Origin of the sequence: Pleomorphovibrio marinus (genome assembly GCF_003347495.1) — a bacterium.
GTDB lineage: Bacteria > Bacteroidota > Bacteroidia > Cytophagales > Cyclobacteriaceae > Pleomorphovibrio > Pleomorphovibrio marinus.
On the sequence record NZ_QCXY01000008.1, the window covers coordinates 173,014 to 273,351 of the forward strand.

77 protein-coding genes and 1 tRNA gene (1 of these 78 only partly in view) are annotated in these 100,338 nt (G+C 42.1%); 39 read left to right on the plus strand and 39 right to left on the minus strand.

Annotated features, from left to right (window positions below; translation table 11 throughout):
* From DB520_RS18690 to DB520_RS18715, 6 genes are all read right to left on the minus strand, one after another.
* Window positions 1–1,186, minus strand: the 5' portion of a protein-coding gene (locus DB520_RS18690; protein WP_114751300.1) for a M14 family metallopeptidase. 83 nt of this gene lie to the left of the window's left edge; 1,186 of the gene's 1,269 nt are visible here — the first part of the coding sequence; the start codon lies at window positions 1,184–1,186; the stop codon falls past the left edge of the window.
* Window positions 1,187–1,354: 168 nt separating this feature from the next.
* The gene (locus tag DB520_RS18695) at window positions 1,355–1,918 is read right to left on the minus strand and encodes a Pycsar system effector family protein (RefSeq protein ID WP_114751301.1); all 564 of its coding nucleotides are present in this window, start codon (window positions 1,916–1,918) and stop codon (window positions 1,355–1,357) included.
* A gap of 249 nt (window positions 1,919–2,167) precedes the next feature.
* Window positions 2,168–3,178 (minus strand): nucleoside hydrolase, encoded by a 1,011-nt coding sequence (locus tag DB520_RS18700; protein WP_114751381.1) that lies wholly within the window; start codon window positions 3,176–3,178, stop codon window positions 2,168–2,170.
* Between the two features lie 169 nt (window positions 3,179–3,347).
* On the minus strand, window positions 3,348–4,814 hold the full coding sequence (locus DB520_RS18705; protein ID WP_114751302.1) for a Gfo/Idh/MocA family protein: 1,467 nt from the start codon (window positions 4,812–4,814) through the stop codon (window positions 3,348–3,350).
* A 105-nt stretch (window positions 4,815–4,919) separates the two neighbouring features.
* Window positions 4,920–5,783 (minus strand): CPBP family intramembrane glutamic endopeptidase, encoded by an 864-nt coding sequence (locus DB520_RS18710; protein WP_114751382.1) that lies wholly within the window; start codon window positions 5,781–5,783, stop codon window positions 4,920–4,922.
* A 223-nt stretch (window positions 5,784–6,006) separates the two neighbouring features.
* Window positions 6,007–6,077 (minus strand) — tRNA-Cys (locus DB520_RS18715).
* 355 nt (window positions 6,078–6,432) lie between these two features.
* Between DB520_RS18715 and DB520_RS18720 the strand changes: the two genes are divergently transcribed.
* From DB520_RS18720 to DB520_RS18830, 23 genes are all read left to right on the plus strand, one after another.
* On the plus strand, window positions 6,433–7,686 hold the full coding sequence (locus DB520_RS18720; protein WP_114751383.1) for a c-type cytochrome: 1,254 nt from the start codon (window positions 6,433–6,435) through the stop codon (window positions 7,684–7,686).
* A gap of 35 nt (window positions 7,687–7,721) precedes the next feature.
* On the plus strand, window positions 7,722–10,808 hold the full coding sequence (locus DB520_RS18725; protein WP_114751303.1) for a TAT-variant-translocated molybdopterin oxidoreductase: 3,087 nt from the start codon (window positions 7,722–7,724) through the stop codon (window positions 10,806–10,808).
* 17 nt (window positions 10,809–10,825) lie between these two features.
* A complete protein-coding gene (gene nrfD, locus DB520_RS18730; RefSeq protein WP_114751304.1) occupies window positions 10,826–12,190 on the plus strand; it encodes an NrfD/PsrC family molybdoenzyme membrane anchor subunit in 1,365 nt (454 codons plus the stop codon).
* A 2-nt stretch (window positions 12,191–12,192) separates the two neighbouring features.
* Window positions 12,193–12,726, plus strand: coding sequence for a DUF3341 domain-containing protein (locus DB520_RS18735; protein WP_114751305.1), 534 nt, complete (start codon window positions 12,193–12,195; stop codon window positions 12,724–12,726).
* 14 nt (window positions 12,727–12,740) lie between these two features.
* On the plus strand, window positions 12,741–13,367 hold the full coding sequence (locus DB520_RS18740) for a c-type cytochrome (protein WP_114751306.1): 627 nt from the start codon (window positions 12,741–12,743) through the stop codon (window positions 13,365–13,367).
* Window positions 13,367–14,650 (plus strand): quinol:cytochrome C oxidoreductase, encoded by a 1,284-nt coding sequence (locus DB520_RS18745; RefSeq protein WP_114751307.1) that lies wholly within the window; start codon window positions 13,367–13,369, stop codon window positions 14,648–14,650. Before DB520_RS18740 ends, DB520_RS18745 begins: the two co-directional genes overlap by 1 nt.
* 24 nt (window positions 14,651–14,674) lie before the next feature.
* On the plus strand, window positions 14,675–15,709 hold the full coding sequence (locus tag DB520_RS18750) for a cytochrome c oxidase subunit II (protein WP_114751308.1): 1,035 nt from the start codon (window positions 14,675–14,677) through the stop codon (window positions 15,707–15,709).
* 15 nt (window positions 15,710–15,724) lie between these two features.
* The gene (locus tag DB520_RS18755; RefSeq protein WP_114751309.1) at window positions 15,725–17,608 is read left to right on the plus strand and encodes a cytochrome c oxidase subunit I; all 1,884 of its coding nucleotides are present in this window, start codon (window positions 15,725–15,727) and stop codon (window positions 17,606–17,608) included.
* A complete protein-coding gene (locus DB520_RS18760; RefSeq protein ID WP_114751310.1) occupies window positions 17,586–18,677 on the plus strand; it encodes a COX15/CtaA family protein in 1,092 nt (363 codons plus the stop codon). Before DB520_RS18755 ends, DB520_RS18760 begins: the two co-directional genes overlap by 23 nt.
* Window positions 18,674–19,576, plus strand: coding sequence for a heme o synthase (cyoE, locus tag DB520_RS18765; RefSeq protein WP_114751311.1), 903 nt, complete (start codon window positions 18,674–18,676; stop codon window positions 19,574–19,576). Before DB520_RS18760 ends, cyoE begins: the two co-directional genes overlap by 4 nt.
* Before the next feature lie 6 nt (window positions 19,577–19,582).
* A complete protein-coding gene (locus DB520_RS18770; RefSeq protein ID WP_114751312.1) occupies window positions 19,583–20,164 on the plus strand; it encodes a cytochrome c oxidase subunit 3 in 582 nt (193 codons plus the stop codon).
* 19 nt (window positions 20,165–20,183) lie between these two features.
* Window positions 20,184–20,954: a cytochrome c oxidase subunit 3 gene (locus DB520_RS18775; protein WP_114751313.1), complete on the plus strand. Its 771-nt coding sequence runs from the start codon at window positions 20,184–20,186 to the stop codon at window positions 20,952–20,954.
* A 21-nt stretch (window positions 20,955–20,975) separates the two neighbouring features.
* The gene (locus tag DB520_RS18780) at window positions 20,976–21,302 is read left to right on the plus strand and encodes a cytochrome C oxidase subunit IV family protein (RefSeq protein ID WP_114751314.1); all 327 of its coding nucleotides are present in this window, start codon (window positions 20,976–20,978) and stop codon (window positions 21,300–21,302) included.
* A gap of 70 nt (window positions 21,303–21,372) precedes the next feature.
* Window positions 21,373–22,041 carry an SCO family protein gene (locus tag DB520_RS18785; RefSeq protein ID WP_114751315.1) on the plus strand — a complete coding sequence of 223 codons (669 nt, stop codon included), beginning with the start codon at window positions 21,373–21,375 and terminating at the stop codon, window positions 22,039–22,041.
* On the plus strand, window positions 22,028–22,579 hold the full coding sequence (locus DB520_RS18790; RefSeq protein WP_114751316.1) for a DUF420 domain-containing protein: 552 nt from the start codon (window positions 22,028–22,030) through the stop codon (window positions 22,577–22,579). The genes DB520_RS18785 and DB520_RS18790 overlap by 14 nt, the downstream gene beginning before the upstream one ends.
* Window positions 22,580–22,751: 172 nt before the next feature.
* A complete protein-coding gene (locus tag DB520_RS18795; RefSeq protein WP_198675387.1) occupies window positions 22,752–23,000 on the plus strand; it encodes a hypothetical protein in 249 nt (82 codons plus the stop codon).
* A gap of 72 nt (window positions 23,001–23,072) precedes the next feature.
* Window positions 23,073–26,771, plus strand: a complete 3,699-nt coding sequence (locus DB520_RS18800; RefSeq protein WP_114751317.1) for an ATP-binding protein — start codon at window positions 23,073–23,075, stop codon at window positions 26,769–26,771.
* A gap of 59 nt (window positions 26,772–26,830) precedes the next feature.
* Window positions 26,831–30,304, plus strand: a complete 3,474-nt coding sequence (locus DB520_RS18805; RefSeq protein ID WP_114751318.1) for a hypothetical protein — start codon at window positions 26,831–26,833, stop codon at window positions 30,302–30,304.
* Window positions 30,305–30,380: 76 nt separating this feature from the next.
* Window positions 30,381–31,085 carry an SDR family oxidoreductase gene (locus tag DB520_RS18810; RefSeq protein WP_114751319.1) on the plus strand — a complete coding sequence of 235 codons (705 nt, stop codon included), beginning with the start codon at window positions 30,381–30,383 and terminating at the stop codon, window positions 31,083–31,085.
* Between the two features lies 1 nt (window position 31,086).
* Window positions 31,087–33,072, plus strand: a complete 1,986-nt coding sequence (gene ispG, locus DB520_RS18815) for a (E)-4-hydroxy-3-methylbut-2-enyl-diphosphate synthase (RefSeq protein ID WP_114751320.1) — start codon at window positions 31,087–31,089, stop codon at window positions 33,070–33,072.
* A 24-nt stretch (window positions 33,073–33,096) separates the two neighbouring features.
* The gene (locus tag DB520_RS18820; protein ID WP_394340947.1) at window positions 33,097–33,285 is read left to right on the plus strand and encodes a DUF6728 family protein; all 189 of its coding nucleotides are present in this window, start codon (window positions 33,097–33,099) and stop codon (window positions 33,283–33,285) included.
* An 18-nt stretch (window positions 33,286–33,303) separates the two neighbouring features.
* On the plus strand, window positions 33,304–33,654 hold the full coding sequence (locus tag DB520_RS18825; RefSeq protein WP_114751322.1) for an MmcQ/YjbR family DNA-binding protein: 351 nt from the start codon (window positions 33,304–33,306) through the stop codon (window positions 33,652–33,654).
* Window positions 33,651–34,622 (plus strand): ABC transporter ATP-binding protein, encoded by a 972-nt coding sequence (locus DB520_RS18830; RefSeq protein ID WP_114751323.1) that lies wholly within the window; start codon window positions 33,651–33,653, stop codon window positions 34,620–34,622. The genes DB520_RS18825 and DB520_RS18830 overlap by 4 nt, the downstream gene beginning before the upstream one ends.
* Window position 34,623: 1 nt before the next feature.
* Here DB520_RS18830 and DB520_RS18835 read toward each other — a convergent pair whose 3' ends face one another.
* Window positions 34,624–35,127, minus strand: a complete 504-nt coding sequence (locus DB520_RS18835; protein ID WP_114751324.1) for an FKBP-type peptidyl-prolyl cis-trans isomerase — start codon at window positions 35,125–35,127, stop codon at window positions 34,624–34,626.
* Between the two features lie 163 nt (window positions 35,128–35,290).
* Between DB520_RS18835 and DB520_RS18840 the strand changes: the two genes are divergently transcribed.
* The 4 genes from DB520_RS18840 to DB520_RS18855 all read left to right on the plus strand — a co-directional run bounded on the left by DB520_RS18840 (window position 35,291) and on the right by DB520_RS18855 (window position 38,172).
* Complete coding sequence (locus tag DB520_RS18840) at window positions 35,291–35,836, plus strand: hypothetical protein (protein WP_114751325.1); 546 nt, start codon at window positions 35,291–35,293, stop codon at window positions 35,834–35,836.
* A 6-nt stretch (window positions 35,837–35,842) separates the two neighbouring features.
* A complete protein-coding gene (locus tag DB520_RS18845) occupies window positions 35,843–36,166 on the plus strand; it encodes a DUF3817 domain-containing protein (protein WP_114751326.1) in 324 nt (107 codons plus the stop codon).
* 11 nt (window positions 36,167–36,177) lie between these two features.
* Window positions 36,178–37,200 (plus strand): hypothetical protein, encoded by a 1,023-nt coding sequence (locus tag DB520_RS18850; protein WP_114751327.1) that lies wholly within the window; start codon window positions 36,178–36,180, stop codon window positions 37,198–37,200.
* Between the two features lie 480 nt (window positions 37,201–37,680).
* The gene (locus DB520_RS18855) at window positions 37,681–38,172 is read left to right on the plus strand and encodes a Dps family protein (protein WP_114751328.1); all 492 of its coding nucleotides are present in this window, start codon (window positions 37,681–37,683) and stop codon (window positions 38,170–38,172) included.
* Between the two features lie 75 nt (window positions 38,173–38,247).
* On the opposite strand, the gene DB520_RS18860 is transcribed toward DB520_RS18855, so the two are convergent.
* From DB520_RS18860 to alaS, 7 genes are all read right to left on the minus strand, one after another.
* The gene (locus DB520_RS18860) at window positions 38,248–40,701 is read right to left on the minus strand and encodes a leucine-rich repeat domain-containing protein (protein WP_232835058.1); all 2,454 of its coding nucleotides are present in this window, start codon (window positions 40,699–40,701) and stop codon (window positions 38,248–38,250) included.
* Window positions 40,688–41,527 carry a hypothetical protein gene (locus tag DB520_RS18865; RefSeq protein ID WP_114751329.1) on the minus strand — a complete coding sequence of 280 codons (840 nt, stop codon included), beginning with the start codon at window positions 41,525–41,527 and terminating at the stop codon, window positions 40,688–40,690. The genes DB520_RS18860 and DB520_RS18865 overlap by 14 nt, the downstream gene beginning before the upstream one ends.
* The gene (locus DB520_RS18870; RefSeq protein WP_114751330.1) at window positions 41,524–42,102 is read right to left on the minus strand and encodes a hypothetical protein; all 579 of its coding nucleotides are present in this window, start codon (window positions 42,100–42,102) and stop codon (window positions 41,524–41,526) included. Before DB520_RS18870 ends, DB520_RS18865 begins: the two co-directional genes overlap by 4 nt.
* Window positions 42,103–42,128: 26 nt before the next feature.
* On the minus strand, window positions 42,129–42,602 hold the full coding sequence (locus tag DB520_RS18875; protein WP_114751331.1) for a nucleoid-structuring protein H-NS: 474 nt from the start codon (window positions 42,600–42,602) through the stop codon (window positions 42,129–42,131).
* 276 nt (window positions 42,603–42,878) lie between these two features.
* Window positions 42,879–43,994: a TlpA disulfide reductase family protein gene (locus DB520_RS18880; RefSeq protein WP_114751332.1), complete on the minus strand. Its 1,116-nt coding sequence runs from the start codon at window positions 43,992–43,994 to the stop codon at window positions 42,879–42,881.
* 1 nt (window position 43,995) lies between these two features.
* Window positions 43,996–45,480, minus strand: coding sequence for an Asp-tRNA(Asn)/Glu-tRNA(Gln) amidotransferase subunit GatB (gene gatB / locus DB520_RS18885; RefSeq protein WP_114751333.1), 1,485 nt, complete (start codon window positions 45,478–45,480; stop codon window positions 43,996–43,998).
* A gap of 73 nt (window positions 45,481–45,553) precedes the next feature.
* Window positions 45,554–48,190, minus strand: a complete 2,637-nt coding sequence (gene alaS, locus DB520_RS18890) for an alanine--tRNA ligase (RefSeq protein ID WP_114751334.1) — start codon at window positions 48,188–48,190, stop codon at window positions 45,554–45,556.
* A gap of 157 nt (window positions 48,191–48,347) precedes the next feature.
* Between alaS and DB520_RS18895 the strand changes: the two genes are divergently transcribed.
* The 3 genes from DB520_RS18895 to dprA all read left to right on the plus strand — a co-directional run bounded on the left by DB520_RS18895 (window position 48,348) and on the right by dprA (window position 50,915).
* The gene (locus DB520_RS18895; RefSeq protein WP_114751335.1) at window positions 48,348–49,325 is read left to right on the plus strand and encodes a M23 family metallopeptidase; all 978 of its coding nucleotides are present in this window, start codon (window positions 48,348–48,350) and stop codon (window positions 49,323–49,325) included.
* Between the two features lie 131 nt (window positions 49,326–49,456).
* Window positions 49,457–49,813 carry a MerR family transcriptional regulator gene (locus tag DB520_RS18900; protein WP_114751336.1) on the plus strand — a complete coding sequence of 119 codons (357 nt, stop codon included), beginning with the start codon at window positions 49,457–49,459 and terminating at the stop codon, window positions 49,811–49,813.
* On the plus strand, window positions 49,791–50,915 hold the full coding sequence (dprA, locus tag DB520_RS18905; RefSeq protein WP_114751337.1) for a DNA-processing protein DprA: 1,125 nt from the start codon (window positions 49,791–49,793) through the stop codon (window positions 50,913–50,915). The genes DB520_RS18900 and dprA overlap by 23 nt, the downstream gene beginning before the upstream one ends.
* On the opposite strand, the gene DB520_RS18910 is transcribed toward dprA, so the two are convergent.
* A complete protein-coding gene (locus DB520_RS18910; RefSeq protein WP_114751338.1) occupies window positions 50,912–51,784 on the minus strand; it encodes a beta/alpha barrel domain-containing protein in 873 nt (290 codons plus the stop codon). The genes dprA and DB520_RS18910 overlap by 4 nt on opposite strands.
* Window positions 51,785–52,108: 324 nt before the next feature.
* On the opposite strand from DB520_RS18910, the gene DB520_RS18915 reads away from it, so the two are divergent.
* From DB520_RS18915 to DB520_RS18925, 3 genes are read left to right on the plus strand one after another with little or no spacing between them, the layout of a single operon-like run.
* A complete protein-coding gene (locus DB520_RS18915; protein ID WP_232835059.1) occupies window positions 52,109–53,272 on the plus strand; it encodes a COG1470 family protein in 1,164 nt (387 codons plus the stop codon).
* A 3-nt stretch (window positions 53,273–53,275) separates the two neighbouring features.
* Window positions 53,276–54,253, plus strand: coding sequence for an ABC transporter ATP-binding protein (locus DB520_RS18920; RefSeq protein ID WP_114751339.1), 978 nt, complete (start codon window positions 53,276–53,278; stop codon window positions 54,251–54,253).
* Window positions 54,231–55,286 carry an ABC transporter permease gene (locus DB520_RS18925; RefSeq protein ID WP_232835060.1) on the plus strand — a complete coding sequence of 352 codons (1,056 nt, stop codon included), beginning with the start codon at window positions 54,231–54,233 and terminating at the stop codon, window positions 55,284–55,286. The genes DB520_RS18920 and DB520_RS18925 overlap by 23 nt, the downstream gene beginning before the upstream one ends.
* A gap of 139 nt (window positions 55,287–55,425) precedes the next feature.
* On the opposite strand, the gene katG is transcribed toward DB520_RS18925, so the two are convergent.
* The 3 genes from katG to DB520_RS18940 form a co-directional block, all read right to left on the minus strand.
* Window positions 55,426–57,669: a catalase/peroxidase HPI gene (gene katG / locus DB520_RS18930; protein ID WP_114751340.1), complete on the minus strand. Its 2,244-nt coding sequence runs from the start codon at window positions 57,667–57,669 to the stop codon at window positions 55,426–55,428.
* Window positions 57,670–58,224: 555 nt separating this feature from the next.
* On the minus strand, window positions 58,225–59,403 hold the full coding sequence (locus tag DB520_RS18935; RefSeq protein ID WP_114751341.1) for a glycosyltransferase family 4 protein: 1,179 nt from the start codon (window positions 59,401–59,403) through the stop codon (window positions 58,225–58,227).
* Window positions 59,403–60,308: a sugar phosphate nucleotidyltransferase gene (locus tag DB520_RS18940; protein WP_114751342.1), complete on the minus strand. Its 906-nt coding sequence runs from the start codon at window positions 60,306–60,308 to the stop codon at window positions 59,403–59,405. The genes DB520_RS18935 and DB520_RS18940 overlap by 1 nt, the downstream gene beginning before the upstream one ends.
* Window positions 60,309–61,246: 938 nt before the next feature.
* Here DB520_RS18940 and DB520_RS18950 point away from each other — a divergent pair.
* Window positions 61,247–63,766: a DEAD/DEAH box helicase gene (locus tag DB520_RS18950; protein ID WP_114751344.1), complete on the plus strand. Its 2,520-nt coding sequence runs from the start codon at window positions 61,247–61,249 to the stop codon at window positions 63,764–63,766.
* Window positions 63,767–64,154: 388 nt separating this feature from the next.
* Here DB520_RS18950 and DB520_RS18955 read toward each other — a convergent pair whose 3' ends face one another.
* The 9 genes from DB520_RS18955 to DB520_RS18990 form a co-directional block, all read right to left on the minus strand.
* The gene (locus tag DB520_RS18955) at window positions 64,155–64,973 is read right to left on the minus strand and encodes a hypothetical protein (RefSeq protein WP_114751345.1); all 819 of its coding nucleotides are present in this window, start codon (window positions 64,971–64,973) and stop codon (window positions 64,155–64,157) included.
* On the minus strand, window positions 64,973–65,869 hold the full coding sequence (locus DB520_RS18960; protein ID WP_114751346.1) for a DUF488 domain-containing protein: 897 nt from the start codon (window positions 65,867–65,869) through the stop codon (window positions 64,973–64,975). The genes DB520_RS18955 and DB520_RS18960 overlap by 1 nt, the downstream gene beginning before the upstream one ends.
* Window positions 65,870–66,097: 228 nt before the next feature.
* The gene (locus DB520_RS18965) at window positions 66,098–69,184 is read right to left on the minus strand and encodes a type I restriction endonuclease subunit R (protein WP_114751347.1); all 3,087 of its coding nucleotides are present in this window, start codon (window positions 69,182–69,184) and stop codon (window positions 66,098–66,100) included.
* A complete protein-coding gene (locus DB520_RS18970; protein WP_114751348.1) occupies window positions 69,177–73,292 on the minus strand; it encodes a sacsin N-terminal ATP-binding-like domain-containing protein in 4,116 nt (1,371 codons plus the stop codon). Before DB520_RS18970 ends, DB520_RS18965 begins: the two co-directional genes overlap by 8 nt.
* Entirely contained in the window at window positions 73,289–74,689 is a 1,401-nt protein-coding gene (locus tag DB520_RS18975; RefSeq protein WP_114751349.1) for a restriction endonuclease subunit S, read from the minus strand. Before DB520_RS18975 ends, DB520_RS18970 begins: the two co-directional genes overlap by 4 nt.
* Entirely contained in the window at window positions 74,686–75,771 is a 1,086-nt protein-coding gene (locus tag DB520_RS18980; RefSeq protein WP_114751350.1) for a PDDEXK nuclease domain-containing protein, read from the minus strand. Before DB520_RS18980 ends, DB520_RS18975 begins: the two co-directional genes overlap by 4 nt.
* Before the next feature lie 8 nt (window positions 75,772–75,779).
* Window positions 75,780–76,193, minus strand: a complete 414-nt coding sequence (locus DB520_RS18985) for a GxxExxY protein (protein WP_198675389.1) — start codon at window positions 76,191–76,193, stop codon at window positions 75,780–75,782.
* Between the two features lie 114 nt (window positions 76,194–76,307).
* On the minus strand, window positions 76,308–76,574 hold the full coding sequence (locus DB520_RS26790; RefSeq protein WP_157972166.1) for a hypothetical protein: 267 nt from the start codon (window positions 76,572–76,574) through the stop codon (window positions 76,308–76,310).
* Window positions 76,575–76,631: 57 nt separating this feature from the next.
* On the minus strand, window positions 76,632–77,546 hold the full coding sequence (locus DB520_RS18990) for a helix-turn-helix transcriptional regulator (protein ID WP_114751351.1): 915 nt from the start codon (window positions 77,544–77,546) through the stop codon (window positions 76,632–76,634).
* Between the two features lie 133 nt (window positions 77,547–77,679).
* Here DB520_RS18990 and DB520_RS18995 point away from each other — a divergent pair, with 133 nt between their 5' ends.
* Both DB520_RS18995 and DB520_RS19000 read left to right on the plus strand, forming a co-directional pair.
* Window positions 77,680–79,410 carry a M41 family metallopeptidase gene (locus tag DB520_RS18995; RefSeq protein WP_114751352.1) on the plus strand — a complete coding sequence of 577 codons (1,731 nt, stop codon included), beginning with the start codon at window positions 77,680–77,682 and terminating at the stop codon, window positions 79,408–79,410.
* Between the two features lie 158 nt (window positions 79,411–79,568).
* Window positions 79,569–80,216 (plus strand): outer membrane beta-barrel protein, encoded by a 648-nt coding sequence (locus DB520_RS19000; RefSeq protein ID WP_157972167.1) that lies wholly within the window; start codon window positions 79,569–79,571, stop codon window positions 80,214–80,216.
* Between the two features lie 145 nt (window positions 80,217–80,361).
* On the opposite strand, the gene DB520_RS19005 is transcribed toward DB520_RS19000, so the two are convergent.
* Entirely contained in the window at window positions 80,362–81,264 is a 903-nt protein-coding gene (locus DB520_RS19005; RefSeq protein ID WP_114751354.1) for a poly(ethylene terephthalate) hydrolase family protein, read from the minus strand.
* A gap of 209 nt (window positions 81,265–81,473) precedes the next feature.
* Between DB520_RS19005 and DB520_RS19010 the strand changes: the two genes are divergently transcribed.
* On the plus strand, window positions 81,474–81,701 hold the full coding sequence (locus tag DB520_RS19010; protein ID WP_198675390.1) for a hypothetical protein: 228 nt from the start codon (window positions 81,474–81,476) through the stop codon (window positions 81,699–81,701).
* A gap of 547 nt (window positions 81,702–82,248) precedes the next feature.
* Here DB520_RS19010 and DB520_RS19020 read toward each other — a convergent pair.
* The 11 genes from DB520_RS19020 to DB520_RS19075 all read right to left on the minus strand — a co-directional run bounded on the left by DB520_RS19020 (window position 82,249) and on the right by DB520_RS19075 (window position 98,635).
* Window positions 82,249–83,583 (minus strand): hypothetical protein, encoded by a 1,335-nt coding sequence (locus DB520_RS19020; RefSeq protein ID WP_114751356.1) that lies wholly within the window; start codon window positions 83,581–83,583, stop codon window positions 82,249–82,251.
* A 6-nt stretch (window positions 83,584–83,589) separates the two neighbouring features.
* On the minus strand, window positions 83,590–84,237 hold the full coding sequence (locus DB520_RS19025) for a hypothetical protein (protein WP_114751357.1): 648 nt from the start codon (window positions 84,235–84,237) through the stop codon (window positions 83,590–83,592).
* A 293-nt stretch (window positions 84,238–84,530) separates the two neighbouring features.
* Window positions 84,531–85,310 carry a LuxR C-terminal-related transcriptional regulator gene (locus tag DB520_RS19030; RefSeq protein WP_114751358.1) on the minus strand — a complete coding sequence of 260 codons (780 nt, stop codon included), beginning with the start codon at window positions 85,308–85,310 and terminating at the stop codon, window positions 84,531–84,533.
* 29 nt (window positions 85,311–85,339) lie between these two features.
* Window positions 85,340–86,116 carry a LuxR C-terminal-related transcriptional regulator gene (locus DB520_RS19035; protein ID WP_114751359.1) on the minus strand — a complete coding sequence of 259 codons (777 nt, stop codon included), beginning with the start codon at window positions 86,114–86,116 and terminating at the stop codon, window positions 85,340–85,342.
* A gap of 358 nt (window positions 86,117–86,474) precedes the next feature.
* Window positions 86,475–87,095, minus strand: coding sequence for a hypothetical protein (locus DB520_RS19045; RefSeq protein ID WP_157972169.1), 621 nt, complete (start codon window positions 87,093–87,095; stop codon window positions 86,475–86,477).
* Window positions 87,096–87,118: 23 nt separating this feature from the next.
* Complete coding sequence (locus DB520_RS19050) at window positions 87,119–88,507, minus strand: DUF5723 family protein (protein WP_114751362.1); 1,389 nt, start codon at window positions 88,505–88,507, stop codon at window positions 87,119–87,121.
* 17 nt (window positions 88,508–88,524) lie between these two features.
* Window positions 88,525–90,513 (minus strand): lipocalin-like domain-containing protein, encoded by a 1,989-nt coding sequence (locus DB520_RS19055; protein ID WP_114751363.1) that lies wholly within the window; start codon window positions 90,511–90,513, stop codon window positions 88,525–88,527.
* A 193-nt stretch (window positions 90,514–90,706) separates the two neighbouring features.
* Window positions 90,707–91,630: a PorP/SprF family type IX secretion system membrane protein gene (locus DB520_RS19060; protein WP_232835061.1), complete on the minus strand. Its 924-nt coding sequence runs from the start codon at window positions 91,628–91,630 to the stop codon at window positions 90,707–90,709.
* A 6-nt stretch (window positions 91,631–91,636) separates the two neighbouring features.
* A complete protein-coding gene (locus DB520_RS19065) occupies window positions 91,637–94,600 on the minus strand; it encodes an FISUMP domain-containing protein (protein ID WP_198675391.1) in 2,964 nt (987 codons plus the stop codon).
* Between the two features lie 348 nt (window positions 94,601–94,948).
* A complete protein-coding gene (locus DB520_RS19070; protein WP_114751366.1) occupies window positions 94,949–97,171 on the minus strand; it encodes an MGH1-like glycoside hydrolase domain-containing protein in 2,223 nt (740 codons plus the stop codon).
* 189 nt (window positions 97,172–97,360) lie between these two features.
* Window positions 97,361–98,635: a serine hydrolase domain-containing protein gene (locus tag DB520_RS19075; RefSeq protein ID WP_114751367.1), complete on the minus strand. Its 1,275-nt coding sequence runs from the start codon at window positions 98,633–98,635 to the stop codon at window positions 97,361–97,363.
* A 392-nt stretch (window positions 98,636–99,027) separates the two neighbouring features.
* Here DB520_RS19075 and DB520_RS27080 point away from each other — a divergent pair, with 392 nt between their 5' ends.
* On the plus strand, window positions 99,028–99,237 hold the full coding sequence (locus DB520_RS27080) for a DUF5683 domain-containing protein (RefSeq protein WP_114751368.1): 210 nt from the start codon (window positions 99,028–99,030) through the stop codon (window positions 99,235–99,237).
* Window positions 99,238–99,304: 67 nt separating this feature from the next.
* The coding region (locus DB520_RS19085; RefSeq protein WP_114751369.1) for a hypothetical protein at window positions 99,305–100,338 on the plus strand (1,034 nt) is incomplete at its 3' end.

Consider the following 100,338-nt stretch of genomic DNA (forward strand, 5'->3'; position numbering starts at 1 on the left):
CCACTTCGTAGGTGAGAGCCTCGGCTCCTTGAGAAAAGAAGAAATAGGAATTGGAGGTTACACCGGATTCCATACCGGGGCTCGCCCGGATGTTGGGGGTATAGTCCTTTAAAAGGGTAGCACTCTCCCGAATCATTTGGGGAACTAGGCCGGGGAAATTACCTTCCAGTTCTTCATTGATGGTGTAATAGATGTCTTCCCAGGTAGAGTGAAAGTCCAGTGCAAATATGAATTTACCTTCGCTTTCCTGGACTGCCTTTTCCATGAAGTCCCGTATAGCCCTGGTTTCAGGTTGTTCAAATGCCTTCCAGTCCCGGTTGATATCTACGCCTCCCCTGTTATGCCTCCAGTGGCCATGTACGACCCCATCAGGGTTGGCCATAGGCAACAAGTAGGTGACATATTTCTTTCTAAATTCAGCAGCGAGGGAAGAGTCTTCACAAATGGTGGATATGAAGGCTTTCATGGCTAGGTAACCAGGGATTTCCGGGGGATGTTGAAGTGCCATTACCATCAGCATCTGTTTTTCCTCACCTTGCCCGATTTTGAGCACCTCCAATTCCCTACCCTCATGGCTCTCCCCGGTTTTTATTTTTTGAATATAGGAATGCGAAAGCAAGGTGTCTTTCCAATCCTCCACATGTTTGGTACCTACCAACTCCTGGGATGCAATCCACAAAGTGTCCGGCCCTATTTCTAGAGATAAATCCACCGTGGTGGCTCTATACGTACCGTTGCTGGTTAATTGAGTATCAGCTCGATAAGCAGTGGAATCCAAGTTTTGATAGACCTCTCCATTTCTACTGACTTTAGGGAAATACCTGTGATAAGTTCCTTCTGGATAGGTTAGCCTCATCGTTACCCCTTTTTTTTCATCTGCCCATACTTTAAAAGCATACCAAGGGCTAGGGTTAATGGTGGTGTTTTCCGGGGTAATCAAAACGGTGATCAGGGTGTCCCTGCTCAGGGATATCCCATTCATCCTTGCTCCTTCATAATCGTTGGAGGCGAAGATGCCCTTTCCGATGTCTTGGGTGCCTTTATATTGTAATTGGATGGGTTTGTTGGTCGTGGTTACCTCCTGAATAGCCCCTTGCCCTTGCCATACTCCTGTGCTGCTCTTGCAGCTAATGGCGGCCATAAAATACAGGAATAAATGGGCATGATAAGTAAATCGTATTTTCATCTGTTTATAATTTGTTTTTCAGCAGACAGATGGAATCTCGCTTTGATAATCATCCCTCTGTGTGAGGTTCTCCTCATGCTCGATTTCATGATAAAGGTATTAGTGGTTAAAACTGTAATAATTATACGTCAGGTCAATGATAGGGGCAGTCGGCGCTACCGAAAATGGCTAGACAAACACGTCCAAAGACCATAGCAGGGTTATGAGTAAAAGATCCAAGATAAGTGTAAATATGGCCAATCTTATCCAACGGTATTTTTTTCGAATCACCTGTGCAAGATAGGCAGTGGATTCAGAAATATCCTCCAACAGTTTGAGATTATCCTTTTTCGTGATTGTATCATAATGTTTCCAAGTATTCCTTGTTGTCGGTTTGATGCTTGAGATAGTGGACCAGGAAAAGCTGTTATTAGGGTTGATTAACTTGCTTTTTGTAAATCTCGGAAAAACTGCAAAAATAGAAAACATAATGGTGATAAAGGCAAGAGCAAGCAGCACGTAGCTTAGGGTAACTTGTAAGGCATTTTCCATGCCATTGGCCCAGGTTATCCTGTCTGCTATGATTTTGGTTATTGCCGCTGTAAATGCGATGATACCTGCTGCTTTGGCGTCTGCATGGCGAAGATGTGCACTGAAATAGGTCACTTGTAGCTTTAGGAACTCCTCCTTGAATTTCAAATTATCCTCCCCGGAACCTTGAAAGGAAATCAAGGAATTGAAGTTTAGTTTCATGTGTTTATATTTTCTTTTCAATGGCCACATGGAATCTCGCTTTGATAATCATCCCTACGTGTGAGGTTCTCCTCATGCTCGATTTCATATGATTATAATTTGCTTTTTATAGGACATATAGGCTGCCCCAGCCTGCCCCGAACATGTTTCGGGGAACTCGATTCGGGGAAATATAGCAAGGATAATTATACCTCTAAATGTTGACTACGTCATGCCCAATTTCATAGAGAAGGATATTTAGCGGTTCAATTATTCCACATGATCTTGGATTTTCTTAAACAGATCTGCAAAAATGCGATCCCTGTTTAAATGGAGGGCTACCCTATAAAGGTGGCGGGAATGATCCATACTATAGGTCAATTGATCCGTCAAAATCGGGGCACTGCGCATCTCTGTACGGAACCATCCCGGGTTAACCACATAGGCTATTGCCGATATGTCCCAAATCACCTTGGACCATCCAAAGGTATTCCCTGGGTTATATTCTTTAAATATTTCGACCAAATAATCACCTATGGCACCTTTTCCCGATAAATAATACTCTATCTCCGGTATGGAAGTTTGTAAATGGGAGGACACTGGTTCTGTGGGTATTTGGATAAGGGGAACTCCTGAATCAAAGAGCACCTTCGAAGATAGCGGGTCTTGCATGAGGTTAAACTCAGTCGCCATTGGCCAATTTAACCCTTTTCCTCCTAGCCAAACCACAATGATCTTTTCGGTGATGCTAGGTTCCATAAGGATGGCGGAAGCCACGTTGGTAGGAGCTCCAAGTGTGAGCACATAAAGCGGGCCTTCACTGGCCTTCGCTCTTTCTATTAGATCCTTGGCAGCATCACTTTGGAGAGGCTCCTCGTAGTTTTTCAAAAAACCAGTAGACCCCTTGTAAACAAAATCCCTATTGGGCCAGTCCAGTTTCTCCAACAACCTATGGATTTCCTCGTAACTCTTCTGCATGCCGTCCTGAGGACTTTCAGATCTTTTGTTCAGATAGGGTGCAGCATAGATGGCCTTTACATCCATTACCTCTGGCGAAAGCAGCGCATATACTACAGCAAACTGGTCATCGATTTCATTATAGGTGTCGGTATCCACTACCACATTTATTCGGCCTTCAGCAGGCTTCAGCCTTTGCACTAATTGGTCGTTGGGGAGTTTCTGATAGTTTTGGGCGATGGCTATTTCGGGTGCCGAGGATAGAAACAACAACATGCCTATTGAAATACCCCAAAGCGGTCGAGACAATTTAAAGCGAGTCATAGAGAATAAAGTAGTTTGGATTGAATTGAGAACAAAAGATAAGGTAAGGAGGTTGGTTTTGCAATTTGCGGGCTGCTTTTCGCCAAAAAGGTTATGGAGCATTTTCGTTCAAATGTTAGAATAAACTTTTCCAAAGTTCTGAACTTTGGAAAAGTTTATTCAGGTTTGGTTACACTTTAAATCCTTCCCTATGATCCCTTCCAACGAATTGGTTGGCCTCTTCCAGGTTGCTAATAAGCATGTTGTCCCCGTCCCATAGTAGTTTTTTCCTACCGATGAAAGCAGTATTTCCATTGCCTGTTTCCTTTTGAAGCATATAGCTCCTTATGGCCAGGTTACCCATGAGTACTGTTTCGGTCATTGGGCCTGCATAGTCAAAAGAGCTGGTAAGTGCTTGGTGTTCTTTACTTCCAAACCCTGCTTTGCAGGCGTCCACCCATTTCCTTTGATGGCCGTATTCTGGCTCATCCATTTCCTCTTTTTCAGGTCCGAATTCTGTGGTACCGTCGCTGAGGTATAGTTTTGGCATAAGGGGTGAACTGTCGTTGATGTTGGTGGTAATGATTCCTTTTTCTCCAACGATCATCACTCCATTGGCAGAATTAGCCCCACCCAAGTCGTGATCCGGAGGAATGATATCTGGGTGGCTGGGACGAATTCCCCCATCACTCCAGGTCATTTCTATTGGAGACTTGCTCTTGTCGGTCTGATCAAACTTAAGGGTGATGAAGGAGGCCACAGGCGCACCTTTAGGGTGGTGGTCTGCGGTCCACATTTGTGAATAAACCGAGGCTACACTGCATTGTGCACTTTTGGGATAATGAAGCCCTAGTGTCCTGAATGGGATATCTATTAGGTGACAGCCCACATCACCGAGAGCACCAGTCCCATAATCCCACCAACCTCTCCAGTTGAAAGGGTGCAGGTTTGGGGTATAGGGGATTTTTTCAGCTGGCCCAAGCCAAAGGTCCCAAGCCAAATCGTCCGGTTTCTTTTCTGGTGCTGGCTCTGGAAATGGTATTCCCTGTGGCCAAACTGGGCGATTGGTCCAAATTTGTACCTTTGCTATTTTTCCTAATTTATCCGTATCTATCCAGCCTTGTACCATGTCCAGCAAAGGGTTGGAACCCCCTTGGTTCCCCATTTGGGACACTATCTTGTGTTCCCTGGCCATTTCGGTGAGTTTTCTCGCCTCCTTGATATTGTGGGTCATGGGTTTTTGCACATATACATGGATCCCCCTTTCCATGGCAAATGCTGCGGCTGGGGCATGGGTATGGTCAGGTGTGGAAATGGTGACCGCATCAATGTCCTTTTCCTTGTCCAACATTTCCCTGTAGTCTTGATACCGCTTAGCTTTCGGGAAATTCTCGACAGATCTTTTTGCTGATCCGGAAAAATCTACGTCACACAGCGCCACTACCCTTTCCCGGCCTTCTACCGAGGCGTTTTTTATGTCACTGGAGCCTTTTCCCCCGGCACCAATAGCGGCAAGGTTCAATTGGTCACTTGGGGCAGTATACCCTACCCCACCTAACACATGTCTGGGAACGATTAGGATAGAAGAGGCTATGGCTGCATTTTTGATGAAATTCCTTCTGGAAGAGCCAGAAACTGCTTTACTGGGTTTTTTCATGGTTAAAATTGGATTATTATAAAACTTTTCTAAAATACATAATTTTTTGGCATCCACCTAAGCCTTTGGATAAGCGGCACCCTAGATGGATAAAACAGGGACGTACTAGGTCGTGGCGGGAACCAATCGGCTATATCTTCCGCCCAGCATTTTCCTTTGCTTTCTTAACCAGAATCCAATTCCCAAATAACATAACATGGGAAAAATGCCAGAAATGGGTGACACCAGCCATTCGGCATTGGGGGTGATCTGGATGAATCCATCAATCACCAAAGGGTTGATCAGTGCATCTTCCACCGCATGGAGCAATACCACACTCCAAATGGACCCGGTAATAAAGAAAATTTCCACAAACATTACTGTCCACACTATCATATTGACTACTGCAACCAAGGTAAAAAGCACCCTATCTACAGGCAGCACCGTATAGATCATTTCATCAGGCAAAAACACCATATAATAAGGTACGTGCCATAGGCCCCATACCAGCCCCACTATCAAATAGAGTTTGAAGTCGGAAAGAGAGAGTTTGGCCAGCTTTGCGCTGAGGTAACCCCTCCATACGCTTTCTTCAAAAAAGTTTTTTATTACATTCACTCCTAAAAGGCTAAGGAATACCAGGGAAAATGCTGACCAGTCCATGCGGTCAAAGTTTATCAAGTTGGTGAGTTTTCCCAATAAAAGGGTAAGCGCGGTTACAGCAGGGAAGATGGCGAAGGCGATGAAGTACCATTTGCCATTGCCAATAAATCGGGGACGAAAACAAGCATCTTTCCATCCATCGCCTGCCAGCCCTCTAAGTAGGACTACAAGTAGCAATGGGAATACCAGCCAAACGGCCATGCCCAATGATTCTTCTTCGGCCCCTTGATCCGGTGTTAGCCGGTCTATACCTACTCCTACCCATCCAATCAAGAGTGCCACTATACAGAAGATAGTGAGGTTTCTTTTCGTAATGAAATCGTTCATCAAAGTAAATAGGCTTTGGGTTAATTCTATAACATAAAATATTGCTGCAACATCATTCCTAAACACTCCTGGTATTATCAGTGAATAGAAAATGTAGGAATAAATTAGCCAGTAAGAAAAGGAGAGATATAGCCATCGAAAGCTAGAAAAATGGCATGAAAAATACAATTGTTCAGAACCAAAAAAGGAACAACTAATTAGTTGTTCCTTTTGAAGGGGGTAGAGGTCGAGAACGGATTCGAACCGATGTACGAGGTTTTGCAGACCTCTGCCTAGCCACTCGGCCACTCGACCTTTTTGAATCGGATGCCAAAGGTAGCTAAATTAAGGGTTACAGCCAATAAGAATCATAAAATTTTAGTACGCTTTCATTTCCTTGTTTTTTGTTTTAGAACCCAAGTGGGTGTTCCCTTTTAAATAGTTTGAAATGGCTAAGTGGAAAAAGGGTTATTTATAAAAGTTCTAAATTACGAAAGACGCAATACTTATGGATACAAGTGATTGGAGTACAGTATTTTAACATATTTTAAACTCAGATCTTCAATTTGATGCAGTTCAATTTATCAAGTTTGAAAAATAGAAGTTGGGTAGTACATTTGTGTCGAATTTCATTGAAAGAGATAATTATTCGGAAAATCAAATAAAAATCATGACGATCAAACGCTCATCATTTGGGGTTTTTAACAGCATAAGTGCGCTGATTTTGGCGTTTTTCCTGTATTCAGGAACGGCTTATGCGGCTCACCCCGACGTATCTGATAGTGAAGACGCTATCCAGGCAGGGCAGTCTTTGTTCAACGCTAACTGTAGAACCTGTCACCGATTGGACCAAAATTACACTGGTCCAGCCTTGAGGGGAGTTACTGAGCGTAGGTCATTGGATTGGACTAAAAAGTTCATAGTAAATTCCCAAGCCTTGATCCAAGCCGGAGATGCTGAGGCGGTAGCCTTGTTTAGGGAATACAATAATATTCAAATGCCGTCACACGATTTCTTGAGTGATGATGATTTGATGAACTTGCTCTCTTACATCGAATATGGAGACACCGCAGATGCCACAGCTGCTGCCGATGGAGAGGGAACGGCGGAAGGTCAAGCCGGAGGGATTCCCAGTGAATACCTCACCATAATTCTGGTGGTCTTAGTATTCGTGTTGTTGTTAATTCTGGTAGTATTGGGGTTGATCGTATCGGTATTGAAAAAATACCTGAACCAAAGCCAGGACCTGGACCAGGACGACAAGGAGTTTATTAACCAGAAAACAGACCTTAAAAAGGTTTTTACCAGTGATGCTTTTATCATCATTATTACCACCATTGTTTTGGCTCTAGTTGTAAAGACAGCATTGGACGGTTTATACAATGTAGGTATACAACAGGGGTATGCCCCAAAGCAACCTATTGCATACTCTCACCAATTACATGCGGGGGAATATGAAATTCCGTGTCAATACTGTCACACCGGGGTGGAAATCGGTAAATCTGCCAACATACCATCTGCCAACATTTGTATGAATTGCCATATGCACATCCAAAACGTGGATGGGCAAGAAGGGATATCCCCAGAGATTGCCAAGTTGTATGATGCTTATGACAACAATAAACCTATAGAATGGGTAAGAATTCATAACTTGCCCGATCTGGCATATTTTAATCACAGCCAGCACGTAGCTGTAGCGGGTCTGGAGTGCCAAACCTGCCATGGCCCAATTGAAGAAATGGAAGTAGTTTATCAACACAGCTCCCTGACCATGGGCTGGTGCATAGACTGCCACCGAAATACGGAAATCACCACACAAGGCAATGAATACTACGACAAGTTAGTGCAACTGCACTCTGAGTCGAAGGATGCCTTGAAGGTGAAGGACATCGGGGGGCTGGAATGCGCCAAGTGTCACTATTAATAATTAATCTTTACGAAAATTCTTTTCTTTAAGAGATGAAAGAAAATAAAAAGACATACTGGAAAGGGTTAGAACAACTGACTAACGATCCTGCATTTGTAAAAAATGCAGACAGGGAGTTCCCTGACAATCTTCCTTTACACAAAAATGGCGATGGGGGTTCCAATAGAAGGGATTTCCTGAAAATGATGGGTTTCAGCCTAGCCGCTGCTTCCCTCGCTGCCTGTGAGGCCCCTGTAAGAAAGGCCATACCTTATGTGAATAAACCGGTGGATGTGGATCCATCTGTGCCAAACTATTACGCGACCACCTTTGCGACTGGAGGGGATTATGCCTCAATAGTAGTCAAAACCAGAGAAGGTAGACCGATCAAGCTGGACGGAAACGAATTTTCACCCATCACGGGAAGTGCAACCAACGCCATCGTAGAATCTTCAGTGCTGTCTTTGTACGATAAGCACCGACTGGATGGCCCATACATAAACGGGGAAAGGGTTGAATGGTCTGCTTTGGATGCCGATTTGGGGCCTAAGTTTTCCTCTGCTGGAAGTATAAAAATAGTTACAAACACGCTTCTTTCCCCCTCTACGGATAGGGCAATGGAGGCCTTTGCTGAGGCAATGGGGAATGTGGAAGTAATTACCTACGACCCACTTTCCAATTTTGGTATTCTTAAAGCAAGTGAGCAGTTTTATGGAAGTAAGACGCTTCCTTCCTATCATTTCGATAAAGCTAAAACCATTGTAAGCTTCGGTGCAGACTTTTTGGGAACTTGGATTTCCCCGATTGAATATGCAAAGCAGTACAGTAAAGGAAGGAAGATCTCCAAAGAAAGCCCTGAGATGTCCAGGCACTTTCAGTTTGAATCCAATCTTTCCCTTACTGGGGCAAATGCGGATTACCGCACTCCGATCAGGGCCTCACAAAGTGGTCTTGCGGTTTTGGCCTTGTACAACATGCTTGCAGGGAAGTCCGGATCCTCTCCGGTGAATGCCCCATCTGTAGAAATCGCAAATTTGGAAAGAGCTGCAGAGGAACTTTGGGCGAATAGGGGACAGTCCTTAGTGGTTTCCGGTTCCAATGACCCAAATGTTCAGGTAATAATTCATGCAATCAACGAACTTCTAGGGAATAAAGGTGAAACCGTTGATTTTGCCAAGTCGGTTCACTACCGCAAAGGCGATGACGAAAAGATGAAACAACTCGTTGCCGACCTCAATGCAGGCAGAGTTGGTGCTGTGATTTTCTATAACTGTAACCCTTGTTATGATTATGCCGGTGCCGAGGAGCTGTCGGCTGGAGTATCCAAGGCTAAGGTTTCCGTAGCGATAGGAGACAGCAGAAACGAGACATGCAAGGCAGTACAATACCTGGCTCCGGATCATCATTACTTGGAAAGTTGGAATGATTACAATCCTAAGCCAGGAGAATACAGCTTAGCACAGCCAACCATAACTCCACTTTTCGATACAAGACAAGCTCAGGAAAGCTTATTGAGATGGGCTGGAAACAATATATCGTATTACAATTTTATCCGTGAAAACTGGCGGGAAGGATATTTTGCCGAGCAGGATCAGGTCTCAGATTTCGATTTGTTCTGGGATGGGTGTTTGCATAACGGCATCTACAGAGTAGAATCAGAAGTAGAGGAAACCCCGGAGGCCGCTGGAGACATCAGTGGGGCTGCCCAGGCTATTGGCAGAACTTACAGTGCCGATAATCAGGGCACTGAATTGGTGATTTATTCAAAAATTGGTATTGGCAGTGGCACCTATGCAAACAATCCTTGGTTGCAAGAGATGCCTGACCCGGTAACTAAAGCCACTTGGGACAATTACCTTACTGTATCCCAGAAATGGGCAAACGATAATGGCCTTAAAATGCAGGAGGGCAGTACCAAAAAGGCCAAACTTACCGCTAACGGGGTAACCCTAGAGGTCCCTGTATTGGTTCAGCCAGGCCAGGCAGATGGCACGGTAGGTTTAGCACTTGGTTATGGAAGGACTGAAGCAGGAAGAGTAGCCAATAATGTTGGTGTTAACGCTTATCCCCTTCTGGACAATTCTCAAGGATTTGTCAATTACGACATTACCGAAGGTGTTACCATTGAGTTGCTTTCTGATACATACAGAATCGCCCAAACGCAAACCCATCAAACCTATATGGGTAGAAACTTTGTGATCCAGGAATCTACCTTAGGCGAGTACAAGGAAGATGCCAATGCAGGTAGGTACCATCCTGAAATTTATAAAGAGGGTAAATTTTATAAGCCATCTAAGATTTCGCTTTGGTCGGGGCACAAATATAGCCAACACCACTGGGGCTTAGCAATTGACTTAAACTCTTGCACAGGATGCTCCGCTTGTACAGTTGCTTGTCAGGTTGAGAACAACGTATCCGTTGTGGGCCGTGAGGAAGTGCTGAATAGAAGGGAGATGGCCTGGATAAGGATAGACAGGTATTACAGTTCTCCCGAGGGAGCTACCGAAAACAAGGAACTGGAAAAAGCAGCGGATAACCCAGAGGTTACTTTCCAACCTATGATGTGCCAGCACTGTAACAACGCCCCCTGCGAAACGGTATGTCCAGTGGTAGCTACCACACACAGTTCAGAGGGACTTAACCAAATGACCTACAACAGGTGTATTGGTACCAGGTATTGTGCCAACAACTGTCCCTACAAAGTAAGGAGGTTCAATTGGTTTAAGTACCATGACAATAAGGACTTTCCTATGAACACCCCGCAAAATGATGATTTGGGCAAAATGGTGCTAAATCCAGATGTGACCGTAAGGGTGAGGGGCGTTATGGAAAAATGTTCCATGTGTGTACAACGTATTCAGGCAGGTAAACTAGCCGCTAAAAAGGAGAGGAGAAAAATCAAGGACGGTGAGATAAATGTGGCCTGTGCGGTGGCTTGTCCTACCGAGGCTTTGGTATTTGGTGACATGAACGATTCCCAGTCAAAGGTTTCCAAGCTTTTGAAAATCAAGGAAAATGACATCTCTGCCAATAAAGAGGTCAATGAAGAAAGGGCCTACCACGTATTGGAGGAAATTAATGTGAGCCCCAATGTTTGGTACTTTACCAAAATCAGAAACAAGGACAAAAACGAAGCTTAATTAACTAATATAAAGATATGCAGGTTACTTCACCCGTACGTGAACCGTTAGTTACTGGCGGTAAAACATATAAGGACGTCACCAATGATGTTTCCAGGCAAGTGGAAGGCAAGCCTTCTGTTTCTTGGCTGATTGGACTGGCCATATCCGTGGGAGCCTTATTACTCGGATTTTTGGCACTTGCAGCCACCCTTTGGGAGGGTATTGGCATGTGGGGTCTGAATAAAACCGTTGGATGGGCTTGGGATATCACCAACTTCGTGTGGTGGGTCGGTATAGGTCACGCAGGTACCTTAATCTCGGCGGTACTTTTGCTTTTCCGTCAAAAATGGAGAACTTCTATTAACAGGGCTGCTGAGGCCATGACCATTTTTGCGGTAATCTGTGCGGCTATGTTTCCTGTCATCCACATGGGTAGGCCATGGGTTGGTGCCTATTGGGCTCTACCGTTGCCAAATACCTTTGGATCCTTATGGGTTAATTTCAATTCCCCCTTGCTTTGGGACGTATTTGCTATTTCAACCTATTTTGCGGTTTCCCTTGTTTTTTGGTATATAGGTTTGATTCCGGATTTTGCCACCATTAGGGACAGGGCCACTGGCATAAGAAAGACAATCTATGGCGCCTTAAGTTTCGGTTGGGATGGCGCTACAAGAACCTGGTTGCGGTACGAGTCAGTATCCTTGATTTTGGCAGGATTGGCCACTCCACTGGTGCTTTCTGTACACACTATCGTATCTTTTGACTTTGCTACCTCTGTAATTCCCGGATGGCACACCACCATTTTCCCGCCTTACTTCGTCGCAGGAGCGATTTTTTCTGGATTTGCCATGGTACTCACCCTTATGATAGTGACAAGAAAGGTGTTCAACCTCGAGGACTATATTACCATAGGACATATTGAATTGATGAATATTGTGATCATCATCACCGGATCCATAGTGGGTATTGCTTACATCACTGAATTTTTCATCGCTTGGTATTCTGGGGTAGCTGCAGAGCAATATGCCTTTGTAAACAGGATGTTTGGTCCTTACTGGTGGGCATACTGGTCCATGATGACCTGTAATGTTATATCCCCGCAGTTATTCTGGTTCAAAAAGATAAGGACCTCCATTGTAGCTACTTTTGTGTTGTCATTGGTAGTGAACATAGGAATGTGGTTTGAGCGGTTTGTGATCATTGTAACCTCCCTCCACAGGGACTTCTTACCCTCCTCATGGGTGATGTTTTATCCCACTATTTATGATGTGGGTGTGTATTTATTCACTTTTGGTTTGTTCTTCACATGCTTCTTGTTATTTGCCAAGTTCTTCCCAGTGATCAATATGGCAGAGGTAAAAGCAGTATTGAAATCCTCATCAGAAAAAGCAACTAAGTAATCATGGAAAAAGATAAGAATTTTGTCGTAGGCATATTTGATGACGAAGACGTATTGTCCCTTGCTGTCAGACAGATCCGTAAGGCCGGTGTAAAAATTCATGAGGTATATTCGCCTTATCCCGTTCATGGACTGGATGAAGATTTAGGGTATAGAAGAAGTAGGCTTCCCATTGCGGCATTTCTATTTGGCCTTTTGGGTACTACCTTGGCTTTGACCATGCAGTTTTACATGATGCAGTTTGACTGGCCTATGATTATTGGTGGTAAGAACTTCGCACCTATACCTACTTTTATTCCAGTGACGTTTGAGTTGACGGTTTTGTTATCCGCATTCGGTATGGTAGGGGTATTTATGATTACCAATAACCTAAAGCCCTGGGGACAGCCAAGGATTTTTGATATCAGGAGCACAGATGACAAACACGTGATGGCCATTGATTTGGCAGCGAATGCGTCTTTAGGCAAGGAAAAGATTGTAGAAGTACTCAAAGCTTCAGGTGCCACTGAAGTAAACAATAAGAATTTTGAAGACTAGGTAAGCAAAATACGATGAAGATAAGATTATCCACATATTTCGTTGCCACGTTAGGAGCTGCCTTGGGGCTGGCTTCTTGCAGTGCCTCGGGGGATTTCCCAGGCTTGGAATATGCCCCACAAATGTACCATTCAGTGGCCTATGAACCCCTCACTCAAATCACGAATGAGGATGAGGGAGGTTGGCTGTCCTCCAGGGAAGATGGTAAGGGGGAGTTTTATAATAGTAACCCCTTCAATCCCCATGGAATGAACATGAGGGAACCTGCTCCGAATACGGTGCCAAGGAACAGCAAAGGCTTCCTACCTTACAGGAAAAGTGTTGCCGATTTGGAGGGAGCTGCCGAGGTAGAAAACCCAGTGGAGCTTACCGATGAGGCATTGGCCCAGGGTCAACAGCTTTACATACAATACTGTGCCACTTGCCATGGAGCTCAAGGCGAGGGAGATGGTAAAGCAGGAGAAGTGATAGGAGGAGTGGCCAATTTAAAAGGGGGTGCCTACATTGATTTGCCAGATGGACATATCTTTCATGTAATTACTCACGGTAAAGGAAGAATGGGTGCACATGGTTCTCAGTTGTCCATAGAAAGACGCTGGAAGATTGTGCACTATGTTAAACAAGAAATCCAAAAGCAATAATGGCACAGGCTACACAATATAATTTAGATCAAAAGTTTGACTTCACTGAGGCCATCAAGAAGTCGGTTTTCCTGGTAGGTGGAATTGGCCTATTATTCTTAATCTTGGGAATAGCGGCTGCTATATTTGGCGGTGAGGCACATGGGGATGATGGGCAACATGCCTATCACTGGACCCATAGGCTGTTTGCCAATTTATGGATCAATAATGTATATTTCACAGGACTTGCCATTATTGGTGTGTTTTTCTTTGCGATTCAGTATGCTGCTTCTGCGGGCTGGTCTGCTCCATTGGTGAAAATAATGATTTCCTTTGGGCATTGGCTCCCAATAGCAGGGGTATTGATGATTGTCACCTTTTTTATAGCAAGCCATGATTTGTTTCACTGGACCCACAGCGATATATACGATAAATCCGACAGTCACTATGACTCCATCATAGATGGCAAGGGAGCATTCTTTTATTGGCCAATGGAAAAGGGCTCTTTCCCCATCTTCTACCTCCTAAGGATGGTGTTGTTTTTTGGGTTTTGGGTGTTTTTCTTCAACAAACTGAAGTCCCTTTCCGAACAAGAAGACCTCCATGGAGGAACCCAATATTGGTTTAAGCTTAGAAGTTGGTCAGCAATATTCTTGGTGTTCTTTGCTGTTTCTTCTTCGGTTAGTGCATGGGATTGGGTAATGTCCATTGATACACACTGGTTCTCCACCTTATTTGGATGGTATGTTTTTGCCTCATGGTTTGTGGCAGGACTGGCAGCCCTTACTTTGGTTACCATGTTTTTGAAAGACCAAGGGTATCTGGATATGGTGAATGACAACCATATTCACGACCTCGGTAAATACGTTTTTGCCTTCTCCATCTTCTGGACCTATATCTGGTTTTCCCAGTTTCTATTGATCTATTATGCAAATATCCCAGAAGAAGCTGTATATTTTGTGGAAAGACTCGAAAGTGATGTATATGGAGGGTTTATAATTGTAAATTTAGTGATAAACTTCTTCCTACCTTTCCTTGTTCTTATGACAAGAGATTCGAAAAGACATTCCGTTTTCTTGAAGCTTGTGTGCACGTTGATACTCTTCGGTCATTGGTTGGATTTCTTTCTTATGGTTCAACCCGGGACAGTAGGACAAGACGGCGGTTTAGGTTTAATGGAAGTTGGTTTATTGTTGGTTTATGCTTCGGCCTTTGCATTTGTAATGTTCACTAATTTGGCCAAGGGGAACCTTATTGCGAAAAACCACCCCATGTTGGAAGAGAGTTATCATCACCACATTTAAAATTTTCCGAAAAGTAAAATAACTATGTACGGACTTCTCATTGCAATAGGTATCGTATTATTACTATCCGTAATTTGGATGGTTTATAGGATACAAGCCCTAATATCAGTAGCTAAAGGGTCTTCGAAAAAAATAGCCACAACGAGCAATAAAGTAAATGCCATTCTGATGATGGTATTCCTAGTAGGTTGTACTATTCTGATGGTTTGGTATTCCATAAAAGAGTTTGATAACTACCAATTACCTGTAGCTTCCGAACATGGAGTGATCACTGATCAACTGTTTTGGGTTACTATGGCTGTTACTGGCTTTATCTTCGTGCTTACTCATATTCTGCTTTTTTGGTTTGGATACAGGTATCAGTATGATGACAATAAAAGGGCAGCTTACTATCCTGACAACAACAAACTTGAAATTATTTGGACCTTAGTTCCTGCTGTGGTTTTGACGGTTCTTGTGTTTACAGGATGGAGAGCATGGAAAGATATAACTGCTCCGGCCCCAGAAGATGCCCACGTTGTAGAAATTATGGGTTATCAATTTGCCTGGGAAATAAGGTATCCTGGTAAAGATAATGTTTTGGGGGATTATGATTATCGATTGATCAATGCAAATAATTCCAGGGGAATTGATTTTACGGACAAGAACTCCTTTGACGATTTTCCTTCTCAGCAGGTGGTAATTCCAAAAGGAGAACCAGTTTTGTTTAAAATAAGAGCAAGAGATGTACTTCACTCTGTTTTTGCTCCTCACATGAGGTTGAAAATGGATGCGGTCCCAGGTATGCCTACTCGATTTTGGTTTGTTCCTACAAAGACCACTACCGAAATGAGGGCTGAACTGGGAGATGATGAGTTTGAGTATGAAATAGCTTGTACCGAAGTATGTGGTAGGGGTCACTTCTCCATGAGAAGAGTTATTACCGTGTTGGAGCCTGATGAATACCGGGAATGGGTAAGTGAACAGGAGTCCTTTATTAAAAGAAACCCAGATTTGATTTCTGATCTCCCTTCAGACCTGAAGGAATTGGCTGAAATCTACATCAACGAAAGCAAATAATAAAAATTAATTAAGATGGCAGTAGCTAACGTATCTTCTCATGATGTAGAACATCACGAGCACGAGCATCACGATAACTTCATCACGAAGTATATATTCTCCACTGACCATAAGATGATCGGTAAGCAGTTTCTGGTTACCGGAATATTTTGGGCTCTGATTGGTGGATTTCTATCTATCGTATTTAGGTTACAATTAGGATTTCCAGACATGAATCTAGAATTTCTACGGCCTATATTCGGTGGTTGGATTGACAATACTGGTAAGCTGGACCCCAACTTCTACCTGGCCTTGGTAACTATGCACGGAACCATAATGGTGTTCTTTGTATTGACGGCTGGTCTTAGTGGAACCTTTTCCAATTTCCTAATTCCACTTCAGATAGGAGCTAGAGACATGGCATCAGGTTTCATGAATATGTTGTCCTACTGGTTTTTCTTTCTATCCAGTGTGGTAATGTTTTGTTCCCTATTCCTGGAAAAGGGACCTGCTGGTGGGGGCTGGGTGGTATATCCGCCATTGTCTGCCCTTGAGCAGGCAATTCCGGGTTCTGGTTTAGGGATGACTTTATGGCTAGTCGCTATGACTTTCTTTATAGTCTCTTCGCTTTTGGGAGGAATTAACTATATCACCACTGTGATTAATTTAAGGACAAAGGGAATGTCCTTTGCTAGATTGCCACTTACCATTTGGGCTTTTTTCTTGACTGCAATTATTGGGCTACTTTCCTTTCCGGTATTGTTTTCTGCGGCACTTTTACTTGTGTTTGACCGTAGTTTTGGTACTAGTTTCTATCTTTCAGATATTTATATTGGTGGAGAGGCTTTACCCAACACTGGAGGTAGCGCTGTACTATACCAGCATTTATTCTGGTTTCTGGGACACCCTGAGGTTTATATCGTTCTTTTGCCAGCTTTAGGAATCACATCGGAAATCATTGCTACCAATTCTAGGAAACCGATTTTTGGCTATAAGGCCATGATCATTTCCATGCTTGGTATTACTATATTGTCCTTCGTAGTGTGGGCTCACCATATGTTTGTGTCAGGCATGAATCCATTCCTAGGATCCATCTTTATGTTCTTGACATTAATAATTGCCGTTCCCTCAGCTGTGAAGGTGTTTAATTATCTTACCACCTTGTGGAGGGGTAACCTTCGATTTACTCCGGGAATGTTGTTTTCAATCGGCTTGGTTTCTGTGTTTATCTCTGGAGGATTGACCGGAATTTTCTTAGGAAATTCGGCGATTGATATTCAGCTTCATGACACTTATTTTGTGGTAGCGCACTTCCACCTAGTGATGGGATCAGCATCTTTCTTTGGTTTGGTGGCGGGTGTTTATCACTGGTTCCCTAAGATGTTTGGTAGGATGATGGATGAAAAATTGGGGCATATTCACTTTTGGTTAACTTTTGTGGGTATTTATATGGTCTTTTTCCCCATGCATTACATTGGTATTGCTGGCTTTCCAAGGAGGTATTATACCTGGACTGAGTTTGCATTCTCAGATATGTACACTGATTTGAACATGTTTGTATCCGCGGCAGCTATTATCACATTTGCCGCTCAAATGATATTGGTTTTCAATTTCTTCTATAGCATGTTCTTCGGTAGAAAAGCCAGTCTAAATCCTTGGAGATCCAATACCTTGGAATGGACTACGCCTCTACATCCTCAACATGGAAACTGGCCTGGAGAAATACCTTCTGTATATAGATGGCCTTATGATTATTCAAAGCCTGGCTCTAAAGAGGACTTTATACCTCAGACTATCCCATTATCTGCCACACCTGAATCTAACCTGCCGCACGAAGAGAAATTGGTGAATCTTGAAAAAGAAATCATTGCGGAAGAAGGGCAAATTCTGGTGGCCAATGAAACAAAAGAAGAATCTTGATAAATTAAGTGGTTTTCGTAGGATTAGTTTAGTCACTACAATAGCCATTTATTTTCTCATACTTGTCGGAGGGATAGTAAGAAGTACCGGTTCCGGTATGGGATGTCCAGATTGGCCTAAGTGTTTCGGGAGCTGGATTCCTCCTACTAGCGAGGATCAGCTCCCTCCTGATTATAAGGAGCAGTATGTCCTTCAAAGGCTGGATAAAAATGAGCGTTTTGTCAGTATGCTCAGGACAATTGGGTTTGAAAAGCAGGCTCAAGAAATAGAAGAAGACGTTTCAATTCGCGAAGAACAGCCATTTAACGCAACTAAAACGTGGATTGAATACATCAACCGACTTATTGGTGCAGTCATTGGCTTATTAATATTGATTACCTTAGTGCAGTCTATACGGCTTTGGTATTTGGATAGGAGCTTTGCTTATTGGAGTTTTCTTGCCTTTGTGCTCGTTCTCTTTCAAGGCTGGATCGGGTCTATTGTGGTCTCTACAAACCTTTTGCAGTGGATGATTTCCGTACACATGGTAATTGCCCTGTTAATCGTTTGCTTGTTGATATTTATTCATTACCGTGCTTATAGGTTGACCAATTGGGCTTCTTTAATAAGAGATGTTTCTAGGCGGAATGGGCTGACCATTTTGATCGGATTCGGGGGATTTCTTATGCTGGCTCAAATTATATTGGGTACACAGGTACGAGAACAGGTGGATATGGTTTCCAGAGATTATGGGTACCTGGATCGGTCTGAATGGATCGATTTATTGGGCATTGAATTTCTCATCCATAGGAGCTATAGTTTGCTTCTTTTGGCGTTGCATGTATGGTTTGGATATTGGGTGTACAAGTATGCCAGTGCCAACAAATTGATTGTGAAGTGGAGCAAGGTTTTGCTAATCCTTATCATCGTAGCTATAGGTTCAGGAGCCGTCATGAGTTACTTTGGAATTCCGGCCTTGGCACAACCCATACACCTTTTGATAGGTGCTTTGATCATTGGGGTGCAATTCATCCTTTGGCTTGAACTTCGCTATCAAAAGCGACCATTAAGTATAAAATTAGAAAAATGAGTTTTGTAAATATATCAAATGAATCGGCAGAATTAAGCTTAGGGTTAAGGCTTAAAGCTTATGCAGACTTGTTAAAGGTAAGGCTCTCGGCTTTGGTTACCTTCTCTGCAGCTTTTGGTTTTGTCCTTGGACAACAATCTCCCGCCTTTTCTTGGTCTGGATTAGCAGGATTAGTGATTGGTGGGTTTTTGATTAGCGGTGCTTCAGGTGCTGCAAATGAGATCCTGGAAAGGGACTATGATCGATTAATGAAGCGGACTCAGGGCAGGCCTTTGCCCATGAATGTGATAGCTGTTCATGAAGCTCAGTGGTTTTCCATTTTTGCGGCCTTAGCGGGGTTGCTGGTTTTATGGTTTTTCACCAATCCACTTACCACCCTTTTGGGCATGCTCAGCATGATTCTTTATGTCTTTGTCTATACCCCTCTCAAAAGGGTGGGTCCAATTGCTGTTTTGGTTGGAGCTATTCCTGGCGCCATGCCCCCACTATTGGGATGGACGGCGGCTACAGGAGCTATCAGCTATGAGGCACTAATCATATTCGGTATACAATTTATCTGGCAATTTCCCCATTTCTGGGCCATTGCATGGGTAAGTGATGAGGATTATAAAAAGGCTGGATTCAAACTCTTGCCTTCTGGAGGGGGAAAGGATTTAAATACCGCCTTTCAAATTATGATATATACCCTGTTTTTGTTGCCATTAGGTTTGCTTCCTACTTATTTTGGCTTGACGGGGTTAAATTCGGGAATTGTGGCAACGGTTTGTGGGGTGTTGTTTTTGGCACAGACCTTTTCTCTGATGAGGGATTGTAGCAGGAAATCGGCATTGAAGATCATGTTTGGATCTTTTCTGTATTTGCCGATTGTACAGATTGCCTATTTGTTAGATAAAGTGTGAGTTGATATGGAAGAGAAGTTAAGTTATGAGGAAGGGGCAGTACAGCCCTTATCCATGCACCCAAAGAAATTCGCGCTTTGGCTCTTTATTGTAAGTGTGGTAATGGTATTTGCTTCCCTTACTTCTGCTTACATTGTGAGACAAGGGGAGGGCAATTGGCTAGAGTTTAATCTTCCTGATATATTTTGGTACACCTCTGCTGTGATTATTCTTAGCAGTATCACCATGCATTGGGCTTATGTTTCTGCCAAGAATGACGCCCTCGATATGCTGAGATTGGCTTTAATTATTACGTCATTCCTTGGTTTCGCCTTTTTGGTGGGGCAGTGGTATAGCTGGGTAGCCTTGGTAGATAGGGATGTTTACTTTGTCGGTAACCCCTCAGGTTCCTTTTTGTATGTTTTCACCGGGTTGCATGCATTACATTTGATTAGTGGTGTGATATTTCTAATTATTGTATTAATTTCGTCCCTAAGATATAAAATTCATTCCCAGAATATGGCACAGATGGAGATGTGTGTCACCTATTGGCATTTTCTGGGCGCATTGTGGATCTATTTGTTTATGTTTTTATTGCTGAATCATTAATATTTATAACCTATAAATTATGTCGTCGACTGCAATTCAAGTAAACTCGAAAAGAGGAATATGGGGTGGTGGAAATGAGCCCCTGAAGGCAAGTTATGGGAAACTCATGATGTGGTTTTTCTTGCTTTCAGACATATTCACTTTTGGGGCATTCCTTATAACCTATGGGGCTATCCGAATGAGTTATCCCGCTTATGAGGGGTCAGCTGCTGACTTTAGTAGTTCCAACGAGTATTGGCCCATTCCGGAGATGATTTATGATGCAATCCCCTTTGTACATGGTGGCCATTTCCCCTTGGTTTTTGTCGGCTTGATGACCTTTATTCTGATCATGAGCTCTGTAACTATGGTACTTGCTGTAGAAGCAGGTCATAGAAATGATAAGAATGACGTAGTGAAATGGTTGTTGTGGACACTACTGGGAGGAATTACCTTTCTTAGTTGCCAGGCCTGGGAATGGGCACACTTTATTCATGGTACCGATGATGGTACTTTGATGACCTATGTGAATTCCTTCAATAACATCGTGACCGAAACAGTATATGGTGCAAACTTAATTGTAAATGAATATGGCCCACCGGCCTTTGCCCAATTGTTTTTCTTTATCACCGGATTTCATGGCTTTCATGTTACTATTGGGGTCGTTTTGCTCTTCTTGGCATTTTACCAAGCAGCTGTCGGTGTGTATCAACAAAGAGGTCACTATGAAATGGTAGAGAAGATTGGACTTTATTGGCACTTTGTGGATTTGGTCTGGGTATTTGTGTTTACCTTCTTCTATTTGATTTAACTCTTAAAAAGACACGTTATCATGGCACAGGAAAATAAAAATGATATGGAGGTAATCCCTAGGGATTCCGCTAAAATTAGGAAAATTTGGATTACGGCACTTATCCTGCTTCTAGTCACGGCATTTGAGTTTGTGTTGGCTTTTACCATGCCTAGAGGTATACTCCTTTACGTTCTGTTTATTCTTTTGACAATTGTGAAGGCCTATTACATCATGATGGAATTTATGCACTTAGGAGAAGAGGCTAAACCTTTATTCTATTCCATAATTGTTCCCTTGATATTTTTGGTTTGGCTAGTAATCGCGTTAATGAAAGAAGGTTCTGATATATTCCTCATGCGCTGGTAAAGTAAAAAAACTTTAAAAAAACACTGAATGGTTGGGGACGTCTTCAACCATTTTTTGTTAATAGGATACTATGAGAACACTAAGATTATTACAGATCATGGTATTGATCTGTATTTTGATGATTCCAATATTGGTGTTCATGTTTCTCAGAACCTATGGCACCAATACTTACGAGATTCCCGTATTTTACCAGGAGGGAGTGGATGACCCATTTGGGGAATGTGATTTTGCGGATGGGGAGCAACATTATATTCCTGAATTTGCCTTTTACCATACTGATAGCAGTTTGGTAGGAAGTGAACAAATGCAAGACAAAATCACCATTGTGGATTTTTTCTTTACAAGTTGTCCCAGCATTTGTCCTGTAATGTCCACAGAGATGGAAAGGGTGCAAGATGCCTTTAGAAATGAGGATAAGGTTCAAATTTACTCGATTAGCCTGGATCCCGATTATGATACTCCAGAAGTCCTTTCTGCCTATGGCTCCAGACACGGTGCTGACCCAGATAAATGGTATTTTCTTACCGGACCCAGGGACACCACCTATAATTTGGCCAGATGTGGCTTTGTAATGCCTGCCACCCATGGAGAGGATGAACCGGAGGATTTTATACACAGTGACAAATTTGTACTTGTAGATGGGAAAGGGCGGATCAGAGGTTATTATAGTGGGACAAATCGTGAAGGTGTGGATGAGTTGATTCTGGAGACTAAAATATTGCTTCATGGAAACGAATGAGATGAAAATCAGTAAGGAAAAGGGGGTTCAAAAGTGGATAACCGTAATTGCCGTTATCGTGCCTGTTTTGGTAGCCGTTTTGTTATTTATGCCCTCCAAATTGGATGTAGGCGCTTCTTGGGTGTTTTTTCTGCCACACCTCAATGCAGTTATCAATTCCGCTGCTACCATTGCTTTATTGCTGGGTTTGTATTTCATTAAGCAAGGAGAGATTTCCTATCATAGAGCGGCCATGACCACGGCTTTTGGCCTGGGAGCTATTTTTTTGATTTCTTATGTCATTTATCATGCTTCTGCGGAAAGTACCACTTTCGGAGGGGAAGGATGGGTTAAGGGTGTTTATTACTTCTTATTGCTTACCCATATTTTGCTGGCTACTGTGGCACTTTTTCCGATATTACTTGCTTATTATTATGGATATACGGGTAAAGTGGATAAACACCGAAAGATCGTAAAGTATGCCTATCCCATTTGGCTGTATGTCACCATCACTGGGGTTGTGGTATATTTTATGATCAGGCCCTATTACCTACATTAAACTAAATTTGAAATTTGTTGGTTAGTAAAATAGGAAATCGAGGCATGGCGAAGACGAAACACGGAGGGATGATTATTGAAAATACGAGATTCCCCCGAAGCGAGTTCCCCGAAGCGAGTTCGGGGCAGGCAGGGGCAGGCTATATGGCCTTTAAAAAACAAATTATAAACAGATGAAAAAGATTGTAAACCTAATTTTTAGTTTTGGACTTATTTTGTATATGGGCATGTATGAGGCAAATGCTCAATGTGCCATGTGCCGTACCACTGTGGAAAACAATATAAGTAGTGGCGACACTTCTGTAGGCGCAGGCCTTAATATGGGGATCCTATACCTGTTTGTGGCACCCTATTTACTTATTGGCATAGTGGGTTTTCTGTGGTACAGGCATGCAAAATCCAAAAAGAAATTTTCTTTTTAATGTAACTATTTTCAGTGTAGTTTGGAGCAAAGTTTGGTAAGAACTTTGCTCTTTTGCTTTACACGCTAAATCATGCTCAAAAATAGAAGGGTTATCATATTTTCAACCATCCTGGTGATAGGAGCAATTCTAGCCGGGAATCTGCTTTGGAAAAAGGAGCCTGGATCTCATAGCTATGGAGAAGAAATCCAGAGCAAGATGAGTAAGATCATTGAGGAGTTTAATGATGATTTTGTAGATATAGTCATAAATATCCGACGCGATAAGCAAGTTTCTTTCCAGACCCTGAACATTGCTACCAACCATTCCTTTTACCTATTTTCCATGGATGGTTCTTTGATTTATTGGTCTGACATCACCATGATACCGGCATTCGGAGAGCTTGACCTAAACAGGAAATTCCAACTTTTGGATAATGCCAAAGGGCAATATTTTTCTAATGTAAGGAAGGTGTCAAGGGGAGTTAATGAATATTGGGTAGTCCAAGTATACCCCCTTTTTGATAAGGTAGAAGTGCAAAATGAGTATATCAGAGCTGGACACAACCCTGATGTTTTTGGGAATGACCGATTCAAGCTATTAAGGGAACCAGAAAATGATTTCATAGATTTGTATCACGAAGGGGACCACCTCTTTTCCGTGTACTTTATGGTAGGTTATGAGTCTGTAGGGGCTTTTAGCAGTCGTACCCTTTTGGTTTTTTTCTTCTCCTTACTGGGTTTGGTTTTGCTGTTGGGAGGAGATTTTGTGATTACACTTTGGCATAAGGGGAAACATTTTGCCTCTTTATTTTATACAGCCGTGATTTTAAGCAGTATCCGGCTGATGATGATTGCATTTAAATTCCCTCAGAATTTTTTTGAAGCAGGATTGTTTAATTCTTCTTTTTACAGTTCCTCCTGGCTAAATCCCAGCCTTGGAGATTTACTCTTAAATGTTTTCTGCAGTTTAGTGGTGCTCACCATGATGGTTGGGATCCTAAGCAGAAAGCGTTTTCTGATCAACTTTATTCAGGTCAGGGATAATTACAACAACGCTTGGTTTTTGTTTTTGGCATATGCTTTATCCACCTGTTTTCTAGTCTTATTTTACACCTTATTCACCAATATTGTCTCCAATTCGCAATGGAACCTCAATGTAGTTGCTGTTATCAATTTAGATTACTTTAAGGTAATAAGCCTCATCATAATTTTCCTAGGGGGTGCTGGCTATCTGCTTTTCTCTATTCTGGTGTTAAACATGGTGTTATTTAAGAGCCCCATTGACAAAAAGCAAGCCCTCAACTATCTATTGTATTTCTCTCTTCCTATCGCAGTTGGATTGTTTTATTTTGACAGGCCTTTGATGGTTGCCTTTCTGGTACATTTTATACTGTTGGGGTCCATCATCGCCTTTAGCCTTTACAATAACCTCTATAAACTGGAACTTGATACCTTCCTCACCTTTTTCTTTGGCTGTTTGTTGGGAGCCATGATTACCGGTACAGCATCCTATCAGCATTTGGTGGCAGAGTCGGTAAGGGAAAAAAAACAATTTGGGAGTAATATTCTGGAAGAGAACAATAAGTTTGCCGAATATTTACTCAGCGAGGTGATGAGTAAGGTTCAGGAGGATATTTTCATTCAGTCCCGTTTGGGTGACCCGTTTTTGAGTAAAGAGCCCATTGAACAGAAGATAAAGAAGGTTTACCTAAGTAATTATTTTGATCAGTATGTTGCCGAAATAAGGATATTTAATAGGGCGGGGGAAAGCCTGCTCAACAGGGAAAGGGAACGACCTTTAATTGAATTCCGCAAACAGTATATGAATAGTGATAACACGACCACCTTTCGTAACCTCTATTATGACAGGGGGACGGAGTCTGGTCGTTCCAACCGTTATGCGGCATTTATCAACATGTATAGGGAAAATATTTTCTTAGGTACTATCATGTTGGAGCTTACCCAGCAAAGGATGCTTACGAGCTCAGTATACCCAAAATTGTTGACGGATTCCCGGTTTGAATATGACGTTGCAATGGGGGGAAATGACTTTGCAATCTATCAGGAGGGATTTCTGAGGACCAGCTCCGGGGTTTTTAACTACCGGGATCCTGGCATGGAGGATGTTTTGGACGATGAAGCTATTTCCGATTTTGGAGTCACTTATAACGGCTATCATCATCTGGCAGTAAAGGGCGAGAGAAGTACGGTCGTGATTTCCTCTCCTTCCTATCCTGTGCATTATGTTCTGGCTGACACGGCTCTTTTTTTCGTGACCTATTTGCTCCTTACCCTGATTTCGATATTTGTCTACGTCCTGTTTTTCAGCTTGGACCAAGTGAAGTTCACCTATTCCACTAAACTCCAGTTTTATCTTAATTTTGCCTTTTTCTTCCCGATGATTGTTATTAGCGTGGTATCGATGGGTTTTTTAAGTCAATCCTATACCGAGGACCTGCATAACCAGTATTTTGAAAAGGCTTCTATCATTCGTGATAACCTGACCAGCTATTGGGAAGAGCGTATCAATGGCGTAATAAATAGGGAAGAACTGTTGGATCAGCTTACTTATTTGGCCAAAAACACCAATTCTGATATTAACATTTATTTGCCAACAGGTAGATTGATGGCCACTAACCAACGTACCATTTTTGATAAAAAAATATTGACCGAATATATAAACCCTTATGCCTATGCCTCCTTAATTGAGGCGCAAAATAATCGACTTTTACTCAGGGAGGAAGTCAGCAAACTGAGTTATAAGACGGTATATCTGGGGTTGAGGGACTCCGAAAGACAGCGGGTTCAGGCAATCATTGCCATTCCTTTTTTTGAATCTGAAGATGAGCTCAACGATTTGATTGCAGATGTGTTCAGCAATATTCTTATCATATTTGTGGTGATTTTCATCATTTTTCTTGCCATTTCCTACTTTGTTTCCAAACACCTCACTTATCCCTTTAAGTTACTGACGCAAAAGCTCAAAGTAACCGATCTGGAATCTAATGAATACATGAATTGGCCCACCAAAGACGAGATAGGGTTGTTGGTGGATGAATACAATAACATGCTTTCCAAATTGGAGGCAAGTAAAAAGGTGCTTTCTTCCACAGAAAAAGAAACTGCATGGAGGGAAATGGCCAAGCAGGTAGCCCATGAGATCAAAAATCCTCTCACACCCATGAAACTTACCCTTCAGCACCTGCTGAGGCTGCAAGCAGCGGGAAAGTTGGAAGACCCATCCAAGCTAAAGAAGCCGGTGGAAACCCTAATTCACCAAGTGGATACGCTTAGTGATATTGCAACTTCCTTTTCCACTTTTGCCAAAATGCCACTGCCAAAAAATGAGTCCATGGACTTTAGAGTAGTGGTTGCTGAGGTTGTGGAACTTTATTCCAACAGAGAGGATATTTGCTTTTCTTTCCAGGACAATTCTCAGCAGGAGAAGCCCATGATCATCATGGGAGATCCGAAATTGTTTGGTCGTGTGATTTCCAATCTGATAATTAATGGAATCCAATCAGTGCCAAGTAACCGCAAACCCAATATACAGCTGAACCTTTCTTCTTCCAATGGGGAATTAACCCTGGAAATTAAGGACGACGGTAGTGGTATCCCGGAGGAGTTGGAGGGTAAAATTTTTATACCCAACTTCAGCACTAAGTCCGAAGGATCAGGACTAGGGTTAGCCATTGCCAAAAGGGGAGTGGAGACCGCAGGAGGGAAGATTTGGTTCGAGACAAAGTTGGGAGAAGGGACTTCTTTTTTTCTTTCTTTCCCTCTGTCCTAGTAGGGTTAGGATTTTTTGCTAGGATTTCATTACTTTACTGTACTGTTTGTGATTAGGTTATGCGTTCGGGTTCGATTTTTTTTATTTTTCTCTGTTTTTTATCAGGTTGGTCGAATATCGTCCTTTCCCAGGAAGAGGTTTGTAAATGGGTGAGTAGGGAAGAGCTAGGACAAGCCTATGCCCCTGATTCACTTTCCCTATATGCCCCGTCACTAGAATTAATAACGGATGCCGGGGATACCCTACATGCTGAATATAATCTGGGTGCAGGGTTGCTTTTGATAGATGAAATCGAGCAGCTTAATTTCGACTCTTTGAAGATTTGTTACCGGACTATCCCCTATTCCCTGCATTCCACGCATTATAAACGCAGCCTCATGGTGGATTACGACTCCATGGCTTATTTTAAGGATAGCCCTAAGGCCAAAGAAATGTTTGATTTTAGGGAAGAGGTTTTTTCTACCAGCAAACTAAACCAATCGGGAAGCCTTACTAGGGGAATAAGCTTCGGTAACAGTCAAAATATGTTTGTTAACTCATCCCTTAATTTGCAGATGGATGGGGAATTGGCTGAAAATCTACATATACGGGCAAGTATAACAGACCAAAATGTACCCTTCCAGCCTGAGGGCAACACCCAGCAACTTCAGGATTTCGACAATGTGTTGGTGGAAATTTATAATGACAGATTTAATCTTTCTGCCGGTGACGTGGTGTTAAGACAAAGACAGTCCGAGTTTCTGAGATATTACAAAAATGTTCAAGGACTACAGTTCACCACTAACTATGACCTAAATGAAAAGTGGAAAGCCAGCAGCCAGGCGGCATTTTCTATTGCCAAGGGTAAGTTTGCCTCCATGCCATTGGAGGTGCTGGAGGGAGTATTGGGTCCCTACAGGATCAGGGGGCCGGGTAATGAAAGGTTTGTGATCATTATTGCTAATTCGGAGAAGGTATTTTTAGATGGTAAGCAGCTTAAAAGGGGATTTAATCAGGATTATGTAATCGACTATAACCAAGGCGAAATAACATTTACGCCCAATGTGGTTATTACGCAGTACTCCAGGTTACGTGTTGATTTTGAATATGCAGAGCGGAATTTTTCCCGCTCCATCCTCACTGCCAACCATATCCAGGAATCCGAGCATGTTACCTTTTATTTTAATTACTATAGGGAACAGGATGACAGAAACCGTCCATTGTTTTTTGACCTTTCCGATAGGGATAAGCAGTTGCTTGCGAGTGTAGGTAATCAGACAGAATTGGCAGCGGTACCAAGGGTGGATAGCGTTCCCTTTGACCCAAATAGGATTTTGTATAAAAAGGTTGAGGAAAGGGACGAGAATGATGAGCTGATTTCCTATTATGAACACTCTACCGACCCGGAAAAGGCTAATTTCGCCATTAATTTTATTGAGACTGGTCCAAGGTCGGGGGACTATCGCCGTAGGCAACAATTGGCTAATGGGGTGGTCTATGAGTTTGTGCCAAGGGTCAACAACATGCCACAAGGGAATTTCTCCATAAAATCGCCGCTTCCCGCTCCTACAAAAAAAGAAATGGTCACTGCAGGAACTAAGGTAAAACTTAGTTCTCATGAATCCGTTTTTGCAGAAGTGGCTTTTTCTAACCAAGATCAAAACCTTTTTTCGAGCCTGGATAACGAGACCAATACCGGATATGCCCTGAAATCCGGCATCAACAGTGAAAACAGAAAATTTAAGGGGCTGGACAAATATACCCTAAACAGCTATTTGGAGGTAGAATACAATTCCTCGCACTTTACCTTTGTTGACCGGATGAGGTATATAGAATTTGATAGGGATTGGGGGCTCAATACTGGGAATATGCAGGAAGGGCAAATAGAAAGAATTGGCTCTGGTTCACTGGAATTGGTCAAGGATAGGGACAACTATTTTTCGTATGGGGTGAATATTAGAAACAGGGGAGACCTGCTTTCCGGTATTCAGCAAACGGCTAAGTTCCATCAGCTTATTGGAAAGAGGCTGAGGTTTCAAAATGACTGGTTTGCTCTGGATAGTGATGTGGGGCCGCTGAGGAACAAATGGGTAAGGTATAACGGGGAAGTAAGTTATCTGTCCAAAGTACTGGTGCCTGGGTATAAGGTGATGCTGGATAGAAATGAAGTCGCTTCCTCCGGATCTGACTCCGTAATGAATACGGCCATGAATTTTTTGGAACACCACTTTTTCATCCGTTCAAACGATAGTCTGGATTATAGCTTTTTTGCCAACGCAGGATGGAGAGAGGACCAATTCCCCGTGGGGGGACGGATGGTACCGGACACCAGGGCCTTTACTAATCAATACGGCTTTCAAAAAGCCCTAGGAAACCATGACCTTAAGACCACCTTTACGTATAGGCGGCTTGAACACTTGAGGAGAGAGCTTCCAGAGGAGATGACTGTAATGGGGAAACTTGATTACCTCGGCAGCATGGCCAACAATAACTTACGAAACGAGCTTAGCTATGCCTTGGGCAATGGAAGAGAACTACGAAGGGAATTCGTTTTCCTTCCTGTGCCCACGGGTGAAGGTACCCACACTTGGAGAGATGATAACGGTGATGGAGTTCAGCAACTGAACGAATTTTATATTGCTATTAACCCTGAGGAGAAAAATTACATCAAAGTATTTGTACCTACCGATGATTATATTCAAGCCTATACCACCATATTTAATTATAGACTCAATGCTAAATTTCCGGATGAGTGGAAACAGGAAAAGGGAGTAAGGGGTTTTTTAAGCCGCTTTTCCAACAATACCAACTGGAGTGTGGAGAAAAAAGTAACCTCTGCTGACCTATTGGGCAGGTTAAGCCCGGTAACTAGGGGCATTAAAGAGGAGGATTTAGTATCGGCCAGAAGCTCTCTTCGCTCCACTTTGTTTTTCAACCGATCTTCTTCCAAATACGGGTTTGACCTTTCCCTTTTCGAAAGCCAGCACAAGCAATTGCTTTCTGGTGGATTTGAAGACCTTTACCAAGAGGATTGGAGGATAAACTCCAGATATAACCTGACTCCGCATATCAACCTGCAAGTGATGATGAACAGGGGACAAAGGCAATCTACTTCCGATTTTTTGGACAACAGGAATTACCACATTCTACAAAAAGGCCTTGGACCTGAATTGGCCATCCAGCCCTCCAGTTTTTTTAGGGCTTCGTTTCTCTATAGTTTTACACATAAGGACAATATATCCAATACCGAATTGGAGGAAATTGCCAAACACCATGAGGCAGGTCTGAATATCAGGTATGCAAAGGCCATTAATACCACCCTGAATACCCAACTTAAGTATACGCATATCTCTTATAACGGACAGCCCAATAGCCCTACAGGGTATGAAATGCTTCAAGCGCTTACAATAGGCAACAATTATATTTGGAATATCAACTGGCTACAAAAAATAGGGGAAGGGCTACAATTAACCATGGTTTATGAAGGCAGAAATTCCCAAGGATTGAACAGGGTGGTGCATACCGGGCGTATGCAGGTATCCGCTTTATTTTAATAAGGTAAAAATCAGGAATTCCTGTAACTTTGTAGCCGACAGATAGTTGTTATACTAATAGTTAAAACACAAACAAATGTCAAAGAGTATATTGGTGACAGGGGGTACTAAAGGAATAGGCAAGGCAATAGTTATGCGGTTTGCCAAGGAGGGATTTGATGTATTTACCTGTTCGAGAAACGCTGAGGATCTCAAAGTTCTGGAAAAGGAAGTGAAAAAAGCTTATCCGGATTGTTCGTTTTTTTACCAAACTGCGGACCTATCTAAGAAGGAGTCTACAAAGCAATTTGCAGAGTTTGTTAAGCAGATTTCCATTCCCGACGTTTTGGTAAACAACACGGGAGTTTTTTTGCCAGGGGCTATTCACAGCGAGCCAGAGGAAAATTTCGAACTTACTATGCACACCAACCTATTTTCAGCCTATTACTTGACGAGGGCTTTCACGGATTCCTTTATAGCTCGAAAAGGGGGTCATATTTTTTCTATTGGATCCATTGCGGGATTAACAGCCTATCCGAATGGGGGAAGTTACGCCATTTCCAAGTGGGGCATGCTCGGTTTTACCAAATGCCTCAGACAGGAATTACTCCCTTATAACATCAAGGTAACCTCTGTTTTACCAGGGGCCACTTATACGGCAAGCTGGGCGGGGGTGGATATCCCGGAAGAAAGATTTATGAAATCCACGGATGTGGCAGAATCTGTTTGGTCTGCTTACAACCTTTCTCCCCAATCTGTTGTTGAAGAAATAGTGATCCGTCCTCAATTAGGAGATATTTGATATGGAATCCAAAACGATAATAGAAAAAATAGGATACTGTAATAGTCTCACGGCTTATTCCAGAAGAAAGACTATTCCTGTAAAAATAGGGAATGTATGGGTAGGTGGGGATAATCCTATTGTGGTGCAATCCATGACCACGGTAGACACCATGGATACAGAGGGATCTATTGCGCAAAGTATTAGGATGATTGAGGGAGGGTGCCAGTTGGTCCGAATTACGGCACCTAGCATAAAAGAGGCAGAAAACCTTCGCTTAATCAAAGAGGGTCTTAGGAAAAAGGGGTATGACACTCCCCTGGTAGCAGATATTCATTTCACCCCTAATGCAGCGGAGCTTGCAGCAGGTATAGTAGAGAAGGTACGGATTAATCCCGGCAACTATGCCGATAAAAAGAAGTTTCAGGTCATCGAATACACCGATTCCAGCTATCAGGCAGAACTGGAACGCATCCGGGAGCGCTTTCTGCCACTGGTAAAAATCTGTAAAGCCCATGGCACTGCCATGAGAATTGGGACCAATCATGGATCACTTTCTGACAGGATAATGAGTAGGTATGGAGATACCCCATTGGGAATGGTGGAATCGGCCTTGGAGTTTCTCAGGATCTGTGAAGACGAAAATTACTATGACATTGTGATTTCCATGAAGTCATCCAATACCCAGGTCATGGTCCAGGCATACAGGTTGCTTGTACAAAAATTGGAAGAGGGTAATTTTAAACCCTATCCTTTGCACCTAGGCGTCACCGAAGCTGGGGAAGGAGAGGATGGAAGGGTGAAATCTGCGGTGGGTATAGGGACATTGCTGGATGATGGCCTTGGGGATACTGTAAGGGTGTCTCTGACGGAGGATCCTGAATTTGAGGCTCCTGTGGTAAAAACGCTTATCGAAAGATACGCAAGTAGGAGCAGCCATTCGTTTATACCTGAAATATTGAATTACCCCATTACCCCTTTTGAATATAAAAAAAGAAAGGCAATAGAGGTAGCCAACTTTGGAGAAGGGAATGTTCCCCGAGTCATTGCAGACATAAGCAGCCTTCCTGAAGTCACCGATAAGGAAATGAGAAATGTAGGCCATTTTTATTTACCTGAATTGGATAAATGGAAAATGAATGATCTTGGCTGCGACTATGTTTATTCTGGAAGTCGCCCTGTGCCTTTTATGTTGCCAAATGGGTTAAAAGAGATTCAAGACGCTGAAGTTTGGGCCGGGACTACGGATCAAAGAAATAAATATCCAGCTTTCAATGTATCATCATTCGCCAAATCCCAATATTTTCACCCTACACTGAACTTTCTCTTTGCCAAGGACGAAGCCATAGAGGAGGTAGTTGAACTGGTAAAAGAAAGGGTAGATACCGTATTGGTGCTTTCTACCCATAACCTTCATGTCATGCCGGCACTTCGAAGGGCCTTTGTCCGGCTCATCCAAGAAAATGTGCAGATTCCTGTGGTTATCAAGTTGGATTATCCAAATCAGAGCCAAGATGAAATGATGCTTTATCCCGCAACAGATGCGGGGGGGCTTTTGATAGATGGCTTAGGAGATGGTATCCTGTTGGGACTAGAGAAATTCGAGGCAAAGGACAGGACACATCTCCTAGAACGCATAAAACTCCAAAACTCGGTGAGCTTTGGGGTATTGCAGGCGGCAAGGACCAGGATGTCCAAGACGGAATACATAAGCTGTCCCTCCTGTGGACGAACCCTTTTTGACCTGCAGGAAACAACTGCAATGATACGAAAAAGAACAGATCACTTAAAGGGGGTGAAAATTGGAATCATGGGCTGTATCGTAAATGGTCCTGGAGAAATGGCAGACGCCGATTATGGTTACGTAGGTTCAGGAAAGGGCAAAATCACCCTTTATAAAGGAAAGGAAGTGGTAAAAAAATCCGTTCCGTCTGGGAAGGCTGTTGATGAATTGATAGAAATCATTCGCCAGGATGGTCAATGGATAGAACCGGAAAAAGTAGAATAAAGAAAAACTCAATCAACCATTATTATGTCAAATAGGATCAAGGAGTTTTTTCAACTGGGAGAAGTTGGAAATTATTTTATCAGGGTTTTTCAAAAGCCCGACCCCAATAAAAAATCCAATTTCAACCTCAGGATGATGCATGGTATCAATAAGATATCCATACTGATGTTTTTGTTTGCATTAATCTTCTGGTTGGTCAAACGACTAGCTTGAGTCAAAACCGCAATTTTTATGGATATTGTGTTTTTCAGGAAGTATTGTTTGGCTAAACCCGGTGCTACAGAAGATACTCCATTTGATGAGGATACGCTCTGCTCTAAAGTTGGGGGAAAGATTTTTGCCATTATCGACATCTTGAAATTCGAAAGTGTTAATTTGAAGTGTGACCCGGAACTTGCCCAAGAGTTGAGGGAAAGGTATGAGGGAGTAAAACCCGGATACCATATGAATAAAAAACACTGGAACACCGTAAGTTTTGATGGCAGTATTCCCGACCCTCTTATTCTCGAATGGGTGGATCACTCTTATGAGCTGATCCTGCAAAGTTTACCCAAAAAAATCAAGGAAGCCCTTAAGCAATGAGTTTTTTGGAGGTTAAACGGGTAAGCAGGGATTTTGGGGAAGGTAATAAAGCCCTGGATGATTTTCAGATTTCCATAGAAGAGGGCCAAATATTGTCCATTATTGGAGAAAGCGGTTCGGGAAAAAGCACCTTATTAAGGGTTATAGCAGGCCTTGAAAAAAAGGACGAAGGTGAAGTGTGGCTGGATGGGGAAAAAGTGTTGGGGCCAGATGAAAAGCTTGTTCCCGGATATGCGGAAATCCAACTGGTACATCAGCAATTAAACCTTTACCCAAATTCCACGGTGGAAGAAAACATTGCAAGACCCTTATTGCTTTTTGACAAAGGATATGCCGGGGAACGCTTGGAGACCCTGCTTTCTTTGTTTCAGTTGGGTTCACTTAAAGGACGTTTGCCACGTCAATTATCCGGGGGTCAACAGCAGAAAGTGGCCATTGCCAGGGCCCTCAGCAGTGAACCTAAAGTTTTGTTGATGGATGAACCTTTTAGTAACCTAGACTCCATTCAGAAAAGGGAAATACTGGAGGAACTTCGTGAAATCTTCTCCACCCTCAACGTTACCGTGGTATGGGTAACTCATGACCTTTTTGATGCCATGGCTATTAGCGACGACCTATGCGTGATAAAAAAGGGAAAACCCATACAAAAGGGCAAAATAGCAGATCTTTATGCGGAACCCAACTCCCTGTATGTGGCCTCTTTATTTGGTCCCATCAATGAAATCCCCGATGCCCACCACCTTTATTTGAGGTCTATCTCGGTGAAACTTTTTCCCAAGCCTGCCAATAATCTACTCCCTGGCAAGGTGATTTCCTCCAGGTTTATGCCTAGGTTTAACCTGCTGCATATAGGTGTAACGGGCTTGGAAAAAGAATGGCAGGCTGAGGATGAACACAGGATGTATAAACCAGGGGATGAGGTGTTTCTCAGCTATGAACAAGGAGATGTCCTAAAACTGAATGCCTGATTTAGTAATTACCAATAAAGCCTTTGGCAAGTTCCTCCTCAGTGGCTTCCCTGACCAGTTCCACTTCTCCATCAAAATGAAGATTCATGCCTACCAATGGGTGATTGAAGTCAAGAAGTAATTCTTCACCGAGGTCTTTTACAATTTTTGCCTGCATGGGGTATCCATCCTCGTCAATAAGGGGCAGGAAATTACCTTCTTGGAGCATATCTGGTTTAAAGCCCCTTTCCTCCGAAAATTGAGATTTAGGCACCGAGACAATAAGCTCGTCATCCGAATAGCCATAAGCCTCCTCTACCTTTAAAGTAAACCTGAAGGGATCTCCAGGACTTTTCTTCTTCAGCATTTCTTCAAACTTTTCGGGCAAACCACTGCTTCCAAAGACAAAATAAAAGGGATCTTCCTTGTCTCTTTCTTCCACACTGAAGGGAGTACTTCCCTCTTCCTCATTCGTCACTTTCAGTTCGTAGGTTAATCCTACAACTGTATTTTCGTTGATAATCATATATTTTCTGTTCTGCTGCAAAGGTAGGGTTAATTATTTAAGCTAAAAAATGCCCATTTGGGATTTAATAGCCCTAATAATTGCATTGATTTTCCCTCAAGCTGAGTAAGTTTGTACTTAGGTAAGGAATTTGCATTTTAAATTTTGCTAAAACGAATTAGGCATGAACCTAAAAGAACTCAGCTTATTTATTACAGAACCCCTGGTGGTGGATTCGGAGGAATTGTCACAACGACTACTTGCCAATCGACTTGTGAAAAGGCACGCCGATTCCCCGGGTTTGGATGAAAACAAGTTAGAGGAGCCTCAAGAGGAATATCCGGAAGAGGATAGTGAGCTAGTGTTTGAGGGGGAGTTTCAAAAGGGGATCTTGGTTATTTATCAAGGTACAGGGCTTTCTGAGGAAACCACTGGGTTTTTGTTGAAAATTCTCCAAGCGGTAGGTTGCTCCCTAAAAGACATAGCGCTGTTGTCCGACCAAGGTTTAATGGGAAAATCTTTGGATACCATTGAGATTATGGCTCCCAACAAAGTGTTGGTATTCGGTAGGGTTAATCACCCCATCATGAACCTCAAAAAATCAAATTATGAAATTCATGCTGAGGGGGCGGAGTATTTTTTTGCGGATGAACTGGGGGAACTAGAAAAAAATATCCCTTTAAAAAAGAAACTATGGGCCTCATTGCAGGTGTTATTTAATATTAAATAGGAACGTATGACACAAGAAGAAAGATTAGCCATCTTAAATAGATTTAGAATAATAAGCATTACAGAAGGTATTTCCTTGTTGGTGTTGATTTTTATAGCCATGCCATTGAAATGGATTTTTGAATTGCCGGACATGGTCACCTATGTAGGTTGGATACATGGCGTGTTATTCATCCTCTATATGCTGGTGCTTTTCCCAACAAGCAGGAAACTAAGGTGGGATTTCAGAAAGGCGGTATTTGGAGTAATAGCGGCTGTATTGCCTTTTGGGCCATTTCTTTTTGATAGGAAGCTGAAAAATGAGGAAAAGTTGATTGCAGAAAAAGGCTAGCTTGAGATACCATGGCAGTCATAAGCAAAAAGAAGATTGTATATCCCATCCGAGATAATTTGCGGGCTTACCTTGTAAATTACGGCAGGGAGGTGGACATTCCCATTCACTACAAGGATCTTTTGCGCTATAGCAACTCCATAGCCCTCTACGACTCAAAGGGGAACGACACTTTTTGGGAAACTGTCTTTTATGACGAAAGTGACAGAAATGACATCCATTACAAAGTGAAGAAGATTTATGCATTGCTCAAGGCGGATGGGGACATGAGCGTAATGCAACACCTGTACATAGACCGTATAGATCTTTGTATTTATGGGAATACCCAACCATTCAGGGTGAGGATCGTGAATAGAATCAACGATAATTTCGATTATTTTTATATAAAAAACGCAGATGCTTCCAGAGTGTATGGATTAGAGCTTGAGCATTTGCTTTCTCCAAACCGAATAAGCTACCTGGTTTATAAAGATTCACTCATAGAAGAACATATTGCCGGGATTCCTGGGGAGCATTTCATGAAAAAACAGATCAATGACCCTTTGATCAACCCCATAAGACTGGCAAAGGAGTTTGTAAAATTCAACGAGCGCTGTTTTGTGAGGCTTCTGGGGGACATGCACTCCTCTAATTTCGTGATTGACGTAACTCCGGATTTTGAGGAAACACACTATAGAATAAGGGCAATAGACTTTGATCAGCAGTCCTACGAAGGCAAAAGATCCATTTATTTGCCCCAGTATTTCAAACAAAACAACGCCCTGATCCAACTTGGGATTAAGCACATTACGCCGGAATCCATGGCGCAATATCAACGGGAGGAGAGGGCACTGATCGCCACCAGATTGAAATCTTCCCCCAAGGAAATCGAAGACATCCTAAGTGCTATGGAGTCGGATGTGATTTCCACCCCTGAAAATACCGAATCGCTGAAGAAAGAGCTCGCAAAGTTCTATAAACAACCTAAATTTCTTGCCTGTAAAAATATGGGGGAACTTCTAAGGCTGAGTCTTCAGATGGTTTTACAGCGTTGATGAAATCGAGCCTGTCCTGATGGCAGTCAGGGCATGACGCAAGCGACACACACTGGTATGCCCGTATAGCTACCGGGGAGATGCGAGATTCCTCCGAAGCAAGTTCCCCGAAACGAGTCCCCCGAAGCAAGTTCCCCGAAACGAGTCCCCCGAAGCAAGTTCGGGGCAGGCTACCTGCCTGCAGTCAGGTGTGACCGCTGAAAAGAAATTATAAACAGATTAAAGGTAGGTTTTTCAGGAAGTTTTTTTTGGGTTTCTGAAATAGGGGAGTTTTTTCAGTATTCTTTCATATATTTTGTGAACAAGGGATTTTGGGGCTATGATCCGAACATTTAACACTTTTTTTAAGTTAAATAAGAAAGAAAATAACGAATACAGTTGGCATCATTTATGATTCATTAATGGTGTAGGAGCTTCTTTGAGAACTAAGAAGCTTTGGTTCTTTTATTAAATCCAACAACTATTTTAAATATTAAAACTATGAGTGTTACAGAAAAAAGAGTTTTCAAAAAACTAGGGTATAATAAAGACGAGTCAGAGAAAATTGTAGATTCACTTAACAAGCTACTGGCGAATTATCATCTGCACTATCAGAAACTCAGGAATTTTCATTGGAACGTTACTGGTGGGGACTTCTTTGATTTGCATGATAAGTTTGAGGAGCTTTATGATGAGGCTTTTGCCAACATAGATCTTATAGCTGAAAGGATTAGGGTATTTGGGATGACGCCTCTGAGTTTGATGAAAGATTATCTAGAACATGCGGACATCAAGGAGGTAGGAACTGACCTGAGCTCCAAGGAAATGGTGGAAGAAACCTTAAGAGACTTCCAGGTTTTAGTGGACAATATGAATGAATGCGCGATTAAGGTTGCCGATTTGGGAGATACTGCCACTGAAGATATGCTTATTGCATTTATAAAAAGTTTGGAATTGCACCATTGGATGCTTTCTTCTTTTTTAAAAGAGTAGGCAGATAGGAAACTGATTTAAACTCAAAAAAGCCCGTAATTACGGGCTTTTTTGAGTTTTTTCTTTGTTAATTTTTTAATAGAACCTCACTTCACATTCAGGGTTGTTTTTTTGGAATTTCTCAATCCTTCTTCTATTAATTCTGGTGTTAAAGCAAACCAGCTTTTCCAGGTTTACCAGGTGCATGATGGGATTGATGTTTCGCACATTGGTACTGGCAATGTCCAATTCCCTGAGGTCATATAGGGTGTCCAAACCCCTAAGTCTTCTAATATTGGTTCCGGAGAGGTTCAATTTTCTAAGCCTATTCAGATCCGCCAAGGGTCTAAGGTCCTCCACACCGGTGTTGGAAACGTCCAGTGTTTCCAAATAACTTAGGTTTGCAATGGGGCTTAAATCTCTTAGAGGGGTCTGCGAAAGCCTGAAAGTATTAAGGTTCTCCATTCTCCCTACGGCACTTATATCTCGGATAGGTGCATTGTGTATACTCAGCTCTCTAAGATTGAAAAATGCCAGTAAAGGTTCAAGATCCTCGATGCCGACATTTTCAGCACTTACATTATCCGAAGCCGTCATTTTATGGAGCTCCTTGGAGCTAGGGGTATTGGGAAGGTCGAATTGATCTTTCAAGATTGTTTTCCAGTCACTGTTAAGGTTTTCCCACCATTGTGTCAGTTCTTCCGTTTGGAAAATGACTATGGTATTGGAAAGCTCCCTGGTTAGTTCGTGGATCTCCCATGCAGGAACCTCCGTATCGTCCAGATTGAGCAACTGTAGGCTTGTAAGGCTCTTTAAGGGCCCTATCGAGCCAATATTAGATCCCTTGAGGGATAGACGTTCCAATGCATCTAACTTCCCAAGTGCTTCCACATTAGTCACGGCACTGTTTTCGCCACTGATTTGGGTTAAGGTTTTCATCTCCGCAAGGGGAGAAAGATCATTTACCTTAGTATTGTCGAAAGCAAGATAGAATACCTTTTTAAATTTTAATGCAGGCCTTAGGCTTACGATTTCGCCATTGGAGAGGTTTAGTGAATCTATGCCGACCATTTCTGTAAGCTCCTCTACCGTGGGGGCTGACTTGCTGATATCCGGATAAATTTTTGCAAGCATTTTATTCCATCCCTCCGGGAGGGTTTCCCACCAAGTTTGTAAATTTTCCACATTGTGGATTAATAGGATTCTTCTATTGGTCCTGGCAAAGTTATCCGCATCCTCCTCGGTTATACTTGTCCTATCTGCATAAATTCTTCTAATGTTGCTCGAGCCAGAAAGCGGGGCAAGACTGCTTACTTCTGTTTTGTTGATATTGATACGCCAGAGATTTTTTAGATCAGCAAGTGGAGCCAAATCCAAAATATTGGTTTCCTCCAAGTTGATTTCCTCAAGACTTTCCAGCTCCCCCAAGAATCCGAAATTGATCAAAAAGTTACCTCGTAGGTTCAGTGACTTTAGGTTTGTTAGCTCATTGATATTCTCCACATTATTGAACCCACTCTCCTGGAGATCCAGCTGTTCCAGGTTGATAAAGTTATTGATGACCCCAAACCCGATTAAAGGTGTTCTTGCAGCCCTGAAAACTTTTAGGTTTTTCAGATTGGCAAGGTCATCTATGCTATTTATTTCGGTATCCGAAATATCCAGGTAGGATATGCGGTCCGAATATTTAATAAACTGGATGTCGTTAGCAGGCGTATTGGAAATATCCAGATGGGTAAGAAAAGTGACATTGCTGATAGGACCCAACTCTTCTATATTTGTACCGCTAATATTCAGGTATTTTAGTTCCCTAAGCGCATGAATGGGGCCTAGGTCTACTATTACTTTGTTTCCGGAGAGATCCAAACTGTCAATACTGCTGAACTTGTATATTTGGTCTATTAGGACACTGTCTTCTTCGTCTACCCCAAACCTTTCCCTAAAGTAAAGATCCCACTGGTACGAGAGTGACTCCCACCATTCCTGTAATTCCTCATCCCGGCTTAGCTTGGTGGTGTAAATACTGGCTATTTTAAGCTCTTTTGCGTCCTTGTCCCAATTGATTTCGACAAATCGCTCCCGTGTATTTTCTACATTTTCGTTGTTAATGCCGATGCCCTCTAAGGTCCTGTCAAGGGCCACTTGAAAGTACAGCTCTCCATTGTCTTTTAGATGGGGTTTGATTTCCCTAACCTTGAAAGTGAAGTTGACATCCTTGAAAAAAAAGTCCACATCTTTAAGGTAGGCGGTAATTGCTTTATTGGTAATTACTTTTCTATCCAAAAGTAAATCGTCCTCTACCTGAACCTGATCATCCCGGAAAATCTTCCTGAAACTTTCCCTAATGATAACATCCTTATCTCTTGCGGAAGTCTCCTTGTTTCCTACGGTATTCAAAAAATACTGCAAAAACCGGATTTGATCCTGCACCTGATCGGTGAGGTCCTTTATTTCCTGCTTGTTATACTCTCCCAGGTCTTGCGTGGAACCAGGAAAAGAAAAACAAAAGCAAAAAATGGCAAAGAGCAAATATTTTTTAGCGCTGTTCATATATAAAGTCTAATATCACCTCTCTGTCTCCCTCCTCTAATTTAACTAGATTAGAAATCAGCCAGCCCGTATTGAACCCCGGCCTGTTGAATTGGGAGAGTTCAAAATACCACTTGTCGATCTGGAAAAAATGGTACTTCACTTCCTTTACGGTTTCAAACTTTAAGCGACCCTTCTTTATTTCGTAGATAAACAAAGTCAGGTTTTCCGGTTTAAAATCTTTCGGCGTATAGGATTCCGGTTTAGGGTTGTCCTGTATAGCTTTACGTAAATTCATGAACCCGAGTTCATGGCTTAGGGGGTGTAAAAATTTTTTATCGTCCCCTTTAGGTTTGTCAAATGCTTGATTAAAGGGTTCGAAATTCACGTTTTCAATTACCCATTCGTATCCTAGACCCTCTGGTTGAAGTTTAAGAAATAGGATGACATCATATTTTTTACCCTCAAAGTTAAAAACAGTAGTAGCCTCTGCAAACCAGTCACCTCCGTGAAACCTTAAGTATTGGGGATAAGATTCAGAAGTTGCATGATTGAGAAACTCCCTTTTCAGTTCTACCGGGACATCCGAAGTTTCATTGTCGAATAATATATTGATGAAGTTTCTTCTAAGATTTCTATCTCTGTAGTTCTCGTCTTCAGGATAGTACCTTATGTTGCCTTCTTTGCTTTCTTCTCCATTAAACCTTCTAAAAAACTGGTTTACTTGTTTGGTGGAGGCGGCAAACCTCCCATCATCCTCCAGTTGCCCGGAGCTGTTTATGGCTTGCCCCGGGGAACTGTGAATGGAAATTACTAATAACAATAACGATACTATGCTTATTCTCATGCTGAAGTTTCAGTCACCCTCACGTCACCCAAAAGCACATCCCAGAACTCTATAGTTCTTCCTGCGATTTGAGTTTGCTTTTTCTCCACATAAATGGTGATGTCTTTTTTGGTGGTATCTCTGTAGTTTAATCCAGCTTCTTGAGAAGTCCCTTCGAAACGTTGGTATATAGTGATTACTCCTACATACCTACCATCGGGTTGCCGCTCTAGATCGCTGATGTAGTGGATGTCATACCAACTGATATTCACCCTGTCATAGTTCAAAGCCATCAACCTTTCAAAATAGCGTCTGATTTTATAGTATGCAATTTCACTTCTGTTGATGGAAGATACCCCCATTTCTGCATCTGGGGCAAACAGCTCCTCAGCCCTGTCCATTACACGGGTTGCTTCGGAAAATTGGGTTTCCTTGCTGCCGATAATGCTTATGTATTTACTGAGGTCCTTTACCTTTTCCAGTGCCAAAGAGTCAATGGCTTGCTTCCGGGAGGGACTGATGTTGTCATCTTGTGCCATGGCCATCATGGAGGTGGCCAAAAATAGTATCAAAAGGGACGAAACGTATTTTTTCATGATTATCTAATTGCTTTTGTGATAAATTATCTTCTTCGGAGTTCGAGTTCTGTCACTTTTCCACTGCCGTCCATTCTGATGTCACTAACAAAATTTAGGTTCTTTTTCGTGTCCTTCAGGTAGTGGAGGTATTTTTCAATCGTTGTAGGCTCATCATAATCCTTGATTCCGGACTCCTCATGAATAACAATTAAGACAGGGGTGTTTTGGTTAGAAAACAAACCTAAGGCTTCCCTAATGGTGTTGTTCGCACTCTGAGTGTTGTTGGCATTGGCGATGGAGTTAAAATAACCTTCCAACTTTCCTACAGCAACCTCCTCGGCAGTTGGCTCTGCGGGTTTTTCTTCTTTAGGCTCGGGAGCTGGCTCTTCCACCGGCTCTGGCTCAGGTGCTGCCTCTACCACCTTCTTTTTGCTCTTGCAGGCTCCAAAGACCAATAAGCTAAGTAGCATAACGGTAACCAACCGATTCAATGGGTAATTAAATCTTCTTTTTTTCATGTTTAAATAATAATAGATAGTGTGTGTAATTTCTATTTAAAGTCAAATAATCAGCTTATACAAAAACTTTTTATTTTGTAACTCGCCTTTTTTTCTAAGTAGGTGAAATCAATCTCCTAGGGACAAATGTTTGTCGTAGTTGGTTTGGTATATCCCTGTTTTTACAGTAGCTTAATTTACAATTGCAGGCTTTTTTGTTTCTTTTTGCTACGGTTGCGAATATATGATATAATATTTGTTTTTTACAAATAATTTATTTGAGAAACGTCATGTTCGCTAATCAAAAATTTCCGCCAGCTTGTTTTCAAGGGTGATACCCCTTAAATCCTTTGCAAATATATTTCCATCGGGATCGATCATATAGGTAGCGGGAATTGCATTAATTTGATAAGTGGCCGCAGCCTCAGAGTTGAAATATTTAAGATCCGAAACCTGGGTCCATTCCAGTCCATCTTCTTCAATTGCTTTTTCCCAAGTCTCCCTAGTCCTGTCCAGGGAAACCCCAAATACCTCAAAACCTTTATCCTTATATTTGTTGTAAAGTCTCACCACGTTTGGGTTCTCTTCCCTGCATGGCCTACACCATCCTGCCCAAAAGTCCACAAGGACATATTTCCCTTTTAGGTCTGAAAGTTTTTGGATATCCCCATCTGGATTAGGAAGGGAAATTTCTGGCGCTGGCTGACCCACACTTAAGGCACGCATTTCATCCAATTCCTGCTTCCAGGAAGAGATCAAATGCATATCAGGATAACGATCACCCAAGGCGTTTACAGTGCTATCAATGAAGTTAAAATCATTTTTTGGGTTCAACATTCCCAAGCCTGCGAGGGCGGCAAAACTACCCTCCATCTTGTGAATAGTTTCTTTGACCCTGTCGCCATGGTTTATCTCAAGTTGCATGGCTTTTTCCTGAATGGCTTTGATGGCATCCTGGTCCCTGTCTGCCATCGCCTCATAGAATTCCGTATTCAACTCGTTGCCTTCTTCTTGATACCTCTGGGTGATCTCATCGATCAACCTGAGCATCTGTGTATCCCTTGAACCTTTGAGTGATAACTCTTGGGTTTCAAAATCATAGTCTATTTCCACATCCTCATGGTATAATGCCAATCTAACCGTCTCTTCCTCCATTAGACTCAGCTCGTAAAAGTTCGGTCCATCAAGGGTCAATTCGTACTCAAATTTCCCTCCATTTTTTAATTTTAGGGTATCCAATACATCTGTCCTGTCATTGGCGTACTGGGAAAGTACGAGATTACCTTCTGGATAGTTTTCTAAATTTCCGGAAATCTTTACCTTTCCGTCAAATTTTTTTTCTTCCTCACTACAGGAAGTAGACAACATGCTGATTGACAATATTATATAAAAGTATTTTTTAAGATTTTCCATATTATTTTTCCAATAGCTCAATCAGTATTTTATTCGCCACTTTGGGATCTGCTTTCCCCTTTGACCTTTTCATTACCTGTCCCATAAACATCCCCAAAAGCCCCTTCTTTCCGGCCCGGTATTCGGCCACTTTTCCTGAGGATTCCTCCAAAACCTGTTCAATAATCGGCTTTATAGAATCCTCGTCACTATCCTGAATAAGATTTAAGCTTTGTGCTATCTCCAATGGGCTTCTTCCGGCGGATTTCAGCATCTCCGGATAGATTTTTTGAGAAGCCACAGAAAAGCTCACTTTTCCTTCATCCACCAATAGAATCAAAGAAGCTATCCCCTCCGGCTTGATGGGGAAATCATCGATATGGAGAGTAAGTTCGTTTAGGTAGGATTTTACTGGCCCCATTAGCCAATTGGAAGCCGCTTTGTAATTTTGGGTTGCCTGACAAAGGGCCTCAAAGTAAAGTGCAATTTCCTTGGAATCAGTGAGCACACCTGCATCATAGGTAGGGAGGTCATAGTCTCGAACAAACTTTTCAAACAATTCCCTTGGCAGAGGGGGCAATTCATTTTGAATGTTCTCCAGCCATTCTTCGGAAACCACTACCGGACTTAAATCAGGTTCCGGGAAATACCTGTAATCGTTCAGGTCTTCCTTGGTCCTCATACTGCTAGTGGTGCCGCTAGTAGCATCAAATGTTCTCGTTTCAGAGACGATATCCTCCCCGTTTTCATAAAGCAGGATTTGCCTATCAAATTCATGCTCTATGGCTCTAGCCACATTCCTGAAAGAGTTCATGTTTTTCACTTCTACCTTTTTGCCTAAGGTCTTGGACCCTTTGGGCATAATGGATATATTGGCATCACAGCGTAGAGAACCTTCTTCCATGTTGCCATCACAGATATCAAGATACCTCACCAGCTTTTTGATCTCTGTTAAAAACTGGTAAGCTTCTTCCGAGGAGCGCATGTCTGGCTCTGTCACGATCTCTATCAATGGCACTCCTGCTCTGTTAAAATCCACCAAAGTATCTGTCTCTCCGGCAAGGTGCATGGATTTCCCCGCGTCCTCCTCCATGTGGATACGGTTAAGTGTTACAGTTTTATTTTCCCCATTGCCAAGTGTGATGGGTACTTCTCCTCCCACGCAGATTGGGCCTTTGTCTTGAGTGATTTGATACCCCTTAGGTAGGTCAGGATAAAAATAGTTTTTACGCGAAAAGATATTCCTCCTGGTAATTTCACAGTTGCAGGCCAACCCCATGCGGATGGCAAACTCCACCGCCCGCTTGTTCACTTTGGGCAAGGTGCCAGGGTGCCCTAGAGTTAATACCGAAATGTTGGTGTTGGGCAGATTCCCATATGCGGTGGAATCTGAGGTGTACATCTTGCTATTTGTCAACAACTGTGCATGGACCTCCAGGCCTATGACCAGTTCATATTTGCCCTTTATTCCCGTCGAAATTGGGGCAGTTTTAGTTTCTTCAATCATTATCCAAATTACTTGGTTATATTACCAAAAATGGCAGAGTTTTACTCCAAAACCAAATGATAGTTAAGCTAAATTAATCTTGGCGTTTTGAAAATAGTTTTTTGGCAAGTTCTATTACACTGGGCAAGCCTCCGAGTTCTTTTCCACCTGCGGTCGCAAAAAAAGGTTGGCCGCCTCCACCACCTTTGATTTCCTTTGCCAACTCTCTAACGATTTTGCCCGCATCATATTCCTTTTCCTTTACTAATTCTTCCGAAATCACCACAGCAATCTGAGGTTTGCCTTCAATGTCAGCCGCCAATACTGCAACAATCCTTTCCTGCTCATTTTTCAATTCGAAGGCCAGCTTTTTCAAAGCATCGGCATTGGGCAATTTGACCAAGACAGACAATAGCCGGAAGTCACCCATATCCGCAAATTGTGTGCTCAACTGATTTTTCAAGTGGTTGGCCTCCTTGAGTTGCAATTGCTCTATGGCTTTTCGGAGCTCGTTTCGCTCTTGGATAAGGTCTTCCAGTGATTTCTTGATGTTCTTTGGGTTTCTTAGGATATGCTGGACCTCCTTTAGCAATTGCATTTGCTCTCTTATGAAGGTTTCTGCTTTCTCCGCAGTCACAGCCTCTATTCTTCTTACTCCTGCTGAAATCGAACTTTCGGAAAGTACTTTAAAAGTACCAATCTTACCCGTTGCCGATACGTGCGTGCCTCCACACAACTCTATGGAAAATTCCCTGTCAAATGCTACAACTCTTACAAAATCCCCGTATTTTTCACCGAACAAGGCGGTGGCACCCATCGACTTGGCCTCCTCGATTGGGACGGAGCGCAACTCTTCCAGTGCTATGTTTTCCCGGATTTTTTCATTTACCAAGGATTCCACCTCCTCCAATTCATCCTCACTTAACTTGGCAAAATGGGCAAAGTCAAACCTCAACATTTCCCGGTTTACAAAAGAACCCTTTTGTTGGATATGCCCTCCCAGAACCTGCTTTAGGGCTGCTTGCAGTAAGTGGGTAGCACTATGGTTATTCATGGTGAGATTCCTTTGGTCCTGGTCTACTTCGCAATGTACCTCCAGGTGTGGAAATTGTGGAATTTTATCCACAATGTGTACGATAAGGTCATTTTCTCTTTTGGTGTCCACTACTTTGATAGTCTCCCTTTCATTACTAATGATTCCAGTATCACCTACCTGCCCCCCGCTTTCTGCATAGAAGGGGGTTTGGCTCAAAACCATCTGGTATTGTTTGCCTTTTTTATCTTTGATTTCTCGGTACCTAAGGATTTTGGCTGTTGACTCCAACTGCTCATAACCTACAAAGTTAACTTCTCCAGCATCCTGCAGGATGACCCAATCTCCAGTTTCCAAGCCGGCAGCTGACCTAGATCGGTCTTTCTGTTGGGCCATTGCATTTTGGAAACCTTTTTCATCTACCGAGAATCCGTTTTCGCGGGCGATTAAGGAAGTGAGGTCTAAAGGGAAGCCGAACGTATCGTATAATTCGAAAGCAAGTTCTCCTGAAATCACCTTATCAGAGTGCTTTCCCATTCCGGAGGTGATTTGTTCCAGTTTTTTTAGTCCATTTTCTAGAGTCTTAAGAAAGGAGGCTTCTTCTTGCTCGATGACTTTTGAGATAAAGGATTTTTGGTCCTTCACCTCTGGGTATACTTCCCCAAAAGTATCTGCTAATACATCCATCAACTGGTATAGGAAAGGTTCCCGAAATCCCAGGAAGGTATATCCGTACCTTACTCCCCTTCTTAGTATGCGGCGAATTACGTAGCCCGCCTTGTTGTTGGAAGGCAACTGCCCGTCTGCTATAGTAAAAGCAATCGCCCGGATATGATCCACAATTACCCGAAAGGCAATGTCTGTTTTTTCATCCTTCCCGTATTTTTTGCCGCATAGTTCTTCGACTTTCCGGATAAAGGGAATAAACAAGTCGGTGTCGTAATTGGAAAATTTACCTTGAATCACTCTCACTAGCCGTTCTAACCCCATTCCGGTATCCACATGTTTGGCGGGAAGAGGGGTAAGTGAACCATTGGCCATCCGGTTATATTGGATGAATACCAAGTTCCATATTTCGATCACCTGTGGATGATCTTCATTTACCAGTGTTTTTCCATCAACAGCCCTTCTTTCTTCCTCAGGTCTAATGTCAATATGGATTTCTGAACAGGGACCACAGGGGCCGGTTTCACCCATTTCCCAGAAATTGTCCTTTTTAGAGCCATAAAGGATGCGATCCTCCGCTATCCAGTTTTTCCATAGGTCCAGTGCCTCCTGGTCTTTTTCAAGCCCTTCAGCCTCATCCCCCCCGAAAACAGTTATATATAGCCTATCCTTCTCAAGCCCATATTCCTCAGTCAACAACTCCCAAGCCCAAGCTATGGCTTCCTTTTTGAAATAATCCCCAAAAGACCAGTTTCCCATCATTTCAAACATGGTGTGGTGGTAGGTGTCCACACCCACTTCTTCCAAATCATTGTGTTTTCCTGAAACCCTAAGACATTTTTGGCTGTTAGCTATACGTAAAGACTTTGGTGTTTCGTTTCCTAAGAAATAATCCTTAAATTGATTCATTCCCGCATTGGTGAACATCAAGGTAGGGTCATTTTTTACAACGATAGGAGCTGATGTGACAAGTTGATGTTGTTTATTTTGAAAAAAATGAATAAATTTCTCCCTGATGAGCTTAGCATCCATGTTTTTTATGTTTAATTGATTATTTTCGAGGCCTTTATGGTTTAATTGATTAACTTTGCGTTTTGTCACCCGGGACACATAATCCCAATTAATCAGTTAACCTCAAGGGGGTTTCAAAAGGAATACAAAATTAGAGGTTTTATCATTCAAATTACAGATGAGTAGAATAAAATATTATTACGATCCCAAGACATGTAAGTATGAAAGGTATGTGAAGAGTAAGTGGGATATCACCCTCAATGTGCTTGGATTTTTATCTCTATCTTCACTTTTTGCTGTGGGCATTTTGATTGTTTTTAACATGTATTTTGACAGCCCAAAGGAGCTCCTGCTTAAGCGGGAGAATCAAGAATTGAATTTATATTATGAGTTGCTCGAACAAGAAGTGAGTAAGCTTAACGCGATGATGGAAGACCTTCAAGAAAGGGACGACAACCTTTACCGGGTAATTTTTGAATCTGAGCCCATCCCTTCCTCGGTAAGAAAAGCGGGGTATGGAGGTACAGACAGGTTTAAAGAAATAAAGGAAAAAGGATTGAAGCAGGAATACCTCATCGTCTCCACGATGGAAAAGGTAGAATCCCTGAAGAAACAGTTATATATACAATCCAGGTCTTATGACGAACTTTCCGAAACGGCCTTAAATAAGGAGGAATACTGGGCATCTATACCGGCCATACAGCCAATTCATAATGAGGAGCTAAATAGGCTTGCTTCGGGATATGGGATGAGGATACACCCCATATTGAAGGTAAGAAAGATGCACACCGGAGTTGACTTTTCTGCCCCAAAAGGCACCCCTATTTATGCAACTGGAGATGGAGTGGTGTCCATGGTCAGAACAGAATTCGGAGGGTATGGTAAGCATATTATGGTTGATCATGGATTTGGGTTTACTTCCAGGTACGCGCACATGAATGACTTTAACGTGAAGGCGGGACAAAAAGTGAAGCGTGGGGACCAAATAGGTACCGTGGGCAACACCGGCTCATCCACTGCCCCTCACGTCCATTATGAAGTTATTAAAGACGGGAAATATGTAAACCCCGTAAATTATTTCTTCAAGGATTTGGAGCCCTCAGAGTTTGATAAGATTTTGGAACTGGCGTCCAGGGAAAACCAGTCACTATCCTAGAGATTATTATAAGCAATCGTATTCTTTAACATCACAAGCCTTCCAGACCGATATATTATTGGAGTTCTGGAAGGCTTTTTGTGTTAATTTTTTTTTATTTTTGATTCAGCAATTTTAAAACCAACCAAGCATTGCCCTACAAGGAGAAAGAAATAGAGAAAAAGTATTTTTCGATTGGTGAAGTAGCCGAAAAATTCAAAGTGGCCACTTCCCTTATACGCTATTGGGAGGGTGAATTTGACATCATCAAACCCAAAAAGGACAAAAAAGGAAACCGCAGGTTTACCAAGGATGATATAGAAAAGATCCAACTTATATATCATTTGGTAAAGGAAAAGGGATACACTTTGCAGGGTGCTCAGGAAATCATTAAAAATGAGCATTATAGGCTGCAGGATAAGGCCTCTATGATACAGCGGCTTATGGAGATCAAAAGTTTTTTGATAGAAATCAGGAGCAAATTAGATGACGAAACCTTTTCAAGATGACCTGCTTTATAATGTAGCGCTCAGCCTCATCCCGAAGATTGGCCCGGGAATATTCAAAAATATCATAAGCTACAGTGGTTCTGCCAAGCAGTTTTTTGAAATGAGCAAGGGGAAAGCAGGCAAAATTCCGGGAATTGGGCCAAAATTATTATCCTACCACGCAGCAAAGCAGGTATATTTAAAGCAAGCCGCATCTCTACTCGAAGAAGCAATTAAGCTGGGGACTCAGGTGGTTTCCTTTTGGGACGACGCATTCCCACAGCGCCTGAAAGGCCTGCCTGACGCTCCGGTGATTTTGTTTACCAAAGGAAATGTTAACCTAAATCCCCATCGTAGTATTGGCATAGTAGGCACGAGAAATGCTACAGCATACGGAAGGGCAGTAACCAGCAAAATCGTGGAGGACTTGATCCCCTATCAGCCTACTGTGGTCAGTGGCTTAGCCTATGGAGTCGATATTGAAGCTCATAGGGCAGCATTGAATTTTGGCTTGCCTACCCTTGCTGTTTTGGGCACCCCTATAGACAAAATTTACCCTTCCCTCCATAAGCCCATCGCAAATCAGATGCTGAATGATGGCGGACTGGTTTCGGAATATCGATCAGATGCACCGTTAAACCCATCCAATTTTCCCCAACGAAACAGGATAATCGCAGGTATGTCAGACGCACTCATAGTGGTAGAGGCAGCAAAAAAAGGGGGAGCCCTTATCACCGCGGAAATTGCCTATAGTTATAACAGGGAGGTGTTTGCAGTACCCGGTAATTTACAAAGCATTTATAGTGAAGGCTGTAATAACCTGATTAGGAGTATGAAAGCCAGTATCTATATGGGTCCAAAAGAACTTGAAGAATCCCTGTCTTGGCATGGGAAGGGCAATTCTCAAGAAGCAACATCACCCGCCAAATTCGACCTGGATAGCTTAGAGCATTCCGAACGGGGGATCGTGCAAGTACTTTTGGATCATGGGGCAATGGAAATTGACAGGTTGAGCTGGGAAACCTCCTTGCCCATTTCTGCTTTGGCCGCAAGGTTATTGAATTTGGAATTTCAGGGGATCATTAAATCATTACCCGGTAAAAAATACACCATGCTGGATTAATGGCAGTTATTGTCAATTTCAAAAATGGGGATTGCCAGTTCCTTGCTTTTTGCGAGGGCACCCTTATCTATCTTTAGTGGGTGGTTATGGTTTTCAAGAAGGCGGATAATCAGCTCTGTGGGTGTATTCCCCACTAATTCGTCTATGGCCATGGGACAACCTCCCGCTCCATTAACTACGCCATCGAACCTTCTGCAGCCTGCCTCATAGGCTGCCAAAAGTTTTTCCATGCAGTTTTCAGGTCTGCTATGCAAGTGTACCCCAAATTCCACGTTGGAGAATTGGGAGATGTTTGGGGTAATTACATCCTTTATGTCTTTGGGGCCGGCAATTCCAACGGTGTCGGCAAAGGAAATGATGGAAATGCCATTTGAAACCAAGTCTGCAACGAATCCTTGTACCATATCTGGGTGATAGGCGTCCTCGTAGGGATTTCCAAAACCCATACTCAAATAAACCACCAAGTCTTTCTCTTTTTTCATGCAAATTTCATGAATTTCATACATTTCGGATTTGGCCTTTTCTATGCTTTTATTGGTGTTTCTAAGCTGAAAGGTTTCTGAAAGGGAGAGAGGAAAACCTAAATAATGGATTTGAGGAAACTTACCAGCTTCTAGGGCCCCTCGGGTGTTTGCTACTATGGCCAATAATTTAGAGGAGGAGTCTTCGAGTTCCAAGCCTTCCAGGACTTCTACCGTATCCTTCATCTGAGGGATCGCCTTTGGGCTCACAAAAGAACCAAAATCAAGCGTGTCAAAACCTACTTTCAACAATTGGTTTATCCAAGCTATTTTTTGGTGGGTGGAGACAAACCTCCCTAGGCCTTGTAAGGCATCCCGAGGACATTCAATAATCTTGGCGGTGCGCATTTGTTGCTTGTTTATTCTGATTTACGTAAGCAGTGTATTGGGAGTTATTGCAGAGGCTGCTTAGGGTTGGTTTTTTTACAGAAAGTGATCAAAATCACCATTTTTTTTCCTGCTTCTAGAGATTGATGACAATTTGAGAGGTATTCTGATAATTCGTTAAATACCTACATATATAGCAATAAAAAAATCACAATAGCAGTTTTGGGTGATTTACTTCCCAATATCAAAATTAAATTTGTTAACATTTTTTAACATTTTGACCATTTACAATTTTTCTCCTGTTATTTAGTTTTGAACCGTGTACAATTAAGATACTAAAAGATTATGAAAGGTTTTTTACTGTCAGTCCGTACAAAAATGCTCTTTGTAGCTATGGCCCACTTCATGTGGATGATGACGTTCGGTGGCCACTCAGTATTTGCCAATACTGTGGCTTTATACACCCCTTATCCTGAAATAACCGTACCACCTGGGGAATCGATTGATTACAGTGTGGACGTTATCAACAATTCAGGTTCTATCAAGAATGTAGGGGTTTCGCTTTCGGGTGTTCCCGATGGATGGGAGCATTCCCTAAAATCTGGGGGATGGACTATTGGAAAGGTAGCAGTGATGCCCGGGGAGAAGAAAACCTTGTCCCTAAAAGTGGATGTCCCACATCAGGTAGAAAAAGGGGTTTATAAATTCCAGGTGGTGGCTCAGGGTTTAACGTCACTTCCCCTTGTTGTTACCGTTTCCGAGACCGGCACCTTTAAGTCGGAGTTTACCAGTACCCAGCCTAATGTAGAAGGGCATTCCAACGCTACTTTTTCCTACAATGCAAAGCTGAGAAACATGACTTCAGAGCCACAGTTTTATGCATTGAGGTCTGATGCACCCAGGGGTTGGAATGTAAGTTTCCGTGCCAATGGCAAGCAGGTGAGTTCCGTAAATGTGGAAGCCAACCAGACCTTGGATGTGGCAGTGGAGGTTTCTCCCCCCAAAAAAATTAAAGCCGGCAACTATAAAATTCCCATACAGGCAGTAACCAGGTCCACTTCTGCGGACCTAGAACTGGAGGCAGCCGTGAAAGGGAACTATGAAATAGAATTGACTACACCTACAGGCTTGTTAAGTACCAACGTGACCGCCGGAGGGAAAAAGCGGCTGGAATTATTGGTGAAGAATAACGGGTCCTCAACCGTGAATGACATTAAGTTGGACAAAAGAGCCCCGGTGGACTGGGATGTGGTTTTTGAGCCAAATGAGATCAAGTCGCTTGAACCTGGGGAAAATGCCAAAGTGTATGCTACCATACAAGCTTCAAAAAAAGCAATAGCTGGTGATTATATGGCTACCCTTGAAGCAAATAACCCTGATGTGTCGGAGAAAGCCGCATTCCGAGTCTCCGTAAAAACCCCTGTGGTTTGGGGATGGCTAGGCATCATGCTTATTTTAGGGGTTTTTGGTGGTGTTTTCCAGTTGTTCAAAAAATACGGAAGGAGGTAGGTCTTGGAGCAGGTTATCGAACTAGTAAACCTTACTAAGCAGTACGGAGAATTTAAGGCAGTGGATAACCTCAGCCTCAGCATTCAGAAAGGAGAGGTTTTTGGGTTGCTGGGTCCCAATGGTGCTGGTAAATCCACTACCATCCTCATGATGCTCGGGCTTACTGAGCCAAGCTCTGGTTCCGTAAAGGTATGTGGGCTTGATGCCACCAAACAGCCGGTAGAGGTGAAACGAAAGGTGGGGTACCTTCCGGAAGACGTGGGGTTTTATGATGAGTTGAGCGGGTTTGAAAATTTGCTTTTCACTGCTAGACTAAACGGGCAAAGTGATAAGCTTGCTTACGGAAAGACCTCAGAACTGTTAAATAAAGTAGGCTTGGGACCCCATGCCGAAAAAAAAGTCAGCAAATATTCCAGGGGCATGCGCCAAAGGTTGGGATTGGCGGATGTGCTGGTAAAGGATCCAGAGGTGATCATATTGGATGAACCTACACTGGGTATTGACCCCAAGGGAGTAAAGGAGCTTTTGGAGTTGATTGTCCGGCTAAGCAAGGAAAAAGGCCTTACCGTATTGCTTTCCTCTCATCATCTCCACCAGGTACAACAAATCTGTACCCGGGTAGGGCTCTTTGTTAGTGGGAAGTTAATTGCATCCGGCGACGTAGAGTCCCTGTCTTCACAACTGATTTCCAAACATCCCTTCCTAATTGAGGCACGGGTTGGCGGCATCCAGGAAGAAGTCGATAACGATAAGCTAAAAGAGAAGTTAAATCTGGTTCCGGGGGTGAAAGAAATCAATTTGTTGGCTGAGGGCTTACTTCATATCGGCTGCTCAATGGATCGAACCTCTGAGATTGCTCAGGCCATAGTGGCATCTGGAGCGCAGTTAACTCACCTCAGCAAGAAAACCTACGGGTTGGATGATATTTATCAACGTTACTTTGAAAATACTACATCCCATGAAGTTCATCAATCAAGCTAAAATGTATATGTCAGGGATGAGTATTCCATCCCTGACTTTACCAAATACCAAGGCAACCACAAAAGCCGAAAAGCTATCTACCAAAGTACCTCATCCGTTTTGGGTGATTGTGAATAAGGAGGTGGTTGACCATATTAGGAGCTGGAGATTGGTCATACTGGTGGCTATCATTACGATAGCCTGTGCGGGTTCTCTAATTACTGGACTCATGCACTTTAAAGACTCGATATCAGCAAACGACCCTGAGGGTAGCTTTTTTTTCCTGAAGCTGTTCTCCGCATCGGGCTCGGGATTGCCCTCCTTTGTGGTTTTTATCAGTTTTCTGGGTCCACTGTTGGGTATAGGATTGGGTTTTGATGCCATCAACTCCGAGCAAACCAGAGGGACAATGGCTAGGGTGCTGTCACAACCCATTTACAGGGACCAGTGGATCAATGCGAAATTCACTGGAGGCCTTTTGGTAATTTCGGTTCTATTCACAGGGCTTACCTTGATATTCATGAGCATTGGCATTCTCAAGATCGGTATTCCCCCTACTCCCGAAGAGTTTCTCAGGATACTGATATTCACCTTTGTCACCATTTGCTACGTGGGGTTTTGGTTAAATTTGTCCATCCTTTTTTCGGTCAAATTCAAGCAAGCTGCCACCTCTGCGCTTTGTACCATTGCGGTTTGGTTGTTTTTTACCGTGTTTTATGGCATTATCGTGAACTTTATTGCCAATGCTACCGCTCCTGGCCAGTTTGCCTCCCCAGATCAAATCATTCGGTACCAACAATTCATCACGAATTTGATGCGTATTGTGCCTAGTCAACTATATAGTGATGCCACTACCACACTGCTTATGCCTTCTGTAAGGAGTCTGGGACCACTGACTTCCGAACAAGTAGTGGGTACCGTGCCTAGTCCCCTTCCTTTGGGGCAGAGCCTCTTATTGGTTTGGGCGCAATTGACAGGCTTGATTTTGGCAACTGTTTCCTGCTTTGCCTTGGCTTATTATTCCTTTATGCGTAGGGAAGTGAGATCCAGGTGATTTGCATGCAAGCATAGTTGCTTTTAAGGGAGTCATTCTAGGACTCCCTTTTCTGTTTTAATCTAAAATCAGAGGGGTTCATTTTATCCATAAAATGGGTGACTCCTAAGAGCCACCCACTAAATAAAACTATCAATTATTATTTTACCAAGTCAAACCGGTCCAAATTCATGACCTTGTCCCAAGCAGCTACAAAATCCTGGACGAATTTTTTCTCTGCACCGTCAGCGGCATATACCTCCGCAATTCCCCTAAGTTCGGAATTGGAACCGAAAATTAGGTCTGCACGGGTTCCGGTCCATTTTACTTTTCCAGACTTCCTGTCTTGTGCTTCAAATCTATCCTTTTTCTCCGTAGTGGCTTTCCAGGTGATATCAAAATCGATCAGGTTCTGGAAGAAGTCATTCGTTAGTTTTCCGGGTCGATCCGTAAACACCCCATGCTTGGAACCGTCATAATTGGTGTCAAGCACCCGCATTCCTCCTACCAAAACCGTCATTTCAGGAGCGGTAAGTTTCAGCAACTGAGCTTTGTCCACTAAAAGATCTTCCGTTTTTTCTGAGAATTCTGCTTTGACATAATTCCTGAATCCATCGGCTATGGGTTCAAGGGCTTCGAAGGACTCCACATCGGTTTGATCTTCAAGGGCATCTGCGCGACCTGGGCGGAAAGGAACCTTTACGTCATGACCAGCATCCTTTGCTGCTTTTTCTACGGCTGCACATCCCCCCAATACGATGAGATCTGCCAAGGAGACCTTCTTGTTTCCTGATTGAGAGCCATTGAATGTTTCCTGTATTCCTTCTAGTTTATCGAGAACCTTGGCCAATTGACTTGGTTGGTTCACTTCCCAAGATTTTTGTGGGGCAAAGCGAATTCGTGCTCCATTTGCTCCACCACGCATGTCTGACCCACGGAAGGTAGAAGCAGAGGCCCAGGCGGTAGTGGCCAGTTCAGATATGCTTAACCCTGATTCTAGGATTTTCCTTTTTAATAGGTCGACATCATTATCATTGATTATTTCATGATCTACTTCCGGTATGGGGTCTTGCCAGATGAAATCTTCCTCAGGAACTTCCGGTCCTAGATAACGCACTTTTGGCCCCATATCTCTGTGCGTCAATTTAAACCAAGCTTTGGAAAAAGCATCTGCAAACTCATCCGGATTGTCGAAGAAATGCCTAGATATTTTTTCATATTCCGGATCCATTTTTAGTGCCAGGTCTGTGGTGAGCATAAATGGGGCGTGCTTTTTCGAAGGATCGTGGGCATCTGGTACCGTGCCTTCCCCTGCACCATCTTTGGGTTTCCACTGAAACGCTCCTGCAGGGCTTTTAGTCAACTCCCATTCGAACCCAAATAGGTTTTCAAAAAAATTATTGCTCCATTGGGTAGGGGAAGTGGTCCAAGCACCTTCCAGTCCACTGGTTATGGTGTTGCCGGCGTTGCCCGAACCGAATGTGTTTTTCCATCCCATGCTTTGCTCTTCAATGCTGGCTCCTGCTGGTTCTCTGTCCACATATTTTGTAGGATCAGCTGCTCCGTGGGTTTTCCCAAAAGTGTGTCCTCCAGCTATAAGAGCCACGGTTTCGTAATCGTTCATGGCCATTCTGCCAAAGGTCTCACGGATATCCCTGGCAGCAGCTACCGGGTCAGGCTTTCCATTGGGACCTTCTGGGTTTACATAAATCAAACCCATTTGAACAGCGCCCAAAGGATTTTCCAGGACCCTGTCTCCGGTATATCTTTTGTCGCCCAGCCATTCGGTTTCTGAGCCCCAATAGATATCCTCCTCAGGTTCCCATACATCTTCTCGTCCACCACCAAATCCGGTCGTCTTAAGCCCCATGGATTCTAGTGCGCAGTTTCCGGCAAGGATCATCAGATCCGCCCAAGATAGTTTGTTGCCATACTTTTTTTTCACTGGCCAAAGTAAAAGACGGGCCTTGTCCAGATTGGCATTGTCCGGCCAGCTATTGAGTGGGGCAAATCGTTGGGATCCGGTGCCGCCACCTCCACGGCCATCAGAGATCCTGTAGGTACCTGCGCTGTGCCAAGCCATTCGGATGATGAAAGGACCGTAGTGGCCATAATCTGCGGGCCACCAGTCCTGGGAAGTGGTCAATGTTTCCACAAGATCTTTTTTCACCTGGGCAAGATCCAGTTTTTTAAATTCCTCCGCATAATTGAATTCTTCCCCAAGTGGGTTTGAAAGGTTGGAATGTTGACGAAGTATGTTAACCTTCAACTGATTGGGCCACCAGTCGGTGTTTCTGGTTCCCTCACCTGCACTTTGGTTCAAGGGGCCGTGCAAAAAGGGACACTTTGCCTCCGACTTACTCATATCGGAGACCTTCGCATCTTGATTATTGTTACTAGCCATAGCGTAATTGATTTTTGGTTTTTAATTTCTTAATTCTTCCCTAAGATATTAAAAAATATACAGATTGAAATTTTTTTTCCATTGATAAAATCTATGGCTCTTGGGTTATTTCTATAGGTGTCTTTATAGCTAATTCAGACTGCCATTTGGGATATTTCCTGCATAGTGAAGGAGGGTGAAACTTGCCTTTTTTGGAAAGAATTCACTCCTAGAAAAAACAACCTTCCCCTGTCCTTTTCAATTATCGTAGGGTCAACTACTGCAAGGGGTTAACTTTTTCCGACCCGCTTTAAACCAATAGTGTTCTATACGTACAAAACGGCCCCTTTTAATAGGGAATCCTTCAACGACATTGAATTCTACTCTGTCATCAGTACCATTTTAGTACTCAAAATTCCGGTGTTTTCCATTTTGGGAACAGTGCTGGGTTACTAACCTGTTTCTGAAGGTATTGCTGCTAAGGCCGGGCAAAATCATTTGCCATTTTCATGACTATCATTCTCAGGGTGGTTTTAAGGGTGTTTTCCCTATTACTTGCCTCTATTATGGGACTGATCATAAACTAGCGCCTAACTCAGCAGAATTGAGTGTACTCTCATATATTGCAATTATCTGAGGATAATTGATTTCGCAAGAGAAATTTTTCTCAAAAGAGTCCCTTGCATTCCTCCTCATATTTTTTTGAGCTTCCAAATTCTGTTCAAGCTCACAAATTGCATCCATTAAACTATCACAATTTCCTGGTTCAAAAAACAAACCATTGACCCCGGGGTTGATTAACTCATTCATAGAACCAATCTTTGACGCAATTACGGGAGTTGCACATGAAAAAGCTTCAATCACGGTCATTCCAAATGTTTCGTACCAAATGGATGGGAAGATTAGGGCTTTAGCATTTTTAAGCAAACCAATTACTTCATCGTGGGGTTTATTCCCAACAAAATTAATATTATCCTTTGCTAAAGAGATATCCCTGGTTTTTTTATCTTTTGGCCCGGATCCCACAATTATAAGTTCTTTATCCATTTTTGAAAAAGCATCCAACATCACATCTACTCCTTTTTCCTCACTCAACCTTCCAATAAATATATAGTATTCGTCTTTTATAAGATTAAATCCTTTGTCTTCTACAAAGTTTGGTTTAACCACAAATTTCTTTTCATCAATTTTTAAAGTTGACCTTTTAAATATATCCTTTGAAAAATGAGTTAAAAAGATGTATTTGTCAATTCTATTCCAAGTACCTATAGATTTATTAAATGTTAAATTTAATGCCAATGCCAGAGTTTGATATGTAGAGTTTCGGTATACCTTTTTTCTAACTGCTGTAAGAGGGAAGTATTCTTTTAGGCTATCCTCGAAAATCTTTCCTTCATGTAATAATGTACCACTCGGGCAAATAAGACGGAAATTATGGAGTGTTAAAATAACTGGTATTCTACAAAATTTGGCTGCATAAATAACGGAAGGCGAAGCTTTGAAAAACATATTGTGTATGTGCAATACATCAGGATTCTCTTTTTTCATCGTCTTTATTATCTTAATAAAAGAATGTATTGAAAAAAAAGAATTGAAAAAGGAACTGAATTTTTGATAACCTTTTATTAAATTATTATCAAATACCATAGTAATTACCTGATGGCCATGATTTGAGAGCATTCTGGCTTCTGCTTCAAAAACAATGTCTTCTCCACCTTTTTGTTGGTATTTATTATGGACTAATAAAATTTTCACTATAAATCTTTTTTTATAATCCTGGTAAAAACTCTTTTAGCCCTGACGTATAGGCTGTTGTGCTTTTTGAAGTTTTTTACAATCACTGGATCAATTTTTGTTTCTGTAGGAAACACAAAAGAAGCTTTATCGGAGGTGTCTATTTCGTCTTCAAAGTTTTTGAAGTCACAGTTTTCACCCTCTGCACCAAAACCAATATTTGTTATCTTGGAAACTTTCGGAAACACATCATACATGTCGTTTTCGAATTGGTGATAGCAGAACCGTATAGCCCATGAGTTTATTTTGCCCTTCATCTGCTTTGATAGCATATGGCTCATATCACTTCCACCACGGTTAAATCTCAATCTCCTAAAAAGGTTAAATCTAAAGTCTGCATAGTTTTTCACGCTCCAATCAACCTCTGTCCATTTTTCTCGCCATGTCCCCCAACCCCAAGATGAAGCCCTGTACCCAAAGGAAGAATCATAGGGGTAATCTCTGGGAATACAATCTTTATACGAAAATCCTGATATCGATAATATACGGTTGTCATTTTTATAGTGATCAAGGGCTTGGTTCATATAGTTCAAAAAATTTCTTGAAGTGAGCAAGTCGTCTTCGAGAACAATAACTTTTTCATATTGGGTAATAATTTGTGTTACTCCATCTATAATAGACTTGGCAAGTCCTTTATTTTGATCTTGTTCTATAATTGTAACCTTTTTGAATCCATTTACTGTATGAATATAATCACGAACCCCCTTTACTTTTAAAACATCTTTTTCTTTTTTGGCTCCATCAGAAAAAATAAACAATTCAGTGTCCTTCGCAAGAAAATTTTCTTGAAGATTTTGTATCGTGCTTTTCGTTTCAGTCAATCTTCCATAAACGAAAAGTACTACTGGAGCTAAATTTTCACTCATTTTATATGCTGGTTTGTGATGCCTCTCTTTATTACAGATCTATATGTTTTTTGATCATTAAAGCAAGTTTTTTTATTTAATATTATCTTTAAAAAAAAACTATAAATTGTCAATAATTTATGTCATACAATTTTACTTTCCTATAGTTTGAGAAATTATATTTGTTGTTTAAATTTAATTATTATCCGCTGTATGCCGATAATGGAATAACCTTGTGACCAAGCCTCTAAATTTTGTCAGTAGTTTAGGATTTATAATATATACCGTATACTAGTTATTTTAGTAAAAATAGACATGTTTTGCGATTCTATCTATAATGGTATCTATTTTTTGGAAAGTAATCTTTTACCATCAACCCACAAATTGTTTTTTTTTATATCTAAAGACCAATAGAAAATTTCAAATCAGTTGTTTTTTTATTTTAACCATTTTTTTCAGTCCGCTTTTCGCAGTTTGCAAATATAATAATTTGAGGACATTAGTAATAGCAATTCAGGGTTATTAATAGTAATTATTTTATGCAAATTAGAATTTTCTCCGCCTCATATGTAATCGAAAAGTCTTTTTTTTATCTTGAAAATGATGTTTTTTCGAGTTGCAACAAATTAAAAACTAATTTCTTAATGATTTATTAACAAGCATTTTGTTCAAGAAGCCTTCCCAATGGGGTTCAAATGTGAAAGGTATAGGTTTAAATTACAACCTTTTTCTCGCAAAAGACTTTTACTAAATCTGATTGCATTTAAAGGTAACTTAAAACTGGAAGAACTTCCAATCTTTTTTTGTTGGTAAAAAAATGAATGGTTCGTTTGGAATGAACCAAATAACTTCAACATAAAAGGAAAAGTGAAGCCAGGGAGAGGATAAAATTAGTGTTGGATAAGTAAGAACCACCAAAATTGAATAAGTTTATGGCATAAATTTAAAGCCCATTTTTCATGACCGCCAAAGCCAAAAAATCCAAGTCCAACAAATCGGAAAAAAAGAAAAACACGATTCCCTACCATAGGAAACCGGACAATCTGAGTTTAGATGAATGGCAGATAGGGCTGCGTCGGCAATTTGCGAGCCTGCAGGAATTCAGCATAACCAACCTTGGTGCTGAGGCAGTTTTTTCGGACTATTCGGTTTACAATCCTCAGACCGACAATTCCTATAAAGTGGCCATCAGAAGCAACCCGGAGGAAATAGCCTCCGGCAAAAATTTCAATTTCTGCACCTGTTACGATTTCAAGACCAACGGTTTGGGAACCTGTAAACACATAGAAGCGGTCATCGGCCAAATCCAACGAAAAAAATCAACCCATTCCCAATTCAGCAAAGGAAACTTCCAACCCACCTATAGTTCTGTTTACCTTGAATATGGGCCTGATGAAAGAAAGGTCAAAATTAGGATTGGAAGCGAAGAAGCACGTAAGCTCAACGCACTTTCCAAGAAATACTTCTCAGAAAACGGAACAATCAAATCCACCGCTTTTGAAAAGTTTGATGAATTCCTGACAGAAGCCAAGAGCATTCAAGGTTCCTTCCGCTGCTATGAGGATGCCCTGACCTATATTTTTGAGGTAAGAGAAAAAAACAGAAGGAAGGCCTGGATCTGGAAAAATCAAAATGGACTGGAAAACGGTTTGTTATCTCAGTACATCAAAGCGGAACTTCACCCTTATCAAAAGAAAGGTGTAGCATTTGCCGTTGAAGCAGGAAGGGCTTTGATTGCAGATGAAATGGGATTGGGCAAGACCCTTCAGGCCATTGCAGCTTCCGAGGTTTTGAAAAAGGAATTCGGCATCCAAAAAGTCCTGATCGTATGCCCCACTTCCCTTAAGTACCAGTGGAAATCTGAAATTGAGAAATTCACCGACAGTACCGTACATGTCATAGAAGGGCTAAAGTTAAAAAGGGATCCTCAATATGCGGATGATAATATGTTCTATAAAATCGTCGGGCACCATACCGTGGGCAATGACCTGGACGTGATCAATGCCACTGAATTTGACCTGATCATTCTGGATGAAGCCCAACGGATCAAGAACTGGAAAGCCAAAATATCCCAGAACATCAAAAAACTGGAGTCCGAGTATGCCATAGTCCTTACGGGAACACCACTGGAGAATAAACTGGAAGAACTGTATTCCGTCGTCCAATTTATCAATCCATTCAGGTTGGGAGCTCTTTACAGGTTCCTACATGACCATCAGGTTACCGAACCGGAAACAAGCAAGGTCATCGGATATAAGGACCTGAACAAAATCGGAAACATACTTTCGGATATCCTGATCCGCAGGACTAAGAGGATGGTGCTTCAGCAATTGCCGAGCAGGCAGGACAAGAACCTCTTTGTAATCATGACGGACAAACAAAGAGAGGTCCACAACGAAAGCTACGATTTGGTTTGCCGATTGGTCAACAAATGGAGAAAAATGGGATTTCTCCCTGAAAAGGACCGGCAAAGGTTGATGATCAACCTCAACATGATGCGGATGGTCTGCAACAGCACTTATATACTTGACCAGCAGACAAGGCATGATACCAAGATAGCCGAACTGATGGGAATTCTCGAGGAAATCTTCCAGATGCAAGGGGAGAAGGTGGTTATTTTCAGCCAATGGGAACGGATGACAAGATTGGTGGCCCGAGAACTTGATGATATGGGCATCCACTACGAGAACCTGCACGGCGGTATCCCTTCCAAGGACAGGAAATCCCTATTGGACAACTTTCTCAAGGATCCGGAGTGTAAGGTTTTTCTGAGTACCGATGCCGGAGGTGTTGGTCTGAACCTGCAATCAGCGGCCTATCTGATCAATCTGGATATCCCTTGGAATCCGGCCGTTTTGGAGCAAAGGATTGCCAGAATCTACAGAATAGGCCAAAAGAAAAAAGTGAACATCATCAATTTGGTGACGACTGACAGCATCGAGCACCGCATGTTGGATGTGCTGAAATTTAAATCCTCCATGGCCGAGGGGGTATTGGATGCAGGGGACGATACCATCCTGATGCAGGAGGACAGGTTCAAGCAGTTTATGAACAGTGTCGAAACCATGGTGGATGAAAAGCAAACCTTCACCGAGGCATCCGTTCCAGAACCTGAGAATGAGGAAAAAAATGAGGAACCTTACCAAACGGCTCCATCATCCGATAAAAGAGAATCCGATCAAATTATACAATTGGGGCTATTTGATACCGATATTCCTGAAAAACCAAATCCAAAACCCGCACCACCCCCTAAACAGGAAACCGGGTCCACGGGCATGGAATGGATGAGCCAGCTTTCAAAAGTGCTGGGCAGCCCGGCCCAGACCAAGGCCATGGTAAGTTCCCTCACCGAGAAGGATTCCCAAACCGGCAAGACCTACCTCAAATTGCCGGTAGAAAATGAGGAGGCGGTGGAAAATGTCCTGAAAGGGATTGGGCAGCTATTTCAGGCCATTGATTGGAGTAAGTTTGGGAAGTGATTGGGTTGTCAATAAATAGGGGAATTATTTTAACCAACGTTCGTTAAAGGTCTCGATTATTTGGGGTTTTTACCATTTTTTCCCACCATATGTAGACCCTATGGGACAATATATAAGGGGGTGGCCATACTACTATGGAATTTGTTGAATTTATCAACATCGAACCATCAAACCATCATCATCCACCTATCTATATGGGGATTGGCCTTTGACTACGCTCAGGGGCCAGATTGAGGGGTGTGGAAAATTAAGATTTGTCTATCAAGTATTTTTTTCAAAAAAACTCATATTTTAAAAACAGAAACTTTTTGGAGCTGACTAATAGTTAACAACTTGTGGAAGTTTTTTTATTGAGAAGATAAATATATCTTTCTTTGTAGGACTGCCATTAGAACAATGACGTTTGAGTGGTAGGTTTTGGGTGAAATGTCCCAATAATTACAAACGGGTTGGGAGCAGTATTATGATGAAGTTTAGTAGTTCCAAGAAACAAATATAAATCTTTGGTTCGTGCAAAATCATCGAAGTATTTCTTCCTTACATCTGCACAAGCAAGTTTCTCCTCCCCACCATTTCTATTTAGTGAGTTCCAGAAAAGTTGACCAATTTCCCAGTCTTCGATCATCATTGTACTGGATATTCCTTCCACATCTTTAAGCTTGTATGAGAATTTATAGGGAAGTTTTTTTACTACTTGAAATTTACCTTCCTTGTCAGAAGACTCAAATAAGTTGAGTTGATTTAACTTATCAAGTTTTTCCTTGCTCCATTCCCTATCCACGCTTTTAATTTCAAGATCTAAAATTTGAGATGGTTTAAAAACTGCTAATGAAGTGCCTATTTCTTTATTTTTAGCCTCAGAAATTAATTCACTTAGGCTTGTATAGACATTATTCAAAACGACTTTTCGCCTGTCTTTCCAATCATCGCCGTCAGGCTTGATTTCTCCTAAAATTTTAATTTCAGTATCGTGGCTTACCGGACGGTAACTTTCCTTTCTGAAATCAGAGGTATTCTTGACAAGGTCAATCTCAATCCATTGATATTTTGAATATTGCTGGCTGTATTTCTTCTTACGAAACTGGATGGGGTAAATTCTTATCCAGGTACCGTCTTCTTTGAATCCTGCTGTACAAACAAGTTCATCATATTTGGCGGAAAGTGAAGGATAGGTTTTGACGGTAATTAATACTTTCTCCTTGGGCATTACAAGTTTTTTTGATCAATGGTCCAGTTTGGAAGTTGTTTTAATGCATTTGCTACTCTACTTCTATGGCACATACAAGGTTCTTTTTCGAAACAAGTAATTGCAATTCGCTTATATTTTCCTGTCAGATTATAAATTTCCTCCAATTTTACCCTATTATTAACAAGGGTGGTTTTTTCATATTCATCAAAAAGCTTATTGAAATCGTTTATTGTTTTTAAGTCTACCCGCTTTTCTGAGTCAATACCCAATTGAGGAATGTGTAAATATTCGATCCCAACGCTTTCGCAGGCTCTTTTCAACTGACTCTTTGAAAAACCAAATTTCATGCTCAATGGATTCTTACGAACATCGCAAAGCAATTTTACATCATTAATTATGAGTTTATTCAAATATGTCTCAAGACTGATCCCTTCATACCCAATCGTAAAAAATGCGGGATTGTCAAAACTTCTTTTTTGTGCGTTAACCTTTTCAAGCTCTTTGTCTGTTAAGAGTTCATCAGCAATTTGACTCTTTATAGCAAAATAGGGATACTTGATATAAGTGTATTTTACCAGTTCCTTCTGATTTAATCCTGCAACCTCTTCTTTTGTTTGCTTAATTGCAGCTTGATCTTCTTTTTTCAGGGTAGGAAAAAAGGATTCAACTGAGTTATTAATCCAATCAGAACCAAAAGTATTCGTTTTATCAATTACAACTTCCTTTTTGGACAAGGTAGATAAATCTTGATTAGCCTGAAATGAAAAGCTTCCATATTTATAAGGAACAAAATCATAGGATTTTTTTGCCTGTTTTCTAGTTACCAGCAAGAGTATTTTTTGGAGTTTGGTATGAGACAAAACCCCATCAAATTCCTCTAATATTCCTAGCAACAATTTCCTTCGGTAATACATGGCACAAATTTAAGAAATAACTATACTAACTACTACAGTTTTGAGAAAACAGGAAAGTGCAATTCTACCCATTGGTATGAGCCCTAAAACCTGTATTCAAACACATTTATGAACCGGGTTTCGTGTAAATGAACTATGCACCAAATCAGACTTAGAGGCGAGAAAGACAGGGATAAGACTGGCTGCTATTAGAAGGATTAGTGGATCTGAAATTAGGTTAGAGGCCGTTTACCTTCCCAAGCTTGGACTATCAATAATCCTTTTCATGGTGTCGAAAAAGGCCCGGTAAAAGGAGTCATCTTTGGCGTAGAGTTTATACAGTTCCAACTCCTTTTTCCTCTGTTTGCCCATCACCTCATCCAATATTTTCTTAAAGGCCAAGTCCCTGTTTTGGGTGTCGGTGTTGTCGGCTACCTTGGATTGGTAGTCAGGGTGCGCTTGGATGTGCTTGCTTAAGGTGACGAATTTCACCCGCTGGTCTTCGGGGGTGGCATTCCAGCCCTGGAACCACCTTTCATTAAAGGCTTTGATGATTTCATCTAGGGGATCCTTGTCTTCGTCACCACCATGCGGACCCCTGGGATTAGGATTTTGGGGATCTAATTCCGAGGCCGAATCATCCAATCCAATGGCATGATTGAGCTTGGTCCGTTCTAGTCCATAGGTAGACAAATCCACCGATTCCAATAATTCGTCCACCAATTCATCTTCTTTGGTTTTCACAATCAACTTCGGAACCAGGAATTTTAGAAACCAGAACAGCTTTTCCCATTCCACTACTTCATAGGGTAAAATAGAGGCCATTTGTCCGTAGATTTTCACAAACTGCTTGGCCTTAATTTTAAAGTCTATTTTTTCATCCTCTTCCAGTTCCAATTCATGGTTGAATCGGTTGGCGGCCACATCGATGATTGGACTAAGCTGCTGTGCATCGATGCCTTCAAAATATTTTTCTACGAAGGATTCTACTTCTGCCCCTTCGTAAACGCCTACTTCATCCAATAGCCCTTTCAGGTCGTGGAGTACGTTGATGTCCGTGGCCCGGCTAAGGGAGGTTGAAGTGTAGAAAGGGTCAAAGGAAGCTTTGATATCCTCTACCTGATTGAAAAAATCCAAGATAAACAGGTCCTCTGTTTTTTTGCCCAATTTATCGGCTGCACGGTTCAGTCGGCTCAACGCCTGAACGGCCATGACTCCCTGTAGCTTTTTATCCACATACATGGTACATAGCTTGGGCTGGTCAAATCCCGTAAGGTACTTGTTGGCCACGACCAATAGCCGGTAATCCTCCGAATCGAATTTTTCCCGAGTATCTTTTTCTGCAAAACCATTTAAATCTCCCTCAGTGTATTCCAGGCCATCCACGATTTTTTTGCCAGAAAAAGCGATGGCAATAGTAAACGGATTTCCTTTATCGGCTAAGATCCTTTTGATGGCCAGATAATAGCGAATGGCGGACTCAATGTTTTGGGTCACCACCATGCCCTTGGCCTTTCCCTTCAACTTTTTGGTGTTATACACTTTGCTTATAAAGTGTTCCATCATGATTTCTGCCTTGGTCGCAATGGTGCGTTTGTCACGCTCCACATAGGCCCGCAGTTTTTTCTGTGCCTTCTTAGTATCGAAAAGGGGGTTGTCTTCTATCGACTTTTTTATTTCATAGTAGCTTTTGTAAGTGGTATAATTGGCCAGGACATCGAGTATAAAACCTTCTTCAATGGCCTGCTTCATGGAATACAAATGGAAAGGTTGGAATGAACCATCTTCCTGTTTTTCCCCAAACCGCTCTAAGGTGGCATTTTTCGGCGTAGCCGTAAATGCCAAATAAGAGGCATTGCCCTTCATTTTTCGGGCCTGCATGGCTTTTAGGATTTTGTCTTGTGTGTCTTCCTCCTCCCTGTCCTGAGCGGAGTCGAAGGACTCTTCATTGATTCCCATGGCCTGGTTCATCGTTCCTGCTGCCGTACCGCTTTGTGAACTGTGGGCTTCGTCTATAATGACGGCAAAGCGTTTGTCGCTCAAATCCGCTATGCCATCCACGATAAAGGGGAATTTCTGTATGGTGGTGATGATGATCTTTTTGCCTTGCTCCAAGCTGTTTTTCAAATCATTGGAGGAATAAGCCGGGGCAACAATGTTTTTTACCTCTGAAAAATCTTTAATGTTATCACGCAATTGCTTGTCCAATAGCCTTCTATCGGTGACCACAATCACGGAGTCAAACAAAGGATGCTGAATGCCCTTGGAACCGGGTAGCCCTTCTCTTTGGGGATAGGTTTCTATCAACTGATAGGCCGCCCAGGTAATGGAATTGGATTTGCCCGAACCGGCGGAATGCTGGATCAAATAGGTATGGCCTACCCCATTTCCGGATGCATGCTTTAACAGTTTACGCACCACATCCAGTTGGTGGTAGCGCGGGAAAAAAAGCGTGCGCTTGCTTAGGGGATCTGTGGCTTTGCCATCAAAACGCACGAAATGCTTAAGGATATTGGCGAGGCTTTCCCGGGTAAACACTTCCTCCCAGAGGTAGCTGGACTTGTGCCCAAAGGGATTGGTCGGATTGCCTTTGCCATGGTTATGGCCCTTATTGAAGGGCAGGAAGAAGGATTTGCTGCCATCCAATTTCGTGCACATATACACTTCATCGGTATCTACCGCAAAGTGTACCACCGCACGGCCAAACTGCATTAGGGGCTGGCGAATGTCCCTGTCGTATTTGTATTGCTTGATCCCATGGAATCTGGCATTTTGGCCGGTCCATTGGTTTTTGAGTTCCAGGGTGGCGATGGCCAGGCCATTGACAAAAACCACCATGTCGATTTCTTCATGGCTGTTTTCCAGGTTGTAATGAACTTGCCGGGTCACGCTGAACTCATTTTTGGCAAAGTTGTCCTTTACCGTCTGGCTGCTGCTGGCCATGGGCAACTGGTACAACAAGGTGAAATGGGCATCCTCCACCTCCAACCCTTTGCGGAGGACCCGAAGGATGCCGTATTTTTTGACCATGCGGTCGTAGCGTTGCAGGATTTTTAACTTCCAGTCGGATGAGCGTTGTAGCTTTTCCAGCTCTTCCTTTTGGGTGGCTTCCAAAAAGTGCCAAAAACGGGTTTCATCCAGGGCGTATTCGGCATTAAAGTCATTGGTATTACCGATATAAAAACCATTGCCGCCACGGTATAATTCGGTAGGCTCACTAACCGCTTGTTCTTTCTGAATAGAATTGTCTGCTTCTAAAACATCCTCCAAGCAGGTTCCTGTTAGGGCTTTTTCGATGGAGGATTCCAGGGCAGCTTCGTTGGTTTGGCTAGGCATTATCTATAAATTTGAATTCGTAATTACGTGGAATCAAAGATATTTGGTTCCCTTCTACTTTTGTCAAGTTAGATTCTAAGTTTTTTATTGGGTTCCCTAAAAATAGGATACTATCAGGACTGACTCTAACAATTTCGTAGAATTCTTCAGTTCTGGCTGCATTGACCTCTCCTATGGAAATGTAAAATTTGTTATTGTTTGTAAACCTTGTAGTCTTTACTTCAATTAAAGTTGGTCTTTTGTTGATATATGATATCAAATCAAAATAAGAATACTTATGATGCATAGTCACATAAAAATATGGTATAAGAGCTAACCGTAATTGATTGTCATTATCAATAGTTGCAAGACAATTTTCTTGGAATTTTTTATGTGAATCATTGCCCAATTTTCTTTTTAGTACTTCGTAAATCTCATTTATACCCTTGATCCTAGATGTCTGATCAAGCTTTAGAAATTCTCGGATTACACAAATCAAAACTTCCTCTTCGCCCGTAGCTCCAATTGATTCCAAAGCCTCTACCTCAAGATTATTATCATTAGAGTGTTGAAAGATTGTTTTCTTCCTCTTAATAGGAATTTGAGCTTGATTAGCATCTTTTGATACATCAATGAATAATTCCTCTTTACTACTATTAAAAAACTTGCTATTTATTTCTTTGCACCTCCTTTCAATAGAAATCGTACATTTTTTTAATTTTTGTTCATCTTGAAGAACCATTAACTGTGGGTTCATTTCTCTCAAATTTTCACATATCTCTTCTAGTGCAACTTCACTTCCCAGCATATTTGATAGTTTTTTTACTTTCTCCTTCTGTGATTCCTTTTCAGGGCTATCAGGGATGCCATCTATCAATGTTAAGATTTCAGAAGATATACTCTCAAGGTAGCTGTAGTCTATTTGCAAATCGAAATCATCAAAATATTCAGAATAATCTTGAGTGTTTTTTTTCTGTTTGATAACCTCTCGCAAACAATTTAAATTGTTCCTTTTATCAAGATCAATCAAAATTTCACTCCGATTATGTTCGTCGTAAATCCACCAGTGTTCTGGTAGAGTTAAATTATCAAAAAAATAAGATAAAATTTCCTTTTGAAACGATTCAAATTTGATATCAAAATCAGGTTTCCATTTTCTTCGAATAAGTTCAGTATGTTCCGAATCAAATTCGTCAATCATATCTTTCATATCTTTATAAAAAACTATTAGTTCAATCCGATCTGAGATACTCTTATTGTCAAATAAAAGTAAACCAATACCTTCTGCCTTTTCCTTAATTGAACAATCTTCCTTAAAGTACATCGTGACTTTTTCACGTTCGATGGCATAGCTTTGATCAACCAATAAAGTCAATTCATTTCCAAATTGTTGCTCCTGTTCAAGTTTAGTGGTTTTGATAAAAGTAGCTTGATTGAACTTCTTCTGCACTATTGAAAGGTCATTTTCCAAGTAATTCCTGTCCGATTCGTTCGAAAAACTGATGCTTATTAAAAGGTAAATCATCCTTTCTTCAATTTGAGCTTTCAGGTTAAAATCCTCCTTTGGGTTTTGAGAATTTATTTCTCCGTTGATAGGCTCTAACATATTTTCTAACAGTTCATCTGGAATATCAACTCCTAGGTAATAGCAAAGAATTTTTCTATCAGTGCGCTCACTAAATATAGTGAAGTATTCTTTGGTGGGAAGAATTTTGAAGTCCGTTTCTTTGGTCCATTTTAGTCCATTGTTTTGAATTACCAGATATTCTTTCCTCTGATGAAAAACATGAAATAAACTTTGATATAATGTGATAACTTCTGTTTTAACTGAAATTTTTTCAGTAATTCTTGATTTCAATCTTTCAAGGTACTCATTTGGATATCTTTTATAATCTCCAACCAATAAAATCCTAAGTTCTTCTTTGGCCTTTACGTTCGTAATATTTTCAAGTATACTGTAGTTGTTGTAATTGATGACTGATGGGTGATGGTCTTTTGCCCTTTTTGAAATTATAGCAATGTTATTCATAAGCTCTCCCGAAATTTTTTCATCATTTAATTTTACAAGTTCCGGGATATAGTCTAGGCCATCTTGAATTGCTTTATATATTCTTAAGTCCGAAAATATGTAATCGGAACTTGTTGATACCCCAATGAAATTAAGGAAGGATTTTCTGGTATCAGTATCCATTTCAGGTAAAAAGTTAGTATCGATCTCATTCAATTTACAGATTTGAGCTGGCTTATATTTTCCTTTCTTGGTCTTGATAAAAATAGTCGAGATATTAAAATAGGCTTGATTTGCAGCACTATTCCTATCCCTTAAATCAGAATTATATGCTTTAGAGAATCGGTGAGTACAGAATTCAATATTGGTTTCTCTTCTGGCCATAAAAATATCAAAAATACTTCTTATAATTTCTTTTTGCTGAGTTTCATTAATTGGTTGATCACTAACTGAACCAGTAAAGGAACACTGTTTGAAGTATTTAAGAACTTCATTGAAATCATTGAAATTCTTAATATTTAAAGCGCGTTTTAGCTCATCATTTTTTATTTCAAATGTCGTAGTTTGCACTCCTAAATCCTCCGGAAGTTTTATGTTATTTTCTCCGGCTTCCCGATAAAGCAATTCCGTTTTTCTTTTGATTTTTACGTCGGGAAGAACCTGAGCATCAGACTTAATAAGACTTTCCCCAAGTTGTTTTGAAAAATGGTTTATCCATTTATACTCTTTGTTATTTTTCCGACTGAATTGTTGAATAAAATTTGTAATTATATCATAGAAATATTGATATTCATTTTCGGCTCTTTCAACATTAAAAAACTCTTTAGCCAAACAACTGATCAGGTCAGAAACATTTAAATAATTTCCGTCCGAAATTTTTAATATATTCCGAACATGGCTATAAACGTAGTCAGTATTTTTTACCTTAAAAAAATTCCAACTAAACTCATTCAGTTTAGCTCCTGTAAATTCATGGATATAATTTTGATCAATCATATTTTCTTTACTGATTCCCAGAGCCAAAACACGAAAATAAAGTTCTAGACAACATTGGAGCAGTACGTTATTGTATTTTCCAATCTTGCCATCAAAGTTGATGGTTGTGCGATCTACAGTAGTATGAAAATCCGCATGAAAATCGATGAAACTAAATGGTGATTTAACCTTAGTTGGTAAATAATTATAGAGAAATCCATTCTCCTCTTCATGGTGGTAAAACGCAACTTTTGGTTCCTCGATGTTGATTCCGGCCTCTTTGGCCAATTGTTTTAGGAGTTCAGATTTTGGTATTGCAAAGTAGAGCTTAGGTGAATTATTTTCTATTAAATGTTGGAAACTGTTTACTCCATCGATTACAATATCAACCTGAAACGAAGCCTTATACCTAAGCGTAACAAATTGAAAATGAATAAGTTTAATTTCTTTGATTAGATCCAACACCACTTCTCGATCATCAAGATCTATCTTAATGATTGTTACAAACCCTTCCTTAAATAAAGACCTGACTTGGTCAGGTTCTTCTTTAATATGTATTGGGAAATAAAAACCTGGAACGCCACGATCTTCACGCTCCTTTTGCACTAGTTCAATTTTTAACTTTAGTCTTTCGGCGACTTCAGCCTCTAGACCTGCAGGGATAGAATTGAAATCCTTGAAGTTTTCATAGATTTTAAAGCTAATTGTTTCCTCAATTATTTCTTCCTTTTTTAAGATGATCCCGCGTGTATAAACATTGACATGTCCATTCTTTGCTATTGAAAATACCGACTTAAAACCAACCCCTTTGTTGCCTATGCTTTTGTCAGTTGTTTTTGAAGAGGTGGAAATTGAACAAAGTGATTGAAAATCACCTCTTCTGGAAGTTCCATTTTCGTAATCATAATCAGATACATAAGTAAATTTTTCTCCATCATTTGAAATATATAGGGCGTCTCCGATTACTTCTACTCTCACTTTACGTTTTGCCCTATCAAAAGCATTTTGAAGCAATTCATATATAACTCTGCCTTGATAATCCGAACTTACCTGTTCAATTTGACCCGCTTGCTGTTTGATGGTTTCTACACCTATTTTTTGATAATAAGTATAATGGTTTTTGAAAATATCCTCTTCTAAACTCATACATCAATTACTTTAATCTTCCCCGTCACCGCACTGTCTATCAGTGTCGCTTTGTATTCTTTGAGTTTTTCGATTTGGGTTTGTTGTAGGGATATAACTTGGTCCATTTTGGCAGTTTGTTCATAAGTAAACGATAAAATATGTTCTTGTTCTGCTTGACTTGGGAGGCAGATTGGATAATCTTTAATTTGATTAGGACTGATATGTGGCACGCTTACACCAGATAGAATAGGTAAAAAATAATTAACAAAATTTTTACTTTTTAGGATCAATGCGAGAAAATCCTTACTTAACCCTTTTTTTGCTTTTAATCTGGTAACACGCTGCAATAGCAAACAGGGTAAATCTTTTTCTTGAATAACTGAAACACGCATACCATTTCCAATAAAAGGTCTATCCATACCTACTATAATATCTCCTAAATTAAGAAAGTATGCTTCCAAGCCTTTTGTTTTATCTTCCGGCCAGAATACGGTTTCATTCCACCTAATACAACCTACTCCAACATTTATACCTCTCAACAATTTTATACCTCGGCTAGAAAATCCATTGCTTGGAAAAGCATAACCAGATAATATGTCTATTTTGAACCCAAGTTTTATAACTTTATAATGCTCCGGAATCTCCCCAATCCACTCTACACCAGAATCCTTGGTTTTGGAGGGGGCAGTCCAAGCCTTTTTATCCTTATTCCATACCTTTTTCCCCGTTACCAAATCTTGTATCAGAATTTGCTTGCGTTCTTTGAGCAGGGCAATGAGCTTTTGCTTTTGGGCGATGGCTTTCTCTATCTTGGCGGTTTTGTTGTCCAGGAAATTGGCAATGGCGGTTTGTTCTTCTTCATCTGGAATCCAAAAAGAAACCATCTTCAATAATGATTGAGTAATACTGTAAACTTTTACTCCTTTAACCCTAGACCTTATTTGATTTCGGAAACTCTGAGACGCAATTACATAAGCTGAAAACCTTTCGTTAATTGGTATTTTTAATCTTGCAATAATGGTGTGATACCCTGCAAATGTGGTTAGGTTACTATTCAAATAAGTGAAATTACCGGATCCTTCAATATCCTCAGAAGTGTCGGCGAAAATAAAATCTCCCTTCCTCAATAGTGAGTTTGGATTACTAATCAAATATTCATCACTGACACATTTCAACTGATGGATTTCAGGTTTTACTTCAAATCCAAATTTTGAGTGAATCTCTCCATAGTTGACGCAATAAATGCCTTGTACTTGCAGATTTTCCTTCGTTATTGTTAAGCCTTTGCTGAATGTAAATATATTTCTTAGCCGACTGATATCCCAATGCTCAGGAATTTCCCCCAACCACTCCACGCCCGAATCTTTATAAGCGGGGTATTTTTGAAAAGATGATTTTGTTGCTGTTTCCATCATTCCATCAATTTTTTAAGGGTTTCGGCATCGGGAAGTGCGTCTTTCAACTGTGGTGGTAAAGTGTCTGAGGTTTTGTAGGTGGCTACCCCTAGGGGTTTGCTCATATCTCTAAAACTGTACTCTACCTTTTTTTGGTCTTTTTCTTTGCAAAGTATGATGCCTATGGAAGGGTTTTCGTGTGGCTTGCGCACCAAGTCATCTAGGGCAGAAAGGTAAAAGTTCATTTTGCCAATGTATTCAGGCTTAAATTTTCCACGTTTCAATTCAAATGCAATCAGCGATTGCAATCCCCGGTGAAAGAAAAGCAAATCGATAAAGTATTCGTCTTCCTCAACCAAGATGCGGTACTGATTGCCCATAAACGAAAAGTCGTTACCCAAGGACATGAGGAACTTTTTGATGTTGAGCACTAGCTCCCGCTCCAATACGCGTTCATCTATTTCATCATCCCCATCCTCCACATTTACATAATCCAACAGGTATTGATCCTTGAAGGCTCGAATGGCTTTATTTGAAATTTCAATGGGTAGCACTTTTTTAAAATTATTGCTTTCATTGACTTGCTTTAAATGACTTTTGTTGACAAGCTCTGTACGCAAATGTTTGACCGTCCAGAAGTTTGCTGCAGATAGATGTATATAGTACCATCTGTCTTTCACCTCTGCTGTTTTTAAAATGATTTCTATGTGGTGGGTAAAACCAATCGAAATAAACCTGGAAAAATCAGTTTCTTGAAATTGGTTCGTTAGTGACGAACTAATTTCAAAATTACGACCATCCAGTTGGTTCGTCAATGACGAACTAATTGCTTTAACAGGCTCCCAGGCATTGTAAAAAAGTCTCATTTTTTTGAGATTGGAAGCAGAAAACCCTCTTAGCCCAGGCAATTCTTGTTGCAAACGAGCTGCAATAGAATCCAAAATTTTATCGCCCCAAGCATTCTTTTTTATTGCTGCATCTAAATCGTGCCCTATCGTAAAATACAAACGCAAGGATTCCGCATTGGCCATTTTGGCGACTAAGTAGCGGCTGATAAGAATGCGCTGTTTGAGTTGTTTGATGAGCTCGATGGTTACTTCCATTGTCTGAATCAGGATTTTCTTGATTTTTGCATGTCAGGATTTTTTATGTTGTATTTTGGGTTAAATACCTTTTTAAACTGAAGGCTTTTTGATCCAAAATTAATGAGTAATCCTATAGGTTTATCAAAGGCTACCACATAGTTTTTGGCTTGTGCCAGATGGACATCTTCTAAATTGATGTATGCCTTTAATTCAACAATTACCAGATCTTCTATTACAAAATCGGCTCTTCGTGTACCTACTTGAATACCCTCATAAAAAATGTTGTGTTCCTGTTCTCTTTGAAATGAAATAGATGCTTTCTCTAATTCAATAGCCAGACAACGTTGGTAAATAACCTCTTGAAAACCATTGCCAAGTGTGTTGTGTACCTTCATGGCACATCCATTGATTTTATAAGTCAATTCGTTTAATTCTATCATAGCATTTATTTAATCCTGAATATCCCATAATCCTACAAATCCTGATTCAGACATTTTTCAAAATATCCATAATCAAGCCTTCGCTTTCCTGTTCTAAAGCCAGTATTTCCGCACTTACTTCCTCAATGGAACGCAGCGGCTTGTGCTGGTAGAAATACTTGTTAAAACTGATTTCATAGCCGATTTGGTCTTGTCTAGGTCAGTCCAGGACTCACCCAGGTGTGGCTTTACCTCCCGCAAGAAATAGTCGTGTATGCTTACTGACAAGGGCACGCTTTCGCTATCCCGCAGATCCGATTGGCTGTCGTAAACGAGGTATTCATTGGGCTTTCCGCTTGGGTAGTAACCATAATCCGGCAATTGCTCCTGGGTACAACCCAAATGACTTTCTAGGCTTTCATAAAAACCTTGAGGTTGGTTTTTTGGCTGTCTACCTACTCATCCATTGAATCCCTCCTTCCATCTGCCATGCTGGATGTTTGCTGCTTTTTGCTTGATTACCTTTTTCAGTTCCTCCGGGGCATCCACCCTCACTTCGTCCCCGTGGGAAAGGATTTCGGAGATCAGTTCGTAGTTGATTTTTACTTTTAGGCTGATGGTAAAGGTATGGGCATCTTCCTGAAGGATCCGCTGCGAGGGGTGTAGCGGTAGCGATTGGATATAGCTGCCTTTAAAGCGGGTGAAGGTAAGGATAACCTCTTCCACTGGCTTATCGGGATCATTGGTGATGCCAAAGGTATGGCGGTAGTAGTTGTCGAAATCCGGGATTTTTTTTGGGTGGAAGGTTTTTTTCGAAAGGGAAAGGTCGGAGATTCTGTCCAAAGGGAAGGTCTTGAACCGGTCCTGTTCATCATTAGCCAGTAAGTACCACCGGTGCTTGAACTCTTTGAGTGCCAAAGGTTTCGTCCTTCGCTTCCTGGGGTTGTTTTCCCAGTATTTGGTGTAGGTGAAGGTGACTTCATTACCTTGTTTGATCGCATGGAGCAATCCAAAGAGATGCTCCGTACCTGCGCTTTCCCTTGGTTCAAAAAGCAGTGCATGCTCCATGCCCTTGCTAAGCCGATATGCCTGAATGATATTGTAATGTTCAAACATAATGGAATGAATGCGGGCGGAGTCCTCTTCGTTGATGGTATACCGTCCAGATCTCTTTACGTATTGGATATCTAGCCCATACAGGTTCCTGATCTCCTTCAAGTCCCGCTGAATGGTACGTAGGGTTCGGGACAGGTCCAGTGAATGCAACTCGGACTCTTCTTCTAGTCGTGATTGCAGTTCTTTCCATGTAAATGGCCCTCTCTCGGCCATGTTGGAGATAATTGCGTACCGGGCAAATGCAGCTTCTTTACTCATCGTACGGCTATATTAGGCATTTAAAACGACAAAATATGTCGTCTTAAAAAATGATTCAAAAACTTTTTGGACGACATAGGTTGACGGCTTCCTGGTTTTCCTTTGCCCCTGAACAAACACTAAACACACGTAGATGATGCAGGAATTGAATTCAAAACATGCCTTATTAGAAAAGGCCAGAGGAAGTCTAAAGCAGCGGTTTTTTGGCATAGACTCCGCTATTGACCAATTGGTGGACAGCTTTGGAAGTTGGTATTGCCTGTCTTACTTACAGGAAAGACCGCTGGTTGTCAACCTCTGGGGCATGACAGGGGTAGGGAAATCCGATTTGATCAACCAACTGGTTAGGGAACTGGGGCTGTGCCACCGCTACCACCCCTTTGACATGGGTACCGAAAAATATGCGGATGGGGACCTGGAATCCATTTTAAACGCTTTTTCAGAGGATCAATTAGCAGAAGGCTTGCTGTTCACCCTAGATGAATTTCAGCTGGCAAGAACTGTGTCGGAGCATGGGAATGAGCTCTTTCGTACCCGCAACCGCATTGTTTGGAAGTTGCTTGACGATGGTTGTTTAAGGGATATGGGGACATCTTCCGAAAAACCGCACATCAAGGATTTTTCTAAATGCATTTTCTTCGTGATCGGTAATTTGGATGAGGTGTATACCATGCATGGGAACCAATCCCCTGACATTGACCCGGATTTATTTTATCAGCAGTCGACGGAGATCACCCTTCCGGCCGTAAAAGAAGCCCTGAAAAAAAGGTTTAGGTCCGAGCAGATAGCCAGGCTGGGCAACAATCACATCATTTATCCCGCACTTGACAATCGTGCATTTGAGTGTATTTTGGAAAAAAGGCTGGAAGAAATAAGCAGGGCCGTCCAGGAAAAAACGGGGATCAGCCTGGAGGTGGACAAAGGTTTGAAAGAATGGCTGCTGGCAGAAGGGGTGTTGGGTACACAGGGAGCAAGGCCTTTGCTGAGCACCATCAGCTATACGCTTGAAGACAAAATTCCACAAATAATCTATTTGGGATTTCAACAGGCCAAGTCCTTCAATGTCGTAGTACTATCGGTATCCGATCGGCTTTGGATCTCCTACTATTCCAGTGGGAAATATTTGGGTAAAGCATCCCTACCCATGTCCGGGCAGCTGGAGAAGCTAAAGCGGAGTAGGGGAGATGATAGGCAGGCCTTGGTGGCTGTACATGAATGTGGACATGCCTTAGGTTATATGTGGGGGTTTGGGAAAGTTCCTGAAAAGTTGCTTTCGGTGGCAGCCTCCACATTCAGCCCGGGAATTATGATGGTGGAGTCAAAGCCTGTTTGTTTTTCGGTACACCAACTCAAGGCAGAGGTACTCACCTTGTTGGGGGGCATTACTGCGGAAAAACTGGTGTTTGGAGAGGATAACTTTACCCATGGAGCAAGTCAAGATATCCACATGATGACGGATTTGGTCATGCAGTCATTCAAAAACACGGCCTTCCATGGGGGAGTGCCGGTAAAATATGCCGAGCATGGGGAACAGTTTGCGTTTTTCTATCATGATATAAAAGACCTTGAGGCCAAGGCTTTGGCGTTTATTGCGGACTGTGAGATGGAATTGAGGAATATCCTGGAGAGGGAGCGCATCTTGCTGGTGAAGCTGGCGCAGTTTTTAGCAGACCATTCTAGTATGGGCAGAAAGCAGGTGGAGCGGTATCTGTCCATCTATGGGTCGGCAGCACTGAAGGGGAAAATTTCGGAGGAGAGACCGGGTTACCGGGAGCTTTTGATGACGAAAAGTGGGAAAGGTCAAGGGCTGGGGTTAGATTGTGTGGAAAATTGTCCCCATTCTCTCAAGCCGGACGGGTTATAGGACACATCACCTTTATTATGTATCAGTTTATTAATTGGCCTGTTCCCTATTTTTTTGTTTAAATTATTTAATTTGTGCTGGCTTATTCAATACCATAGTATGTAGGGAGTGGAAATTGAAAAAATTAAGAATAGGTTTTGATGCAAAATTATATACACATGAAAAAAATTAAATTATTTACCTTAATCATTTTATTAGTAAAAATTGGATTGCTCAACGCTCAGACTGATCAAGGAAAAATATTGTTGGGAGCATCATCGGATTTAGGAGCACCATTAACTGGTTCTAACTTTATTGGATATTCAAGTGCTAGGGATAAAGGTGATCAACTTGGTTTTATGGAATCGATTCCATCTAAGGGTATTTCCATAAGTTTGTTGCCAAAAGTTGGTTATTTTGTAGCTGATAATTTGGCGCTAGGACTTGATTTTAATTATACTTTGTCGACAAGGCGTAGTGGGGTTAGCTTTGATACCAGATCTTCTCAAAGAATGATAAGTGCAGGTCCATTTCTTAGGTATTACATTCCTATGACTAAAGTACTGCCATATGTTGAGATTAACAGTTTATTTGGGAGAGCTAAAAATAAATGGGGAAGTGGTGGCCATTCTACGATCAATCTAACCTCATTTGGAGCGGGAATTGGATTAGCAATTCCTCTTACTGATAGCTTCGCGTTTGATGTTCTTGCTGGATTTAATTCGGTAACACAAACCAGCAACCATAGTAACTTGCAAAACTTTAGGATAGTATCTGATAATTTAGGGTTGAAAATTGGATTTACAATGTTCCTTGGATCGAATTAGACATAATCCGATAATAATTCCCGTTTGCCACCTTGGTCCATAACATCATTCAACTGTTGGGCAATGTTGTGTATCAGTTTGTTATTCATGGTTTATACGGTTACCTGATGTGGATCAAGGCATTTTTTGTAGGGTACCCTACAAATCACGGCATTTGTTTCTTCTCAACTTTCCAGCCAGGCCACTCCGCAAGACCGGGAGATGAACCGGAAAAGAGTTTTGCGGCTTCCTGATCCCCTTTCAACTGCCACTGATACCATGCGGTAGCCACTTTTGCATAATCGCCCCCATAGGGCTGGGCATAGGTGCCTCCATGCCCCACATCCAAATTCCCAACAAATACCGGTACATGGTCAATGCGCTTAAAATCATCCATTCCATTGTTATAGGCAATATCCGATTCTCCGCCCAAGAGGTAAAGGGTAGGCGTTTCGATGTTATTTAGCTGAGATTTGGGTACCTGTGGCATTCCTGGCATTCTCCCAGTTGGATCTTCAAATAAGCCACTGTTGCACACCACAATGGTGGAAATACGAGGGTCATGGGCCACTTCTAGGGCTTGTAAGCCTCCACAGGACATCCCACTTACGGCAATGTTGTCCGTGTCGATTTTTTGGTAATAAGGGCTGTTTTTGTCACCGTTTTGGGCAATGGCCCAATCGATTGCATCCAGCAGTTGCTGGGATTGCGACCTTTCCTTAATGGGCTCACCCTGCTCTTTCGGCATTAGGCCTATTGCGACTACCAAAAACCCATGAGAGGCCACCTCATTTAGAAAATTCACATGTTCCCAGGGAGAATTATAGCAGGCTCCATTACCCCAGGCAATCACCGGCAACGGTTTGGATTCCCCAAAGCTGCTGAGGTCTTGGGGTAAAAATAAGGTATGTGTGGGCAGAGAAGGGTCTGCCATCATTTGGGCAGGGTGTGAACCTGTGCCCCCACCTTCCACAATCCGGTACTCATTGGCTTGGGCGAATGCCCCGTTGGAAATCAGAAAAGCAAAAAATAACACACATAAAGCAGGCATAGGTCTAATTTGGTTCATGGTTTTGATTTTATTTTAATGGGTGAAAGCATAGTTTTTATCCTAAAAGATCCAGAATAAAAGTAACTAATCCCTTTTAGATAAACTATTCCCGTTCCTGCATTGAGAGGGTTTTGATAGGTTAGTTCAGTTGAGAAAGGATGTGGATTTAAAATGGCTTTGTTTTTGTCTTGTGCATTTATGGACAACTAAACCACCAAACAAGAATCATGAGAACACACACATTCATTGCGAGTATTTTACTGGTATGCCTTGCCGTCTCCTGCGTTTCAAAGAAGAAATACACCGAATTGCAGGGCGAACTTCATTCTACCCGGGTGGAATTGGCCAATACAACCACTGAAAAAGAAAGGCTGGAAGAAAAATTTGCAAGAATCGAGGAAAGAGTCGCGGATTACAATGCAAAAATCAATTGTTATCATTCCCGACCTGGATAAGTTTTTTGCCTTGATGTAATTTAAGGTATATTAGCTACTCTTGATATATCGGATTGCCCATTTATGTTGGAAAATGCTGAGCCCAGTAAAAAAAAAGAGAATTCCCGATGGCTCCCATAGCCATCGGGAATTCTTGCTTGTAGATTGTACGGCTTATTCGGGTTTTCAATCAATAGCTTATCGGCTTTTTTCCAGTATCACCCCCATATTGCCTCCCTGAAACCCACCTCAACTGACAATAATTTACTAAAAGTAAATTACTTTTTGTAAATTTGTGTTCGCTCCTACCTCAAAAGATTTTATAGCCCAACATCACCTTGGGAGTTCAGCGACGGTTTTTAAATCCATTGATTCCTTATTGGAAAAGCAAATGATTTACAAAGAGTACACTGCTGAAGGTTCCCCTTATTATGAAGTATATGATGTACTTTTTGAGAGATGGATACAGGGGTTGTCTTGAAAAGGGAATTTTCAAGGCCACATGGAATCAAACTATTTTAAGATTAGTCAACTATGCCCAATTTTCCGAGGGATTCCCTCGGAAAAATTACTGCAACCTCAATTCTATTTCGTCCATTAGCTCGTGATATTTTTTGAGCATCCTGTTCCAATCCTTAAACTTCGCATCATCGCGTGCATCCACTTTGCCTTCAGCTAATTGGCTGACAAACTTCACCGCATAGTTATTCTCATTGGTACTGCCTGAGTTTGTGATGATGACTCTATTCCTAATCGTTCGGTCACCTTTATTGAACTCATCATATTCCCAGGCCGAAATCAAATAACCTGCATTAAAATCTACTGTTTCCAGCACATCAAATTCACGGGTAATGATCGAGATCAAAATTTTCCAAGCATCTGAGGAAGAAATCGATTTCTTAATGGTCAGTGGTACCCGGGAGTTGGCAATCTCAGTCGCAACAGATGATGCATAAGCCTCATCCTCTACCATTGATAATTTTTCCACTACAGGTAGGTCATCCAGCTTTCCTTGATTGCAATAATTTTTGGTGAAAGTCATAAACCCTTCCCTTCTGATCTCCACATTAAAACATTTGCCTTTTAGTAGGTTAACTTCATGGGTGCCAATTCCTTCCATTTGTCCATTGACAGTGATAGAGGCATCTGCTGGTGAAACTGCAAAGGTCACCACACGGTCTTCCATCACTATCTTTTGAGCTATCGGCGGTGCGCTATCAGCATTGCTACAGTATTCTTTCACGACATCAAGGAAACCATCCCTCGCAATCACAACCTCTACACATGACCCAAAAGGAACAAGGATCTCCCCCTTGCCTGTCTGGGGATTTGCTCCGTCTACGGTAATGACTGCATCTGATAGATTTACATCCAAATCAACTATTCTATTCTTTAGGCTTACCTGAAGACTTACAGGCGGTTGTTCCATGTCCGGTTTATTGTGGAAGACCAACTCTTTCGGTGCGTAGCCCTGTTTGGAGACCATCAGCGAGACGGTTTCGTTTTTGGGTATAACTATTTTAGCAGCATTTCCTGTCAGGGATATTTCACCGAAAGTGATGGTAGCGTCCTCATGGTCCACTTCGAGCTGAACCAACCTGTTTTCAAGCAAAATCAGGTTTTCTTTGTCCCATTTTTCTGTTCTTGGAAACTCGGCAATGACAGGTTCATATCCGGATTTAGTTACCATTACCCTGTTCTTCGAATCCTTTGCCAACTTTATTTCCACATTACCAACTCCGATTCTCACTGGATTTTCTTCATTTGTATCCCCTAACGTGAAATACTCTGCCTCAGGATGGTTACTGTTAAGTTTGATTTTGCTCTGCGCATAAGAACCAAAAACCAGAACCAAGAAAAACAGCGCAAATGCGGCTAACCTCGAAAATTTATAATTGCTCATCATATTCTACTTTGTTTCAAAATCCTTAACCGTGAATACTGTACTTCCCTCAAGTCCTTCCATCGAACTTTCACTTCCGGTAGGTCCCTTTTCGTAAAGCCTGTATGAACCGGTAGAAATGATGTTTCCAATACCAGGATTAAATTTCATATACCTCATAAGCTGGTATTCAACGATCTCATATTCCTCATTGATCTTTCCGGATATAGCACTTTGCAAGGTGTAATTCTCTTCATTGTGCTGATAGTCAACGGTGTAGAATAAGGTAAAATAATATCCCTTCCCTGTCAAATAACCTTCTGTAATTTCATACCATCCTCCATCGGCAAAATTATGGACGGAAATGCTGCCCTCCATATAATCATGATTACTGAAACTCCCCGTGAATTTGCCAAATGGCCTACCCATGACATCATTCTCCAAGTTGGACTTTACCAGAACTGGAGAAAATTCATGCGTCCCCTCTATCCAGGCAGGTTGGTTCCCGGTGTGGATGTCAAATCCACTTTCCACAAAGGCGTCATACACCTCTTTGGTCAGGTATTCTTCTATTTTTTTTCGAGAACCCAATCCGTCCTTACTGCCTTCCAGTTCCATACATCCACCCATAAGTCCCATAAGGATTAAAAATCCACTAGTAATAGTTTTTTTCATTTTTCTCGGTTAATAATTTGACCCCAATTCCAATTTCTGCCTTAAGTCGGTTAAAAAAAACCTACCTTTAACCCCCAGCTTTTACTATCCAAAATCCTCAAGAAATCAAACAAAAATACCTTGGCGGTAAATAGGTATCAATCCCCCTAATGGGGGATTTTTAACAAACATTTTTAGGTTGAGTTTTATCAACAGGCGAAAAAAGCAAACAAACCGACTTAATTACACTAAAAAACTACCTCATCAATCCCCAGTCGAAAACCTCTGGTGAATACTGAATGGGATGTAATTACCTAAATCCACCCCTCACTGACCCCCCTTGCCACCAGCTCAGTTGAGGATGTGCAGCCGGATTTGCGAAGGATGTTTTTCCGGTGGGACTTTACGGTTTCAGTGCTGATGCTTAGTTGATTCGCAATTCCGTTAGTGGAGACCCCATCGGCGATCAACTTAATGACTTCTATTTCCCTACCGGTGAATATCCCGTTTTCAAGCGCCTTTCGGTCATCCTCGTCAGAAAACACTTCCAGGTTCAAGTAAGAAGGATTGTCTCCAAGACCTATCATTGAAAACCGGTGACTGTTTTCCTGAACAAGGTGGTTAATATTGGTATGGATATTTATGGATTTGGAAAAATTCCCGTTGTCGTCCACTGTGAGGATAAGGGACTGATGATTGAAATATTCATAGTTGCCGTTGGCAGTAAGGAACCTGAAATTGTATGATACCTTGTATTCAGTGATTTTATCCGCTCCCAGCACCTTGAAGATGTAATCCGAGGCTTTGGCTTCAGCCTTAATCACAAAATCGATGTCCTCGGGATGGATCATAGCCAAAATATCATTAATGACATGGAACTCCTCCACCTTTCTACCGTGCGCCTCTTCAAACCAAGGGCTGAACTGGGAAATACTTAAATCATAGAAATCCAATATATAATAGTATAAAGGGCCGACTGCGAACACCGCACTGACGATTTCTTCGAAGTCTATTTGCGGAAGTTGGGTAGGGCGCCTATGGTCAGACGTATAGTCCTGCCAGACCTGATGCATCAACTTGATATTATCTTGCATATGTTTATTGAAGTAAAAAATTGTTAATGTTAAATCCACCCTTCACTCACGCTTCTTGCCACCAGCTCCGCTGCTGTACTGCAACCCGCTTTTCTGAAGATATTTTTCCGATGTGATTTTATGGTCTCAAGACTTACAAACAATCGGTCTGCAATGCCCCGGGAGCTGACACCGTTGGCGATCATTTTTATGATTTCGATCTCCCTTTTTGAAAAATTATTTAGGCACATATCCCTATTGTTCTCTTCAGCAAAAATCGGCAAATTGAGAAATGAAGGCAGTCCATTAAAACCAATGATGGAGTAAGTATAGGTGTTTTTGTTTGTCAAATGGGAAATATTGGTATGGATGTTCAGTGCCTTGACAAAATTATTGTGCTCGTCGGTGGACAACACCAGGGACTGGTGGTTATAAAAGTCATAGCCGCCGGTCGCATTCCTAAACCGGAAGTTGTACGAAAATTTATAGGATTTGATCTTTTCCATGCCGATATGAAATCGCATAAATGCAAAGGACATTTCCTCGGCTTTTGATACCATCGCCAAGTCATTTGGATGTATGAGCGCCAATATATCATTGATACCTCTTATATCCCCTGGCTCAAACCCGTGCGCCTCAACAAATCCAGCACTAATATTGGAAATACTGTAATCAAAAAAATCCAGCACATAGTAGTAAAAAGGACCAGTCGCGAATACAGTACTGACAATCTGATTAAAATCGATAGGTGGCAACTCCACCGGCCTACGCTCATCCCTCACAAGTTTGTCCCAAACGTTGTGCATCATTTGAATACCTTCTTCCATTCATTGTTTGAGTGATTCAGACCGCAATGAAAACTAAATTTCATGAAATCTCCAAACACCAAACTTTCATAGGAATCGCCGGAAAACATGGGGTTTTTCGGTATTCTAATACAAGCTTCAAATCATTAACTACAAAGTTCAATTTATCCCTTCTGAAAAAATTTGACCAAAATTTTACCTTTCTTTTAAAAGGTCAAAAAAAGGGGATATAAATCTCCTCCTTAGCCATTTTCTCTTAATTTTCGTCGGACGAAAGTAATTCTTAATCAAAATGCGCAAACCCATAAAATTGAGTTAAAAGGCACTCAAAAAAATGGAAAAATCTCCCTTAAGGTATTAAAGGGAGATTTTTAACATTTCATCGTTTATTTAAAAACCTTACTTTTTCAGAGCCTGTTTGAGGCAATATCCTTGCAGTACTCGACGATGCTGAATAATCAAAAAACGCAAGGGTTCCTTTATAATGGCCTGTGATTTTTTTGCCATTTTCAGCAGTCAGATCAAACTGGAATGTGTACTCATTGTTGTTTCTCTGCACAGTTATCTTCCCACTGTTTATTCTTGACTCCTCCGTTACTTCCTCAGTTGACTCTTCCCAACCAACAACATACCATCCCCAATCAAATGTTCCAATTGGATGGGGTCTTGAAGTAGTAAAGGTATATTCCCCTTGATCTAAATGAGTAGGGCTTGAAGAATACAGGTCAAAAGACAATGCATCTCCTGCACCGATACCTTCTAAATACCCTTCCTCCTGTTCCTCAAAGTTAATACCGTTTGAGGTTAAAATCAATTCGAAAAAATACCCTTGGTGGTAATCCACATCCATTCCAGCGTTATATAAAACTCCTTTGTGCAATGCGTATTTTTCTTCACCAACTTTAAAATGATTTTCTTGTTGAAGAGTTTCCTCTTCCTTTTTCTCGTCGCAGCTAGCCGACAAAACAATCAGGGCCAATACTGCCCAATAGGATTTCACGCGATTTTTCATAGTTTAAATAATTAATTGATAGATGTTGTTTCGTTTTCTAATTGCTGTTTTTTGGGCTTTTTGTTGTATCTGCCAAAGCCCATACTCCAGCCCACATGGGCATCGATTTGCTTGGTCTCCCCCAAATATCCTGTCAACAGGGAATTGCTGCCCACAAAAAATCCGGCAACCCGTAGACCCAATCCCCCGCTCAGTCCGGCAGTCTGTGAATTGATCCATGGGGAATAGAGCTCTACCCCGCCAAGCTTGAGTCTAGGGGTTAACGCGAAAATATGTTGGGCGGCAATTTGCTGGTTGTTATTGGGGTTGCCCATGTTATATTGTCCAAAAACACTGAGATAAAGCACCTTGGTCATCCGAAAATCGGTATACGCTGTCAGTAGTCTCGGTAGTTGTGGCTGGTAGCCCGTTTCAGATTGCCTGGTGAAATAGCCGCTTGCCACTAACTGAGCCTCCACATCTTCTATATTTCCCTCCAATTCATCCAGGTTGAAATAGCTTCCTGCGGGGACGTTCATGGAGTACGTGTTGTTCACCTGCGTGGGACCAAAATCCAAGGAGCCAAGCCCTTTGAGAGAAATTCCAGAGGTAGCCTTTACGAACCCTTGTTTTCGCCACTCGTGGGTAATCCCGAAATCGAGTCCCACACCGGAAATGTTGCTCATTGACAACGTGCTCAGGTTGAGTCCATACATTTCATCGTCCAACGCATTACGGGAGTAATTGACATTTAGACCACCGGAGGCATCGGTAAGAGAAAAGCCGTCTTCATCCATTCGCAGGGTACCCCTGAGCCCGTCGATCCCGGCGTTGATATAAGCACCCGGCATCAGCAGCCTCACCCCTGTGCCAAAGGAAACCCTGTGTTTTTCATCCTGGTAAAGCTCCCTGCCTGCCACCAGCCCCAGTTCCATCCATCCGGCGACATTTATGCGTTGATTATAGGGGAGGTTAAGGGAAGTCTCCAGATAGGGGTCCCCATCGGTGTTTCCCGTAAAGCTTCTGCCCAGGTTGGCGTCCAGGTCTATCACGTCAGTCCTCGCAATGGCCTGGGTGGAGAGGCCGAAGCCCCATTTGCCGGCACGGAACCCTATGGATGGCCCCATCACGTTGACCTCCGTGCGGATATTGACTGGCCCGTTCGCCCTGTTGAATGCCAAGTCCACCACTTCTTCCTCACCGAAAAAGTCACTGAAATACAACACGTCATTGTTGACCGATGCCGATACCGCAAACAGATTCAGCTCAAACTTTTTGTGCAGGCTGTTGATTTCCGCAGGGTTCATCGCCACATGCAACAGGCTTCTTCGGGAGGTGTTCTGTATGCCTATAAAGCCCTGTTGGGCTTGGATTTGGAAAATACATCCTATTAAAAATAATAAAAAGATATAATATTTCATAATTAAGTAAATAAAGTTTATTTTTTCCTTTTAAAATACCATTCATCTTCTTTAATAACAGATATTTGTTCACCTTCATGGTCTAAGTTTGCAGTCTTTTTAACATACCAAATCATTTCATTCTCAGTCAACTTTGTTATTTTAAAAGTATTTTCATCGCCAGCATTGTCCCCGGACAAAACCTTGAAATAAATATCATCAGTCATCCTAATGTATTGACCAAACCCTGTGTCATTCCAATTCCCCTCTTCATAAGTGCCGGTCACATCAAATTCAAATGTATTATCTGCTAAAAAGGTCATGTGAGAATTGATGAAGTATTCTGTATCGACATAGGAATACACACTTGATCTTTCATTGGTTGATTGGGATATCAAAAACCATTTTCCTAAAAACAAATCACCTTTAGCTTTAATAGTATATTCTTCACTTAAAACCAACCCATTATTCTCATCAAATAAAACAGTCTCAAAAACTATATCTACTGTATTCTCTTGATCAACATGGAATTCAGTTGATGCAATACCTTCTTCATCCGTTATCACCTTCAGTTGCTTGAAAGTACCTTTTCCATTTTTTAAAGCAAATTCCACATCTGCATTCCTAACAGGTGAACCGCTTGCAGTCAAAATTTTGATTTTTATAGCGAGGTCACTTCCTGGCTCCGCATTTAATTCCTCCAACCCAACTCCCTCAATCACCACTTCTTCCGGCAGTATTCTGGCCGCAATTTTCTCTCGGTGCTCAATTGGCCCGTCCGTGATCACCAAGTCAAAGTCGAATTCCTGAGCGGAAAGGCTTTCGGACTTGAAGGCCAACGAAAGCTTGCCCTCTGCCAACGTGTTCTCACCCAAAATGACCTTCTCATTGCTGATGTTCTCTACGGTGACGGAACCGGACTGCAGGGGCAAAACCTGAATAGTGCCATTCTTCTGTAGGACCGGATCCGCACTGATCGGGATGTTTTTTGAATTCACGCCGAAAAATGCGCGGACGCTGTTTAGCTGCTGTTTTAAGCTTTTCAGTATTGACTCGAAATCAATGATGGATTCCGCAATGCTTTTCACAAACGCCACCGGGTGGGAGGTGTCTTCCCTATCCAGGGACCTGTAATTTACATGTAATACCAATTCCTGCTGTTGGTTACTCTCAAATTCCAATAATTTATCTTCCAACAACCTTTGGTTGAAATTGTAGGATTCCAGGTGCCTAAAAATCGGGCAGTCGTGTATGTCGCGCACGGTTTCCAAAACCCGTTTGGCACCTTGCAAAAAAGTCACTCCGCCGGCTATACCCACTACCAGGCCCAAACCCGGCATCGCCACGTTTAACAACTGTCCTGAGCCCACCATTTTACCACCCACCAACATCAAGGCGAGGTTTTTCATATAAATCGGGGCGTACCTGTCGAAACAATCGTAACTCATCAATCGGGAGGACACGTGTTGTTCTTCCACCATCAGGTTTGTTTTGAGCAAGAGTGCCAATTGATCTTTTTCCTCCTGGACAAGGCTGGAAAGTGCCTCTTCATAGGAGCCAATCCAGCCGCCCAATGCTTCAGTGACTTCCTTTATTCTTGCATCTTCGCTCTCGGTACCCATCGATTCTCTAGCCTCCGTCAGTATTGCTTGCAAATACGCATTGCCATCAGGCACATCAACTTTTTGCAATACGGTAAAGTCCACTTGCTTTTCCCGGTTGTTAAGGGAAACCTTCAGCGTTTGCTTTTCTCCAACCGCCGTGGCAGGAACCACAAACAGCAACTGGTTTCCCCCCTCTTTTATAAGATCAATCTCGATAGTGCCAAAAGTGCCTTTATAGTGGTCCTCCAAGTTGGAAATGCCGCTTACCTCGATAGACACCAGCTGCATGGGCCTCACCCCATCTTGAGAGGCATTCAGTGAATAATCGGGGTCGGGGCGCCAGTCCTCCTGTTCATCGGTACAAGCGCATGCTATCAGGGCAAAAATTATTGCACCGAAAAGTTTTAGAAAAGATATGTTCATAGTAAAACAAATTAATTAAACAATTATTTGAAAATAGATAGGGGTAGACGTTGTTTCGCCTGCAGAAAAAACCGTAAAATTAATCCGGAAGAATTCTACTTAAAGCCAACATCTAACGTCGGTTTCACAACTAAACCCCTATCACAAAAGTAATCCGCCGGAGAAATGCGGTCAATCCCCCTAATGGGGGATTTTAATAGTAAAAACAGGGCATGTTGGAGGCTTTCTTGAAACGCTCCAACTGATAACTGACAAACACGGTGTGGGTGCCTTTGGAATACCTCCCCAGCGCGTGCGTAGGCAGATCATAGGCATATCCCCATTTGAAGTTTTCGGCAAAAACCGTCCCTGCCATAATTCCCACACTGGATTTGTACTCGTAATTGGCCCCAAGGAAAAAGTCGCCGTCAACATCGAAGCTCATCGAGAGCAGGCCGCTTCGGGGGGCACCGTTCACCGTCCTGACCAGCAGGTTCGGCATGAATGTGACATTGTAGGAAACCGGGATAAGCATCCCCGTCATCAAATAATAACTGGCCTCTCCGGGTCTGAGGCCCACTTCAAAGGCACTGTGCCTTTGGGTGACTGCTATCCCTGGAGTAGATATCCCAATGTAAAAGTCATCACTGAAAAGGTAAAACCCCAACCCCAAATTAGGGCGGACCACATTGATGTTGTCGGCTACTAGGATGTCCTCGTCCGGGTCCTGAATGTTCAACCTGCTGTAATCCATTCTGTATTGATTGGCACCTGCCTTCATCCCAAAGGAAAACTGGAGACGCTCACTTATCCTCAAGTAATAGGCAAAGTTGGCATTGACCGAACTTTCCCCCATCATGCCGAAACTGTCATTTAAAAGGTCTAACCCTAAACCCACCCCGTCCTCTTCCCATAGTCCATGGGCGGAAAAGTACTGTGTATTGGGTGCACCCTCGAAGCCAACAAACTGGCTGCTGTGAATCCCGATAAGGCTTAACCCACCCCCCGCCCCCGCGAAGGCAGGATTGTAGACCATGGGATTGAACATATATACCGAAAGCTTGGGGTCGGCCTGACCATGCACCCTACCAATTAACAGCGCTGCGAGGGCTACGAACAACAAGGCCTTTAATTTCATATTCATCTACCGTTTAGTGTTGATCAGGTGCAGGTATCCACTCTTTTTTTCGGTCCTGCCGCTTGCAGGCACCTTATAGGTCAACACGTACAGGTAGTTGCCTGTTGGAAGCCCCCCGGCCGCATCCCTCACACCCGAGACATTGGGCTCCCCGTAAAAGAGATTTCCATCCAGCCCATAGGCGTCTTGGGCGTACACCAGCACCCCATACCGGTTAAATATTTCTAGCCTGTTTTCCGGGAAATGTCCGATGTCCTTAATGTTGAAATAGGCATTCTTGTAGTTGCCATCCAAGGTCACTAGGTTGTACACCTCCACTTCACATACCTGAATCGTTACTTCCACTGACGTTCTCGCCGGGCTTTCGCAGCCGGTTGCGTTGAGGTTCGAAGCAAAGTAGGAGACCCCGTTTTCCAACGGAACATCTTCCGATATAGGACTTCCACCTTTCTCAAATTGATACCACAAAAGCTGTTCGCCCACCGCAAACAAATCCTTTACCTTTGGCACTGATGAGGCACAGAAGATTTGCTGACTTTCGGCCACGGGTGACAAGGAAGGGACGAGTTCCACACGTACCTGTAACCTGTCACCTTCACAGCCTCCCACAGTCTGGCTCACAAAGTAGGACCGACCATGCTCCAATAGGGTGGTTGGGGAAATTGAATTTCCACCTGAGTCAACGTCATACCATGTCAACCCTGTACCCTCAACATTCAGCTCCCCAAGCAAAGCCCCTTCACAAACATACTGGGAACTTTCACCGATCGGGCTTTCAGGCCTGTAAATCTGTACATTTACTTCCAACCTATCCGCACTCTCACATCCCTGCACCATCTGTGTGGCGAAGTATGTCCTTCCATCTTCCAGCGCGATGTCACCGTTTATTGCCTGGGTCTCATTTTTGCTCAAATACCATTTGATATTTTCACCTGTGATAACTAAGTCTGAAAGATTGACGTTGCCGCAAAATTCCTGAGTGGTTTCCCCATTTGGTTTCCCTGGTGCATTGATGTTGACTTGGACCTCCAAAGGCAAACTTTCACATCTATCCACGGTTTGCGTCACAAAATAGGACAACCCATCTTCCAAGACCGTCTCTGTATCCAATTTCGCTGTCAGCGATTGGTCTTTGTACCATTTTATATTCTCGCCGACTGCCCCAAGGTCACTGATGAAAGCCTGATTGCAAAAAACCTGAACCGCATCGGCCTGGGGAAGAGGGATTTCCTTCAATTCAACTTTTATCTTTGTTTTGTCCCTGCTCTCACAGCCCTCGATGGTCTGGGAGACAAAATATTCTCTGTCAAACTCCAACAGGCTATCCGGATCCAGGGGATTGCTGCTGTCCACATTGTCATAGAATAGGACAGCTTCTCCGCTAACCTCAATATCACTCAGGATTGCTCCGAAACAGAAGCCTTGGAAGGCATCAGCCTGTGGAGCAGAAGTACTTTTCAGGACAACCCTTATTTCCAGGGCTTCGCTTTCACAGTCACCTACTTTTGATACTGCACGGTAAGTATTATCATGTTTCAACGGAGAAAAAGGTTGAAGCAATAAACCGTCTAAATCAAACCATTGAATATGATCGCCGTCTACATCCAACTCCCCGATAACAGCTTCATGACAGAATTCCTGAACTGCCGTTCCGGTAGGTACCGAAGATTGGATGATTCTTGCAGTCACCTCCAGCCTTTCACCCGATTCACATCCGCTTGTTCTTTGGGCCACAAAGTACCTCCTTCCATCCTCCAGAGCCGTATCCTCCGCCAATTCTTCATCGGAGTCTTCCGAATCAAACCAGACCAGATCTTCCCCGGTCACTTCAATATCTGAAATCCGCGCAGAGCCGCAGAAAAACTGTTCCACATCTCCCTGGGGAGCTGGCAAAACAGGCTGTTTGAAGGTAAAGGAATGGTATTCGACATTGCAGGTATTATGATTGCTTCGCTCTATACTAAAAATAGATTTATAGGTTTTTACGATATAAACTTGATCTAACTCCAATTTTTCTGATAAAGAGGTAATTTCATTAGTTATATCTTTCTTAAATAACTTCCAATCAGAAAACTCACCACCAAAATCATAATTAGTAGGTCTATTGAAGCAATTATAAGGACTTTGCCAAGGGGAATATGGTCCCAAACATTCAGGTCTGTCCACATTCTCTTGAACTATTAATCCTAATTCTAGTATTGTGGGTGCTTCACAAAGTTCAATGATAGTAGGTGATAAATTTTCGACATTGATTGGCGGATTTTCCTTTTTTATTCTAATACTTAGGCCTGTTTGAGGTGCTGTAGGAATATTTGTTGTAATAAAAGTCCTATGGCTGACTTGAACATAATTTGGCCAGGTAGGGTCATATCCATTACCAGTAGTTCTGGTCCAAAGTCCTGAAAATCCACCTAGACTTTCAAAATCCCAATTCGCAAACCTCACTGTTCTTCTCCATCCACCTGGCAAAATTCCTAATCCACTCTCATTATCTGGATATGTTTGTTCATGAAAATCCCAACCACTTAAACTTTTTATTTTTATTCCGGTAACCTCGTATCCGAAAAGTGATTCTAATTCAGAATAATCACAATAGCTGGGAACTTCCCATCCTTCGGGCACAAGTCCTCGAGGGTCAGTTATTGCATAAAAATTGTACAATAAGCCATATTTCTCTTCATTTGCCGGATCATTGTCATAATAACACCAAGCGCCTGTTGTCAAATAATCCCATGTATCTGAATCTTTAATTTCAGGAATGGGATCACCGTTTCTATAATGTTTTACACGCAAATTGCTCCGAATCCAACATTCTCCTCCTACAATGACCGTCTCGTAAATATTCCCATCAATATCCGTGATTGTACCACAGGATTGTTCCGGCATTACGTCAACATCGTTGGATAGGATGGCAAAGGTCATCGTAGGAACGAATAGGATTACCCCCAAAGTCAGCACAAAGCTAAGCATTGGTCTAGATCTTCTAAAAAAATTCAGAAAGCAGCTGGGGAAACTAGATCCGATAGAATTATTCATTTACTGTAAGCAAGATGACTTTTCTTGTGTGTTGAAAAATACAATAGAAAACCCAAAACTATCCGGAAACAACATTGCTGTCAATCCCCCTAATGGGGGATTTTATTGTCCTGTTGGCCATCAACCTATTTTACCTTTCTGGGAGTTAACCACTTTCCCACGCAAACTCAAAAAAATTAAATATATAACTGTGATTAATCTCAATAGTTGAATTTATGACTGCTCACCACAGCCAAAGTACCCCATCTTTTCCCCGAATTTAAATTAAAGAAATGCCAATAACTAGTCAATTCTAATTACCCTGACCCGGTCCAAAAAGGCCTGGTTAACCTCCCCGTTCATATTTTCGCAAAAAGGCGCTAGGGAAAGGGTGAATCGGTGTTTTCCCTTTTCCAAGTGAAGTTGGAGTGAATTGCTTTTCCCCCAATCCGTCCAATTTCCCGAGCCCCTTTGGGGAAACACAACTGTCCCCACGAAATCTTCTTCCTTATACAATGCCCGTATGGCACAACGGTTATCTGTATTGACCGGGCCATTGCCGTTGCTGTAGACAAGGTCCATAGCATAGAGGCCACTGACCGAAATTTCTACTGAAAAAGACAACGACGTGTTGACAGTTTTGCTGGTTTCTATATATCCTTCTCCATGATAACCAGCATTATCCGTCAATATCGGGCCGGCAAATTTTTCCAACTCCAACGAGATTACCCTTTCCGCTGCAAAAATGGAAATGGGTTCGCTGGCAAATGATTCGTCACCTCTATCATTGATGGCGACTACCTGGTACACCGCATTGTCTACCTTGGTTAATTCAAGTTGAGTTTGGTCAGTCTGAACGTGAACTTCCCCATTTCTTAGCACTTTATAACGTGCTGCATCATCCTGGTTTTTCCAAGTCAACAGGTTATCCTTAAAGGATATAACCGGACTAGCTGGGGCGAATCGTACCTGTTGTTTATTGACACCATTGCTTGGTCCAATGTCGTTTGACAAGGTGATTTTTACCTTATGTGGGCCTTCCAAGGTTAAGGGGATTTGGGGTATGTCCAAAGGTTGGCCATCCAGGGCTATGGATTGGATCTGGCTTCCAAATCCTTCTATTTCCAGGTCTAAGACTGCTTTTCTTATTTTCAGCCCTTGGAGCCGCTTTGTACCTGCATATTTCCGGGGAACAAAAGGACTAAAGGTCAAGCAGTCATTTTCAAAAGCCAAACCAAAAAACACCTTATAGACCATCCCCAGGTTTCCGGCTACACTCCACAACTGCCGGTTGGAGTTGATCTGGGTACCGGCATAATCCCCCGAGTGGGCGACAAAATTTTCCTTGTTAGTGAGGAAAAGTGCTGTTGCCCTGTAGATGGCATCCAGGCTTTCAGTGAGTGCTACCTCATTCCCTGCCTTTGCCGCAGCCAGGGACCAAAAGGCTTGTACAAAGGGCCATATCCCGTCATTATGATATGGGGGAATATGGGGTGTTTGGGGAAAAATACTGGGGATCCCAAAGGGGGTAACCGGGGTATGGGAAACGACTTCCTGTTGCTTGTTACCTTCCGCGATATCAAAAAGGACACAGAGGGCTTCCCCCAGGGCCTCTGCCCGTGGGGAAAGAATTTTGTGGTTTCTTCCATAAAGATATTGTCCGTAATAGCCATTGTCGGCAACCCAAAGGTGCTTGTTGATGCCTCCTTTAATCCTTTCCGCCAGATGCTTATGTTCTTTGGCAACTTCAATTTCCCCCAACTCATTAGCTATTGTAGCAAGGATACTATTGGCCTGATAATGGACTGCACAGGTTCCCAGGGTAAGGGATTCGTAGATATCAGCAGGTTGCATCCAATGGGGATAAGTTTGCTCCCTCCAATCCAAAAAGGAGGATTCCCCTTTCACCAAACCAGTAGTAGGGTCGTACACATTTTTCATATCATCCTGAAGGGATTGTTTGAGGATTGGGTAAATTTCGGCTAACCATTCTTGGTCCCCTGTCACCTGATAAACCTCATAGGCAGCCAATGCCCAGACTACCCTGTCGGAAGACACCGGATAAGCTCCCCCAGTGCCAGTATCCTGAACAATCCTTCCGGATTTCACCTTTCTTCGCAAGCTATTTTTGGAGATTTCAGGTTCGAGCAAGCCTAAACCCAATAAAATACTATAGCTCACGTCGCGTGTCCAAACCCCTTCCCATTTTTCTCCGGTACGGAAAGTTTGGTCAGCTTCAATATTCCATTTCACCTCCTCTAAGGAAAGGTTGTATAAAGCATCGACTAGGACCTGTTGGCTGTAGTAGGAGGGGTTATCAGAAATATCCGAGCTGAGTAACCATCTGTTTTCTGGAATTTGCTTTCCGATAAGCGGCTTTTCCCCGGGACTCTGGTAATGTGAGGAGATTTCAGTTCGGGAATGGGCTTGGGCAACATACCCCTCTTGCTCTACGCTATCGGGTTTGACCAGGAATGTATAAGGGGATTTATTCTTATTGAAACTGTTTTGAGGGCTTTCTTGCATAATACCAGTAATGATATAAGCTTTATCAAATGACTATTTGGATTAGCACTCGTCAAACAAAAACCAAGCCCTTTGCACAAAATGAAATACCATGTAGAAAACAGGAGTATGGCCATCCACTTTTAAGAGCTTATTAGCACTTTAAAAATCCCCATAGCCCGAAATGGAAGCTCTCCAAAGCTTGTAGTATTATAAAATGCCCAACAGCTCCCCCAGGAGTTTATTTTCAACTGCCCCATTCTTTTTCAAGGGATTCCATTCCTGGATCACCACTGCCACTATCTTTTTCTCAGGAATTAGGATGATATGTTGACCGCCTTTCCCCCTTGCTGCATACATTATGCTGTTATCAGGGGTTTTAAGTACCCACCAGCAAAAGCCATATCCTACTTCCTCATAACTGTCAAGAGCACGAAACACCTTACTTGTAGGGGTGTAATTTGTGAAAGTTTTGTTAACCCATGTCGAATCTAATAGCTGCTTACCTTCAACATTACCATAGTTTATGTAAAGCTGACCAAATCGCGCAAGGTCCCGGGCTGTGAAGTAGGATTCGTCACCTCCCACATAGTACCCCTCGATTTTTCGCCAAAATGCGTTTTTTATCCCTAAAGGCTGAAACAAATACTGCTCGGCAAATTCCTTTGTGGACTGTTTTGTGCTTTTAGTAACAATGGCCGAAAGGATATTTTGGGACCCTGTAAAATAGTTAAACTCAGTACCGGGCATTGCACTTAACAATTCTTTTGTAATACATTGGTCTACTGTCTGGAAGCCGTCTCCAGCTGCCCATCCCCCTCGCATGGACAGCAGGTGTTTTATGGTCAAAGCATTTTTAAAGTCCGCTGTGGAGGCATATTGGTGTTCTGGGAAAAACGGCAAAACTAAGTCGTCTTCGGAGGCTATGTGATGCTGTTCAATAGCCAGCCCCACAAGGGCAGAAGTTATACTTTTTGTGACAGAATGTACATTAAAGGCACTGTATTTTGTGGCATCCGAAAAATATTTTTCCACTATCAATTTGTCCTCTTTCACAATGAGCAGCCCACGAAGCCTGTCCCACTTGTCAAGTTTCTCAAAATAGCCCGATAAAGTTGAAGTGGTGTACCCCATATTTTCCGGTGATTCCATTTCCCATTGGTAAGGCTCAAAATCTACTTCTACAGATTGAGAATTGATAATTGGTGGTTTCAAACCGGTAGGATGCCATTTGAATGCGAGGTTTAAGAGGTGGATGCAGCCCGTAAGCAATAAGATGGAAACAAATCCAATTAAAAGCTTTTTCTTTTTGCCTTTCTTGGGTTTTTGAAGCAGCCAAATAAGCGTAATTAACAATAAAACAAATGACAGGAAATACTCTATTAAGTTTGGGTAAGGAAGGAAGTAATAGTTTGATTTTACATAGATCCCTAAACCGATAAAAAACATCGTAATTGTCCCAAAAAATAAGATTTGTTTTCCCATATGTTTATGTTTTTTTCAGTAATGATATCCTTCATCAATTATATCCACCCAAAAAAGGTTTTTTTAACTGGTGTTTGGCTTCAAAATTCTTCTAAATAATCGAAATAATCACCTTTTTAACTAAAATTAATAGTGCTCTCCAATTTTAATCTTGAATAGGATACCCTGGTCAGAAGGTTTTTTCAGGAAATTCATAGTAGATAAGCTATTCTGATACTTTCATGGGGGGTTGGTGTTTTATTCCAATGAAATCGTGCCTGTCCTGACGGCAGTAAGGGCATGACGAAAACGTTTTATGGAGGGATGAAGCTAATTGCTATCCGTTTGTCAATTGTGTTGCACATTTTCTTTTTGGGGAGTAACTTATGGCTAGAATTTAAACTAAAACCTTTATGAGCAACAAGGTCAAATGGGACCCGGGTACGGCCGCTTTTCTAAGTTTTATGATACCTGGTTGGGGTCAAATGTACAAAGGGCAGAAAATAACCGGGATCATCTGGTTGGTTGTTACCATTTCCGGTTACTTTTTCATGGTAATTCCAGGGCTCCTTATCCATGCCTTTTGCACCTTGGAAGCGGCATTTGGAAAATATGGAAAATAACATTCCATCTCGACTAAGGGTATATCGAAAGGAAGTTGTCATGGAGTAAACAATTCTATACGACTCAATGAAAAAGAAACTTACTTCCATTTATTTCCTTCTTGTTACATTGGTAGCAGCATTTCCATCCCATCTTAGGGCTCAGGAAATACAACCAGCCCATTTTGGATTGCTTTACCCGCTCAGTACCCAAGGGACATCCTCACCACAAAACACTAATTACTTCAGTCTGCATGCGCTTTCCGGCATTTCAGGGGGAGAAAGAGGTTTGGCTGTATATGGCCTGGCCGGCATTATCAGAGGGGATGCGGAAGGCCTTCAGGTGGCAGGCCTGGTTAATCTTACTGAAGGAAACCTTCAGGGTGCTCAGGTTGCCGGATTATTGAATATGGCAGGCACTTCTAGGCAAGGGATTCAGATTGCAGGATTAACCAACTTTAGCAAGGGAAATACACCTATTCAAATAGGGGGCTTGTTCAATAAAACAGATAAAGCCGATGCCCTGCAGGTTGCCGGACTAATAAATACTACTGGCCAATCAGAGGGTGTGCAGGTTGCTGGATTGGGAAATGTCACCCAGCGAATTTCCGGTGTGCAAGTAGCCGGATTGGTCAACGTTGCCGAGGAGGTAAACGGTTCTCAATTCAGTGGACTGGTCAACCGGGCCAAAGTGGTGAGAGGGGTGCAAATCGCTGGCCTCATCAATATCGCTGACAGCAGTGATTACCCCATTGCCCTTATTAACCTTATCCGATCCGGAGAAAAAAGGATAGGATTAAGTACCGATGAAAACCTATCTACCATAATGAGTTTCCGGTCAGGGGGAAGCAAGTTATACGGTCTTATCGGAGTGGGTACCAATCTGCAATACCCAGAGCTCGCCTATGGGTTTGAAGCCGGGCTTGGGCTCGTGCTCCATAGGCGGAATAGTTTCAGAATGGACCTGGAGGCATTTAATTTATTTATGACGGATTTCCACGGTAGTGAATACTCCAAATCAGGGCTTCGACTGCTTCCCGCTCTGCGATTGGGCCAAGGGATGCAGCTTTATGGAGGCCCAAGTTTGAATTTCATTCACAGAGAGGACCTCAACCGCTACGG

Coding starts and splice junctions, on each gene's coding strand:
- DB520_RS19060 (WP_232835061.1), bottom strand. CDS start 91,630: ATGAAATTAAAGGCCTTGTTGTTCGTAGCCCTCGCAGCGCTGTTAATT.
- DB520_RS18925 (WP_232835060.1), top strand. CDS start 54,231: ATGAAGTTCATCAATCAAGCTAAAATGTATATGTCAGGGATGAGTATT.
- gatB (WP_114751333.1), bottom strand. CDS start 45,480: ATGATTGAAGAAACTAAAACTGCCCCAATTTCGACGGGAATAAAGGGC.
- DB520_RS19005 (WP_114751354.1), bottom strand. CDS start 81,264: ATGAACCAAATTAGACCTATGCCTGCTTTATGTGTGTTATTTTTTGCT.
- DB520_RS18755 (WP_114751309.1), top strand. CDS start 15,725: ATGGCAGTAGCTAACGTATCTTCTCATGATGTAGAACATCACGAGCAC.
- DB520_RS18980 (WP_114751350.1), bottom strand. CDS start 75,771: ATGGAAGTAACCATCGAGCTCATCAAACAACTCAAACAGCGCATTCTT.
- DB520_RS18745 (WP_114751307.1), top strand. CDS start 13,367: ATGGCACAGGCTACACAATATAATTTAGATCAAAAGTTTGACTTCACT.
- DB520_RS18910 (WP_114751338.1), bottom strand. CDS start 51,784: ATGCGCACCGCCAAGATTATTGAATGTCCTCGGGATGCCTTACAAGGC.
- DB520_RS18835 (WP_114751324.1), bottom strand. CDS start 35,127: ATGATTATCAACGAAAATACAGTTGTAGGATTAACCTACGAACTGAAA.
- DB520_RS18775 (WP_114751313.1), top strand. CDS start 20,184: ATGTCGTCGACTGCAATTCAAGTAAACTCGAAAAGAGGAATATGGGGT.
- DB520_RS18870 (WP_114751330.1), bottom strand. CDS start 42,102: ATGAAAAAATACGTTTCGTCCCTTTTGATACTATTTTTGGCCACCTCC.
- DB520_RS18840 (WP_114751325.1), top strand. CDS start 35,291: ATGAACCTAAAAGAACTCAGCTTATTTATTACAGAACCCCTGGTGGTG.
- DB520_RS18960 (WP_114751346.1), bottom strand. CDS start 65,869: ATGTATTACCGAAGGAAATTGTTGCTAGGAATATTAGAGGAATTTGAT.
- DB520_RS18760 (WP_114751310.1), top strand. CDS start 17,586: ATGAAACAAAAGAAGAATCTTGATAAATTAAGTGGTTTTCGTAGGATT.
- ispG (WP_114751320.1), top strand. CDS start 31,087: ATGGAATCCAAAACGATAATAGAAAAAATAGGATACTGTAATAGTCTC.
- DB520_RS18825 (WP_114751322.1), top strand. CDS start 33,304: ATGGATATTGTGTTTTTCAGGAAGTATTGTTTGGCTAAACCCGGTGCT.
- DB520_RS18795 (WP_198675387.1), top strand. CDS start 22,752: ATGAAAAAGATTGTAAACCTAATTTTTAGTTTTGGACTTATTTTGTAT.
- DB520_RS18855 (WP_114751328.1), top strand. CDS start 37,681: ATGAGTGTTACAGAAAAAAGAGTTTTCAAAAAACTAGGGTATAATAAA.
- DB520_RS19055 (WP_114751363.1), bottom strand. CDS start 90,513: ATGAACATATCTTTTCTAAAACTTTTCGGTGCAATAATTTTTGCCCTG.
- DB520_RS19000 (WP_157972167.1), top strand. CDS start 79,569: ATGAAAAAAATTAAATTATTTACCTTAATCATTTTATTAGTAAAAATT.
- DB520_RS19030 (WP_114751358.1), bottom strand. CDS start 85,310: ATGCAAGATAATATCAAGTTGATGCATCAGGTCTGGCAGGACTATACG.
- DB520_RS18865 (WP_114751329.1), bottom strand. CDS start 41,527: ATGAGAATAAGCATAGTATCGTTATTGTTATTAGTAATTTCCATTCAC.
- DB520_RS19020 (WP_114751356.1), bottom strand. CDS start 83,583: ATGAGCAATTATAAATTTTCGAGGTTAGCCGCATTTGCGCTGTTTTTC.
- DB520_RS19025 (WP_114751357.1), bottom strand. CDS start 84,237: ATGAAAAAAACTATTACTAGTGGATTTTTAATCCTTATGGGACTTATG.
- DB520_RS18895 (WP_114751335.1), top strand. CDS start 48,348: ATGAGTAGAATAAAATATTATTACGATCCCAAGACATGTAAGTATGAA.
- DB520_RS18975 (WP_114751349.1), bottom strand. CDS start 74,689: ATGATGGAAACAGCAACAAAATCATCTTTTCAAAAATACCCCGCTTAT.
- katG (WP_114751340.1), bottom strand. CDS start 57,669: ATGGCTAGTAACAATAATCAAGATGCGAAGGTCTCCGATATGAGTAAG.
- DB520_RS18965 (WP_114751347.1), bottom strand. CDS start 69,184: ATGCCTAGCCAAACCAACGAAGCTGCCCTGGAATCCTCCATCGAAAAA.
- DB520_RS18720 (WP_114751383.1), top strand. CDS start 6,433: ATGACGATCAAACGCTCATCATTTGGGGTTTTTAACAGCATAAGTGCG.
- DB520_RS18740 (WP_114751306.1), top strand. CDS start 12,741: ATGAAGATAAGATTATCCACATATTTCGTTGCCACGTTAGGAGCTGCC.
- DB520_RS18725 (WP_114751303.1), top strand. CDS start 7,722: ATGAAAGAAAATAAAAAGACATACTGGAAAGGGTTAGAACAACTGACT.
- DB520_RS18970 (WP_114751348.1), bottom strand. CDS start 73,292: ATGAGTTTAGAAGAGGATATTTTCAAAAACCATTATACTTATTATCAA.
- DB520_RS18985 (WP_198675389.1), bottom strand. CDS start 76,193: ATGATAGAATTAAACGAATTGACTTATAAAATCAATGGATGTGCCATG.
- DB520_RS27080 (WP_114751368.1), top strand. CDS start 99,028: ATGAGCAACAAGGTCAAATGGGACCCGGGTACGGCCGCTTTTCTAAGT.
- DB520_RS18880 (WP_114751332.1), bottom strand. CDS start 43,994: ATGGAAAATCTTAAAAAATACTTTTATATAATATTGTCAATCAGCATG.
- DB520_RS18790 (WP_114751316.1), top strand. CDS start 22,028: ATGGAAACGAATGAGATGAAAATCAGTAAGGAAAAGGGGGTTCAAAAG.
- nrfD (WP_114751304.1), top strand. CDS start 10,826: ATGCAGGTTACTTCACCCGTACGTGAACCGTTAGTTACTGGCGGTAAA.
- DB520_RS18950 (WP_114751344.1), top strand. CDS start 61,247: ATGACCGCCAAAGCCAAAAAATCCAAGTCCAACAAATCGGAAAAAAAG.
- DB520_RS18770 (WP_114751312.1), top strand. CDS start 19,583: ATGGAAGAGAAGTTAAGTTATGAGGAAGGGGCAGTACAGCCCTTATCC.
- DB520_RS18805 (WP_114751318.1), top strand. CDS start 26,831: ATGCGTTCGGGTTCGATTTTTTTTATTTTTCTCTGTTTTTTATCAGGT.
- DB520_RS18750 (WP_114751308.1), top strand. CDS start 14,675: ATGTACGGACTTCTCATTGCAATAGGTATCGTATTATTACTATCCGTA.
- DB520_RS18955 (WP_114751345.1), bottom strand. CDS start 64,973: ATGCCCAAGGAGAAAGTATTAATTACCGTCAAAACCTATCCTTCACTT.
- DB520_RS18830 (WP_114751323.1), top strand. CDS start 33,651: ATGAGTTTTTTGGAGGTTAAACGGGTAAGCAGGGATTTTGGGGAAGGT.
- dprA (WP_114751337.1), top strand. CDS start 49,791: ATGACGAAACCTTTTCAAGATGACCTGCTTTATAATGTAGCGCTCAGC.
- DB520_RS19035 (WP_114751359.1), bottom strand. CDS start 86,116: ATGGAAGAAGGTATTCAAATGATGCACAACGTTTGGGACAAACTTGTG.
- cyoE (WP_114751311.1), top strand. CDS start 18,674: ATGAGTTTTGTAAATATATCAAATGAATCGGCAGAATTAAGCTTAGGG.
- DB520_RS18845 (WP_114751326.1), top strand. CDS start 35,843: ATGACACAAGAAGAAAGATTAGCCATCTTAAATAGATTTAGAATAATA.
- DB520_RS18735 (WP_114751305.1), top strand. CDS start 12,193: ATGGAAAAAGATAAGAATTTTGTCGTAGGCATATTTGATGACGAAGAC.
- DB520_RS18705 (WP_114751302.1), bottom strand. CDS start 4,814: ATGAAAAAACCCAGTAAAGCAGTTTCTGGCTCTTCCAGAAGGAATTTC.
- DB520_RS18915 (WP_232835059.1), top strand. CDS start 52,109: ATGAAAGGTTTTTTACTGTCAGTCCGTACAAAAATGCTCTTTGTAGCT.
- DB520_RS18940 (WP_114751342.1), bottom strand. CDS start 60,308: ATGAGTGAAAATTTAGCTCCAGTAGTACTTTTCGTTTATGGAAGATTG.
- DB520_RS18700 (WP_114751381.1), bottom strand. CDS start 3,178: ATGACTCGCTTTAAATTGTCTCGACCGCTTTGGGGTATTTCAATAGGC.
- DB520_RS18820 (WP_394340947.1), top strand. CDS start 33,097: ATGTCAAATAGGATCAAGGAGTTTTTTCAACTGGGAGAAGTTGGAAAT.
- DB520_RS18995 (WP_114751352.1), top strand. CDS start 77,680: ATGATGCAGGAATTGAATTCAAAACATGCCTTATTAGAAAAGGCCAGA.
- DB520_RS19065 (WP_198675391.1), bottom strand. CDS start 94,600: ATGCTTAGCTTTGTGCTGACTTTGGGGGTAATCCTATTCGTTCCTACG.
- DB520_RS18800 (WP_114751317.1), top strand. CDS start 23,073: ATGCTCAAAAATAGAAGGGTTATCATATTTTCAACCATCCTGGTGATA.
- DB520_RS19010 (WP_198675390.1), top strand. CDS start 81,474: ATGAGAACACACACATTCATTGCGAGTATTTTACTGGTATGCCTTGCC.
- DB520_RS19075 (WP_114751367.1), bottom strand. CDS start 98,635: ATGGGAAAACAAATCTTATTTTTTGGGACAATTACGATGTTTTTTATC.
- DB520_RS18810 (WP_114751319.1), top strand. CDS start 30,381: ATGTCAAAGAGTATATTGGTGACAGGGGGTACTAAAGGAATAGGCAAG.
- DB520_RS18860 (WP_232835058.1), bottom strand. CDS start 40,701: ATGAACAGCGCTAAAAAATATTTGCTCTTTGCCATTTTTTGCTTTTGT.
- DB520_RS18695 (WP_114751301.1), bottom strand. CDS start 1,918: ATGAAACTAAACTTCAATTCCTTGATTTCCTTTCAAGGTTCCGGGGAG.
- DB520_RS18710 (WP_114751382.1), bottom strand. CDS start 5,783: ATGAACGATTTCATTACGAAAAGAAACCTCACTATCTTCTGTATAGTG.
- DB520_RS19070 (WP_114751366.1), bottom strand. CDS start 97,171: ATGCAAGAAAGCCCTCAAAACAGTTTCAATAAGAATAAATCCCCTTAT.
- DB520_RS18780 (WP_114751314.1), top strand. CDS start 20,976: ATGGCACAGGAAAATAAAAATGATATGGAGGTAATCCCTAGGGATTCC.
- DB520_RS19050 (WP_114751362.1), bottom strand. CDS start 88,507: ATGAAATATTATATCTTTTTATTATTTTTAATAGGATGTATTTTCCAA.
- DB520_RS18785 (WP_114751315.1), top strand. CDS start 21,373: ATGAGAACACTAAGATTATTACAGATCATGGTATTGATCTGTATTTTG.
- alaS (WP_114751334.1), bottom strand. CDS start 48,190: ATGGATGCTAAGCTCATCAGGGAGAAATTTATTCATTTTTTTCAAAAT.
- DB520_RS18875 (WP_114751331.1), bottom strand. CDS start 42,602: ATGAAAAAAAGAAGATTTAATTACCCATTGAATCGGTTGGTTACCGTT.
- DB520_RS18850 (WP_114751327.1), top strand. CDS start 36,178: ATGGCAGTCATAAGCAAAAAGAAGATTGTATATCCCATCCGAGATAAT.
- DB520_RS18990 (WP_114751351.1), bottom strand. CDS start 77,546: ATGAGTAAAGAAGCTGCATTTGCCCGGTACGCAATTATCTCCAACATG.